This is a genomic window from Rothia mucilaginosa ATCC 25296, from assembly GCF_000175615.1.
GTDB lineage: Bacteria > Actinomycetota > Actinomycetes > Actinomycetales > Micrococcaceae > Rothia > Rothia mucilaginosa.
In genome coordinates, this window is record NZ_ACVO01000017.1 from 115,344 (window position 1) to 230,686 (window position 115,343).

A 115,343-nucleotide genomic window follows, 5' to 3' on the forward strand; every position below is an offset into this window, starting at 1 on the left:
GTTGCGGTGGTGTCTTCAGCCAGGTGTGCCGGACGAATGAACGGTACCTCAGCACCGTACTCGCGGGCGATATCAGCCAGCTCAGCATCGTCGGTGGAGACGACAACACGCAGCTCGTGCTCGCCGGCTACTTCTTCCTTAGCAGCCAGTGCCTGCTCGATGGTCCATGCGACCAGCGGCTTACCCGCGATAGGGCGCAGGTTCTTACGCGGAATGCCCTTTGAGCCACCGCGCACGGGAATGACGCAGAGAATACGCATTATGCCTCCAGAGTTTCGATGATGAGTTCTGCGATGCGGCGTGCCGGTTCCTTCTCGGGCTGAACCGGGGCGGGGGTGGGTTCGCTCCCCCACCGGTTCATGCCGTAGCGGTCCCAGAATTCCACAAGCCATGCGGGCGGTTCCGGGTGGTACACCCAGGCCGGGATGCCACGGATAGCCGCCTCCAGCACACCGGTGGAGAAAATCGACACGACGGGGTTCGGTACCTCGTTCAGAGGGGTTCCGGAACGATCGATGCGGACGCCTTCCTTCTCCCACAGCTTGTGGGTCAGCACCGACAGCTTGTCCTTCTCGCTCGGGTGCGGGCGGTAGATACCGCCGTACTTCTTCAGGAAGGAGTGCGCGGCGAAAGCGAAGGATGCTCGCGGCAACTCGGCGCCGTGCATCTGGCCCAGGAAGATGGGTTCCAGATCGTTCTGCTTCTGCGCCTCGGCACCGGCAGCTTTCTGAGCGGCCAGGTAGAGCAGCTGGGAACCCACCGCGTGGGTGGTCACGTCGCGGCGACCCGACGCCCAGAACTCTGCGTCGGCTTCGCTGAACGCCAACAGAGTTGCGCCAACCGGCAGGGGCGGTGCCTGCGGCACGAGCAGACCGTGCTGTACGACCCAGTACTCAGCACCAATCGCGCGAGAGTACTCGTAGGCGGCCGCGCCGCGGGCCAGGTAGTGGCCGAGGGAAAGGACCACGCGCACACCGGGCAGGAGCCCCTGCAGCTGGTCGCCCGTCACTTCCTGTTCGGTCCAGGCATCACGGCCGTAACGCTCGGTGGCGTACTGGCCGTTGAGGTACTCCGAGGCATCCTCGGGGACCCACAGGGCCACGCCCACGTTCTCGAGGTACTTGAGCGGCTCCAGCAGGGAGTTACGGCTCGTCGGAGAGAAAGAATCGAGCACGATGAGCACGCGGGGTACGGCGCCGCGGGTGTAGAGAACACCGCCAACAGGGGCTTCCTGTTCCGCCGCGCCCCCGCGCAGACGTCCGATAAGGCTGCGGGCCTCGCCCTTAGCCCAACGCAGGGTGTTCTGCCGCTTCTGCCAGGCGGCCCATGCATCAATGTCGAGGGGGTAGGTTAGGCCCATAGCTGCTCCAAAATCTTGACGCGCTGATCGAAGGTGTGCTCGGCCAGGGTTCGCTTCTGACCGGCTTCACGAATCTGTCGCGCCCACTTCGGCTCACGGAAAATGCGGGTACAAATCTCGATGAGCTCATCAATGCTCTCGTAGACCAGAACCTCTTCGCCAGGAATGTAGTAGCGGTCTACGTCGGGGCGATCAATCACCTGCAGGGCGCCAACGCCGGGCGCCTCGAAGGTACGCATGGTGAAGCCGTCCTGGTTATTGTGGATGTTCAGGGTAGCAGGGGAAGACGCCATGATGCCGTAGGCCTCGGAGCGGTCGATGTCGCGGCCGGCGGGAACACCGGAGTCCTTGAACTGCTTGGTGCGCAGAATATCGTAGGGGTGACGCGACCAGGCACGACCGTAAGCACGCACCGGCAGACCGGCTGCGACCAGCGCCTGCAGGGTCTCCTCACGGTTGGGATACTTAGCGCCCACAAAGTTGATGGAATCCTCACGCATGGGGACAACCGGGCAATGGGTGTCGTAGGCGTTGGGCATGTCGAGCACCTCGAAGCCCTGTTCACGCAGGTGCTGCGCATCCAGCGGGCTGTAGCTTGCCAGCGCACCCAGGTGGTACAGGTCCTCTTCGGTGTAGCTCATACGACGCATTTCGTCGTAAAGCCAGGTGCCGTAGCGAACACCGGAGGTCTCCAGCAGGTCCCACCATTCGCGGGAGAGCATATCGCCCTTAATGACCAGCACAATATCGGGGCGGAATTCGTTGAAAGCGTCAATAGCCTTACGGGTAGCCTGAGCAGCGAAGCTTTCGGGGCGGTACTTCTCGGGCAGCTCGTGGGCAAGCTTGTTGAGGATACGCTCGGGCAGAGTACCCGGCGCATCGTAGATGTGGGTGCGCACTTCGTATCCGTGCACTTCCAGGGATGCCTGAATTGCCTTCCAGTACCCGTGGAATGCGGGTGAGAGCAGTAGAAGTTTGGGCTGAGTCATATGAGGATTGAATCCTGTCGGCGTTTGCTATGAGAACCCGCAGGGTAGAACCGTGCGGTGCTATGTGTTGGAGTGAAGAGGAACGGAAAGTTTCACCTGCAACTTGAGGCAAAACATACCTACTGAAATTTTACAACGAAAGCAGGAGACGACACACTCGAGTGCACTGTGTCGCCTCCTACGTTCTATGTGAGCCTTCTTATGAAGAAGGCAACAAATCTTACGGAACCATCACGGTAAATTCCGGTGGTTTCGCAACTTAGTTTTCACGGCGCTCTGCCTTGGCGATACGCTCCAGCTCAGTGGCGAGGAAGCCGCAAGCGTCCACGTCTTTATTGCGCAGAGCACGCACGGAGTTCACCAGGAAGTTTGCGTAGCTGGTAGCGCGCAGAGCCGTAGCAAGCTTCTTCTCCCAGCCCCACTTATCGGCATAAATAAAACGAGCAGTGGTTAGCCACTGTACTCGGCGCTCAGAGGGCGAAGAACCGCCGCCCTCGTGGGTTACGGTCACCGAAGGAATCAGGTAGCGGTCCACGCCAGTATTCGAGAGGCGGTACTGGAAGTCCACCTCTTCGCTGTTCATGTAGAAACGCTCGTCCATGCCACCGATGCGGTTGAAGGTCGCGCGAGGAACAACCATGCATGCGCCCATAACCCAGTCGACCTTCGCGTCCGAGGTGCCGGTGCACGCTTCAACATCGTGGCCAACACCGCGGTGCCACCAGTTGGTCGGCTTGAAACGAGCCAGGGGGGTGAACCATTCCCACGCCACATGCGCTGCGGTGGGGAACTTACGAGCCACCCACTGTTGCTTGCCATCGTGGCCGATGATCTGCGGGCTAGCCAGGATCTCGCCGTGACGTTCCACGGCTGCGAGCATGCGAGAGACGAAAGTGTTATCCAGCTCCAGGTCGCTGTTGAGGATGAAAACCCATTCACCGGTCGCGGCAGCAACACCGGAGTTCACAGCCTTACCGAAACCACCATTAACGGGGCGGCGAACCACGGTCACGCCCTCAACCTCGGGGAAGGGGGTGGGAGAAACATCGTCAGAGACAATAATCTCGATATCGGCGGGATCGATACCCTGCTGAGCGCGCAGAGTGTCAATAATGGCAAGAACCGGTTCCGGCTCACCGTAAAAAGGAATAACCGCAGATACGCGGGGAGTATGAGTCACAATATGTCCTTTGAGTGAGGCGCTTGAAAATCACAAGCTATAGAAGGCTAAAGATGGGGGCGACCGTACTCAACTGCTGCATACGATCACCCCCATCATTTCAATTAGTCGGGCAGCTGGCCCAGGCGAACGAGGTTCGCGAATTCTTCGTTGGCCATCTGAACTTCCTTAAAAGTTCCCTTGTTGGCGATACGGCCCTGGGAGAGGTACACCAGCTGATCAACGTTGCGCACCGTAGAAAGACGGTGAGCCACGATAATCACGGTAATCTCCTTGGAGATGCGGTTAATGGTCTGAGTGATCTTGTACTCAGTCTCATTGTCCAGCGCGCTGGTCGCCTCATCCATAACCAGCAAGCTCGGGTTGCGGTACATCGCACGCGCAATACCCACACGCTGACGCTGACCACCGGAGAGACGGTTACCATTCTCACCAATCGAAGTGTTAATACCATCTTCCAGGGTCTCGACAACGGGCATCAGCTCCGCCAGCTTGAGGCAGTAGAGTACACGATCGTCATCAATGTACTGCTTGGGAATGCCGAAGGCGACTGCCTCACGCAGGGTGCCGTTACCCAGGTAGGGGTCCTGGGGAACATAACCGATCTTCTGGTACCAGGAAGGCAAATCAGTATGGATGTCCTTACCCTGGCTGGAAATCGTACCGCTCGTCGGGGTGAGCAGGCCAAGGATTAGGTCAACCAGGGTAGTCTTGCCCGAACCGGAACCACCCACGAAAGCAACCGAGGTACCAGCCGGCACATCCAGCTGAATGTCCTTGAGAACATCCTTATCACCATCCGGGTAACGGTAGACCAGGTTATCAATCTGAACATCCACAGGCTCAATATCCGAGTTGATGATGGTTGCCGGATCAATTTCATCCTTGAATTCAACCATCTGCAGGCGCTGCTCTTCGGGGCTCATCGAGCGGATAACCTTTGCAACTTCTTCACTAGCGAACTCGTTCGCACGAATACTGCCCAGGTTGGCAATCATACGGGTTGCATTCGGAAGAATGCGGATACATGCGGTTGCGAAAAGCATGAGGGAAGGAAGACCCTCAGCACCCTGAGTCGAGGTCACCAGAGCCAGCAGACCAGCGATACCCACGATAAAAATAACTTCAAGGGAGTACTTGGGGAAGTCATTCAGGAACGAGAGGTTAACGTCGCTTTTAACGCTTCGTACTGCGGGCTCGCGGTACTGCTCGATAGCAGCCTTGTGCGCATTCGTAATACGAATTTCACGGAAGCCCTTGATGTCATCCAAAAGGAAGCGCAAAGCGTCTCGACCCGCACGTGCCGATGCCTCACCATACTTCGCATTACCGCGGCGCAAGAAGAACTGCATGCCAGCGATGGTGATGCCAAAGTATGCAAAAGCAAGCAGTGCCGGAACCGGCATGACGCAAAGAATCATGATGAGCAACACGAGGATAGACAGGAAATCGCCCACAAAGTTAATAATCGATCCCACAAAACCGCGGTATGCAAACACCACGTAGGTGCTAATCAGGTACGCGGTTTCTTCAGGCTGAGACTTCTTGCGGTTGAAGTAGCTATCCTTCATGTAATGATTGAGGATTGTCGTCGACGTCGCCAGCTGCTGGTAACCGGTAAATTTCAGGCTCCAGCGCTTAAAGAGGAGCGCAGCAACACCCTTAATAACAAAGGCGAGCACCAGAACGATACCCAGGTAGACCACCAATTCAGAACGCTGAGGGTTGCCGAAGATATCGGAAAGTACAGCCAGATAACCGGTAAGTTCCGCACCCATCGCAATATTCACAATGGGAAGGATGGCTGCAACACCGATCATTTCCATCAAAGACAGGAGGAACAGACCGATTAGGTTAAAGATAAGCAGCGTAAAGCTTCGTCCCGGGAAAAGCAAGCGAAGCTTAGTGTAAATACTCTTCATTGGTCCTCGTTGGTGAGTGTACTCGCTGGCCCCTGAGTGAGAAAAAGACCAGCATTGCACGCCAATTTTAGCACGTGGCATCTAAACATTTTCGGCATCAAGCTTGTACTTTAGGTCATCTTTAGGTTGGAGAAGAACATCCATTCCACGCCTAAAGCATAAGACGTTGAGGCGTATTTGCCACACACAGGAAAAGGAACCGCTGAAGGTGCAAGTAACTCGGTATGATAGATACTATTCATTCAACCAACCCGACACTTCCGGCTTCCCTGTTCACTGTTGGGTACGTCAATTAGAAAAGGCTTTTTGATGGGCATCTTCAACATTAAGTCCCTCAAGGACAAGTACGCGTGGGGCTCCTCCGAGGACAAAACCAACTCCGCAGAAACCACCGAGGAGCACCCGGCGACCGTTGCTTCTTCCTCCGCAAATATTGCCGACGGAGTCCGTTCCCTCATTAAGAGCAACCCCGAACTGGCGGGCAAGAACCGCCGCGGGGTAGCCAGCCGTACCATCACCCCCGACGGTTCGCTCCGCGAAGCCATCGAAGACTACGAAGTCCGTTCCCCCGCCGAGGTAGCCAGCCAGGAAGTCACTCCCGAGGAAGAGCTCAGTGCCGACGGCACTGCAACCGTCTCCGCACAGCCCCTCACCCACACCGACATCGAGGCCACCCCCGACGACATCCTCGACGTAGACGGCAAGCCCGCAGGACCCAGCATTATCCGCGTGGGTCAGCACAACGCGCCCACCGTTGATGCCGAAGAGCTCGCCGACCCGAAAGAAGCCAACAGCCAGAGCGCAGGAAACGCGCAGCCCTCCCCCGCTACTAACACCCGCAGCGAACGCACCCCGCAGTTCAAGCTCTCCCCCAAAAACCTCAACCGTACCGGTAGCACTAGCGGTGACGGCCCCTTCGAAGCAGTCTTCGTCTGCACCGGAAACATTGCCCGTAGCGCATCCGGCGAGGTAATTTCCAAGCACCTTGCCGCAGAATACGGCCTGGAAGACAAATGGATTTTCTCCAGCGCAGGCACCGGCGCCCTCGTCGGTCACGGCGTCTACGAACACGTAGCTAACGAGCTTATCAAGCGAGGCTACAACCCGGAGGGCTTCGCATCTCGCCAGCTCAACGAGCAAATTATTGAGAACGCCACCATCATCCTGGTCGCTGAGAAGGTACACGCCGACTGGATCGTGCGCGAGTGGCCCCAGCACCACTCCAAGATCAAGCTGCTCAAGCAGACCGCACGTATCCGTGAGGAAGCGCGCCGCGCCGAGCCGCTTTCCTACCTCTACTCCTACGGTGCCCGCCCGCTCGATATCGACAGGTTGGAAGACCCCTACCGTCGCGGCCTCGCAGCAGCAAAGGTCGCAGTGGACGAAGTGGAACAGTCCCTGCGCGTGATTCTGCCCTGGCTCGCACAGGCACACCGCTAAGCACGCGGCGCTAAATACAGCACTAACCCGGCAGGAACAGGCCTCTGCTCCAGCCGGGTTAGCTTTAGTCTCAGCACAAGAAAGTCCCCCACCGACCACGGTCAGCGGGGGACTTTCTACATGCTCTGAGAAAACTTAGTGATCGAAAATCTCGGTCACAGAGCCCTCGTCGAAGACCTCACGGATAGCGCGAGCAATCAACGGAGCAATGGAGAGAATAGTCAGGTTATCGAACTGCTTCTCTTCCGGCACGGGCAGGGTGTTAGTCACGATGACCTCCACAGCACCGCACTGAGACAGACGCTCAGCAGCCGGATCGGACAGAACCGGGTGGGTAGCTGCGATAATAACTTCCTTTGCACCCTTGTCCATGAGGACCTTCACAGCACCAGCAATGGTGCCGCCGGTGTCAATCATGTCGTCAATCAGCACACAGGTACGACCCTCGATGTCACCCACAACAGTCTTAGAAACAGCATGGTTGGGGACGTTAATGTCGCGGGTCTTGTGCACGAACGCCAGGGGTGCGCCGTCCAGCAGATCAGCCCAGTGCTCAGCCACGCGGACACGACCGGTATCCGGGGACACAACGGTCACGTTGGACAAGTCTTCCACGCGCTCGCGGATGTGCTTAGCCAGAACCGGAATCGCGAAGAGGTGATCCAGCGGGCCGTCGAAGAAGCCCTGAATCTGCGAAGTGTGCAGATCCACGCACATCAGGCGGTCAGCACCAGCGGTCTTGTACAGATCCGAAATCAGACGTGCCGAGATAGGCTCACGACCCTTGTGCTTCTTGTCCTGACGAGCATAGGGGTAGAAAGGAGACACCACGGTAATAGAGCGAGCAGATGCACGCTTGAGTGCATCAATCATAATGAGCTGCTCCATGAGCCATTCGTTGATAGGTGCCGGGTGCGACTGAATCACGAAAGCGTCCGCACCGCGCACCGACTCCTCAAAACGGACGTAGGTCTCGCCATTGGCGAAGGTGTATGCGGAGGTGGGCAGCAGGTCGTGGTCAAGAGCCTGTGCGATCTCCTCGGCAAGCTTGGGGTGTGCTCGACCGGAGACCACTACAAGCTTGCGCTCACCGGGGTTGGTAATCTCGCTACTCATGGTGTTGTTCTTTCCTCGAATTAGGATTCTGCCGGTTCCTGAGCGCCAGCAGCCTTGGCGGCTTCGGCGGGTTCGGTACCAGCACGGTTCTTCAGGACCCAGCCCTCGATGGTGCGCTGGGAAGTCTCAGAGTAGGCGAGGGCACCCGCAGGAACATCCTTACGGATGAGCGCGCCCGCGCCGGAGTAGGCACCGTCACCAACGGTAACAGGTGCGACGTAAATACCCGCGGAGCCCATGCGAGCATGAGCACCAATAACGGAGCGGTTCTTCACCAGACCGTTATAGTTCGCGAAAATAGAGCCTGCACCAATGTTCGCGCCCTCACCGATGGTGGCGTCACCAACGTAGGACAGGTGCGGAATCTTTGCGCCATCACCAATCTGCGAGTTCTTAGCCTCGCAGAAAGTGCCAAGCTTAGCGTCCTTGCCCAGGGTGGTACCAGGGCGCAGGTATGCGAAGGGACCAACAGTTGCACCTTCGCCGATGACAGCACCAAAACCGTGAGTGCGGATGACGGTAGCGTCAGCCTCGACGGTCATGTCAGTCAGGGTGGTGTCCGGGCCAATAGTAGCGCCGGTAGCAACGGTGGTGGAGCCGTGCAGCTGCACACCGGGCAGCAGGGTCACATCGTTCTCAATGGTGACAGTAACGTCAATCCAGGTGTTCTGCGGATCAACGATAGTCACGCCGTTACGCATGTGCGCCTCAAGGATGCGGTTGTTGAGCATACGACCCAGCTGAGCCAGCTGCACGCGGTCGTTAGCGCCTTCAACCTCCCAGCGGTCCTCAATAGCCAGAGCGGAGGTGCGGTGGCCCTTCGAACGAGCAATGGACAGAACGTCGGTAATGTACTTCTCGCCCTGTGCGTTGTTGGTGGTCACCTCGAGCAGTGCCTCACGCAGAACAGCGGCGTCAAAAGCGTAAATACCGGAGTTGATCTCGGTAATTTCGAGCTCTTCGGGGGAAGCGTCCTTCGCCTCAACAATAGCGGTCACTTCGCCAGCCTGGTTACGGACAATACGACCGTAGGCGCCGGGCTCATCAATGTGGGTGGTCAGGACAGTTACGGAGTTCTTGTCTTCCTCGTGGAAGGCGATCAGTTCGCGCAGAGTCTCGGGGCGTAGCAGAGGAACATCGCCGTAGGTCACCAGGACGGTGCCGGAGACCGGTGCCTGCGCATCCAGGGCGTTCAGACCGACCTCAACAGCGCGGCCGGTACCCGAAATCTCATCCTGATCAACGATGGTTACCTCAGGGTCAAACGCAAGCACATGCTCAGCGACCTTATCACGCTGGTGGCGTACCACAACAGCGAGGCGCTCAGGGTTCAGATCGCGTGCAGCAGCGACAGCGTGCTCAACCATGGATCGACCACCAATGCCGTGCATGACCTTGGGGGTCGCGGACTTCATGCGCGTACCAGCGCCTGCGGCGAGAACGATTACTGCAGAGGGTGCCAGTTCAGTGTTCACTGGGAAGACTCCTTAGACGAGGTTGTAAGAGTGAGGAGTGAGCGCGGACCGCTAACTCTCTATCAACGGTGCCGTTGAGTGCTTACGCTCCGCCACTAGGACTCGAACCTAGACAAACGGCTCCAAAGGCCGCTGTGCTGCCATTACACCATGGCGGATTATCCATACATTCATATGAGTTCCCAGCTACGGGTCCCCATTGTCATTGACCGCCATTTTGGGCATAGAACAGCGCAATGCAGGAAATGCTTTCCTCAGTTTATCAAATATCTGTGCTCAACTTATCCGCGCACCCCGCAATCCCCACAGCTTTTCTCAGCACCGCCAAGTACCCCCTCATCAAAGATTGGAACGCTACTTGAACTGAAGACTCACCCTGTACCCTAGAAGGCGTGGCACATCTACTTGGCGGCGAATCGCTGCACCTCGAATTCCCTACCCGAACCATCTTTGAGGGCATCACGGTCGGTTTGAACGAAGGCGACCGCATCGGCATTGTCGGTCGCAACGGCGACGGCAAGTCCACCCTCATGAAGATCCTTGCCGGCCGGCTCGAACCGGACTCCGGCCGCGTTACCGTGCGCGGCGGCACCCGCATTGGCTACCTTGACCAGTCCGATGTTCTTGACGACGACCACACGGTTGGCTACGCGATTGTGGGCGACACCCCCGAATACGAGTGGGCCTCGCAACCCCGTATCCGCGATGTCATCTCGGGCCTGGTCTCCGATCTGCCCTGGGATGCACCCGTCTCTTCGCTCTCTGGCGGTCAGCGTCGACGCGTAGCGCTCGCCTCCCTGCTCGCGCAGGAGTGGGACGTGCTGATGCTCGACGAGCCCACCAACCACCTGGACGTTGAAGCCATCACCTGGCTCGCTAACCACCTGAAGTCCCGCTGGTCCAAGAATGCTGGCGGACTCATGGTCGTCACCCACGACCGCTGGTTCCTTGACGAAATCTGTACCGACACCTGGGAAGTGCACGACCGCATCGTCGAGCCCTTCGAGGGCGGCTACGCAGCGTATATCCTGCAGCGTGTGGAACGTGACCGTCAGGCGGCCGCAGCGGAGGCGAAGCGTCAGAACCTGATGCGCAAGGAGCTCGCTTGGCTGCGCCGCGGTGCGCCCGCGCGTACCTCCAAGCCGAAGTTCCGCATTGATGCCGCCAACGCCCTCATTGCGGACGTTCCGCCGGTGCGTGACACCGTGGAGCTGAAGAAGATGGCGGTCTCCCGCCTCGGCAAGGACGTGGTCGATCTCGAAAACGTTTCCGTCGTCTACGACGACCCCTCGATGCCCGGCGGCAAGCGCCCGGTGTTGAAGAAGGTCACCTGGCGTATTGCCCCCGGCGAGCGCACCGGCATCCTGGGTGTGAACGGCGCGGGTAAGTCCACTCTGCTCTCCCTGGTGACCGGCGATTTGAAGCCGACCGAGGGCCGCGTCAAGCACGGTAAGACTGTGAAGATTGCGACCCTGACTCAGCAGCTCGATGAACTCAACGAGGTTGCTAACGACCGCGTCTCGGATGTGATTGGCCGCAAGAAGCGTAGCTACATTGCCGATGGTAAAGAGCTGTCCCCCTCGCAGATGCTGGAGCGTCTGGGCTTTACGAGCGCCCAGCTGTCTACCCCGGTCAAGGACCTGTCGGGTGGTCAGAAGCGTCGCCTTCAGCTCATGCTGATTCTGCTGGATGAACCGAACGTGCTGATTCTCGACGAGCCATCCAACGATCTGGATACCGATATGCTCGCCGCGATGGAGGACCTGCTGGACACCTGGCCGGGCACCCTGCTGGTGGTCAGCCACGACCGTTACCTTATGGAGCGCGTAACAGATCAGCAGTACGCGGTGATTGATGGCTCGTTCCGTCACCTGCCCGGTGGTGTGGACGAATACCTGGCGCTCTCTGCAGCCGGTGCTGGCGGCTCGGCGGCAGGCTCCGCACAGGCGCGTTCCACCGCTCCGACGCAGAAGGCTTCGGCGCAGGAGGCGGAGGCGCCCGCCAGGCCGAAGGTTTCCGGTGCCGAGCAGCGTGCGGCTCAGAAGGAGTCCGGTGCGATTGAGCGTCGCCTGGCGAAGCTTGCCACGGAGCAGGAGAAGCTCTCCGAGCAGATGAGCACGCACGACCCGAGCGATTATGCCGGCCTGGCGGCTCTCGGCGAGCAGCAGCAGGCGCTCCAGGATGAGATTGACGAGCTAGAAATGCGCTGGCTCGAACTCTCCGAACTGCTCGGCTAAGGTCTACTGATATAAGGAATGCCGGTTCTAGATTGAATCTAGAACCGGCATTTGCGCATATATTTAGTTCTCCGTTACTGCGGCTACTAACGGTGAATAGATTCGAAAAGCTTTTCCCAATGCCGAACAACATATTCGGGCGAGAAAGTGCGAGACTTTTCACGACACAACGCAGACTTTTGAGCCCGCAACTGAGCATCGCTCATCGCCAGACGCATTTGCTCTTGCAGAGCTTCAACGCTGGGCTCCTCCGCAAGATACCCCACTTCAGGAACCATCTCTCGAAGCGCCCACGAGGAAGGATAGGAAATGAGAGGAGTTCCTACCTGCATAGCCTCCAAGAAAGACGTTGGAAGACCTTCGAAATCCGATGCCATAACAGCTAGAGAACTCTCAGCAAAATGCTCAATCACTTCCTCTGCATTGAGCACGCCCCCCCCCCAGTTCAACACACTGAGCGGTTTCTGGATCAAGCTGAGCTAGGTATTTCTCAACGGCGAGGATTTCCTCTTCCAAACCGTTACCGTTAATACGCAATACCCATTCAGGGAAATCAGCAGCACACGCAGCAAAACTTTCGAGGATACGATTCAGGCCTTTTTCAGGTCCATACCGTCCTACAAATTGGATAATGGGCTTCTTCTCCCCCAGACGCACCATCTCAGAGATCTCTTCCGAAAGAGGTTCAATAAGGTTATGAACAGCCTCTACAGGGCGGTTCAGCCACTGAGCAAACAGCGTAGCGTCGCCCTCAGATAGCGTTACGAATGAGTCATAAGACGCAGCAACCTTACGGAGAGTCTTTTCCTCATCCAAACGATAGGTACTGTTGTAGCCGCTATGAAATTCGTGGATGTACCCGATGCCCTTTTTAGCATCGGATTGAGCGTACTTCGCCATGTAATCTGCAGTCTTCGCCATAGACGTCAAAACAACAGTCTCTTTACCGAAAGACCGCAGGTAGCGGCGGGTCCGGAAAGTGTTATAGCAGTCCCACAGGACCGTAAAACACTTCTTAGCCGCCAGTGCAGCTCCCAGAGGACCAGGATTGGTGTACACCAGTCGGTTATGGGTCGTTTTATTCACCAAAGGACCCGAGTTGACCACAAAATCCGGCTCAATAGCGTCCAGATGACCGGCGGTATTGTCGAAGACTAATGATACAGAATCGCACTAACCGCGCTCACAGCGTGGTTGCCCGCAGCGCGAAGAGTGGAGGCAAGAGCCTCCGCCCGAGCCTGCGAAGAAATCAGCAGAAGCACCGTCGGACCGGAACCGGACACCAGGGAGGCGTACACGCCCTCGCTCTCGCACAGGTTCAGGGTCTGCTCCAGCTGCGGGGCGCACGAAAGCGCGGGAGCCTGCAGGTCGTTACGTAGCAGCGGTGCCAAGGAGGCGAGCGCCGCCTCCGAACCGTCATAAGAATTCAGGGCGCTCAGAAGCTCTACGGGTTCCACCAACTCACCGGAGGCGGGATACTCACCGGCGGCACGGCCCGCGTCCAGCTGCTTGAATACGCTGGGGGTGGAGAGGCCAAACTGCGCGGCAACAATCACCAGGTGCAGAGGTTCCCGAGGCGCCGCAACATTCTGCAGCTCGGTACCGGTCCCCTGCCCCAGTGCGAGGGTCTGCCCGAGCGCGGCACGCACGCTAAAGGGAATATCGGCGCCCAGTTGCGCGGCAAGACGTTCATAATCCGTCTGGGTCAGGAGCGCACCGGTGCGGCCGGTTGCGTGCAGGTAGCGGTCCGTAGCAATGAGGGCGGCAGCCGCGTCCGCTGAGCCGCCAGCCATACCGCCAGCCACGGGCACAGCCTTCGCAATATGCAGGTGCAGCGCCGGGACAGATTCGATGCCGTGCTCCGCAAGAATCAGCGCAGCGGCACGGTACACGAGATTCCGCTCATCCATTGGCACAGCGGCAGGGTCGAACTGCCCCGCCTGCATCTGCTGATCCACCAGGGAGCCGGGCACAATATCCATGCTCAAGCTCAGCCCCGGTGCCTGCCCTTCAGAGACGGTGACGGTCTCGGTCAGAGAAACCGCCACAAAAAGCGTAGTCAACGGGTGGTAGCCGTCCGGACGAACATCCCCCACGGCAAGGTACAGATTGACCTTACCGGGAGCATCAACCGAAATAGCGACCTGGGAGGCGGTACTCATCAGCGCATACACCTTTCGCGAGGGAACTCGCGTGAGAACGTCAGTGAAAAATTTAGAGCGGGAAGAAGCTACTCCGCTACAGGCTCAGCCGGGACAGTCAGCGAAGCCTCCGCAATGCGGATAAAACCGTGAATATCCAGCTTCTCGCCGCGCTCCGTCGGAGCGATACCGGCAGCCACCAGAATCTGCTCCGCACGCGCACCCGAGCCCGCCCAGGAGCTCAACGCAGCGCGCAGAGTCTTACGGCGCTGAGCGAAAGCAGCGTCCACAATCGTGAATACCAGGTCGCGGTCAACGGTCGAGAGAGGCTCCTCGCGCATACGGAAACCCACCAGACCAGAGTTAATCTTCGGTGCAGGCCAGAACACGTTCTTGCCAATCACGCCCGCCTTATACACCTCGGCATACCAATTAGCCTTCACCGAGGGCACACCGTAGATCTTCGAGCCCGGGGTCGCCGAAAGACGGTCGGCGACCTCGTCCTGAACCATCACCAGGGCGTGACGGATACTCGGGAACTGCGCAAACAGGTGCAGAAGCACCGGAACCGCCACGTTATAGGGCAGGTTCGCCACCAGAGCATCCGGAGTGCGAGGCAGCTCGGTGACCTTCAAAGCGTCCATAAGCACCACGTCAATATCGCCCCCCTTCTCGGGGCGGAACTTCTCAATCGTGTGCGGAAGCTGCTGCGCCAACGGCGGGTCAATCTCAACCGCCACCATGTCCTTCGCAGCATCCAGGATGCCGAGGGTCAGCGAGCCCAGGCCCGGGCCGACCTCCAGTACCGTCTCCTCCGGTGAAATCTCTGCCGCGTTGACAATACGACGAATCGTATTGGGGTCAATCACAAAGTTCTGCCCAAGAGTCTTCGTCGGACGAATACCGAGCATCTCGGCAAGCTCGCGAATCTCAGCAGGGCCGAGCAGGGGCAGATCGTTCACAGCGTTCCTTCACATAGGTGGATGGTGGGGAGGTTACAGTTTAGATTACCGCGAGAAACGCTGCTTCACCTCATCAAGAGTGGCTTCCAGAGCGTTCTTAGCGTTTGTAATACGCTTCTTCGGAGCCAACGCAATACGCACTCGGTCCAGAGGACCAGTACCGTGCTGGAGGCTATTCACCTTATCCAGATGACGCTTACCGGATTCCAGGATGACGCTACTGCCCTCCCAGCCGCACAGGCCCGGCTGCACAAAACGCACATCCACACCCCACTGCTGGTACAGCTTGTAATCATCAGCCACGGTACCCGGCACCTTATCCTCAAACTGCTTAAGCAACAACTCAGCACCCGAACGGGAAATCAGATACAGGCCAGTACAAACCAAAGGCCAGCTACCGTACGGCTTACCCATACGGTACTTACCGTGCACAAAAGGAGACAGCAGAGACAGGCGGATGTATTCCACCTGCGGGTTCAGCTTGCCGGCATCATTTGCGAAAGAATCGCTGAGGTTCACCAACTGTACCTGCGGGTACTTCGTGATGATTGCGTTCACCACCGCCTCAGCATCCGGAGAAATAAGGATGTCGTCTTCGGCGATCAGCGCCCAATCGGCGTCACTTGCAACAAAGTCACGCCACATATTCACATGGCTGAGCATGCAACCCTTCTCCGCGGGGCTAGGGTCACAATGCCAACGGCTACGGAAAAACTCAACGTCAAATTCTTCATCAGCGACGTGATTATCACGGTTATCCACCGCAGGATAACGAACAAAATCCTTCGCGGGCGCACCTACCGAATAGAACGAATCGAAACGGTTCGCGCCATCCAGACCCAGAACATATTTCAGAATCTTTGCCATGTTTTTCCTTTCAATAGCTCATCCAGAAAACCTAAGCGATAGAAGATCGCAAAGGTTAATGATGAGTTTTCAGAACAACAGACCACCTGCACGACAGAAGGGGTCATCCATCTTAAAAATCAGTGCGTTAATGGCGTGAAGTCTGAATATTGAGCCTGTGATAAATACGCACACTACTGTGCAATGTAGAAAGAATTCTATCATTCACCATGCACCAATCTCAGGTGTCCGCAGGTTAAAACGCGGTACGACACGCGTCGTACCGGTGCACAGCAAAAACAATCCTCTCCCTACCATATACACACAATAGAGAGGGGATAAACGACAGGGCAGAAGACCCACATATACATTTTTATGTGATGACAGTACCCCAATCCATCTCTGGATTATCATCCTAGACGCTGCTTCACATCATCGAGAGTGGCATCCAGGATGTTCTTCGCGTTCGCAATACGCTTCTTCGGCGCCAGGGCGATGCGCAACCGGTCGAGAAAACCTGTGCCATGCTGCGTGCTCTTGAGACTTTCCAGGTGACGAACGCCAGAAGTTTGAATGAGGCTGCTGCCTTCCCAACCGCACAGGCCGGGCTGCACCAAATATACGTCCACTCCCCATTCTCGGTAGAGAGAATAATCATCAGCAACAACTCCGGGAACCGTCTCTCCAAAACATTCTACGAGTCGTTCAGCCCCAGAACGCGAAAGAAGATACAAGGCGGCACCATACAGAGGCTTTGAACCATAGGCACTACCCATACGGTACTTGCCGTACACAAAAGGAGAAAGCAACGAAAGACGGGGATAATCAACCTGCGGGTTGAGCTTGCCAGCTTCAGAAGCGTAGATATCGCCCAGGTTAACCATCTGCACGTGAGGATACTTTTCGATAATCCTCTCCACTACAGGCTGCAGGTCAGGGGAAATGAGGACATCGTCCTCTGCCAGCAAAGCCCAGTCGGCATCTGAAGCGAGGAAGTCCTTCCACATGTTGTAGTGGCTCAGCATGCAGCCCTTCTCCGCGGGACTAGGATCGCGATGCCAGCGCTTACGGAACACCTCAACATCAAATTCTTCATCAGTGACGTGATCATCACGGTTATCCACCGCAGAATAAGGCACGAAATCCTTCGCGGGTACGCCAACCGAATAGAACGATTCAAAACGATTCGCGCCATCCAGGCCCAGAACATACTTCAGAATCTTTGCCATAGTATCCTCCTAAAACACCAGCCATGGGGTGCTATACATAAACTCTTGTCGGGATGTTCGCAGCACCAATTATTGAGGCACCATACGCACCTAAATACTGCAAACCAAATCATGGCATAGCTGTTTGAGTGAGTTATTTGTAGTCGCTACAGTCTAGCACGCAGCCACGCACCGCGAAGCTGCCCAGAGTAACTATCCGCTACAGGCTGTACGCGCCTACCACTGACCGTATACCCGCTCCGAATTCTCACGAATACGGCGGCAGAGCATCTCCAGCTCCTCACCGCGGTGAGCCGCCATAAAACGTACCGTGTAATTTGTCATGTAGGACGCATTCGGGCGGCCACGGAACGGATGCGGAGTCAAGAACGGTGCATCCGTCTCAGCCAACATCAGCTCCGGGCGAGCCATCGCCAACGACTCCTGAATACCCTTCGAATTCTTGAAAGTCACCGTGCCGGCAAAGCTCATATACCAGCCACGCTCATTGCAGATCGCCGCAAGCTCCGGGCCACCCGAATAGCAGTGGAACACGGTACGTTCCGGCGCACCCTCTTCATCCAGGATCCGCACAACGTCCTCGTGCGCGTCACGGTCGTGAATCTGCAGCGCCAGGTTATGCTTCTTTGCCAGACGGATGTGCTCGCGGAAGCTGTAGTGCTGTGCTTCCTTACCCTCATCTCCGGTGCGGAAGTAGTCCAGGCCGGTCTCACCGATGGCGCGCACGCGGTCGGCGGTGGCAAGCTCGTCGAGGGTGGCGATCGCCGCCTCCAACTGTCCGGCTGCAGCCAGCTCGGGGGCGGTGTTCGGGTGAATGGCGACGGCGGCCAGCACACGCTCGTCAGCCTGGGCGGCGGCCACGGCGTAGAGGGAGGAGGGGATATCGCATCCGACCTGCACGATGGCGCCGATGCCGAGCTTCTCACCGGCATCGAGCGCATCGCGGGCACTGATTTCTACCTCGCCGTCGAGTAGGTCCATGTGGGTGTGGTTATCCACAATCGGGTACGGTAGCGGCTCGGGGGCGGGTGGGAAGACCAGGTTGCGGCTGCGACCGTTCTCGCCGGTGGTGGAGCGGCGGCGGGTTCCCTCTCCGCCTTCGGCGTCGCTGATGCCGGTGTAGAGTTCCGCCTTATAGGGTGCGGGTACTTCACCGGGCACCGGCTCCCAGCCGTTAGGCAGGGTGGTTGCCTGGAGTGCCGCGGGGGTGGGCAGGGTGTAGTTCGCCAGGGCGGCGAGGGAGTTCAGGTACTCCTGGGTGATTTCAGGACCGGGGTGGCTCTGACACATTGATAAATCCTCGGGATAAAACTGCGGGTGTTTTGGGTTATTCGGAGCGGGCAGCCAGGGCTGCCTCGTACAGGTCACGCTTGGAGGTGCCGGTCTCGGCAGCGACCGCGGCGCAGGCGCTCTTGAGGCGCTCGCCGCCCGCTACACGGTCGAGAACCAGCTGCACGACGTCCTGCGCTTCGGGAGTTTCGGGGGCCTGCGCGCCCTCAACAATAATGACGATTTCGCCTCGGACGCGTTCAGACTCAGCCCATTCGGCAAGCTCAGCCAGGGTACCGCGTCGAACCTCTTCGTGAAGCTTAGTTAGCTCACGGCTGACCGTTCCGCGGCGGTCAGCGCCGAAGATCTGCACGAAGTCTGCCAGGGTTGCGGCGGTGCGGTGCGGGGATTCGTAGAAAATCATGGTGCGCTCCTCTCCCGCCAGCGAGGCGAGGCGGCGCGAACGCTCGGAGCCCTTGCGGGCGAGGAAACCCTCAAAGGTAAATCGTCCGGTGGGCAGACCCGAGAGCGCGAGCGCGGTCAGTGCAGCGGAGGGGCCGGGCACCACGGTGACGGGCAGGTCGGCTTCCGCGACGGCTGCGGCGGCAACGTAGCCGGGGTCGGAGATGGTGGGCATGCCCGCATCCGAGAGCAACAGCACGCGCTGACCTTCCTGCACCGCCTGCACGATGGTTGCGCTACGTTCAGCTTCGTTGTGGTCGTGGTTGACGATGACGCGGCCGCGGGTGCGCACGCCAAGCCCGGAGGCGAGGGTTCGTAGCTTGCGGGTGTCTTCAACGGCGATGAGGTCTGCGGTGGCGAGGGCTGAGCGCAGTCGGTCGGAGGCGTCAGCGAGGTTGCCGATGGGGGTGCCGCCGAGGATGAGTACGCCGTCTTCTTCGGAGGTGACAGCGGTATCGGGCGCCTCGACCGTTTCTGCGGGGTCGACGATCTCTTCGGTGTATTCTGCGGGTGCGGTCATGGCAGGCCTCGTGTCTGTGTCTGGTCTTCGTGTACCCACTAAGTGTAACGCCCGCGCTCTGTCCGGCGCCGGGTGATCTTGCCGGGCGGGGCGCTGCCTCAGGCGCAGGTTCAGGGTGCTTCATATAAGCCGTTCACGGGCTGAAATGGTGCATCGTGCGTTCTGACCCTTTAGGATTGATGGGGTGAAGATACCTAAGCTACTTTCTCCCGCATCTGCCGCTCCGGTTGGTCCGGCCGATTTGACCCGTTCTTCGTCTGAACGCGGTCGTTACGGCCTCGATTCTCTGCTGGATGCGCTCGCTGTTGCCTATATTCGTGCCCCGCGTTGGGGTTGGTTGGTGCCTGCATTGATTGTGCTGGTTGCCGGTATTCTGCGTTTTTATAATTTGGCGCATCCGAATGCCATTGTTTTTGATGAGACGTACTACGCCAAGGACGCCTACTCGTATGTGCATTATGGCTATGAGTTGAGCTGGTCGAAGGACGCTAATGCTTCCTTTGCTGCCGGTCACCCGTCGGGTCTGTTGACGGATTCGCCGGAGTATGTGGTGCATCCTCCGTTGGGTAAGTGGATGATTGCCGCGGGCATGGCAATTTTTGGTGATAATAATCCCTTTGGTTGGCGTGTTTCTGCTGCGGTGATTGGCACCCTGTCGGTGGCGTTGATTGCCTATGTTGGCTGGTTGCTGTTCCGTTCGATGACGGTGGCGACTATTGCGGCGTTGCTGGCTGCTGTGGATGGTCTGATGCTGGTGGAGTCTCGTCTGGCTCTGCTGGATATTTTCCAGATGTTCTGGATTCTCGCGACTTTTGTGTGTCTGGTGCTTGACCGTATTCAGGCGCGGCGCGTGTTGGCGCGCAATATTGCGGAGGCGGCACGCCAGAATAGCGGTGTGCTTCCGCCGATGCCGTGGGGCCCGAGCATGGGTCTGCGCCTGTGGCGTTTCGCTGCCGGTGTGTGTGCCGGTGCCGCGGTGGGTGTGAAGTGGAATTCGCTGTTCTTCGTTGCGGCGATGGGTCTGCTGACGGTGTTCTGGGATATTAATGCTCGCCGTATTGTGGGCCTGGACAAGTGGGGTTTGACGGCGCTGGTGCGTGACGGCATCCCCGCGTTCTTCCAGATGATTGGTGTGGGTCTGCTGGTGTATTTGAGCACCTGGGCAGGCTGGTTCCAGTCGTCGAATGCGTATTTCCGCCGTTGGGCTGTTGAGAACCCGGGCAAGGGTGTCATGTGGCTTCCTGAGGATCTGCGTTCCCTGTGGGAGTACCATGTGTCGGCGTTTAAGTTCCATTCTGGTTTGAGTAGCCCGCATACGTATGCTTCGCAGGCGTGGCAGTGGCTGGTTTTGGGTCGCCCGACCTCGTACTACTATGAGTCGCCGAAGCTGGGTTCTTCGGGTTGTACCGTGAAGTCCTGTTCCGAGGCTATTTTGAATATCGGTAACCCGGCGATTTGGTGGGCGTTTATTCCGGCGATTATTGTGGCGCTTCTGGTCCTGCTGTTGAAGCGTGATTGGCGTTTTGGTGCGCTGCTGGTTGTGTTCGGTGCGGGCTATTTCCCGTGGTTTATGTACCCGACCCGCACGATGTTCTACTTCTACGCGCTGTCCTTTGAGCCGTTCCTGATCCTGCTGTTGGCGGGTGTTTTGGGTCTGGCGCTGTCGGGTGCTCGCGGTTCGGTGTTGCGTGCCCGTTTGGGCGTGACGCTGGTGGCGATTTACCTGGTGGGTGTGCTCATGTTGAGTGCGTACTTTATGCCGCTGTGGACTGCTCAGGTGATTCCGTATGAGCAGTGGTATTCGCACATGTGGTTTAAGTCCTGGATTTAGGGCTCGAGCGATACGAGCTTGGGTATAGCGAAGGGGGCTGGGTTCTACCGTGTGGTAGAGCCCAGCCCCCTTTGTTGTGCCCTTTCCGCGCTGGTTTGCACGGTGAAGCGGCTTGATGATTTTAGTTCTCGCCGACTCGTGCGGAGGCGAGCTTGACGCGCAGTTCCTGGCGTTCCTGGCGACGGCGTTCTGCCTTGAGCTTGCGGTACTTGGTGGGCCAGGTGGTCACGAGCAGGAGGATAATCTGCGCTGCTGCGAGGACCGCTACAGCGATTGCCGCGTCAATCCAGAATTGCGGCGGGTAGAGGCGGATCAGGGAGCTTCGTATGGAGAATTCCCAGTTGCCCTGCGGGAAGAACACCTGGTGGAAGGTAGTGAACAGCCATTCCCAACCGAAGACGCCCACGACACCGAGCACCGCAATGAGTCCCAGGGTAATCCATGCGCCGGCAAAGAGGCTACGGCGGATGGTGCCGGGGGCGCGCTCGCGCAGGGAGATGCTGCTAAAGAGCGTCAGCAGGAAGAGTGCGGCAACGGCTACGGTGGCGATGAGCAGTACCCATTTCACGTCGTGCATGTGGTTCACTTCTGCTTCGGTGAAGGCGAGGGTGTTGTCGGCACCGGTGGTGACTCGGGCGAGGTATTCGCGCGGCGCGAAGTTGTTGATGTAGTCCACGCCGTAGGAGCCCAGGCGCATCCTCTCGACGAGGTAGTAGCCGTAGCTATCTTCGGGGAATCCGGGGCGGTGGTATTCGAGCCAGAGGAAGGGCGCGGAGGCTACAGCGCGGATCGCGATCATGAGTACGGTCAGCGGTACGGTGAGCGCGATGAGGGTTGCACGGAGTTTGAGGAAGCGCGGGGTGTCTTCCACGGCGTCTTCGCGGGCTGCGGCGCGTTCTGCTGCTTCGGGCGAGGTTGCCAGGGAAGACAGCGGCGCGTTGGGGTCCGCGACCGCGTGGGTGTGACCGGTGCGGGTGGTTTCGGTGCGGTACTTGCGTCCGGCGGTGGAGGCGCTTGCCGCCTCCGCGGTAGCGACGGGTTCGGCTTCAGCGGCATTTTCTGCTTCTGCTGCTGCAGCTGCTTCTGCTTCGGCTGCCTTCTGCATGGTTTCGCGGTTGAGGTCGCTGAGCGTCGGGTTTTTGGGGGTGCTCTGCGAGTCGCGTACGAGGGGCACGAAGCCGGTGGAGACGTTGGTGCGGGTGCGTACGCGGGTGCCGACGCCCTGTTCGCGGAGTTTGCTGCGTGCGGGGACGACGGGTACGGAGCCGGTAGGCAGGTCGGGTTCTTCGGCGACGGTGGGTACGTCTGCTGCGATGCGTCCGAAGGCGCCGGTGTGCGGTGCCGGTTCGCTGGTCACAGTCTCTGCTCGGCGAGCTTTGAGGAGTTCTTCGGCGCTATTTCGGCGGATGGCCGGGCGCAGTGCGCCCCACATTCCTCGGTGTGTTTCTTTGCTCATGGATCTCGCGTTCTTTTCGAGTGAATGGTGTTTGAGTGAGTTGCGGGTGTCTGTACTATCTGCCAGTTTCTCATACGCAAAGAACCTTCCGCATGAATTCGCGGAAGGTTCTTTGCATTCGGGTGTTTAAATTCTTGGGTTCGAATTCTAGGATTCGGTGGTGTCCGAACCCTGGACGGGTACCTTGTAGACCACTCGCCAACCCTGCGGTGCCGTCAGTCGTGCGGCGTGGTCGTCGCAGAGGTCGTAGGCGTGGGGTTCGCGGAATTCAGAGAGTGCGTCAATGATTGCCGTGGAGTCTGCGTAGGAGTAGTGGAGAGTAACAGTCGCCTCTCGCTGGCAGGTTTGGCGGGAGCACAGTCGTGCGGTCTGCATGTGGATGGTACCTTCCTGGCTTAGCTCGCCTGCTTGCGCAGTCGGCGGCGTTCACGTTCTGACAGCCCGCCCCAGATTCCGAAGCGCTCGTCATTGTCCATTGCATATTGTAGACATTCTTCGCGCACGGGGCATACACCGCATACCCTTTTGGCGTCTCGGGTGGAGCCGCCCTTCTCGGGGAAGAAGGCTTCGGGATCGGTCTGGGCGCAGAGTGCTTCAGCTTGCCAGGCGAGTTCTCCGTCTTCGCCTTCGGTTCCGTAGAGTCCTGCCGCTGCGGTCCATACGTCGGTGCAGGCAGGCATGTTTCGTTCTGCGTCTGCGAGAAAGGCGTCGGCGGCTTTTTCGAGAGATTGAGTGGGATTCATGCTACGGTGCTGAGCGCCTGATGCGCGCGCGGCCGCGATGGAGCGGTCCGATGCAATGTAGGAGCCCATGGGTTTTCCTTCCGTGTTCTCATTGTGAGCTTAATGAGTCTGCGGATCCGTCGTGGACGGAATCTTAGTGTGTATGGTGTGGCATGGCTTGCTTTGGCCTCTACGGTCCCTTCCAGAGCAAACACGCTTATATATCTATTAGACGTGCGACACGCCGTTTCGTCAAACTAGACTTAAACAATATTTAGATGTATGTGTTAGGGGCGTCATATTTAATGTAAATTTGACCTTTATATATTTTCGCATGCACCACTTGCCCTCGCTCACATCTAAGGGGCACCTTAAGTTTCCCCTTCTCCAGGGCTAGTTTCCACCGCCTGCAAATTCCGCATCCTGACTGCAAATATAAGGGCTTACGGCGACCACCCCCGCCCATCCCATCTCAAGCTCGGGGAAAGAATCTAATAATTAGATAAGGAAAACTTATCTTTTTCACTATGCAGTTTCTGAATATTTTTCCGAGGCATTGCGAAGCATTTACATTTCCAACTTATTTTTATGCCACATTACCAAAATGAGGCTTTAGGGCTGTCAAACATTTTGAACCATTAGGTTTTTAGGGCACCCTTAGGTGTTTTTACTTTACCTCTGTATCTTTTAACACCGCGCACATTCTCCCTAACCTCTCCACCCCGGTGCGGTAGAGTGAAACCCATGGTTACTCTCTCCCCCACCGGCGCATCCGTGCCTACAACTCTGAACCGCTTCTTTGAGAAGCTCAGCAGCCAGCAGACCCCCGCCCTCATCTGGTACTCGGCAAACGGCGAGCGCATCGAGCTCTCCGGCAGGGTCCTCATGAACTGGATTGATAAGAGCGCAAACCTGCTGGTTGAAGAATGCGAGCTGGAGCCCGGCGAGGGTTTTGATCTTCAGGCACCCCTGCACTGGCGCACTATTGTTCTGGGCCTGGCGGCGCTGCGAGTTGGTGCGCTACTGCACCAGGATGAGCCGCTGGTTGCCGCGGTCTGCACCGAACAGGAGGCGGGCTACACGAATGACCCCGCGTACCTTCTGGCGGTGGATCGTGCCCCGCTGGCGCTTTCTTACACCGGCAATCTGCAGGCGCTGTCTTCCTACGCTGATGAGGTACTCGATTATTGCGCGCTGGTGCGCAGCTTTGGCGACCAGTACTCGGGGTTGCTTCCCGATGATTCGGCAGAAATCATTGAGGGTTTCAGCTACGCGGAAGCCTACGAGCAGGTTCTTGCGCAGGCACAGGCCTATCGTACGGCGGGCTATACGCTACCTTCGGGGCCGCGTGCGCTCGCTTTGGAGTTGAGCCCCGACTACGGTTTTGATGCCTCGGAGGCGACCCTGAGCGCTCTGCTGGAGGTGCTAGCTATTTTGACTTCGGGGCATGCGGTGTTTGTGGCTGACCCGAGCGTCAACTGGCAGGATGGGCAGCTTACGTCTTTGATGGTTGCCGAGCGGGCGGCGGAGATTCCCCGCGCATAGTGCCGTCCCTCCCCTGTTGCCCGAGAATTGTGCGGAAGGCTAACGGTCGCGCGGAACACTAACAAACACAGCGCCAACAGGCATATAGGGCTTTAAACGATTCATCCCCCGATACCGTTCGTATCGGGGGATGAATCGTTATATCACGTTCTAGCTAAGCCGTTTCTGCAATCCAAGAACCTTAGGAGTTCTGCGAGCCGGGCTTAGGCTGTGCCTCGGGTGCAGTTGCTTCAGAGGTTGCCTTACGTGCTGCAGGTTCTTCACCGTCAAGAATGGCGGCGGCTTCATCAAACATGCGGCCGAGCTCCTCGTGGTCGGTACCTTCGCCCTCTTCAACCTTCTGGCGGTGCGAACCGTACACCCAGAAGCGGTAGAGGAAGTAGCGAAGAATGGTGCCCAGAATGGTACCGATGATCGTACCGGAGATGAAGGATGCCTCGGGGGTGCGCAGGTTCAGCACGTAGGTACTGAATGCCACGCAGCCTGCTTCAACGAGAATACCGAGCAGGTTGACCAGGCCGAATTCGACCGCTTCACGCTTCCAGTTTTCGGAGCGGGAGTCGCGGAAGGTCCACAGGCGGTTCATGAGCCAAGAGAAGATGGTTGCGACAATACTTGCAACGACCTTCGCCTTGGTGTGGGACTCCGACATGATGGTCGTCATCAGCACCCACACCGTTACAGAGTTGACGATGAAGGCGGCACCGCCCACGGTACCGAATTTGAGCACCTCAATACCGTAGCTGTCCCAGAGGGATTTCAGGCGTTCGGTGAGGGTCGGTTTCGTCTGTGCGCTCATGCGGGACCTATCTAGCGGAGATTTATCGGGAAAAAGGGAAAGATTGGCGCCGGTTGGCGTTGGTAACGCAATGTCCGACGGTTGTTTCAGCCTCTTTTACAAGCTCTTATATGTTAATACAGTCCCGGTTGGTTGTTTGTACCTTTGAGAGTTTTTCCACGGACCTCCCAGCTAACGAGACATTCCCTTTCATCTCACGTTGACTGGGCAGAAGGCACGTTTTGATGGCTTTCACCCGTATCAAAGCCCACATATTGGGCTCCGCATCCCCTTTGAACTTATTCTGTGACCTTAATGTGGTCTTGCTCCCACAGGCTCTCCGAACCCGGTACACTTAGGTGATGTGACTTACCCTGTGACTGGACCCGTAATTGGCGTCATCGGCGGAGGCCAGCTGGCCCGCATGATGGCTCCCGCAGCAACTAACCTTGGCCTGAACCTGCAGATTCTCGCGGAGGCGCCCACCGTTGGCGCCGTGGCAGCGGTACGTACCGCACCCGTCGGGGACTACAAAGATCTGGACACCCTCCGCGAATTTGCTCGCGGCAAGGATGTCATCACTTTCGATCATGAGCACGTGCCCACTGAATTTCTGCGCACCCTCATGGCGGAGGGTGTGAATGTTCAGCCCCGTCCCGAAGCTCTCCAGTACGCTCAGGACAAGCTCCTGATGCGCGCCGCTATTGAGCGTCTGGGCCTGCCGAACCCCCGCTGGGCTAAGGTTTCTACCCTGGACGAGCTGCTCGCCTTCGGCGATGAAATCGGCTGGCCCGTGGTGCTGAAGACCCCGCGCGGCGGCTACGACGGCAAGGGCGTACTCGTTCTGGATTCCCCCGAGGAGGCCCGCGAGCGCAGCGCCGAATGGTTCAAGCAGCTGCCTTCCCGCACCGATTTCTCCGCCCTACTTGCCGAGGAGAAGGTACCCTTCACCCGTGAGCTCTCCGCTCTAGTGGCTCGCCGTGAAAGCGGCGAGGTGCGCCCCTGGCCGGTCGTTGAGACCATCCAGGTGAACTCCATCTGTGATGAGGTCATTGCACCCGCACAGGACCTGGACCCCGAGATCGCTGAGGCTGCCGCAGCCGCTGCGGTGACCATTGCCTCCGAGCTGGGCGTGACCGGTGTAATGGCTGCCGAGCTTTTCGAGGTTCCCGGCTCCCCCGCAGGCTTCTACATCAATGAGCTGGCGATGCGCCCGCACAATACCGGCCACTGGACTCAGGACGGCTCGGTGACCAGCCAGTTTGAGCAGCACCTGCGTGCGGTACTCGACCTTCCGCTGGGTGATACCTCCGTGCTGGAGGGTGTTGCCGTGATGAAGAACTACCTGGGCGGCGAGAACGAAGATATTTTCGGTGTCTACCCACTGGCGCTTTCGGCTGAACCGCGCGCAAAGATCCACTTCTACGGCAAGGAAACTCGCCCGGGCCGCAAGATTGGTCACGTGAATATTTCTGGCACGGTGGCTGAGCTTGAGGAGCTGCGCCATAGCGCCGCAAATGCCGCCTCCATTTTGCGTGACGGCCGCCCCCTGTAGCCCTATTTTTAGCCGGTGCGTGGGGTGAGAGCATCCTGCGTATCCGACGCACCCTGTTGATGGTGGTTCGCCACCGCATCCTGAAAGGATATGAGGATTATGTCTCAGTCTCCCTATAATTCTTCCCAGCCCATTGTTGGCATTGTGATGGGTTCGGATTCGGATTGGTCGGTCATGGAGGCCGCAGCCGAGGTTCTGGACGAGTTCGGCATCCCTTACGAGGCTGATGTTGTTTCTGCACACCGCATGCCCGAGGACATGATTGAGTACGGCAAGAAGGCTCACAGCCGCGGTATTCGCGTGATTATTGCCGGTGCCGGCGGCGCCGCTCACCTGCCCGGTATGCTCGCTTCCGTCACCGCTCTGCCTGTGATTGGTGTTCCGGTGCGTCTGAAGAACCTCGAGGGCATGGACTCGCTGCTGTCGATTGTTCAGATGCCCGCCGGTGTTCCGGTAGCTACCGTCTCCATTAACGGCGCTCGCAATGCGGGTCTGCTGGCTCTGCGTATTCTGGGTTCGGGCACCGATGCGTTTGCTCAGCAGGTTCACGCTGATTTGCGTCAGTTCTCTCAGGATCTGCGCCAGACCGCAATGGACAAGGGAGCAGCTCTGCGCACCCGCGTTGCCGAGGCGAAGGCAAAGGCAGCTGCCGAGCGCGAGGCGGAGGAGAGCTCCTCCGCACCCCGCCCCGCTTCTGCTCCCGAGGCCTCGTCGGAGCCCCAGGCTTACGTTCCCTAAGCTCGGATACACTAGCCTAAGCTCGGATACACTAGAAGGATGAGCAATATTCTTCAGTCCGATATTTGGGCACGTTTTCAGGAATCGAATGGTCACACCGTAATCCGTAAGAGCGGTAACGGCTGGTCGTACCTTGCGACCGTTGAGGGCGGCGCTACCGGCCGCTACCTGTACAGCCCGTACGGACCGGTCGCCTCCAGCGCTGTGGCTTTTGATGAGGCTCTCACGTCGTTGAAGGAAGAAGCTGCGAAGCATCGTTGCCTGTTTGTGCGCATTGAGCCGACTGAATCCGCTATTTGGGGCGATCAGGATGCGGCTGCTTTCTTGGCTCGTCGCGGTGCGGTTCTGGCTCCTCGCCAGGTGCAGCCTTCGCACACTCAGATTATTGATCTTTCGGGCTCTGAGGACGAGATCCTCAAGGGTATGAAGTCCAATAACCGCAACCTGCACCGCAATATCCACAAGAAGGGCGTGACCATTGAGGTGTCGACGAACCCTGAGGATTTGTCGATTCTGTTCGCGTTCTTGGATGAGACCGCAGACCGTAACGGTTTTAACCGTCAGCAGGATGAGTACCTGATGCAGGTTGCTCGCGTGCTGATGCCCGCCGGTGCGGCGTCCCTGTACATTGCGAAGCTGACCGATGAGAACGGTGAGAGCACCCCGATTGCGGCGGCGTTTGTGTACGATTCGGATGACACCCGCACCTACGCGCATGCGGCGGCTTCTTTTGAGCATCGTCGCCTGTCCGCGGGCATTCCGGTGGTGACGAACTTTATCCTGGACGCTAAGCGTAAGGGTCTGAAGTACGTTGACCTCTTCGGTATTGCCCCGGAGGATCAGCCGGATCACGAGTGGGCTGGTTTCACCAAGTTCAAGAAGTCCTTCGGCGGCGAGTCGGTGGAGTACCCGGGTACCTGGGATGTTCCGGTAACTTCTTTGGGTTACCGCGCCTACACGCTGGCGTACAAGGCTCGTCCGGCGGTTCGCGATGCGGTATCTAAGGCCAAGGCGAAGGTTCAGTCTTTCCGCTCTCGCTAACGGGTTCAGGCGCACCGCTACTGGGGCGTATCCTGAGAACTAAAAGCTAAATATACGAGGGAGCCGCCCTCACCGAGTTCTTCGGTGGGGGGCGGCTCCCTGTGTATGTATGTGCAATGTTTGAGGAGTCTTAGCGCGGCTCCTCAGCCCTTGCGGGGGCGAAGATTACTGCTCTTCGAGGATTACTGCGCTTCGAAGATTACTGTTCTTCGGGGCTCTTGGTGTGCGAGAGGATCTCGCGCAGGCGGGAGAGGCGGTGCTCTGCCTCAACGGTACGCACGGTGCCCGAGGAGGAACGCATAACCAGAGACTGGGTGGTCACAACGTTCTTGCTGTAGCGCACGCCGCGCAGCAGCTTGCCGTCGGTGATACCGGTTGCGGCGAAGAAGCAGTTGTCGCTGGTGACCAGGTCGTTGGTGGTCAGCACGCGGTCGAGGTCGTGGCCGGCTTCCAGTGCCTTTTCGCGTTCTGCCTCGTCGGTCGGTGCCAGGCGGCCCTGGATGACGCCACCGGTTGCTTTGATAGCGCACGCTGCGACAACGCCTTCGGGGGTGCCGCCGGTGCCGAGCATGAGGTCCACGCCGGTGTTTTCGCGGCAGGCTGCGATAGCGCCTGCGACGTCACCGTCGAGGATGATGCGGGTACGGGCGCCTGCCTCGCGAATCTCCTGGATCAGCTTGGCGTGGCGGGGGCGGTCCAGCACGCATACGGTCAGCTCGCTGACCTTCTTGCCCTTAGCCTTAGCGACCAGGTGCAGGTTCTGCTTGACGGGCAGGCGCAGGTCCACGAACTCTGCGGCGTCGGGGCCGGTGACCAGCTTCTCCATGTAGAACACTGCGGAGGGGTCGAACATGGTGCCGCCGTCTGCCACAGCAATCACGGAGAGGGCGTTGTCCATGCCGAGTGCGGTCAGGCGGGTACCGTCGATGGGGTCAACCGCCACGTCGAGGGAGGGGCCGGAGCCGTCGCCGACGTTCTCGCCGTTGTACAGCATGGGAGCCTTGTCCTTCTCGCCTTCACCGATGACGACGGTGCCGTTGAAGTTGACGGTGGAGAGGCGGTAACGCATTGCGTCTACGGCTGCACCATCTGCGAGGTTCTTTTCGCCTGCGCCGACCCAGGGGCCTGCAGCAATTGCTGCAGCTTCAGTCGCGCGGACCAGTTCCATTGCGAGGTTGCGATCGCCGTGGTTGTTGTTCGTAGTCATAGACTCACCTTCGAGATTTCTGAATACACCGTCGGCTGGCTGGTTCTTTCCAGCACGAAGTCGCCGACGCAGTAGTGCTCCTTTCAGGATAGCGCGCGGGCGCTTCGTTTTTCTTGTTCTGAACGAGTTTGCGTGCGTGTTGACTTTAAGGTGAGCAGATGCGGCAAATTGGTGAGGGCTGCGTCTCTCTTCGGCGCTTCATACGCTCTGAGGCACTGATTTTGGGTGTTGTGAAGGCGTGCCAAACTAGCTATTTTTCGCATATTTAAGGCATATTTGAGGTAGGTTCTTTCTCCGGGAGGCTCCCGGCAAGGAGCTGAGCTTCAGCGCGAGCGCCTGAAGCCCCATATACCCGTTCGCAGATTCGCTGGCTCCGACGGCACGCGTTATCTGTATTTGTCCGCTAAGGAGCATCACATGGCTGGCATCCAACCGACTCCCGCAGAAGCATGGAAGCGTCTGAAGGACGGTAACCGCCGTTTTGTTGAGGGTAGCAATGAGCACCCCAACCAGGACACGATTCGCCGTACCGACCTGGCATCGGGTCAGTTCCCGTTCGCCTCGATTTTCGGTTGCGGTGACTCTCGCCTCGCGGCAGAGATTATTTTTGATCTGGGCCTGGGCGACGCGTTCGTGGTGCGTACCGCCGGCCACGTCCTGGAGAACGCTGCTCTCGGTTCGCTGGAGTACGCGGTCGATGAGTTTGAGACCCCCATTGTGATGGTTCTCGGTCACGACTCCTGCGGTGCTGTGACTGCGGCCAGCAAGTCCCTGGAGTCCGGTGAGATGCCGCACGGCTTCATCCGTAACCTGGTGCAGCACATCCTGCCTTCGGTGATGTCTCCGAAGCTGCCGGAGAACCCGGTCGTCAACGACATGGTGCGTGAGCACACCCGCCAGACCGCCATCCGCATTATTGAGCAGTCCCACATCATTTCGGATGCGGTGGTTGAGGGTAAGGTCGCCGTGATTGGTGTCTTCTACCATCTGAAGGAGGGTAAGGCGGAGCTGGTGTTCAGTTCGCAGGATCTGACCCTGCCGGAGGAGAAGAACGACGCGCAGAACCCGCCGACTCAGACGCTTCCGGTGGTCGTGAAGACTCCCCCGCGCGTTGTGGTTGCGGAGAACCTGGACTAGGTTTCCTCTTCTCCGCTCATTACGAGCCTTAGCGCGAGAACCCACATGCTCGCACTTAACAACAGATTTTTCTATGGGATACCCCCGCCACGGTAGCGTGTTCGCACATCTACCGGGGCGGGGGTTTTACACGCCTTCTCACGCCGCAAAATTTATGAGCGTTTTTCCTCTTTTGACACCTTTTCGAGGCGACGTAAGCCACTTTGAACGCCTATCCTAGAGATATGGCTGAAAACATTGAATACCGCATTGAACATGACACCATGGGCGAAGTTCGCGTTCCGGCTGATGCACTCTACCGTGCACAGACCCAGCGCGCAGTCGAGAACTTCCCGATTTCGGGTCAGACCCTCGAATCCGCCCATATTCGTGCGCTTGCCCTCGTGAAGAAGGCAGCCGCGACCGCCAATGAGGAACTCAAGGTGCTCGACGCTGAGCGCGCCCAGGCTATCCGCGACGCAGCGGATCTGGTAGCAACCGGTAAGTACGACGCCCACTTCCCCATTGACGTCTTCCAGACCGGTTCCGGTACCTCCTCGAACATGAACACGAACGAGGTTCTGGCAACTCTGGCAACCCGTTCCCTGGAGTCCAAGGGCATTGAGGTTCACCCCAATGACCACGTGAACGCTTCCCAGTCCTCCAACGACGTCTTCCCCACCTCCGTGCACGTTGCTGTGACCGAGGCTCTGGTGAAGGACCTGATTCCCGCTCTCGAGGTGCTCGCTGAGTCCCTGGAGCGCAAGTCTGCAGAGTTCAAGGACGTTGTGAAGTCCGGTCGTACCCACCTGATGGACGCAACCCCCATCACCCTGGGCCAGGAGTTCTCCGGCTACGCCGCAACCGTGCGTTACGGCATTGAGCGTGTGAACGCTTCCCTGCCCCGCGTGGCTGAGGTTCCCCTGGGCGGTACCGCTGTGGGTACCGGCATTAACACCCCGGACGGCTTCTCCGCTCGCGTGATTGAGCTGCTCGCTGAGGAGACCGGCCTGCCCCTGACCGAGGCTCGTAACCACTTCGAGGCTCAGGCTAACCGTGACGGCTTGATTGAGGTTTCCGGTCAGCTGCGCACCCTGGCGTACGGCCTGATGAAGATCAGCAACGACATCCGCTGGATGGGTTCGGGCCCGAACACCGGCCTCGGCGAGCTGCACATCCCCGATCTGCAGCCCGGCTCCTCGATTATGCCCGGTAAGGTCAACCCCGTGATTTGTGAGGCTACCATCATGGTTGCCGCTCAGGTTATCGGTAACGACGCAACCATTGCTCTGTCTTCCACTAACGGCGCGTTTGAGCTGAACGTGGGTATCCCGGTGATGGCTGCTAACCTGCTACAGTCGATCCGCCTGCTCGCTAATGTTTCCCGTGTTTCGGCTGAGAAGATGATTGACGGTCTGACCGCTAACGTTGACCGTTGCCGCTTCCTGGCTGAGGCTTCGCCGTCGACCGTGACCCCGCTGAACAAGCTGATTGGTTACGAGGCTGCTGCGAAGATCGCTAAGTACTCGGTGGCTCACAAGGTGACTGTCCGTGAGGCAGTTGTGGCTCTGGGTTATGTGGAGCGCGGCGAAGTGACTGAGGAGCAGCTGGATGCGGCTCTGGACGTCACCAAGATGCTGGGCAACTTCTAATCTCACCCCGCCTGAACCTCCTCTGAGGTTCGCGGCTTAACCATAGAGGGAGGGGCGACTCGCCATGACGGCGGGTCGCCCCTCCCTCTGTATGTGTTCTCTGCCCCGTCATTGAGTTGGTAGCGGGTTCTCACTATTGTTCAACAATATTGAACACTTTGAACTGTTTATAGTGGACCAGCGTGTAGATGAGGCAGAGTACAGCCGGGATACTGACGACAAGCGCAGCGTTGAAGGAGCCGAGATGGTCAAGCATCAGTGCTACCGCGCCCATGGAGTACAGCGTTCCTAATCCAAACACGGCACCGTCAAGGGAGCTGGCACGCCCCAGTAGCTCATTCGGTGTAATGCAGTCACGCAGATTGTTGGAGAAGATGAAAGCTGATGCCCATCCTACGTCCAGAATGAAGAGCAAGGCTCCGAGCACTACGGGGTTATTGCTGATGGTGACGAGCGGTATTCCGAGCAGGGATACGACATTGGCGACCAGCAGCATTCCTCGTGTGTTCTCGAAAGAGAGGAAACGATCGATGATGAGCGCCGCGACGATACCACCGATACCGCTGCAGGCCATAATCATGCCTACCACTGAGGCTTCAAAAGTGAGCTCCTCATACAGGCGGTAAATAATGATGAGTGAATACGATGCCGTAGCTGCCGCCAAGAAGAACGTGTAGACAAGGATAAGTCTCTGCGGGGCGCCGGAGAACATGTATTGGATACCGTCAAACATCCGGTGAATAAACCCATGTTGTGCGGTTTCGCGTTGCTCAGTTTTAGTTTCCATCTCTACGGATGGCAACGTTGCGTATGAAATAGTTGCCGCTCCGAAAAGGAGCACTGGGACGATAAGACCGACCGTTGCACCCGCAACAAGAACAATAAATCCTGCTGTAGGGGGCGCAATGATTGCGGATATTCCCTCGCAAATTTCACGACGTGCGTTGTACGAAAGAAGGTTTTCTCGTCCAAGAAGCTGCGGAATATATCCTGCTTCTGAGGCAGCAGCCAGTTCGGAGAAGACACCGCTCACAAATCCTAGTGCGGCGATGGCGAACCATGACAGCATATGCTGCTCAATCATCAACGCCAAGGTAAGGATGCTGAGGATGTTTACTGCCCCGGCAATCACAATCATAGGTTTTCGAGGCAGACTATCCGATAGGGTTGCTAGTGGATATGCCAAGGCGATATTGGGGATTTGCATGGCTACCGCCATTACGCCAGCCAGCCCAATTTCGCCTGTACTAGCGAGAATCGCAATGGGTAGGGCGAAGGAATATATTCCTGTACCTACCAGAGAGCCAATAAGGGCTACGTAGATCCTCCAGGGTATTTTATGTGTTGTCATGCTTTGCTCCTTCCAGGACGCATCAAAATAGCGCCCAAGAATTGCGATGAACACAATGAGCCTAGTTCACAGAAAAATGGCATGCCTTAAAGATTTATAGGCAGAGTAAAAGGAAAGCGACTACGCTCACCAGAACATCACGTGAACGAATCTTTCTCGGGTTACTGACTAATACGGGGCCGTCACTCCCAATGTAACCCGTGTCATATATAAAGCATCTCATGTACACCACTCATAGCTCGATACGCAGGCACAACTTAAGGTAAAAAAGACAAAAACAAAATAAAACCACGGCAACCTTTAGGCTTCCAGTCCCCCACTCCCACAGAAAAACAGGAAGAACCACCCAATAACATGTAACAAACTGTCATAAAAATGCTGGGAGGGGCGACTCGCCATGACGGCGGGTCACCCCTCCTTCTGTATCTACACGCCTCAATCAGCGGCTTTTACTCAGTCCCAGTAGCCGGCCTAGAGCTCTTCCGGCGGCACCGACTCCAAACCAAAACGGCAGTGACCGTCATAGTTCAGCGCCGCATCAATACGGTCCAGCATCCGCTCAGAAAGCAACGCACGCTCCACCGGGTCAGACACATCCACCCAACGCACCTGCGAAGACTCCTCATCATTCACCTTCGCCTCACCAGAAACCCAGCGGCACAAGAACGTATGATCCAAGAACTGGCAGCGGTCACCATTACCGAACTGCATCGGCGGGTCAGCCTTCACCTGCGCCAACTCCAGCACCTCAATCTGCACGTTCGCCTCCTCCTGCGCCTCACGCAGGCAGGTCAGTGCGGGACTCTCCCCCGGGTCCACAATGCCCGTAATCGGGGTCCACGCCCCGTTATCGCTACGGCGCACCAGCAGCACCTTAGAATCCTGCTCACGGTACACCACAGCCGTCGCACCGGACAGCCACAGGTAATCCGAACCAATCCGCTCACGTAGCTTACGGATATAGGGAGGAGTAGGCATAACATCAACCTTTCAAAAGCCCCGGCAGTTCCGCCGAGAAATAGGTGCTAGAGAGCAGAGCGAACAGTCGCGAGCCGCACACAGAACAAGCCCGCCACTTAGCCGGACGGTCACCCTACTTCGGAATCTACCACAGAGAATACGCCGGAGCCGCCAACGCCACCAGCGCACCCAGAAGCATAAACGGGCCGAACGCAATGCGGGTGCTACCGCGCGCCTTCGTGAACAGCACCAGAGCCAAAGACACCAGACCACCGGCAAGGAACGTCACCAGCGACGCCCAGCCCAGATTCGCCCAGGACAGGTACCCGAGCACGCCGCCCAGAATGCCGGCAAGCTTCACATCCCCGCGGCCCAGCGCCCCAAAAGACAGGATACGCAGAAGCAGGTAGCAGAACCACAGCACCAGACCGGCACCAATCACACGCCAAATATCGGCGGGGCGACCGGCAAAAAGCAAAGACACCGGCAGTGCCGTGTAGGTGGCAATAGCCAAAGGAATCAGGATGCGGTGCGGCAGGCGGTGCTCCCGCACGTCAATACGCCACAGCCGCAGGGCGCACCACAGGAAATACAGCAGGTAGCTGCCGAGCACCAGAGCGGCAATAACGGAGGCGCCTCCAGCGTTGTAGAGGCGGGAAAGCTCAGCGAGCATAGAACGTCCATTCTGTATTGCTGGAGGCTGTACTACCGGAGACTGCTAGCCAGGAACCAACTAGTCAGGAACCAGCCAGCCGGCCGAGAAACATGCACCGATGGCGCTAGGGCATCCAAGTCCTAGGAACCGAAACGGCGGGAACGGTTAGCGTAATCCCGCAGGGCACGCAGAAAATCAACGCGCGTGAAATCCGGCCACAGGGCGCGGCAGAAATAAAACTCAGAATACGCGCTCTGCCAGGTCATGAAACCGGACAGGCGCTGCTCACCCGAAGTGCGAATCAGCAGGTCCGGGTCGGGCATATCGGCGGTGTACAGGTGCGAAGAAATATCCTCCACGCTCAACTGTTCGGCAAGCGAGTCCAAGGATGCCCCCTCAGCGGCGGCCTCACGCAGAACCGATCGGACCGCGTCTACAATCTCCTGGCGGCCGCCGTAACCGACCGCAATGTTCACGCGAACGCCGGGCAGGTGCGCAGTCTGCTCAATCGCCCAGTCCAGGCGCTCGTGCAGCTGGCGAGGAATCAGATCAATATTGCCGATAGCGCGCACCGGACCGCAGGCGGACTCCACCAGACGCACCAGAAACGCATCAATCACAGCGACCAGACCGGTCAGCTCCTTCTCGGGGCGCTTCAGGTTCTCAGTGGAGAGCATGTACAGGCTCACCTGCGGAATCGACAGCTCAGTACACCAGGCCAGAAAATCAATAATTCGCTCCGCACCGGCGGCGTGGCCCTCACGGGTGCTTAAGCCGCGCTGAGCCGCCCAGCGGCGGTTACCGTCCACCAACACTCCAATATGTGCCGGCAGGGATTCGGGGCTCAGCGAGCGCGCCAGAGCCTGCTCATAGACGGTAGGCTCAGTGACAGTGCCGGGGTTGCTGGCGTGGCCGTGCACAGTAATCACGGGCAGGGCGTTGGCGCTCATAGCTCATACCTCATTCGGCTGTCGTGGCAGATAATTCAGCGGGCTCATAACGAAAGAGTCCAAGCTCTTATTCTACGCCGCCGCGCCGTACCTTCGCGGCAATCGGCATCACGGTTGGGCTGAGAATCGGCTCAAAATTTGTGGCATCTGATGGCGGCATTCAGGGTTGCGTACAGGGGCTGCACGCATCGCGCGCCTAAGAATGGATGATGCCCTTCACCTACAACTCATATCGTGGGTGAAGGGCATCATTGTAACGCGCGGGGCGATGCACCCCAGCCTAGATAACGTAGTAGTCGCTCAGGCCCTCGTCCAGGCTAGATTCGGGCAGCTGAACCTCAGTATGCGAGGCGGCCAGCGTGTAGTCCTCCCAGGGCCAAATGTCCTTCAGCTGTTCACTGGGAACGGCGAAGAACACGCCGTTCGGGTCCACCTGCGAGGCGTGCGCGCGCAAGGCCTGATCGCGCTGCTCAAAGTGATCGGTCACCAGGATGCGGGTCGTAGTCTCGTGGCGAGGCGCCTCACCCGAGGAGGCGCGGTGCGCGAGGTTCTCAATCCAGCCGCTCAGCAGGCTCTCACCGTGCGTATCGAGCAGATGCTCGTGCAGGGCTAGGGTGCGTTCGGGGTTGAATGCGCGGTCGTAATAGAGCTTCAGCGGGGTCCAGGGCTCGCCCTCACCCACGTACGCTTCGGGGTCGCCTGCCTTCTCGAATGCTTCCACGGCAACCTTGTGGGTCATGATGTGGTCGGGGTGCGGGTAGCCGCCGATTTCGTCATAGGTGATGATGATGTGCGGGCGGTACTCACGCACCAGACGCACGAGCGGCGCGGCGGCACGGTCCAGGGGCATGGTGCCAAAGCTACCGAAGGGAAGCGGCGGCATCGGGTCGCCTTCGGGCAGACCCGAGTCGAAGAAGCCAATCCAGCGGTGTTCAATACCCATAATCTCGCGGGCAGCCGCCATCTCAGCGCGGCGCAGACCCGGCAGGTCACGGTGCGCACGCGGGCTCTTATCAATCTCCTCATTCAGGATGTCACCGCGCTCGCCGCCGGTCATCGTCGCCACCATGAAGCGGGCGCCACGGGCAATATACGCCGAGGCGGTACCGGCGCCCTTGGAGGACTCGTCGTCCGGGTGGGCGTGCACCGCGAGGATGCGCAGACCGGTGTAGTCCTCCTCCAGCGGTTTGAGGGAGTCCATGGGAGGGTGAGTCGGCAGGTTTGCCTTCAGCTGTTCAATGGCTTCGCTCACGGTGGTCTCCTTTAGGTGATGCGCCAGGGGGTCGATGATGTGTCTGTGACTCGCGAATACGAGCGCTACACGGCAGAAATTTTACGGTTGTAGCTTCTCGTATGATACCCAAGGATAGCGCCGGTGCACTAGCGCAGATGACGCCGTGTGACGTCGTGAAACGTGCCGTCATATCAGCAGATTCACGGGCATGAAACAGGCTGATGCTGGCGGAGTGTTCAGCTACCGGCGTGCGTACCGACGAAGATGCGTTCAGAGGGGAAGATACGACCGGCATAACAGCCGAAAATCCTCCGGTGCTCTAGAATAGGTCTGTTGATTCATTCCGTTACCGGCACCGCCGCGCATTGAACGCGGCACGCGGTAGCGGGTTTATTCGTTTCGCACCGGCAGAGCCGGCGCATAAGCAAAGGACACGCATGGCTGAAAACACCGGTGCATGGCTCACTCAGGACGCCTTCGACCGCCTCACTCAGGAGCTGGAGCACCTCTCCGGCCCGTACCGCCAGGAAATCGTTGACCGCATCGCGCAGGCACGCGATGAGGGCGACCTCCGCGAGAACGGCGGCTACCACGCGGCACGCGACGAGCAGGCTAAGAACGAGGCGCGCATCAAGCAGCTCAAGCACCTGCTCGAAACCGCACAGATTGGTGAGGCGCCCGTTGATGACGGCGTGGTAAGCCACGGCATGGTCATCGAGGCTGAGGTTGCAGGCCGCACCCTGAAGTTCCTGCTCGGCTCCCGCGAAATTGAGGACACCCTCCCTGCCGGCACCGACCTGAAGGTCTTCTCCGAGAAGTCCCCGCTGGGCGCAGCAATTATGGGCGCTAAGCAGGGTGACGAGGTCACCTACCAGGCACCCAACGGCAACGATCTGGTGGCTAAGATCATTTCAGTCACCCCGTTCCAGGGCTAAGCTCTGGGCGCAAAAGGTTTCAGGTGAAAACTCGGGCTACTCGTATAGTCCGGGTTTTTATGTAACCGTTATAGCCCACCTTCAAGTGCCCGCTCCCCTGGCCGTTTCGGGCGTATCCCTTGCAATATCCCCTCCTAAGGAAAACTATGGAACCTGTAGCTTTTGACGATATTCCCCTCGAGATTTTTCTGGAGGATATTATGGACCTCACCCGGCTGTTTCCGGAGGATTTTCCTGCGGAATTCGCTAAAATGGCCGCACGTATCGGGGTGGAGAAACAGCACCTGTTCATTACAGACTTCATCGAAGACACCCGGGAACATGTGGTAGAGCACTATCTGGGGTATGTCTTTGATGCGCTCAACCGCAGAATGTACCAGTACGAGATTCGGGGCGGGAACAAGCTCTATCTTAAGGAAGTCCCGGTGGAGGACCTCACTGTACGCGATACGTACAGTGTGAAGGTTCTTGACCTGCTCTAGTACGGCGGCACCCGGGCAGGATGCAAGCCCCGCCCCGTTGCAGCACCGACAGGGTCACAACGGTACCGGTTGGTATAGTGCGGGGGCTGCCCACGTTCTGGTCTTTAGTAGACGATGATGGGCTTAAAACCCTCATCCTCCAGGGCAGAAATAACCTGGCGGCAATGCTCCACGCCCTTGGTCTCCATGTCGATCGTAATCGACACGTCACCCATGGAGAGCGAGCCACCCACGCGGGTGTGGTCCACGCCGGTCACGTTCGCGTCGTTCTCAGAGATGATGCGGGAGATGGTCGCCAGCTCACCCGGGCGGTCAGAAAGCATCATCTTCACGGTCATGTAGCGGCCAGCCGCAGACAGACCGCGCTGAATCACCTTCAGCATCAGCATCGGGTCAATATTACCGCCGGAGAGCACACACACGACCGTACCCAGGTCGCCGTACTCTTCCTTCAGCTTGCCGTTCATCAGCGCCGCCACGGGCACCGAACCGGCAGGCTCCACCACAAGCTTGTTACGTTCCATCAGGAAGATCAGGGCGCGAGCAATATCGTCTTCGCTCACGGTCGCCACGTCATCCACCAGCTCCTTGATGATGGAGAAAGGCATCTGGCCGGGGCGGCCCACCGCAATACCGTCAGCGATGGTGGAAACCTTCTTCAACGGCACCAGAGCATCCGCTGCCAGCGACAGCGGGTACGCCGCCGCGTGCTCCGCCTGAACACCAATAATCTTGATCTTCTTGCCGAGCTTCTGCTCCTTCGCACGGATAGCAGCGGACAGGCCAGCCAGCAGACCGCCGCCGCCAACACCCACAATCACGGTGTCAACGTCCGGAACCTGCTCCAGGATTTCCAGACCAATCGTGCCCTGACCGGCAATAATGTCTTCATTGTCGAAGGGGTGCACGAACACCGCGCCGGTCTCTTCGGCATAGCGCTTCGCCTCCGCCAGAGCCTCATCCACGGTCACACCGTGCAACTCAACCTCAGCACCGTGATCACGGGTCGCGGTAATCTTCGGCAGCGCCGCACCCAGCGGCATGTAAATACGGGCCTTAATGCCCAGACGGTCAGCCGCCAGAGCCACGCCCTGAGCGTGGTTACCCGCGCTCGCCGCCACGACGCCGCGCTTCTTCTCCTCCTCGGAGAGCTTCGCCATGCGCACGTACGCACCGCGCACTTTGAAGGAACCGGCACGCTGCAGGTTCTCACACTTGAAGAAAACCTCTGAACCGAGGCGCTGGCTTAGCGCACGCGAATGAGCGACGGGGGTGCGTTCAATAACGCCTTCGAGCAGCTCTGCAGCACGTTCAATGTCGGTGAGGGTCACGGGCAGGGAGTCGAGATCTACGCTCACGAGGTTTCCATTCTGAAGGTACGTATTCTGGCGGCACCTAACCCCACACGCTGAAAGGCGCGCGGTGGCACAGTGCACACTCCATTTTAGAGGATGCACCGGCATAAAGCAGGGGCCATCCCCGCACTCTCAGCAGATAGTGCAAGAACGGCCCCCGATCTAGGTTATGTGCGAGTGTCTAGCCCACGGTTAATCACAATGAACTGAGTTCTAAGCCTTCTCAGATTCCTTAGATTCTTCAGAGCTTTCGGAAGTCTTAGCTTCCTTCGCCTTTTCAGACTCTTCAGCCTTCTTACGGCGTTCCAGCTCATGCGGGAAGAGGAACTCCTCCTCACGAGGCGCCTCCTTCTCCCAGTCACGATTCGCCAGATAACGCACCACCGCGTTGACCACAGCCAGAGTCGGCACGGCGAACAGAGCACCCACCGCACCAAAAATCATGGAGCCACCAGCCACCGAGAAAATAACCGCCAGCGGGTGCAGGGAGACAGCCTTACCCATAATGAGCGGCTGCAGAATGTGGGATTCGAGCTGCTGAACCAGCAGAACAATACCGAGCATAATCAGCGCCTGTACCGGGCCCAGAGCAACCAGCGCCAGCAGCACAGCCACAGCACCGGAAATGAGGGCACCAATCACCGGAACGAAGGAACCGAGGAAGACCAACACACCCAGCGGGATAGCCAGCGGAACACCCAGAATTGCGGCACCAACACCGATGCCGATAGCGTCAATAGCCGCCACCAGAATCTGAACGCGCACGTACGCACCCAGGGACTTCCAGCCCGCGCGACCCGCACCGTTGACCGCGGCACGCGCGTCCTTCGGGAAGAGGCGGGTGACGAACAGCCAGATACGCTCACCCTCCATCAGGAAGAAAACCAGGGTAAACAGGGTCAGCAGGGTACCGGTCGCAACCTCAGCCGCAGTCGAACCCACCTGAGACACACCGTGCAGCACGGAGCTGGGGTTATTAGTTACAGCGCTCTCCATCTGATCCAACAGCTGGTTCATCTGGTCGGCGCCGAACTCGTAGCCGAGGTTCTTCAGCCAACCAATCAGCTGCTGGTAGCCCTGCACCGCCTTATCCGCCATGGACACAAAACCGCGCAGAATCTGCTGACCGGTCAGCGAAATAATACCGGCGAGCACCAGGATCATACCGATTTCGGCAATAGCCGCCGCGCCACCTGCACGAACACCCTTCTTACGCAGAAGCATCACGGCGGGGCTCAGCAGAGCCGCCAGAAGCAAAGCCACCAGAAGAGAAATAACCAGCAGGGAGACGTGCCCCAGCCCCTTCCAAAGGATCCACCCGGCACCGGCAATCATAATGATGCGCCACGCCCAAGCACCGGCAACTTCCATGGCAAAAGGAACCCGGTAGCCGCGCTCCTCCTCGGCTACATGCTCTTCTGCAACAGGTGTAATTTTCACGGTGTCTCCAAATCGTTATCGGTGTCGCACTCGTGCGGGACAGCTTCGACTGTCCCAGCGGAGGCGGTGTGTGGTGTTGTTATTGTGTGCTCTCCCCCGTGCCTCAATACAGCAGGGAAGTAAAGCGGCAAAGGCGGCGGCACCATCACGGTACCGCCGCCTCAAGTGAGCTTTAGTCGTTGCTAAAGATGCTTGCCAGGTACATGAGAACACGCAGGATCTCAACGTACAGCCAGACCAGAGAAGCGGTCAGGCCGAAAGCAAGGCGCCAAGACTCACGCTCGGGCAGGCCAGCCTCCACAGCCTCGGAGGTGGTAGTGAAGTCCAGCAGCAGCGAGTAGGTTGCCAGCGCAACAGCGAACAGGCCAACCACCAGGCCCAGCGGGATACCACCGATGGAGAAGCTGTTCAGCGAGGAACCGAAGATACCCGCACCCAGGATCGAGATGAGGCCGTACGCCATGTAACCAATAGCGCCAATCATGAAGATCTTGTTGAGCTTAGGAGTTGCGCGCAGCTTGCCGTTCGCGAACAGAGCCAGGGTGGTACCTGCCACCACGAGGGTTGCCAGAACAGCCTGAATTGCCACGCCGGGGTAGCGCATGTCCACAACAGCGGACAGGCCACCGAGCAGCAGACCTTCCATGAGCGCGTAGGTCATGACCAGAATCGGGGAAACCTTCTTCTTGAAGGAGTTCACCAGACCCAGGACCAGACCGCCAACCAGGCCCAGGAGCATCAGCACCGGTGCATTCCATGCAACGGCGGCACCGACAGCGACCAGGCCCAGGTTGATGCCGGTCTTAACCATGACATCGTTCATGGTCAGGCGCTCACCGGCGGGGATGGGCTCCGAGTAGGTGGGGGCCGCTACGCCGTAGTCAGCCTCACCGTACGGCTGGCCGTACTGTGCCTGCTGACCGTACTGGGGCTGGCCATACTGCTGGCCGTACTGTGCCTGCTGACCATACTGGGGCTGGCCGTAGGTGTTCTGACCGTAGCCCTGCTGGTCATACTGCTGCTGACCGTACTGACCGTACGACTGCTGACCGTACTGGCCATAGGTCTGCTGCTGACCGTACTGTGCCTGCTGGTTGGCCTGCTGAGGCTGTGCACCAAAACGACCGAAACGAGAGTCGCCCTGCGTGACGTTCTTCGTCATTGAATTCAGAAGCGGGTTTCCCGCCATCATGCTCTCCTTAAAACGGGTACAAAACTAATTCTGTTAATTCTATCGGATACATTCTGCGCTCACGGGCGCTGTTCGTTACCAGCAAGGGCTTCTAGCGACCTTGCCAGAATATTTCAGGGCGGTGTTTACCTAAGGTTCACCCAGGCCCACACCGTCCCGCACGCAAACGCTTCTGCGCACCTCTTTGTGAAGCCTCTAGTGCGAAGCTTCCAAACGATCCAGGAGTTGCTCCAGATACGCCAGAACTGCCTGTTCCTCATTCGAGCCAATCACCTCATCAGCAGCATTTCGCACAACCTCCGGGGCGTTAGACATGGCAACACCCCAGCCCGCGTAGCGGAGCATCTCCATGTCGTTCTCGCCGTCGCCGAAGGCAAGAATGCCCGCCGGATCAGCATCCAGACGCTCGCACAGGTCTTTCAGACCGGTCGCCTTGTTGACACCGGTACGCACCAGATCAATGGCACCGAAGCCGCTAACCATCGGAGTGACGGTCTGCGGAAGAGCCTCACGCAGGTAAACGCTCAACTGCTGCGTCTGCTTAGGCGGAGTCAGCAGGGGGAACTTAATTGGTGCACCCTTAAAATCCCCAATAGAGTCAACCATGACCGAGCCGGGGAAGAAGAACGCCGCAAAGTCCTCCAACGTGAGGGTTTCGGGAAGCTCCTGACCGGTGTCTTCAAAATAGCCGCGAATCATGTGCACAATCTGGTCGCAACGGTCCTTGGGCAGGTAGATGCCTTCGGTGGTGCAAACCAGCAGACCGATCCGGTCCAATCCCTGCACTACCTCAATAATGCGCGGCACATCTTCGTCCAGAAAGGGATGCACGGCAAGCTGACCGTTCTCATCAGCAAGATATGCACCGTTTTCAGCGATATAGATAAGACCTCGTCCTTCAAAACCGCGCATATAGTCCTGCAGCTTGGCGTAGGTGTTTCCGCTCGCCACAACGAAATGGATGCCCTGCGCCTGCAGGCGGGATAGGATGCGCGAGAAACGTTCGGTGTCGAAAGTTTTGGAGTCGGTGAGGAAGGTGCCATCCATATCGACGGCAATGATGGAGGGCTTAGTCTGCATGTTGCGCCTTTCTGACTCTACTACCCCATTCAGGCAGGGGCGTGTCTGTGGCTGTGTCTCTATATAGGGTCTCATGTTTTTGGGCTCCAGAAGACGGTATGCGGGTGTTTTTTGAGCATGGAGCACCGTCACAAAACGTCATCTAAAACCCCTATTTTTAGGGTACAGGTCACTTTTTAGCCCCATTTTCACTACTTTTTGCACCCTTTTTCCTCTACAAACTGAATTTACTTGAAGCGTAAAACTTTACCTGTCAGGCTTGAAGGCAGGCAATCACCGATAGGTTCACCCAGACTTCACCGCCGACCGTCCTAATTCCGGCAAAGGACGACCGCATCTACCCGCAGTGAAGAGAGTGCACAGGATGCTATAGCCCGCACCACCACTCCGCGATGCCCCCGATAGTATGGGTCGGGGGCATCGCCTTTTTAACTCAAAACACCACATCCCAGACATATAAACCCTCAGACACGCAAACGGCGGCCCCTCCCCCACGGGAAGAGCCGCCGCCTATCTATACCGCACGTCTATGCGTGTCTATGCCGTGCCCCCACTGGGACTCGAACCCAGAACACAAGGATTTTAAGTCCTCTGTCTCTGCCAATTGGACTATGAGGGCGCACCCCGCATACGTCGGGGCACAAATATTTATTATTCCACGAAAAGGCACCCGAACCTAAGCAGAAACACATTTCAAACGGTTCCCCGCACCCCGCCGTAGCAAGCCACACGCAAAAGCACTGGTGAGCGGCTAAGCCAAACAGCTCGCAAGCACCCAGGCACACAATGGGCGGTGCGGAAGACTAAAGTCTTCCACACCGCCCATTGCTTTATCTCAAGTGCGTTATCTCAAGGAGATACACCCCTAAGCCAAGCTATTTTAGAGCTTTGCCTTCTGGCGTGCCGGTGCAGTACCGGTTGCTTCCTGGAATGCCAGGCGCGGGGAGCGCTGGTGGCGAATCGAGGAGGTGTCGCGACCGAAGATCTGGTTCAGAGCCCAAGTGGTCATAACGCGAACGGTACGCTCGGTGGTGGGGATTGCAGAGCCGTGGTAGCCGCGGTGCATGATCCATGCCAGCGGGCCGCCAATGGTCTTGCCCTTGAAGTTTGCAACGCCCTTCCACAGGCCCAGACCTGCCACAACACCGATGGTCTCGTGGTAGTAGTCGGTCAGGGGCTCGCCGCGGCGAGCAGCCAGCAGGTTCTTAGCCAGAACAACAGCCTGGCGGGAAGCGTGCTGAGCGTTGGGAACGCAGAAGCCGCCCACGCCGCCGCCGGAGAGGTCCGGAACAGCTGCGTTGTCGCCTGCAGCCCATGCGCCCTCGACCACGCCGTCGTCGCCGGTGACGCGCAGGTCTGCGCTCACGCGAACGCGGCCACGCTCGTCGATCGGGAAGTCGGTGTTCTTCAGCATCGGGGATGCTGCCACACCTGCGGTCCAAATCAGGGTGTCGGTCTTGATCTCGCCTGCGGGGGACTTGTCAGCCATGTTGATCAGCTGCAGGTTGCCGTCGGTTGCGTCGGAGAGGGAGGTGTTCAGCAGGATCTCGATGCCGCGTGCACGCAGCTCTGCAACAACCTTCTCTGCACGGTCTGCGGGGACCTCGGGCATGATGCGCGGTGCAGCCTCGACCATGACGAAGTGCAGGTCGGAAACGGAGAGACGCTCGTTGCGCTCCACAGCAACGCGTGCCATGTCCTCGAGCTCGGAGATGGTCTCAACGCCAGCGAAGCCACCACCAACGATGACGAAGGTCAGGGCGCGGCGGCGTGCCTCAGCGTCGGACAGCATGGATGCAACCTCGATGCGGTCCAGAACCCAGTTACGAACGGAGACTGCCTCTTCAATGGTCTTCAGACCGATAGCAACCTCTGCCAGACCCGGAATCGGGAATGCACGGGTCACTGCGCCTGCACCGAGTACGATCTCGTCGTACTTCAGCTCGAAGGGCTCACCGTTGTCGGTGGGCTCAACAACAGCAGTGCGGTTTGCGTGGTCGATGGAGACAACGCGGCCGGGAATCAGCTCGGTGTCGCGCAGGTGCTGACGCAGCGGCACGGTTGCGTTACGGCCTTCCATGGAACCTGCCGCAACCTCGGGGAGGAAGGGCTGGTAAGTCATGTAGGGGTTCGGCTCAACGATGGTGACGACGCCACCGGTCTCCTTGATAGCCTTCTGGATCTTCTTAGCAACGGTGAAGCCGACGTAGCCGCCACCGACGATCAGGACGCGAGGACGGTCCTGTGCCACCTTAGTGAATGCCATTTTGTTACTTCCTAGTCTTTAGGTACCGAGGTTCGGTAGCCCCGGTAGGTTGGTATGTGCAACTTTCGGGTCGTTCCGAAAGCTCCCCTGACGAACAAAGCGGCCCGCTCTGGAAGTCCTTGCGCAACGCGAAGTGGCTAGCAGCACGAGCCTGTCTATCACATACCTGTTGTCTTTTATTTTACGCCTTTGTTTAGGTAATTTCGCACCTATGGTCCCTTTGAGCTGAGCCTAAGTTAAAAGTTTTGAAGATATGAACAGAGTTCATCTCGTGATGCGGGTTACGGTCAAAATTACCCTTTCCGTTTTTTGCGCGGCATGTTCGATATTTTCGTTTATCCATATAATCCGCCGCCCAAAACACGACCCCCAACAGCAAAGCCCGGGACCAACTCAAAAGTCAGCCCCGGGCGAACAGAAGAAGCTCCCGCACAGGAGAAAAACACAGGCAAACACCGCTTAGCGAGAAGCTCTACGAGACCTCTTCTGCACACGACCAGAACCTCGATGGGAACCCGGATGATGCGCCATCTCACGAGCCATCCGCGCAGCCTGCCCCGCGCTCACATGCATCCTATGCAAACGATGCACCGAACCAGCCGTAATAATCGTCAGCCACAACGTCAGCGCCGCCAAAATCACCGGCGGCAACCAGCCACGATCCTCTGGAGGACGACGCGCATCCGGCGCAGCCGCCTTCACAATGCTCTCGCCCTCCTCATGGACCGGCGCAGCATCACTCGGAGTCGGATCGCTCACCTGCTGTTTACGGTGCACCGCAATCCACTCAGAAATAGAACCCAACGGATTCGCCGTCACCGTAGGCGCCGCCAAAGCCATCGCATCCTGCGGATTGAAAATACCGTAACCATACAAAGGGTCACGGCCCGTCACACCAGCATCATCAGCCGAAGCAATCAAACGCTGAACCAGCTGAGCCGCCGACTCCTTCGGATACTTCTGCTTCAACAACGCCGCAACCCCCGTCACCAACGGAGCAGCAGCCGAAGACCCCGACCAAATCATGTACCCATTACCCGGAGCAGCCGCAATCATATCCGTACTCGGAGCAACCACAGCAATCGAAATACCCTGAGTCGACGAGCCCTCAGAAACCTGCTTATTCCGGTCAATACCGCCCACCGTCAACACGCCAGGAATCGTCGCCGGAGCACCAACCTGCGTCAAGCCGCTACCGCGGTTACCCGCAGCCGCAACAATCAGCACGCCCTTCTGCTCCGCATATGCAAACGCCTCATCCCAGCTCTGCGGCCAGCTCGTCTTATTCGAGCCAATCGACATGTTAATAATCTGAGCCCCGTGGTCGACTGCATAACGCACCGCCGCCGGGATCTGCTCATCAATACTCTTACCACCGGTCGTACCCATATTCAGCGAAATCGGCAGAATCTTCGCCTCGGGAGCCACACCAATCACACCGGTCGGCTTACCCGGCTGACCCGCAATCACAGAATAGCCCTGCGTATCGTGACCGTGACCGGCAATCAGAGAAGCGACCTCCGTGCCGTGCATCGGCTCAGCACCCAGGCCCTTCCAGCCGTCCTCGCTGCCCACACCCGAGGCGTCATAACCACGCAGAACATTACCCTCAAGATCCGGGTGAGTACCATCCACGCCCGTATCAATCACAGCAACCGTCACGCCCTTACCCGTAGCCTGCGGCCACAAGGATGTAATACCGTACTCGTTCAGCCAATACTCACGCTGGCGAACATCATCACCATTCGTGGTCGACGTGCCCTTATTTGGAGTTGCAGAAGTCTTCGGCACCGCAGTAGCCGACGGCGAAGGAGTCGCCGTCACTTCCCGCTTCGGGCTCGGGGAAGCAGAAGGGGTCGGGTCCGTCGCCCAAGCAGCAGGCGCCATCGGAGTCCACAACGGCAGAAGAGTCAACGCGGCGCTAGCACCCAAAGCTGCACCTTTACGGATGCGGCGAGTAGCGCCTCGGTCAGAACCAACCGAGGCGCGCACACCAAATACACCAGACGCACAGGCGAAAGACGACGCAAAAGACCAGCCGGTCAGGGGCATACCTCGCCGACGCTCAGAATGGAACATTAAAACTCCTCAAGCTGAGCCGCGCCGTGAACCACCATCGGTTCACGGCGCGAGCGCTCAAGCCTACAGCTGGGACAGAGCGATACCGTCCAGAATGTCATGCTCGCTGACGGTCACCGAATCCACGGCACCATCAGTCATCTCATTCAGACGGGTCAGGATGCGGGCGTAAATCGTCGCGCCGGCACCAATCACGTCCACCCGGCCGGGGTGCATGTAGCCGAGCTCCTCACGCTCAGTACGGCTCAGCGAAGCCAACCAGCGGGCGGTCTTCTGAACGGTCTCTACGGAGAAGCTCTGAGCGTTAATAGCTTCAGAGTCATAACGGTCCAGACCCAGCGCGGCGGCAGCCACAGTGGTTGCGGTACCAGCCACAGCCACCACGCGGCGCGCATCCTGCAGGGGCACAGTCTTACGTGCCACCTCGAGAGCCTCGTCAGTATCAGCCTCAACGCGAGCAATCTGCGAGTCAGTGGACGGGGCGCTCATCATGTGACGCTCAGTCAGGCGCACACAACCAATATTGACGCTGCGGGAAGCCTTCACACCCGACTCGTCGCCGAGCACGAACTCAGTCGAACCGCCGCCCAGGTCAAACACCAGGGTGTCACCGTCGCCGTAACCGACAGCGCGCACCGCACCCGCGAAGGACAGCGCTGCTTCCTCGTCCCCGCTAATGACCTCGGGCTCAATACCCAGAATCTCGCGGATACCATCCACGAACACCTGACGGTTACCCGCATCGCGAGTCGCACTGGTCGCCACAAAACGCACCGAATCAGCGCCGTGCTCCTTCAGCAGCTGCGCATACTCACGAGCCGCAGCGAAAGTACGGTCCAGCGCCTCCTGCGCCAGCCAGCCGGTCGCGTCCACACCCTGACCCAGACGCACAATGCGCATCTCACGCACAACGTCCTTCAGGACGGTCTTCTCGACCCCGTCCACCACCTCAGTAGTGGAATCAGCAATCAGCAGGCGAATAGAGTTCGTACCGCAGTCAATCGCACCAACGCGCACGGTGGGTTCCTTTCAGGTCTTCAATACCAATCAGTGCCAAAGGCAACGCGAGCGCCGCAGGCGAAAAATTTTCGCTTTTCGGCGCTCTTTCTTCTATCTATTATGCGCCCGCACCGTCGCTGACGACGATGCGGGCGCACCAGAATCAATATTTAGGCTTCTTCACGCCACGCAGGGTCGCAGGAGCAGACCTCGGGGGTCCACCACTCGGCGATAGCGTCCAGGCCGCGGTCACCCATCGGGTTCACGCCGCGACCCACCGACAGGGTGTGGCCGATAACGGCGTGCAGGCACTTCACGCGGGTCGGCATGCCGCCGGCAGAGATGCCGTCAATCTCCGGGACCTCTTCGGTGCCGCTGATCAGGCGGATGCGCTCACGCTCAGCCAGGTAGTTCTCGTGTGCAGCAGCGTACTGTGCCGCCAGGTCCGCATCCTCAGCGAGCGAGTCGGTCATCTCGTACATCAGGCCGCCCGCCTCCAGACGGGAAGCCGCAGCGGTAATCACCGGATGCGCCAGGTAGAACACGGTCGGGAAGGGGGTGCCATTGCTCAGACGCGGCGCGGTAGCAGCCACGAGCGGGTTGCCGCACACGCAGCGCGCCGGAATCTCGACCACGTCGCGGACCTTACGGCCCAGCTGCGCGGAAAGGACGCGGATGTCCTGCTCGGTGGGGGTCAGGGTTTCAACAGTTACGCCGAAGCCGCCGGGGGTGCGTGCCTTCAGCTCTTCAATGGTGTTTTTGGTGCTCATAATCCTAAGTTTCTGGAACGAGGGGTCACCTCGTCCGCTTATGCCGGGTGTCTGCACGTGCAGGGTTGCTGCCGGCAGCTGGGGCTAGTTCTTCTCGAGAGAATTCCAAACCTTGGTAGTCCAGGCTTCCTCGGGGGCGTTCTTCGCATTCGCAGAAGTACCGTCCGCCTTCGTAGAGTCCTCGGTAATGCCGGTGACCACGTAGGGGGTGTCGCCGGGGTTCACATAGTAGAGGCGGCTACGTGCCTGCTGGCGAACGTAGTTGTCGTCGTTCCACCAGGTCTGCTCCGCCTTCAGTTGGGCGTTCTCCTGCTGCAGCTGAGAAATGTGCGTGTTGATTCGCTTAATCTCCCGGTCCTGGTCAATGTAGGTGACCACCGGGTATGCGGTACCGAGCGCAATCACACCCACCACAACAGCGGTCAGGAAGCTCCGACCGGAGAACATATGAGCCGCTACGGGGGCGTCGTATCCGCCCTCTTCACTGCCCTGCTGGGCTGCGGCGCGGCGGCGGGCACGTTCCTCACGACGAGCCTGCGCCTGACGTTCACGCTCGGGGTGGCGCTGGTTCAAACCCACGCCGAAGAAGAGGGCACTTGCCTTCTTCATCAGGGAGGTGCGGGCTTCCTTAGCGGCGCCACGCGGCGCGTTGGAGGAGGCAGCGTCCTGAGCGGGTGCAGTGGAACTCGTAGAGTGCGACCGGGTCTGCTGGTTTGCTCGCTGGCTCATTGCTCTATCCTTCGTTCCGTTCTATACCGCTAAACGCTTCCTTCATATTCTACCGGGTTCAGAGAGCTTCCCCAGCTCTATGTTGCAAGCGATACATTCTACCCTGCCACGGCATACCTGAGCTGATAGACCGCGCACAGAGAAGGAGGCGGTGCCACTCCCCTACGGGGTAGCACCGCCTCCCTGACGTCTAACCGCTCACGCGGTCGGATGCTTCAGTAACTTATGCCTTGAAGCGGGGGAATGCGGACTTGCCAGCGTAAACAGCTGCCTCGCCCAGCTCTTCCTCAATGCGCAACAGCTGGTTGTACTTAGCAACGCGCTCGGAACGTGCGGGAGCACCGGTCTTGATCTGGCCAGCGTTGGTTGCAACAGCCAGGTCAGCGATGGTGACGTCCTCGGTCTCACCGGAACGGTGAGAAACCATGCAACGGTACTCGTGGCGCTGTGCCAGCTCCATTGCGTCGAGGGTCTCGGTCAGCGAACCGATCTGGTTCACCTTCACGAGCAGAGCGTTAGCTGCGCCCTCTTCGATACCGCGAGCCAGGCGCTCGGGGTTGGTCACGAACAGGTCGTCACCGACGATCTGGACCTTGTCACCGATCTGCTCGGTCAGGGTCTTGTAGCCTTCCCAGTCGTTCTCATCCAGGGGATCCTCGATGGAAACCAGGGGGTACTTTGCAACGAGGTCAGCGTAGTATGCGCTCATCTCAGCTGCGGACTTCTTCTGGCCCTCGAACTCGTATGCGCCGTCGTTGTAGAACTCGGAGGATGCAACGTCCAGTGCCAGTGCAACCTGCTCGCCCGGCTTGTAGCCAGCCTTCTCGATTGCCTCAACGATCAGGTCCAGTGCAGCTGCGTTGGACTCCAGGTTGGGTGCGAAACCACCCTCGTCGCCCAGGCCGGTTGCCAGGCCGCGGTCGTGCAGCACGGACTTCAGGGAGTGGTAAACCTCAACACCTGCGCGCAGAGCGTCAGAGTAGTTGTCGAAGCCGATGGGAGCAATCATGAACTCCTGGATGTCAACGTTGGAGTCTGCGTGAGAACCACCGTTGAGGATGTTCATCATGGGGACGGGCAGAACGTGAGCGTTCGGGCCGCCGAGGTACTTGTACAGGGGCAGATCAGCGGACTCAGCAGCTGCCTTAGCAACAGCCAGGGAGACACCCAGGATTGCGTTTGCGCCCAGCTTGCCCTTGTTGTTGGTTGCATCCAGAGCAATCATGGCTGCGTCAACAGCGCGCTGGTCGGAAGCCTCAATGCCGATGACCTCTTCAGCGATTTCTTCGATAACAGACTTCACTGCGCCCAGAACACCCTTGCCCAGGTATACGGACTTGTCGCCGTCGCGGCGCTCAACAGCTTCCCACTCACCGGTGGATGCGCCCGAGGGCACAGCTGCGCGTGCGAAAGCACCGTCTTCGAGCAGAACCTCAACCTCAACGGTCGGGTTGCCACGGGAATCCAGGATCTGGCGTGCGTGAACTGCGGTAATAACAGCCATGAATTGTTCTCCTTATGAGATGTCAAGGATGTGAACGGCTCACCCGGTAGTGGACAAGTCGCGTCCCCTAAATTCTAGCAAAACTCCCACACAAACACACTAGTTGCCACCGCTTTTTTATTGCCTTAATGAAGGTCTCAACAACCCTTAGTCAGGCGCTACAAAGCGGAACAAGACCCACACTCCCCCACATTGGGAGGGTGTGGGTACTCGACCAAAGCACAACATGAGCCCAAATGCCGGGGCATGTGCCACGAGCATCCTCACGGCCGCCCAACACAACCCCAAACAAACGGAAGGCGCTTTGAAACCTCTTATTCCCTCAGAGAACAGGTTCCAAAGCGCCTCACAGAAGAACTCAACCAGCGTGTCTAATAGCTTGGCTCGTCATGCGTATGCTGAGCAATATAGCGGCGAGTGTACGAACGCAGGGCACGCTCGGCATCCAGGCCGTTACGCTGAGCGCGGCTCACCAACGCAAAGAGCAGCTCGCCGAACTCCTCCTCAGTATGCATATAGCGCAGGTCGTCCTCCATGCTCGTAGGCTCCGGCGGCAGGATAATACCCGCTTTACGTGCCTTCACAGCAGTCTTCTCAGCCATAGCGAGCGCCGGCAGATGCGGCGGAATACCGTCCAGCGCGCCACGGTCGCTCTTCTCCTTCTTCTTCAACGCATCCCACGCCGCCTGCTGCTCAGCTGCGGTGCGGGGCGCTTCCGAAGAGCCCTCAGACTCAGCTGCGAACACATCGGGGTGGCGCGAACGAAGCTTCTGCACCAGGCCCTCAACCACCTGCACGATGTCGAAGCCCTGCGGGTTTGCCGCAGCAATATCGGAGTGGAACACCACCTGCAGCAGCACGTCGCCCAACTCCTCACGCAGCAGCGGCATATTCGGCTCGCCGCCGGTTTCTACCGCCTCGACAACCTCGTAGGCTTCCTCCACCAGGTAGCGGATGAGAGAGGCGTGCGTCTGCTCAGCATCCCACGGGCAACCGCCCGGTGCGCGCAACAGCGCCATGGTTTCCACCAGGGTGCCAAAGGCTTCAGCCGCGCGGGCGGCAGTGTCCTGAACGTTCTGCGCCGCAGAAGCCTCAGGAGTATTAGGGGTATCAGTCATAACAATCTTCCTCATCGAAAAAATGACAAACATAGCGCGCCGCGCCGACCCCCACACGGGGAGCCGGCGCGGCGAACCTTACAAGGTTTTAGAGGTTCCAGTGCGAAAGCGCGCTCGTCATATGAGCCGGGATCTTCGAACCCAGACGCGGGAACATGCGCAGCTCCTCAACATAACGCTCAGCATCCAGCGGACGCGGGTAAGTGACAAACGCCTGCTCATTCGCATAATCGAATGCCGCCTGAACCGGCACGCCCGGGGTGAAGGTCAGGCTCATAGCCAGCGGCGAGCCCTCACCCTCGCTGTACGAGTCGGTCTTCAGCGCCGGAATGTCCAGCAGGGTTTCGGGAATCAGCTCGAAGGTACGGACCTGCTCCCAGAAGCCGTTGCGGCGCACGTGGGTCAGGGCGTCGTAGTAGGATCCGAGGGCACGTACACGAATCAGCACGGTGGTGGCGTCCTTTGCGGTGCCGTTCTCGCCGAAGAGGTGCTCGACGACCGGCGCCAGACGCTGAGCGACCTGAGCCTCCGTCAAAACCAGGTTGCCGGCTGCCAGCTGAGTCTCCGAGGGGACCAGCGGGCTCTGCACCGCGGTGGAGGGAGTGTCCGGCTCAGCCACGATGGTGGGCAGCTGGTTGAGCTCGCTCAGCGCGGATGCCGAGATGCTAGAGGAGATACCTGCCGGGGTGCTCTCCGGCAGGGCAACCGGGGTGGTCGCCGCAGCGGGTGCCGCCTCTGCTGCCGGTGCAGTCTGAGCGGTAGCCTCGGAGGCGGGTTCAGCCGATGCGGGTGCCTCAGCAATCTTAGCCGCGGGGGTCACCTCAACGGTCTTGAGACCAGCGGCCTTCTCAACGGGCTCTTCCTGAGCGACAGGAGCCTTCGCAGCAGCACCGGCGGTGCCCACAGCGGCAGCTGCGGCAAGAGCACCAGCCAGGCCGGGAGCCACAGATGCGCTCTCGGAGACGGGCTCAGCGTCCTCCAGAACGGGTGCCTCTGCAGAAGCTTCAGCGGAAGCAGCCTCGGTGGAGGTCTCGTGCTCGGGCAGCAGATCAGAGTCGTCCAGGAACGCGGGCAGGGCAGGCTCTTCAGCCTTCTCTGCTACCGGTTCTTCTGCGGATTCCTCAACGGGCTGGGTACGATCCAGAGTGAAGGACTCAGCAACCACGGGAGCGGCAACCTTCTGGTCCTCAACAGCAATAACTTCCTCAGCGGGCGCTTCCTCAGCAACTGTGGCAGGAGCTTCTTCCTCGGCGTCCAGCTTCTTCTGAGCGTTGGCGACAATGGTGGCCAGGGCGGCTTCCATGTCTTCGCCGGGCTCTACAGAGTCCTCGGCAGATGCCTCGACTACCTCAGCGGCAGATTCTTCGGCATGCTCGGTTTCGGGCTCTACGGTAGCCGCACCGAAGACCGGGTCGTTCTCGTAATCGTGCTCGAACTCAGCTTCAACCGGCGCAAACTCAGCCTGGGCAGGCTGGGCGGCAGGCTGGGCAGAAGCTTCAACAGCCTCCTCTACGTCTTCCTTCTCCTGCGCAGAAGCGACAGCAGAACCAGCCACAGCAGTACCGGCCGCAGCAAGACCTGCAGCAGCCGCCAGGCCCGAAGAGGCAGGCTCTTCAGCAGTTTCAGCAACGGGCTCTTCAGCAGATTCAACAGCGGCCTCAACCTCGTTAGCTACCTGCTTCTGAGCAAGCTCAGCCTCCAGCTCACGCTCAATAGCCTCACGTTCAGCCTCAACCGAATCAACGCTCTGAACGGTAGCCTCAGCGGCCTCAGCGGTCGCAACAGGCTTAGCCTCGACAGCGGTGCCCTCCAGCAGGAAGCTCTCACGGGTGGTCTGGCCGTCCGCCATACCCAGGTAGGATGCGTGAACCTCCAGGCCGTCACCTAGACGCGGGTTCAGGGAGACCGCCGCGCGGTTCCAGGTTGCGCCGGCCTGCTGAGCCTCGGTGTACAGTGCCGCCACGGGTGCGAACCAGTCAATGCCGGGCACAACAATGCCGGTTTCGACCTCGCGACCGCGGTGCAGCAGACGGTAATGCATGTCCTCATCAACTTGGCGCAGTTCCAGGCTCATGGTGCCCGAACCGCGGGTACGCATGAGCTCCGCGAGGCCGTGGAGAGCACGCTGCTCCGTAAGAGCGGGCAGGGTTGCCGCGCCCTCAACGGGCTCGCTCAGGATGATGGATTCGGCAACCAGTTCAGCTTCGTCTTCGCTGAGCTTCTGCTCGGCTTCCTTCAGCTCAGCGGCGGGTTCCTCAGCGGATTCTTCACCGGTAGCCGAGGTAGCCTCGTGCTTCTCGGCTTCCTTCTTGTCGATGCCCTCTGCAGTCAATGCGACGCCCTGGGAGTTGCCCTTCTCTGCCTTCTCATCCGCGTTTTCGCTCTTGAAGGCAGTCGAAGCAGCGACCGCAGCGGCGGGTGCCGCAACAGCGGCGGCAAGCGCGACACCAGGAGCTGCAGAGGTGCTCTTGGCGGGCTCGTCGTCCGCAGAGTCGGTGTCTTCAGATTCCCCAGATGCAGAGTCCTCAACCTTGGTTCCGGATGCTACCGGCTCGGAGGTTACCTTTTCGGTCTCTTCCACAGCGGGTTCTTCCGCTGCGCTTTCTTCAACAGCGGAAGCATCAAAAATTAGCTCAGCGGTGTTCTCTTCTTCAGCGTCAAGGCTCTCAGCCTCGAACGATTCAGAGGTGGATACTTCACGTTCCTCCTCAACGGATACAGCAGACATCAGCTCAGTCTCGTCAGAAACCGCGTTCTCCTCGTCAGCGATTTCAGCTGCCAGCAGTTCGGGTGCCTCAACGACAGCCTCAATCTGTTCTTCTTCAGCCTCTTCGACGGGTTCAGTAATCTCAGCGGATTCAGCAGAGTCTGCATCCTCAGCAACTACCTCAGTAGTAGTTTCCTCAGCGGTCACCTCGTCGGAAGCAACCTCGCTAAAGGTCTCTTCTTCGCTATCGAGGGTGATGCCCAGGCGTGCCGCGTAGGCTGCCGCCAAATCATCCAGACCAGCGTTCTGTGCCTCGGTGACGGCGGCACGGGTACGAGCTGCCTTCATGTCGTCAGCGGTAAGAGTGTTCTCAGCGTCAGCGGAAGCAATCTCAGATTCTTCTACCTCATCCTCAGAATTCTGAGCACGCACAGCACGCAGGTGCTTCTCAAACTGGGATCGCGCATCCTCCGCAGCATCCTTCGGCTCCTCAGCATCAACCGACGCTTCCTCAGCCTCAGAGGTAACCTCTTCATCATCACGCAGGAACGCAGGGGTAGCCGGCTCGGGTACTTCAGCAACCGGAGCAGCATCTTCTTCAATGTCCTGGACCTCAGCGACCTGCTCAACCTCAACAGGTTCCTCAGATTCCTGGGGGAAAGCACCAAGCGCCGCCAACAGGCTACGGCGCTCCTGCTCCTCAACCTGCTCTTCAGTCAGTTCCTCAGCAGAGGGATTCTCTTCAACCTGTTCGTCATCGTGCAGGAGGGCACGCTTGAGATCCTCAACAGCACGGTACTCTTCACTCTGCTCTTCGTCCTGGTTCTGGTGGCGTGCGCTCTCAGACTTCACGAAGCGGCGCAGGGAGTCCTCCCACTGCTGCTGTTCCATAATCTTTTCGCTCAGTCGTGCGCTCTTGGGAGCGTCTTCGCTTGCCTGTTCTTTCTGAGCCTTGGCAGTTTCGGCGCTCTGTTCTTCGCGCGACTGTTCATCCAACTTCTTCTTGCCGATTCCAAAGAAGCTCATTGGGTGTCCTCCTCCGGCGTGCGCCGTGTGATGATGCGCCATTTCCTTCATCCCCCGAGGGTGTGTGGGCACGGGGTCGGGAACATAACGCAAATGTCCTCATAATCCCTTTAATTCTATCGCGTGCATAGAGTTTCACCCCGTCACTCGGTGAGAGGTGACGGGGTGAAACTTGTACAGCTTTCAAGGCTTGATGTGGCAAAATAGTCGCGTCTTTACGCCTGACTCATGAGCTTTCGAGTGGCTCTTTAGCGCGCCTCATCGCGGATGGGGTTCGCAGCCTTCGCAGCCTTCGCCAGTTCAAAGCGGACGGCGCGCAGGGCGGTTGCCGCCATGACGCGCACACCAATGCCGATTGCCTGCTCGCTCGGGGCGTAATCGCCCTGGTGCAGATCATAGGTGGGGTCGCCGGGGGCACGGGTACCCAGGCGGAACATGGAACCGGGAACTTCCTGTAGCATCCACGCGAAGTCTTCGCCACCCATGGACTGCTCGACCAGCACGATGGAGTCCTCGCCCAGCTCGGCGCGGGCTGCGTTCTCAAGCATGGTGGTTTCCAGATCGGTGTTCACGACCGGGGGTACGCCGCGGATGTGCTCCACCCGCGCCTTCACGCCGAAGGGTACAGCGACCTGCTCGATCACTTCGTCCAGCAGGTTGCCTGCCTGGCGCCAAACCTCAACGTCCAGGCAACGCATGGTACCCGCCAGGTAGCCCTCGGCGGGAATAGCGTTGGGGGCAACGCCAGCACTGACCTGGCCCCATGCCACCAGCACACCCGAACGAACGTCGGTGCGGCGGGTCAGCACGGCGGGAACCTGCACAGCAATCTGGCTCATCGCATAGATGAGGTCCTCAGTCAGATGCGGGCGAGAAGTGTGGCCGCCGTGACCGCTCAGATGAATTTTCACGGTATCCGAGGCGCTGGTAATCGCACCGATGCGGGTACCGATCTGGCCCAGGTCCACCTTCGGGTCACAGTGCAGAGCGAAAGCACGCGGAATATCCTTGAGCAGACCCTGCGAAATCATCTGCACCGCACCGCCGGGCAGCTGCTCTTCAGCGGGCTGGAAAAGAATGCGGACGCTACGGCCCAGCGGGGTCTTCTCGTTCAGCTCGTGCAGTGCCAGAGCTACACCGAGCATGACGGTCTGGTGAATATCATGGCCGCAGGCGTGCATCACACCAGGCACGGTGGAGGCGTAGGGCAGGTCTGTCTGCTCAACAATGGGCAGAGCATCAATATCGGCACGCAGAGCCACGGCGAAGGGGCCGCTTCCGATATCGACGTAGCAGCCGGTGCCTTCGCAAGCGACGGGGTTCATGCCGGCTTCTCGCAGTCGGTTCATGAGGCGCTCAGTGGTCACCACCTCGCGGAAAGAAAGCTCCGGGTTGGCGTGCACTTCGCGGCGGAACTGCACGAGGGTACCCATCATGCGCTCCACCCAGTCATCGAAGACGGGGGTGGACAAATCGTAGCGAGAATTAGCAAAAACCATACACAGTAGAATAACGCCGCTCGCCGGGGTTTACCTACCCGTTCCCTCTTTCTGACAGCCCTCGAGAATATCTATGACTTTATGACAGATTGTGAAGAGTTTTTGTGCGCGCCCGAGCCCCCGAAAATGCTCTGCCCCGCCATTTCCTGCCGGACCTTTTCTGTCAAACGATTCAAGCCGCCACCCGGTGCGGGTGACGGCTTGAATCGTCAATGCTGTATCAGCTAATACCGCGTGCTCAGATTAGAGCGAGCGGCTCAGGATTGCCTGCTTCACCTCGGCAATAGCCTTGGTGATCTGGATGCCACGGGGGCAAGCCTCGGTGCAGTTGAAGGTGGTGCGGCAACGCCACACGCCTTCCTTGTCGTTGAGGATTTCCAGACGCAGGTCGCCTGCATCGTCGCGCGAGTCGAAGATGAAGCGGTGTGCGTTCACGATAGCGGAGGGGCCGAAGTACTGACCGTCGGTCCAGAAGACCGGGCAGGACGAGGTACATGCTGCACAGAGGATGCACTTGGTGGTGTCATCGAAACGTGCACGGTCCTCAATGGTCTGCAGACGCTCACGCTCAGGCTCGTTCGAGTCATTGATGAAGAACGGCATGATTTCGCGGTATGCCTGGAAGAAGGGCTCCATGTCAACGATGAGGTCCTTTTCGCAGGGCAGACCCTTGATGGGCTCAACGGTAATCGGCTTGGTCAGGTCAAGGTCCTTCAGCAGGGTCTTGCAAGCCAGGCGGTTACGGCCGTTGATGCGCATTGCGTCCGAGCCGCAGATGCCGTGTGCGCAGGAGCGGCGGAAGGAGACGGAGCCGTCTACTTCCCACTTAATCTTGTGCAGAGCGTCGAGCACGCGGTCGGTGCGGTACATGGTCAGCGGGAATTCATCCCAGTACGCCTCGGAGGAAACTTCCGGGTTGTAGCGACGAATCTTGATGACCACATCGTAGGTGGGGATGGAGTCGGAGTCGCCGCCGGTCATACCCTCAAACAGCTTGACGGATTCCGGTTCGGGGAGTTCGTTTTCAGCCATTTTAGTACTTACGCTCCTTCGGCTCGTAGCGGGTGTAGACAACGGGCTTGGTTTCGAATCGCAGACCCTTGACACCCTCAAACTCGGATTCGGGGTCGAGGTAGACCATCGAGTGCTTCATGAAGTTAACGTCGTCACGCTTGGGGAAGTCCTCGCGGTAGTGACCACCACGGGATTCCTTACGGTGCAGTGCACCAACGGACATGACCTTTGCCAGCTCAATCAGGAAGCCGAGCTCAACAGCCTCGAGCAGGTCGAGGTTGAAGCGCTTGCCCTTGTCCTGGATGGCGATGTTCTTGTAGCGCTCTTCCAGTTCAGCAATAGTTGCCAGTGCTGCGCGGATGGTCTCATCGGTACGGAACACCTGCATGTCAGCTTCCATAGCCTTCTGCAGGTCTGCGCGGATAGCGCCGACCTTCTCGGTGCCCTTGCCTTCGAGGATACCGTTGAGCATGTTCAGAACGCGATCTGCTGCATCGTCCGGAACCGGCACGAACTCAGCGGATGCTGCGTACTCTGCAGCCTTGCGGCCTGCACGCTTACCGAACACGTTGATGTCCAGCAGGGAGTTGGTGCCCAGACGGTTTGCACCATGGACGGACACGCAAGCAACCTCACCAGCTGCGTAGAGACCAGGGATGGTCTCTTCGCTGTTGCGGTAGACCTCGGTCTCGTTGTTGGTGGGGATACCGCCCATTGCGTAGTGCGCGGTGGGGAACACCGGGATGGGCTGGTGGTGCGGTTCCACTGCCAGGTAGGTACGAGCGAACTCGGTAATATCGGGCAGCTTCTCGTCGATGTGGGAGGGCTCCAGGTGGGTCAGGTCCAGCAGCACGTAGTCCTTGTGGGGACCGCAACCGCGGCCTTCACGCACCTCGTTTGCCATTGCACGTGCCACGATATCGCGGGGTGCGAGGTCCTTAATGGTGGGTGCGTAGCGCTCCATGAAGCGCTCACCGTCAGCGTTACGGAGAATACCGCCTTCACCACGAGCACCCTCGGTGACGAGAATGCCCAGGCCAGCCAGGCCGGTCGGGTGGAACTGAACGAATTCCATGTCCTCCAGGGGCAGGCCTGCACGCAGTGCGATAGCCATGCCGTCACCGGTGAGGGTGTGTGCGTTGGAGGTGGTCTTGAAGATCTTGCCGCAGCCGCCGGATGCGAAAATCACGGACTTAGCCTGGAAGACGTGGACCTCGCCGGTTGCCAGGTCGTAGGAGACAACGCCGGCGGGGCGGGGCTTGCCCTCTTCGTCCTTGACCAGGATCAGGTCGAGAACGTAGAACTCGTTGTAGAACTCCACATTGTGACGAACGCAGTTCTGGTAGAGGGTCTGCAGAATCATGTGGCCGGTACGGTCAGCTGCGTAGCATGCGCGGCGCACAGCAGCCTTACCGTGGTCACGGGTGTGACCACCGAAGCGGCGCTGGTCAATGCGGCCTTCGGGGGTTCGGTTGAAGGGAAGACCCATCTTCTCCAAGTCGAGCACAGCGTCAATAGCTTCCTTAGCCATGATTTCTGCTGCGTCCTGGTCAACCAGGTAGTCACCACCCTTGACGGTGTCAAAGGTGTGCCACTCCCAGTTGTCCTCTTCAACGTTAGCCAGAGCGGCGCACATGCCACCCTGTGCCGCGCCGGTGTGGGAGCGGGTGGGGTATAGCTTGGTCAGTACCGCGGTGCGAACTCGCTGACCGGCCTCAATGGCGGCACGCATACCTGCGCCGCCGGCACCGACGATCACTACATCGTACTTATGTACCTGCATGATGTTCTTTCTGTGTTTTAGATGTTTTCGTTTGTCTCGGATACGTCGCCGTTAGCGTGCCGAGCAGAAGCTGGGGAGCAGTTCAGCCGCTGCGCCGGAGGGGCAGGGGTCGAACGCGAAGATGGTGAGGGTACCAACCAGCAGGACGAATGCACATGCTGCGAAGAGGATGACCTTCAGCCAAACGCGCAGGCGGTCCTTCTCAGCGTAGTCATCGATGATGACGCGGATGCCGTTAGCACCGTGCAACATAGCCAGCCAGAGCAACAGCAGATCCCAGACCTGCCAGAAGGGGTTAGCCCACTTACCGCCCACGAAGCCGAAGTCGATGGCGTGGATACCGTCACCGACCATAAGGTTGGAGAACAGGTGACCGAAAATCAGCACGACGAGTACGACGCCGGACAGGCGCATACCCAGCCAAGCGAACATCTCAAAGTTGTTGCGCTTGGAGGAGGAGCGGTTGTACTTCACACCGTCGATGCGGTTGTCACGCAGACGGGGTACATAGGTGCGGGGCTTAAGCGGAGTAGCCATAGTTTAGTGACCTCCCATGTGCGAGAAAACGATCGGCAGGTGACGTGCGGCAAAGCCAGCAACGGTGATTGCCCAGAGGAAAAGCACAACCCAGAGAATCTTGATGTGCATGTAGGTTGCCTTCTGGCTGATTTCGACGTTGCCGTCCTTGTTCTTCGCCTGGATGTGCTCCACGTGCGAGTTGGTTGCCTTACCCCAGAAGTCAATAAGGATAATACGAATACCGTTGAACGCGTGGTAGACGATGGCGGCGACAAGCGCGGTCTCGCCCAGGCCCATGATGGGGTTCTTGTACAGGCTCAGTACACCGTTGTAGGCCTCCGGGGAGATACGCACGACGGCAGTATCTAGGATGTGTACAAGAAGGAAGAAGAAAATCGCGATACCGGTAATGCGATGAGCAACCCAGGACCACATGCCCCAGCGGCCGCGGTAGAGGGTTCCTTTAGAACCATTCAACACTGAATAACCTCCTGCTGCGACGGCGAGCGTCTGGGTTCTGGTACCGCATTTTTAGGCCCCAGCTTCCAGGCACAGCTGTGTGCTCACCGACTGCTTTTGTTCGTCTGTTACTTCCAAGATATCAGGTAAATTCACAGCTTACTGACACCCTGTTTAGGGTTTTTTTACAGGTTCTAAAAGCAAATTAGGGCACATTTTCTTTACGATATCCCCTAATCCCCTGTGTTTGTACGGAACTTACCTTAACCTAACCTCAAACATCACCTAAATGAGAGCCGCCTGACACTTTTTTGTTAAAACCTAAAAGAATTCGATATATGACAAATTCACCCGCTATTCTTGAAGCGATGAATACTGCACTCACTCGATTCCGCCCGCTTATTCCCGCCGGCGGTGTTGGCTCGCGTTTGTGGCCCCTGTCCCGCGCGCATGCCCCGAAATTCCTGCTCGACCTTACCTCGTCGGGCAATTCCCTGCTGCGTGACACCTACGACCGTCTCATCGATCTCAGCAACGGTTCCGTCATGGTGGTTACCGGCACTTCGCACGCCAATGCGGTTACCCAGCAGATTCCTGAGCTGCGTGCCGCTGACCTGGTGCTGGAGCCCTCCCCCAAGGACTCGGCTGCAGCTATCGGTCTGGCTTGCGCTATCATCCACCGCCGCGAACCGGACGCCATCATCGGCTCCTTCGCAGCTGACCACGTCATCAGCCCCGTGGATGAGTTCCACCGCGTGGTGACCGAAGCTGTCATCACCGCGGCAACCGGCAAGATTGTCACCATCGGCATTACCCCCACCGAGCCCTCCAGCGCGTTTGGCTACATTCATGCCAGCGAGCCCCTGGGCATCGAGGGTGCTCCCAACGCACACGCAGTGGACACCTTCGTGGAGAAGCCGGACACCACCACCGCACAGAAGTACCTGGACTCCGGTGAATACACCTGGAACGCAGGCATGTTCGTGGCACCGGCAGCCCTGATGCTCAAGCACCTCGAGGCGAACGAGCCCGAGCTGTACGCGGGCATTATGGAAATCGCTAATGCTTGGGACACCCCCGAGCGTGAGGCTGTTATGGACCGCGTGTGGGAGACCCTGCCGAAGACCGCTATCGACTACGCTGTGGCTGAGCCCGCAGCAGCAGCGGGCGACGTCGCAATGGTTCCCGGCTCCTTCAGCTGGGACGACGTTGGAGACTTCGACGCCGTGGCACGCCTGAACACCGAGAAGAGCGGCGAAGAGCTGACCATCCTCGGCGAGAAGGACAACGTCATTAACCACGGTTGCTCCGGCATCGTTGTTGCAAACACCGAGCGTAAGATCTCTATCATTGGCCTCGACGACATCGTCGTGGTGGACACCCCCGATGCCCTGCTGGTCGCACCGCGCTCCAAGGCACAGGCCGTCAAGGATGCCGTGGGTGAGATCAAGGCGCGAGGCTTGAACAACCTCCTCTAAATTTTTAGCCCTGAGTAGGCACATGAGCCTTACTCGAGCAAAAGATACCTCTAGAGACCGGCTCTCTTCTTTTCGGAAGGGAGCCGGTTTTCTTTTGCCCTAATGGGTCATTTTGCGGGCGGTTTCAGGGCTTTTGCCTAGTGGGGCGCGGAAGGATGCTCCCTGCGGCTGGGCGGGGGTCGGAATGCCTTACGCACCCGGCGTGGGCTACACTTCCAGAGTCTGATACGAGCCAAGGATCAACCGCTATAGAGAACCATTCTCATGTTAGTCTTGGTGCATGCACATGACCCGTAAGTTTTTCCTCACCCGCGCCGGTGCACTCGGCGCTGTAGCCGCCCTCGCACTGACCGCCTGCGGCTCCCAGACCTCCCAGAACGCACAGACCAGCCCCAGCGCCTCCACCTCCGCGAGCGCAACTCCCGCCCCCATCACCGAAGGCAAGGGCGCGGCAAGCCGCGTCGCCATCACCTACGACGGCGGTGTGCTCGTCTATGACGCCAAGGATATGAAGCTGCTCGCAGATATCCCCAAGGAAGGCTTCCTGCGCCTCTCCGACGCTGGCGATAACCGCCACCTCGTCGTTGCAGACGGCAACAGCTACACCTTCCTGGACACCGGCGTATGGTCCGTAGCGCACGGCGACCACTCGCACTACTACACCACTTCCCCGTCGCTGTCTTCGCTGTCTCTGGCGGCTGACCACACCGGTCACGTCATCAAGGACAACGGCAAGGTCGCGGCATTCGCTGACGGCACCGGCTCCTTCGCTGTGTACGACCCGGCGAAGCTGACCCACGACAAGCGCACCGCCTCCTCCCTGGAGACCACGACCGTCACCCTGCCGAAGCCTCACCACGGCTTCGCAATCCCGCTGCCCAACGACCAGTACCTGGTAGCGGTCGGCGACTCGAAGACCCGCACCGGTGCCGCTGTTGTGGATGCTCAGGGCAAGACCGTCACCGAGAGCCCCGCCTGCCCCGGCGTTCACGGTGAAGCCATCGCTAAGGACGGCGCGTTCACCATCGGTTGCACCGACGGCGCGCTGGTTTACAAGGACGGCAAGTTCACCAAGATCACCAACCCCGAGGACCCGTACTCGCGCTCGGGCAACCAGGCTGGTAAGGCCGACTCCCAGTACGTTCTGGCGGACTACAAGACCGACAAGGACGCTAAGCTGGAGCGCCCCGAGAAGTTCTCCATTATCGACACCGTTGCGGCAACCCGCACCGTCTACTCCCTGCCTTCTGGCGTGAGCTACACCTTCCGTTCGCTGGCTCGTGGCCCTCAGGGTGAGGCGCTGCTGCTGACCACCGACGGTAAGCTGCGCGTCTTCGATCCGGCGACCGGCGCGGAGCTGGGCTCCGTACAGCTCATGGAGGCGTGGACCGAGTCTGAGACGTGGCAGGACGAGCGTCCGGCACTGTGGGTGGACGGTAAGACCGCCTACATGACCGATCCGGCGACCAAGAAGCTCATTGCGGTGTCCCTGTCGAACCCGGCAGCTCCGAAGGAGCTGATGAGCGTGGAGCTTCCGAAGACCCCGAACGAGATCCTGGGTGTTTCTTCTGCGAACGCTGCACCGGTTGAGGCAGAGGCACACGGCGCAGAAGCTCACAGCTCAGCTTCCGCTGACGCACACTAATCCGGCGAGTCTGGCGAGCCTCACGAGGGCCACTCCCGCTAGGGTTCTCACGCTGAAGCAAACCTAGCGAAAACATAAAGAGAGATGCGACCGATAACCTATCGGTCGCATCTCTCTTTGTGCATGCAGGGTTTATGCGCCAGCTACTAACGCAGCGGCAGACCCCCAATTTCTTCCCAGTTCTGCCCATCGTAGGAGTAGCAGTGCAGGTGATCCACGGTGAAGGTACGCTGCTCGGCGGGCAGAGCGTCAAACACCTTGCGGGCGTTCGCCACCTGCTCCTCACTCAAGCCGTGGCCCAGGGTCACGTGCGGCACGTAGGGGAAGGATGCCGCGCCGGCACCGAATAGCTCAACCAGCTTCTGGTGAATCTGCTCGAACTCGGTTTTACCCGCCTCCAGGTTCAGGTACTCCACCTCGGTTACCGGGCGGAAGGAGTGTACCGAACCCCAGCGTGCTTCAAAACGCGGCGTGTCCAGCGCCTCGCGGAACTGCGGGGACTGCACCGCAGCCAATAGAGACTCGTTCAGCTCCGTCAGGTACACGGTCACGTGGGTGCTGATAGGCGCCACCGCACCACCGGCTACCGCGCGCTTCCACTTTTCCAGGCGCTGAGCATTCTCACCACTCACGTGCGCAATAACGCTCAGGTAGCGGCGACCGGGTTTCAGGGTCGGGGATACAGGAGCCGTCGTGGGGCTCAAAGAGTTCTCTTGTGCTGTCATCTCAATCGTGCAGGTAATGCGGCGTCTCAGCCGGACTGGCTGAACAGCGCGCTAGATTGCTGCGGCAGGCAGGAAGCCAACCTTCTTGTACACGTTCTCAATGGTGACCGTAGCGATCTCGCGGGCAGCGGATGCGCCCACAGCCAGCAGGCGGTCCAGCTCGGCGGGGTCGTCCATAAGCTCGAGGGTACGCTCACGCACCGGGGTGAGGCGCTCCACCACGATATCGGCAAGGTCAACCTTCAGGTGGCCGTACATCTTGCCCTCGTAGCGTGCCACAATCTCGTCGATGCTCTCGCCGGTCATCGCCGAGTAGATGGAGAGCAGGTTGGAGACGCCGGGCTTAGCCTCGCGGTCGTAGGCGATGACAGAGCCGTCATCGGTCACGGCGGACTTAATCTTCTTCTGGGTTGTCTTGGGGGTATCCAGAAGCTTGATCAGGCCCTTATCGGATACCGCAGACTTGGACATCTTCGAGGTCGGGTCCTGCAGGTCGTAAATCTTGGCGGTTTCCTTCAGAATCACCGGCTCGGGCACCACGAAGGTCTCACCGAAACGGGAGTTGAAACGCTGAGCCAGGTTACGGGTCAGCTCCAGGTGCTGACGCTGGTCCTCACCCACGGGCACGCCGTCCACCTGGTAGAGCAGGATGTCGGCAGCCATCAGAATCGGGTAGGTGAACAGACCTACGGAGGCGTTCTCGGCACCCTGCTTCTGGGACTTGTCCTTGAACTGGGTCATACGGGAGGCCTCACCGAAGCCGGTGAAGCAGTTCAGAACCCACGCCAGCTGGGCGTGCTCGGGCACGTGCGACTGCACGAACAGCGGGGTGCGGGTCGGGTCAATGCCGGAGGCGATGTACTGTGCCGCGGTCAGGCGGGTACGCTCACGCAGCTCCTCGGGGTTCTGAGGAACGGTGATGGCGTGCATATCCGGGATAAAGAACAGGCATTCGTTATTCGGGTCGTCCTGCAACGCCACCCAGTTGTTCACAGCACCAATGTAGTTACCCAGGTGCATCGAATCAGCCGACGGCTGCGCACCCGAGTAGATACGTGCCTTCTGCTGAGAGGCGTTAGGGATGAGGGACTTATCCTGCTTCTTTTCGTCTGCCATAGTTATTTCCTGTGCAGTTCTTCCTGTGCGGTGCTGCGGACGGTGCAGCACATCTTCAAAAACTTATCTGTAGGTGGGTCCGCGTCTTACTCACCGATGCGGTAGTCAACCACGAGCGGCGCGTGATCGCTGAAACGCTCATCGTAGCTTGCCGCGCGGTCCACGACCGCTTCCACGGCACTTTCGGCGAGCGCCGGGGTCGCCATGTGGTAGTCGATACGCCAGCCTGCGTCATTATCGAACGCCTTACCGCGGTAGGACCACCAGGTGTAGGGGCCGGGCACCTGACCCGCCAGCTCACGAGCCACATCGCGGTAGCCGATATCGCCGAAGAAGCGGTCAAAGTAGGCGCGTTCCTCCGGCAGGAAGCCGGCACGCTTCTGGTTAGCCTTCCAGTTCTTAATGTCCAGCTCGGTGTGGCCTACGTTCAAATCGCCCACGATGAGCACGTGGTCCGAATGCTTTGCCAGTTCAGGCATGCGCACCAGCATGCGCTCCAGGAAGCGGTACTTATCGTCCTGCTTCTGGGTGCCGACCTCACCGGAGTGAACGTAGGCGCTGACCACGGTCAGGGTCTTGCCGTTGGGCAGAACGTAGTCCGCCTCAACCCAGCGGCCCGAATCGTCAAAGTACTCTTCGCCAATATTCGAACGGGTCGCTACCGGCTGGTTCTCCAGGAGTTCACCGGCCGAGTTCGGGGTGCGGCGGGTCGCCACCAGCACACCGGCGCGGCCCTTCGCGGCAGCCTCCGCGTGCAGAATATGCCACTGGGATTCGTCCAGCAGCTCACGCACGATAGCGTCGGGTGCGCGCACCTCCTGCAGGCAGAGAATGTCGATGTCACGGCTCGCCAACCACGCCGCCATATCCTTCTTGTAGGCGGCTCGGATACCGTTCACATTCACGCTTGCCACGCGAAGCAGACCGCTCGGGCGCGGTGCAGGGGTGTTAGAAAAATGCATAGTCTTAATTATGCCAGTTTGAGGGAAGAGAAATTTTCACTCGTGCGCGTTTTTTCTCTGGCTGAACGGTAAACTATTGGGTGATGAATTCACACTCCTCACAGACCACCGACCACGGTGCCCCCTCACATTCTGCGGGCACCACCGCATCCGAAAGTACCGCTCACAACGCTGAGAGCCGCTACGAGCTACCCCCGATTCCCGGCCCGAAGTACGAGCAGGTCATCCACTACATTGAGCAGCGCTATATTATTCCCGGCAAGCCCGGCGATAAGCTGCCCACCGAACGTATGATTCAGCAGAACTTTGGGGTGAGCCGCCAGACGGTTCGTAGCGCCCTGAAGGTTCTGATTGAACGCGGCCTGCTCTACAACGTGCAGGGCTCCGGCACCTACGTTGCCGAGCGCACCGACGCCACCTACATTCCGCGCGTGGACACCTTCGCCGACGATATGCGCCGCCGCGGTTTCGAAGGCACCACCCGCATGATTGCGACCCGCTGGATGGACGCCACCGAAGAGATCTCCACCCACCTATCCGTGCCGGTGGGCGAGAAGGTGCTGTTCGTGCGTCGTCTGCGTCTTGCCAACCACGAAGTCATCGGCTTTGAGCGTTCCTACTTTGTCAAGGCCGCCGCAAGCAGCATCCTGGACGCCATGATGGCAGAGATGTCCGGTGCGATGAGCTCGCTAGACCAGCTTGCCGACACCCCCAACGCCATTAAGCACGCCCGCGTACGCACCAGCGCGGCGCTCTTCACCGACGCCGACGCCGAGGCGTTCAACCACCAGGTTCCCGTGGGCGAGGCGGCGTTCAAGGTCTGCGCGACCGGCTACACCGAAGAAGGTAGCCCCGTAGAGTACGCAGAGACCCTGTACCTTGCTGATGCCTACTTCTACGAGATGATTCTCTAGCACCTGCCTTTTCTCTTGTGACGACAGTGTGAAGGGCGGTGCCCCGGTAGATTGTTCTACCGGGGCACCGCCCTTTTGAGTTATCAGCTCTGAAATATTTCAGCTCTAAAATGCTGCGAGCCTTATGCCGCCTGACGCTCCGCGGTCTCAACCACGTTCACCAGCAGCTCCGCGCGGGTCATCGGGCCCACACCGCCGGGGTTCGGGGAAACCCAGGACGCCTTCTGCGCAGCCTCCGGGGAGACATCGCCGAAGAGCTTCTTCTTGCCGGTCTCCGGGTCCTCAGCGCGGGAAACACCAACGTCCAGCAGGATTGCGCCGTCCTTGACCTGGTGAGCCTTCAGCACGTGAGGAACACCCACAGCGGCAACAATGACGTCCGCCTCGCGCAGCACCTCGTCCAGGTTCTCGGTACCGGTGTGCGCCAGGGTTGCGGTCGCGTTCACCTCGCGGCGGGTCAGCAGCAGACCCAGCGGGCGACCCACGGTAATGCCGCGGCCGAGCACCACAACGTTCTTACCGTTCCAGTCGATGCCGTGGCGCTTGACCAGCTCAATGACACCGTTGGGGGTGCAGGGCAGCGGGGAGTCCAGCGGCTCAGAAACGTTCAGCACGAGCTTGCCGAGGTTGGTCGGGTGCAGGCCGTCAGCGTCCTTCTCGGGGGCGATGCGCTCCAGCACGCGGTTGGTGTCCAGGTGCTTGGGCAGGGGCAGCTGCACAATGTAGCTGGTGCACGCCGGGTCGTTGTTCAGCTTGTCGATCTCTGCGTCGAGCTCTTCCTGAGTGATGTCACCGGGCAGGTCCACACGGATGGAGTTAATACCGATCTCTGCGCAGTCGCGGTGCTTAGCGCCCACGTATGAGCGGGATGCGGGGTCGTCACCGACCAGCACGGTACCCAGGCCGGGGGTAATACCCTTAGCCTTGAGCGCCTCGACGCGCTCCTTCAGCTCTTCCTTGATGGCTGCGGCGGTTGCGTTACCGTCTAGAATCTGGGGCATTGTTTTTCCTTCCATAGATTGCGGCGGGTTCGCCGAAACGGACGGTCTGTGTGTTGAGTTCTAGGGTGTGTTCCTAGAGGCGCCACTCCCCCGCTACGTCCCTCAACGGATGTAGTGGGTAGAGCGGCAAAAAATAAGAGGGCGAAATAACCCCGCCCGCTCAGCACCCACAGGGAATGTTGAGCGAACGGGGTCATTCATGGGTCTACCAGTTCTCGCTGCCCTGGTAGAGGGGGTACTTGGCGCACAGTGCCTCAACGCGGGCACGCAGCGCAGCGATGTCCGGGTTCGGCAGCAGTACGGAAGCGATAATGTCGGCTACCTCGGTGAAGCCCTCAGCGTCGAAGCCGCGGGTCGCTAGCGCGGGGGTACCGATACGCAGACCGGAGGTCACCATCGGCGGGCGCGGGTCGTTCGGCACGGCGTTACGGTTGACGGTAATGCCAGCGGCGTGCAGCAGATCCTCTGCTTCCTTGCCGTTGAGGGCGTGGTCGCGCAGGTCAACGAGCACCAGGTGAACGTCGGTACCACCGGAGGCGATCGACACGCCGGCGTCCTTCACGTCCTGCTGCAGCAGGCGGTTCGCGAGGATCTGTGCGCCCTCAACAGTGCGCTTCTGACGGTCCTTGAACGCGTCAGATGCGGCGACCTTGAACGCGGTAGCCTTCGCAGCGATCACGTGCATGAGCGGGCCGCCCTGCTGGCCGGGGAACACTGCGGAGTCAATCTTCTTCTTCAGCTCCTCGGTGCAGAGGATGAAGCCGGAACGGGGGCCGCCCAGGGTCTTGTGCACGGTGGAGGAGACCACGTGTGCGTGCGGGACGGGGTTCGGGTGCAGACCCGCAGCCACCAGGCCCGCGAAGTGAGCCATGTCCACCCACAGGTATGCACCGATTTCGTCAGCAATCGCGCGGAACGCAGCGAAGTCCAGCTGACGGGGGTACGCGGACCAGCCGGCAATAATCAGCTTGGGGCGCTCAGCCAGAGCCAGTTCACGCACCTGATCCATGTCAACGCGGCCGGACTCGTCCACGCCGTACGCCACAACGTTGTACAGCTTGCCGGAGACGTTCAGCTTCATGCCGTGGGTCAGGTGGCCACCGTGTGCCAGGGACAGACCCATAATGGTGTCGCCGGGATTCAGCAGTGCGTGCATGACGGCGTTGTTCGCCTGCGCACCGGAGTGCGGCTGAACGTTCGCGTGCTCCGCACCGAAGAGCTCCTTCACACGGGAGATAGCGAGGGACTCAACGATGTCAACGAATTCGCAGCCGCCGTAGTAGCGGCGGCCGGGGTAACCCTCAGCGTACTTGTTGGTCAGTACCGAGCCCTGGCTTTCGAGGACGGCACGGGGGACGAAGTTCTCGGATGCAATCATCTCGAGGGTGTTCTGCTGGCGCTTGCGCTCCAGCTCAATGGCTTCTGCAACCTCGGGGTCGAGGTCGGCGAGGGGCATCTCGAGGATCTTCTGCTCGGACATTACGCTCCTGGGAGTGTTTTTGCGTTATCTTCGGTCGCTCATCATCGGGGTTGCCGCGGCATGCGCCGGGCGATCTTCAGGAGGCGGCGGGCGCATCCAGTTGAAAACCCTGAATGAAAAAATATGAGCTACACCTCATAATACCGTAAAGCCCGCTTTCCTTCGAGAAGGAAAACGGGCTTTACAAAGCATCACGATGAAGTTTTTACGGCGTTGGCGCGACACCAGCAAGGGGCATACAACACACCCCGGCAGGCTGATTGGCGGCCGTTAAGCGGGTCTACACACCCTACGCCTGACGCAGGATAGCGGAAGCATACTCCAGGTACGCCTCGCGAGCGCTCTCCTTCTTACCGCCAGCCACCAGCTGGGTCTGCACCACGTAACCGGTCAGCACCGACAGCACCGCGGCACCGATAACGGTCAGCCACTCTTCAAGCTCCTCTTCGGTGAAGTCCAGCTCAGCTGCACCCCAGGCGCGGTAGCGTTCCAGGGACTGATCGCGCAGGCAGCTCAGCTGCTCAGACACCACGGTTGCCAGCTGCGGCATTGCCACAGCTTCGCCCCAGGTGACGAGCAGGTGACGGCGAATCTTGGGGGTGTCCAGCACCTTCAGGCACCCGAACACGTAGTCCCAGGGCTGTTCGGCGCGGATGCGGTCGAAGGGCGCCATGTCCATGCGGGCTGCCGCCAGGATAATCTCATCCTTGGAGGAGAAGTGGTTATAAATCGCTCCAGCAGACAGGCCGGTGGCCGCAATAATATCGCTCATCGAAGCCTTCTGATAACCGTGCTTGATGAAGCATTCGCGGGCGGTCTCTACAATCTGAGAACGCCTGTTCTTTTTGTATTCTTCGCTGACTTTAGGCACAACCTAATCCTAGCGAATTTTTAGCCAATCCGTGCGCATCCTGGTCGCCGTTGACGCGCCCTCATGCGCAAATCCGGCGCAAAATAGAGCAAAAATTCTATAAATATGAGTGCCCACAATACGGATGCACGGGCACCCGGTATAAAAGCAGGGCACCCCGGGTTTACCCCAGGATGCCCCGCTCACAGCAGGTAGCTCAGCGCGTACTGAGCCCGCTACATATTCTTAGTGGAAGAAGTGGCGGGTACCGGTCAGGTACATGGTCACGCCAGCAGCCTTAGCCGCCTCGATAACTTCCTCGTCGCGGATCGAACCGCCCGGGTGCACGACGGCACGCACACCGGCGTCCAGCAGCACCTGCAGGCCGTCAGCGAAGGGGAAGAACGCGTCGGATGCAGCAACCGCACCGCGGGCACGCTCGTTACCTTCACCGCCGAGAGTGTTCGCGCGCTCCACCGAGAGCTTGCAGGAATCCACGCGGTTCACCTGGCCCATGCCGATGCCCACGGCGGCACCGTTATCAGCAAGCAGAATAGCGTTGGACTTGGGCGAACGCAGTGCACGCCACGCGAATTCGAGGTCGCGCAGGGTGGCCTCGTCGGCGGGCTCGCCGGCAACCAGGGTCCAGTTCTTCGGGTCGTCACCCTCAGCCTGCAGACGGTCAGCCTCCTGGAAGAGTGCGCCACCGGAAATGGGGCGGTACTCAATAGCCTCGCGGGCAAAGTCCTCGGGCAGAACCAGCAGGCGCAAGTTCTTCTTCTCGCGCAGAATCTCCAGCGCCTCGGGCTCGAAACCGGGAGCCACAACAACCTCGGTGAAGATGCCCTTGACGGTCTGAGCCATAGCGGCGGTCACCGGGCGGTTAGCGGCAATCACGCCACCGTACGCGGACAGCGGGTCGCAGGCGTGCGCCTTCGCGTGAGCGTCTGCAATCGGGTCAGCCGCGCCGGGGGTTGCCACAGCAATACCGCAGGGGTTGTTGTGCTTGATAACGGCAACAGCCGGCTCGTCGAAGTCGTAAGCGGCACGCAGAGCAGCGTCAGCATCAACGTAGTTGTTGTAGCTCATCGCCTTACCGTGCACCTGCTCCGCCTGAGCAATGCCGGGGGCAGCGGCGGGGTCAACGTACAGGGCGGCACGCTGGTGCGGATTCTCGCCGTAACGCAGGGTCTCGCTGCGCTCGAAGCCCAGGCCAGCGTACGGGGGCCAGAAGTTAGCGTCCTCATCCTGCAGGAACTGGGATGCGGTCCAGGTAGCCACGGCGGTGTCGTATGCGGCGGTGTGGGCGAATGCGCCAGCGGCAAGGCGGCGGCGCTCGTCCAGGGAGAAGCCACCGTTCTTAGCGGCCTCAACGGTGCGCGCGTAGTCGGCGGGGTCTACCACAATAGCGACGGCGTCGTGGTTCTTCGCGGCAGCGCGAACCATGGAGGGGCCACCAATGTCGATCTTCTCGATGATGGCGTCCTGATCGGCACCGGATGCAACGGTCTCAACGAAGGGGTACAGGTTCACAACCACCAGGTCGAACGCCTCAACGTCCAGCTCTTCGAGGGTGTCGATGTGCTCCTGCTTGCGGCGGTCAGCCAGAATACCGGCGTGGATGCGCGGGTGCAGGGTCTTCACGCGGCCTTCGAGGCACTCGGGGAAACCGGTCACTTCGGTGACCTCGGTGACGGGTACGCCTGCTGCCGCGATGGTGGATGCGGTGGAGCCGGTGGAGACCAGCGCGACGCCAGCCTCGTGCAGGCCGCGGGCGAAGTCCTCCAGACCGGTCTTGTCGTAGACGGAAATGAGGGCGCGGCGCAGGGGCACGCGATCGAGCTCAATGAGAGACACAAATACTCCGATGCTTTAGACGTGCACGCCGGTTCTCGACGGCACAGCTGGTGGATGGACGTAGCCTGCCCGGATAGACAGGATATGTGTGGGGGTATTCCCCGCCGCTGTGCGTGACGCTAAGGTGAGCGCGTCGAATGGGCACAACGGAACGTGTGTGGGCGGCGGGGTTTGAGCTCGGCTCATTCCGCCGCGAAAAATTTAGTGGGCGAAATTAGCTGTCAGATGCAGTGCCGCGGGATTCAGCGAGAGATGCGATGGTCTGCACGAGCAGGCGGCGCTCCTGCACCTTAATGCGTTCGTGCAGGGTCTCTTCGGTATCGTCATCCAGAACGGGCACTGCCGCCTGGGCGAGGATGGGGCCGGTGTCAACGCCCGCATCCACAAAGTGGACGGTCAGGCCGGTAATCTTCACGCCGTGCGCCAGGGCGTCACGCACGCCGTGCGCACCCGGGAAGGAGGGCAGCAGGGCGGGGTGGGTGTTAATAATGCGGTTGCTGAAACGCTCGACCAGCTGCGCGTCAACAATGCGCATGAAGCCGGCGAACACAATGTAATCGGGGTCGTAGGAAGCGATCTTTTCTTCCAGCGCGCGGTTCCAGGAGGGGCGGTCGGCGTAGTCGCCGGGCTGCACCAGGAAGGTGGGTACACCCGCCGCCTGGGCACGTTCAATACCCAGACAGGGCTTGTCGGCGCCCACTGCCGCAATGTCGAGGGGAAGCTCGCCCGCTGCTACAGCGTCGAGGATGGACTGAAGATTCGTTCCGGAGCCGGATACCATAACCACAATTCGCACCCGACTAGTATAACCCGTCTCACACCCTTATCCAAAGGGGGTAAGAGGTTCACAACAGGCCCAAAGCCCAAAGGTGAGCACAAAGAAACCCCGGCGGGATGAATCCTCACCGGGTTTCACTGGAGTTCATGGGGGGGGTTTATGGGGGTTCATCGGGGTTTGCTGGGCGCAAACTCAACAGGTCGCGAACTCAATAGGTCGCGGGCGCACGGGACGGTACCCTTATAGGTATGTCTACTCCCCCGCAGAACACTCCAAACAACGCACCGCAGCAGCCCACCCCGAACAACGGTGCACCGCAGAACCAGCAGGTTCCGCCGCGAGCGCCGCAGCAGGCACCTCAGAACATGATGCCGCAGCCTCGAGGACCTCAGGGTAAGAAGCCGCGCAAGCCCATCGACCCCATCGAACAGCAGAAAGCGAATATTCGCACCTCGCTTATGCTGATTGCTGCCGCGCTGGTGATTTTTGCGGCGTCTTCCTTCGTGCTCTCCACGATGCCGCTTTTCTTGGCGCTCTTCATCTTCGCGCTCGCCGGCATTACCCTGAGCATTATTGCGATTGTGCGCACCGCCGTCTACCGCGGCCCCTGGTTCTTCTACATTGCCGCGGGCGTCAGCATTATCTACGGTGCGATGACCCTGCTGGGCGGTATCGGTCTTGCTCTCATGCCCGGCGCGCAGGAGTACCGCGAGTGCCGCGCCGCCGCGCTGACCCAGACCGACATGTACACCTGCGATCAGAAGTTCCAGGGCACGATGGACAAGCTCACCGGCGCATCCAGCTCTAGCTCTTCTACAGCTCGTTAGGGGTTCCGCGCGCTAGTTCTTCTTGCGGGCGTTAGAACCCTGCGCATTAGAGCCCTGGGACTTCGAGGAGCTGACATCCAGCGGGGGCAGTTCCACGGTAGACGCCTCATCGGTCACCAGCGGAAGGATGCCGGTCTGGCTACGAACCTCAAAGATGCGGCTCATCGCCTGATCGGCAGAGAGGACATCCAGCTCGCGATCCACAAAATCACGTTCTAGGTCGTTCTTCTGCTTCTTGCGTGCCGCCTTGGCCGCTTTCTTCGCCTCGCGCTTCTGCGCACGCTCAAGCGCGCGGTCGCTGGTACGATCATCGCCGGCGCGGTCCGGCGCGGCAGATTCAGCGTGGGCGGCATCAGCCGAGTTATCCTGCACTGATTCATCCTGCGCAGTGGCGGGCTGCTCAAGACCAAAGCCGAAGTACGCCATAATGCGGCTCGCGCGACCCTTCGAACGCGGCGCCTGCTCTGCGGGCTCTTCAACAGCGTTCTCACGCTCAGTAGCCACAGGTTCGGCAGCCTCGTAGACGGGCTCCTGAATCAGTTCGCGAGTCTCCTCCTCGGAGGGGTCATGAGCGTACACGGCGGGGTCATAGGTGCCGTGTTCGTCAGCAGTGTACTCGTTGGAGGCAGGCTCAACAGATGCTTCAATGCTCTCGTAATCCTCCGCCTGCGCAGAGTCAGCATGGGCAGAGTGCAGGTAATCGACCTGCTGAACGGCCTCAATCGGCTCGTACTCCTCAGCAGAGTGCTCTTCAGTAGCAGCCTCTTCGGAGGCGGGCTCTTCAGCCACCTCTTCGCGCTCTGCAACAATCTCGGCGAAAGCGTCCGCCGCCGCACGCTGCGCCAGCTGTTCGGTCGCCTCCACGGGGACGGCAACCACCGGCTCCTGCGGATGCACCGGAACGTGACCGGTCGCCACCTCAGACACAACAGACTGCTCAGATGCCACAGATAGCTCGGGCTCAGCAACATTCTCGGAAGCCTGCGCGCGTGCCGCTTCCTCAGCTTCACGCTCAGCGGCCTCACGTTCGGCGGCTTCACGCTCAGCGGCTTCACGTGCCGCAGCTTCCTCAGCCTCACGCTCCATACGCTCTGCACGCTCCTGGGCACGCTGCTCACGACGCTCCGCAAAACGCTCACGGCCCTGCGCAAAACGCTCACGGGTCGAGGCAGTAAAACTCATCAGACGCTCACCCAGGTTCGGGCGCTCATCCGCAAAACGAGGCAGCTCACGGCTGCTGTCCGGCACCAGGGCGCGGCTCAGCAACATACCAAAAGTCACGCCGGCACCCACCGTCAACGCGGTATGCGCCGCAAAAGTCAGCGGCTCAGCACCAACCTCTGTAAAACGACCAATACCCAGAGAGCCGTACGAAATCCAGCCCAGCCACAGGGCACCAAACGACGTCATAATACCGGTCATCACGCCCAGCACCACCGCAGAAATCAGCGCAGACAGCGGGCGGAACGGAACCTTCAGGGCAACCCACTCATCCAGGTGATCCTCACCCTCACGCAAGAACCACCAGCCAGCAATCGCACCGGCACCCAGCGGCACCAGCAGACCCACCAGACCGAACGTACCCATCGACTCGGGCACAGCACCCAGAATCGGAAGCATCGGCAAAGTACCAACATCACTACTGGTCAAACCAACCGAGGTACCCGCACCAAAGGAGAAACCGGCACCGGTCGACCACGCAATCGCATAAATCACCAGGTTCGGCAAGAAACCCAGCTGCAGCAAAGTCACCGCAGTATCACCCACAGCGCCCGCATGCAGCTCCTGGTAGGTGGCAACAATCTGCGACCAACCCGCCAAAATACCGATACCCAAAAGCACCGCACCCAGACCGACCAGCGCCACAAAAGCAACCACCGCAGCACGCACCACAGCCCAGGCATACGAACCCGCCCAACGCGAATACTGACTCATCTGCGAAATCTGCTCCGCAGTATCAACACCCACCATGCGCGAAAGCGAACGCGCCTCACGGTAGCCACCCCACATCAGACCAGCCACCACAATACCCAAAGGCACCAGGGCAGCATTCAACGCCTGAAGAGGCTGCGGATGCGGGCTCGCCCAACCGTACATCGCCGAACTAATCAGCGCATAGGTCACCGAACCGGACAGCACCGGAATCAAAAACTCACCCTCATACGAGGCGCGCGCCAGGCGACGACCCGAACGGTAACAGAGCAGCAGAGGCAGAATACTCAAACCCAGAGGCACCAGCGTCATCGTGCCGGCAGAAGCACCAAAAGCAGCCGCAAGATCCAGAGGAACACCGTGAATCAGAAGCCACAGGTGCGCCGACATGGCGGCCACGGAGGAGAACTCCATGTCGCCAAAACCCTTGGTCGCCCACACGGCAGACATTGCCGCAAACACAGCAAGCGCAGAGAACAGGGCAGTAACAATTAGCTCAACAACACCCTGAAGCCACAGAGGCATGGGCATGGAATAACGCGAGATAGGTGAGGTGCTTTTCATCGTCCTTCAATCATGCCACGAATTAACGACGAAACCCGCCTCCGATTAACACTCGAAAGCGGGTTCTCACAACTATTCACACAGGTATTCATCCAGACGCGCACGCGAGGGCGCGTATCAGGCGAAGTTTTACTGCTCAGTCCACGGGTTGGAAGCTTCAACACCCCAGGCACGGTACACCTGCGCCTTAGAAGAAATCAGCTCCAAATCATAGGCGCTCGCACTCGCCGCCATCAGACCCTCCAGGGCGGCGGTAGGCAGCGGACCGGCATCATCACGACCCACGGCATGCACGCCGCGCGGCGCCTGACGACCCGCCCACTCGAGGCTCACGCGCGCATCCACATTAATAACGTGGTCGCCAAAGCGCTCAAGAAGTTCGGTAATCCAGCGATCAGTTTCCGGGTAGGGATACAGGCCCTTCAACTCGCCAATGCTCAGCACAGAAATGTACATGTGCCGGAACGAGCGGCGGCGCAGAAAAGCGACCACGGCGGGGTCAGGATCCGCCTTACGGATCTCCGCAAGAACGTCGGAGTCCAGGAGCATACCGGAGAAATTCATACCCCTAATGCTACGCTACGCGCAGACCGGCGTACTCAATAGCGGGGATGCCCTCGGGGTTCGGCAGAAGAAGGAAGTTCAGGAACTCGTCGCGCTTAGAAGAAATGCGGGAGTAATCGTCAATGCTGACTGCGGTGTATCCGCCTCGCGCGGGGACAGCTGCGGCACGCAGGCTTTCCTGGTAGGAGCGGGAGGGGTTCAGAGAGATTGCTGCTTCGGTTGCAGAGCCGTTGTACATGTGACAACCTGCGCCGTGAGTGGCGCGATCCTTTCGCGTTGCTCTTGTCTGTACCAATTACCACCGGTTATTCCGGTGGTGAATACAAACCGCTTCGTCATCCGAGCCACCCGTGAACATGGGGTTGGCGTTCGACCATAGTCGGAGCTTATCAGTCGAAACTCTTGAAGCTGGGTTTAGCTTACAGCATTTTCTCAAGTTAAGTAAAGCGTTTTTTGAAAGAGATTTAGATTATTAGCGTTTTGGCTTGTGAGAACGTTTTAAATGGGGTGAATTTTTGATACTGCGCGGAATATCTTATGTGAATACCGGTGTTTTTATGCGTTAAAAACTCCCCCACCAAAAATACGGAATACACCCCAAACCACCGCTCAATAGTCGCTCCAGCAGCCAGTCTGACAGCCAGCCCGGCAGCCGCCAGCAAATGACCGGCGACAAGGCGCATACCCGCACAATACGCGATAATGAGCTGGTGAGCGCCAACAATCCCTTCCCCGAAATTCCCGTCACCGTACCGCAGATTATTCGCCAGGCCGGGCACCGCACCTACCAGCGCGGCGTCGCCTACCAACGCAACCGCGAAGTCATCCGCTACAGCTACGACGAAGACGAGCGAACCCTCACCGGGCTCGTCAACGGAAGCACCATCATCCCCTACGAAGTGACCATTCGCTTCTTCCCCGCCGTCAGCGGCTCCGCAACCTTCACCGCCCGCTGCACCTGCACCGTGCTCACCGACTGCAAGCACGCCGTAGCGCTCATGCTCACCGCGCTCGACCGCGCCTCCGTAGCGAAAAAGGCACTCAGCGAACACCCCGGACCGGTCGGTGTGCCCGGTGCCGCGGCAAAGGACGCGGCAGAGGCAAAGGGATCAGCAGATTCAAAGAGCGCGGACGTTGCGGAGGCGAAGAAAGCCGCCGACCCGCTTGCGGCGCTGCGCGCCTCCGGTGCGCTCACCACCGCTGCGAAGCTGCCCGCACCCGATGCAGCGGCTACCGAGCATGAAGATGCGCAGGGAAGCTTTGCGCTCAACGAGCTAGGCGCCTCCCCGGGCCTGCAGGCAGAGGCATCCACCACCAAAATCTCGGCATGGCGACGCGACCTCTCCTCCGTTCTTTCCGCACGTCAGGACCTTGCGGGCATCGATTCGATGCGCGTGAGCGGCGCCCTGGATTTCTCGCTGAGCGTCTCCGGCTCCTACGCGCGCGGCCGCAATATGCCCGGCGCAACCCCCAGCATTAACCTGCTCGCCCGCCCACTCATGGCATCCAAAACCGGGCGCTGGATCAAGGGCGGACTCAGCTGGGAAACCTTCGCATCCAGCGTGGGTGGCCCCGTCGGTCGGCACGAGATCTACCCCGAACACGAACGATTCTTCGCCGAGCTCTACTCGATTGCCCGCCCCTGGCAGAACATGTATTCCTCGCACCGCGACTGGATCTCAATCAGCGCTTCTGCCTCCACTCTGCTCTGGGACGTACTCGCCCGCGCGGAGGATATTGGCCTGCCCCTGCTCGTCAACGGTCGCGAAGTGAACTACGCCGTGCTGAGCCCCGCACAGGTGCGCCTGCACGCCGCCGCCAGCGAAGAGAAACATGCGGAAGGTACCGGGCTACAGCTTCAAGCCGCGCTCAGCTGGGAAGGACGCGAAGGCGAATTGTTGCGCCAGCTCTGGCTGCCCGCCGTGCACTGCCACCCCATCGGCACCCCGCGCACCGGCTTCTTTGCCCTGGGCGGGCTCGCCCAGCAGGAGTACGAGCAGGCGGCAAAGGCGGTGCACTGGAAGACCGCGCGCCCCGGCGCGCTGGATGAAGTGGGCCGCGAATCTTTCGTGCAAAAGACTGCCCAAAAGGACGCGCAGGAGGCGCCTACTGAGCCCTCTACCCCGAACATCAACCCGGCGCAGGGTGAACGGGTGCGCTACTCCCCCGCAGTACCCGAACTGCCCGAGGGTGTGGAGCTGGCGCTCATCCCCCTGGTCGAGCCGCTCGATGCCGCCTCCGAATCGCTCATTAGTGCCGGAACCGTGCACATTCCCGCCGCGGAACGCGCCACGTTCCAGAAAGAGTATCTGCCCGCGCTCAGCCGCTCCATTCCCTCGCTGACCCCCGATCCTGCGCTGGCGCTGCCGCGCGTGAAGCCGCCGCATCTGGTGCTTGACATCAGCTTTGACGAGCAGGTACGCCACGATGCGCAGCTGAGCTGGCATTGGGAGTACCCGCTGAACCCCTTCGCGGAGGACAGCGCAGAAGAGGCGAGCGCGCAGGAGGCGAGCACACAGAATCCTGCGGCGGGCTCCGATGTACAGTCCCTGCCCGTTTTCGGCTACCCCGGTGAAGAGGGCGGCGAGGTGCGCGATGAGCGTTTTGAGGCGCGCGTGCTGCGTTCGGTGCGCGCCATTCTTGCCGCCCACCCGGCGCTTTCCGGGCTGGAGGAGCGCCGCATCGAAGGCTGGGAGACCCGCGAGCTGCTCAGTGCGATTCTGCCGAAGCTTCGCCGTGTTTCCGCTGTTCAGGTGCGTTTTATCGGCACTCCGCCACAGTTCGTGGAGGCAACCGACGCGCTCATTGAAATCACCGTGAGCGAGGGCAATTCTCGTGACTGGTTCGGCCTGGGCATTGCGGTGAAGGTCAACAATTGGACTGTACCGTTTGCACAGATTTTTGAGGCGCTCGATCGCGGGGCGGACCGTATTCTGCTCGGTAACGGCACCTATTTCTCGCTGCGTCGACCCGAGTTTAAGACCCTGCGCACCCTCATTGCGGAGGCTCGCGAACTCGACGATGCGGGCGGTGAGCTGCGCATTAACCGTCACCAGGCTGGGCTGTTCTCTGAGCTGGAGTCGCTGGCGGCGAGCGTGCATACGACCGCGCGGTGGGATGCTCAGGTGCGTTCGCTGCTACAGCTGGTTGAGGGCCTGGAGGATGCTGAAGAGAGCGCCGAAGAGAACCCCGAAAAGGGCATTGAAAAAGCACTCGACAAGGGCGCTCAGGATTCCCCCGCGCTCCAGAAGACCTCTCGTCGGGTTATCGCGCAGCGCCCGGTACCCGCCGGCCTGCAGGCGACTCTACGCCCCTACCAGGTGGAGGGTTTCCAGTGGCTGTCCTTCCTGTACGAGCAGCGTCTGGGCGGTATTCTCGCCGACGATATGGGTCTGGGTAAGACCGTGCAGGCTCTCGCCCTGCTCGCCCACGCGATTGAGGAGCACCGTGCCGCCTCCGAACGTGCTGCTGAGCGCGGTGAGAGCGTCGAGCCGTTTGCGCCCTTCCTCGTGGTTGCGCCGACCTCTGTCATCACCAACTGGGCGGCGGAGGCGGAACGCTTCCTGCCCGAGGCGAAGGTCGTGACCATTACTGAAACCACCGCCGGTAAGACCCCGCTTGCCGAGCGGGTTGCCGGGGCTCACCTGGTACTGACCAGCTACACACTGCTGCGCATGGACGAGGACGCCTACACCGGCTACGCCCGCACGCTAGGCCGTACCGTTGACGAATTCGCGGGCGAGCAGTCCGCCCCCGAAGGCTGGGGTGCGCTCCTGCTGGACGAGGCGCAATTCGTCAAAAACACCGGCACCCGCGCCTGGTCCATCGCCCGCGCAATGCCCGCACGCACCAAGATTGCGATGACCGGCACGCCCATCGAGAACAACCTCATGGAGCTGTGGGCGTTGCTGGCGATTGTGGCGGACGGTCTGTTCCCTTCCGCCCGTGCGTTCCGTGACTTGTACGCTCGCCCGGCGGAATCCGGCGAGGACCCGGCGCACGCCGCGGCGACGGCTACTCGTCTGCGCCGGCGCATCCGCCCGATTATGTTGCGCCGTACCAAGGAGCTGGTGGCGGCGGAGCTTCCGGCGAAGAACGATACGCGCGTGAACCTACCGCTGGCTCCCGGTCACCGCCGCATCTATGACACTCACTTGCAGCGTGAACGCCAGAAGGTGCTGGGTCTGCTGGAGGATATGGATAAGAACCGGTTCACGATCTTCCAGTCGCTGACTCTGCTACGCCGCCTGGCGCTTGATGCCGCGCTGATTGATCCGGACGCCTACGCCGGGGTGTCGTCGGTCAAGCGCGACTACCTGGTTCAGCAGCTACCCGATCTGCTCGAGAAGGGCCACCGTGTGCTGGTGTTCAGCCAGTTCACCGGCTATCTCAAGAGCATTTCGGTGCGCTTGGCTGAGGAGGGCATCGGCCACCTGTACCTGGACGGTTCGACCCGCAACCGCGCCGAGGTTATTGAGGCGTTCACGAGCGGTCAGGAGCCGGTGTTCCTCATTTCGCTCAAGGCTGGCGGTTTCGGTCTGAACCTGACCGAGGCGGATCACGTGTTCATCATGGATCCGTGGTGGAACCCCGCCGCTGAGCAGCAGGCAGTGGACCGTATTCACCGCATCGGCCAGGACAAGGAGGTGCACGTCTACCGCCTGGTCGCCGAGGGCACGATTGAGGAGAAGGTCATGCAGCTCAAGGAGTCGAAGGCCGCGCTCTTCGATGCGGTGGTCGGTGAGGGCGAGTTCGCCTCCGCGGCGGTGACGGCTGAGGATGTGCGCGAGCTCTTTGCGCCGGCTGTCGAGCGGTAGCCGCCTTCGAGTCTGAGCGGTAGCCGCCCTCGAGCCTGAGGAGGTGTCTGGCGCCCGTCATTTTTGTCATTTGGTTACGCCTCCGGCTAGATTCACGCCCGATTCTGGCCCGGCTCTTCTCAACGGGGGCTCTGAGGCGTAGCCTTGAAAGACTACTTACGGAGGCGCCGCCTCCCCATAAATTCCGAAGGAGCATCATGAGCTACAACGTACCCAACGTAAAGTTCAACGACGGCCGATCCATTCCGCAGCTGGGCTACGGCGTGTGGCAGGTTGAGGACGAGGTCGCCGAGAAGGTTGTGGGCACCGCCCTGGAGATCGGCTACCGCCACATCGACACCGCCGCCATTTACGGCAACGAGGCGGGCGTGGGCCGTGCTATCGCTAACTCCGACGTGGCTCGCGAGGACATCTTCCTCACCACTAAGCTGTGGAACTCCGACCAGGGCTACGAGAGCGCTTTTGAGGCGTTCGAGGCGTCCCTGGAGAAGCTGGGCACCGACTACGTTGACCTGTACCTGATTCACTGGGCTAAGCCGCAGCAGGGCCTGTACCTGGATTCCTGGCGTGCGCTGATTGAGCTGCAGAAGCAGGGTAAGGTTCGTTCGATTGGTGTTTCGAACTTCCCCGAGGAGCAGCTGCGCGAGATTATCGAGGAGACCGGCGTGGTTCCGGTCATCCACCAGATTGAGCTGCACCCCTACTTCTCGCAGGAGGCGCTGCGCGCCGTGCACGCCGAGTACGGCATCGCGACTCAGGCGTGGAGCCCGCTGGGTAACGGTAGCGACCTGCTGCAGAACCCCGTGCTGGCTGAGATTGCGGAGCGCCACGGCGCAACCCCCGCGCAGGTCGTGCTGGCGTGGCATCTGGCTAAGGGCACCGTGGCTATCCCGAAGTCTGTGACCCCCTCCCGCATTGAGGAGAACCTGGCGTCGGTGAACGTGAAGCTGACCGCCGAGGACATCGCGGCTGTGGATGCGCTTTCCACCCCCGAGGGTCGTATTGGCGCTGACCCGGCGAACATCGACTTCTAAGGTGTAGCTCGGGCGTATAGCTCGATATACACCTGAATAAAGCCCCGACAGGCACGGATAGTGCTTGTCGGGGCTTTTGTGCGCTCTTGCGGGAGCTAAGGTTTTAGAGAATGCTCATTCGTGGATTGCTCAATAAGTCGGCGACCACTCTGTATCTAGCTCTCCCCCGCTAGTTCTCGTCCTCTACCAGCAGGGAGAGGGAGATGCGGCGGCGCACCGGGTCGACCTCCACCACGCGCACCTGCACGATGTCGCCGCTGCGCACAATATCGTGCGGGTTCGCCACGTAGCCGCGGCTCATCTGCGAGATGTGCACGAGGCCGTCCTGGTGCACGCCAATATCCACGAACGCGCCGAATGCCGCCACGTTCGAGACGGTGCCCTCGAGCACCATGCCGGGGCGCACGTCCTCGAAATGGGAGACGGACTCGGAGAAGCGGGCGGTGCGGAAGCTACCGCGCGGGTCCAGGCCGGGGCGGCGCAGCTCGGCGAAGATGTCCTCGACCGTGTACACGCCGGCGGTGGCTTCCGTGCTCTCCGGCAGGTGGCCGTCCTGTTCGTGGCTGCCCTGCACGTAGTCGGCTGGGTTTAGCCCGGCAAGCGGGTCGGTTCCGTCTGAGGTACCCAGGGCGCCGGCAACCCAGTGGGCGCCGTTGCGTGCCTGCGCGTCGGCAATAATGCGGCGCGCGAGCGGGTACGCTTCCGGGTGCACGGCGGAGGCGTCCAGCGGCTCCTCACCGCCGCGGATGCGGATGAATCCTGCCGCCTGGCGGAAGGTTTTCGCGCCCAGTCGCGGCACGTTCAGCAGCTGCTGACGGTTCGCGAAGGCGCCGTGTTCGGTGCGGTATGCGACGATGCGTTCGGCGGTTGCGGTGCCCACTCCCGCCACGTGCGCGAGCAGCTGCACGGAGGCGCTGTTGAGGTTCACGCCCACGGCGTTCACGCAGTCTTCGACGGTGTCGTTGAGAGCGCGGCGCAGGGCGGCGGGCGGCACGTCGTGCTGATACTGGCCCACACCGATGGACTGCGGGTCGATTTTGACGAGCTCGGCGAGCGGGTCCTGCAGGCGGCGTGCAATGGAGACGGCGCCGCGCACGGTTACGTCGTAGTCGGGCAGTTCGGCGGCGGCCAGGGCGGAGGCGGAGTAGACGGAGGCGCCCGCCTCCGAGACGGTCACCTTCTGGGGTGCTTCTGCGCCTTCATCGCGCAGGGTGCGGATTAGTTCGCTGGCGAGCTTGTCGGTTTCGCGGCTTGCGGTGCCGTTGCCAATGGCGATGAGTTCCACGCTGTGCTCGCGGCAGGCGGCGGCGAGCTCGCGCAGTGCTTCTGCCCACTGGTTGCGCGGGGCGTGCGGGTAGACGGTGCCCACGCGCAGCGGCTCACCGGTGCCGTCGACTACGGCGTATTTCACGCCGTGGCGCAGGCCCGGGTCCAGGCCGAGGGTGGTCTTGTGTCCGGCGGGTGCGGCGAGCAGAATATCGCGTAGGTTGGAGGCGAACACCTCGGTCGCGTGCTGTGCGGCGGCGTCGAGTAGCTGGTGGCGGATGCGTTCGGCAAGGCGCGGGCGCAGGTGGCTACGCCATGCGGTGCGCACGGTGGCGGCGAGCCAGCCGAGTACGCGGTCTTCGTCGTCGACGGTGTTGAGCACCTGCACGGGGATGCGTAGCGCGGCGGCGACTTCACGCTCGTATGCAGAACGGACGTTCTCGTAATTTTCGGCGGCAGCCTCAGCTTCGGCGCGGGCGGCACCACGCAGGCGGCTAAGCGCCACGGGGGCGGGTGCCACATCCACCTTGAGGCGCACCACACCGGCATCCTTGGCGCGGTGCAGCGCCAGCACGCGGTGCGGCGGAATGGAACGAATACGGTCCGAGAAAGCGAAATAGTCGGAGAACTTCGCACCAATGCTTTCCTGACCGGCAATCACGCGAGACTCAATCACGCCGCTTTCACGCAGGCGCTTGAGGAGCTTTTCGCTCAGCACCGGGTCGGTGAGGGCGCGGTCAACCAGAATCGCGCGGGCACCGTCGAGGGCCTCTTCGGCGCTGTGAATCTGCAGGGCTTCGTCCGCCTCTGCAACCTCAATGCTCTCGTCTTCGTCATCTTCGGTGCCGTCGGTAATGTACGCGGCGGCGATGGCGTGCGCCTCAGCGAGGGGCACCTCCAGCAGGTCTTCGACGAGGGAATCAAGCCCGGCGGCACGCGCCATCTGGGCGCGGGTCACACGCTCGCTGCGGTACGGGGCGTAGATGGCGTTCACGTCTGCGATAGTGGCGGCGTTCATGAGCGAGGAACGCAGCTGCAGCAGGGTGAGCGGGTCGATGAGGCCTTCGTCGGCGCGTTCGGTGAGCGCTTCGAGCACGCGGTTGCGGCGCTCTTCGAGGGCGCGGAGCTGGCCCAGGCGCGACTGGATGGTGCGCAGCTGGGTGTCGGTGAGGGCGCCCGTTGCTTCTTTGCGGTAGCGGGCGATGAAGGGTACGGAGTTGTCGGCGTCGAGCAGCGCCACGGCTGCGCGGATGCGGTGCGGCGCGATGCCGGTTTCTATGGCGAGCGCGTTGATGAGGTGCTCGGCAGGCTGCTCAGTCTTGCCGCCGGTTTCGTGTTTTTCGCGGTGTGCGGCGCTGCTGGGTTCGTTGCCGGCGGCGCTGCTGGGCGCGGGGTGTGCAGGTCGATCCACGCGCGGGCGGATGCTGCTCGGGAGAGGGTGTTCGCTCATCCTTCCAGTTTCGCATATTTCGCCGCGGCTCATGGGTTGGCCGGTAATGCTGAGAAAAGAGTCAGCGCGGGGCGTATTTTGCTCGCCTGTGCGGGTGCGGGTAAGCGTATTTTTCTATCGCATCTTCTAGTGCAGATTACGAGTCTTTACGCACATTTTGCCCTGTGGGTGCGCTAAATATTGTCATCTTTCCGTAAGAAACCGTGTTAGGGGTTCACATATTTGAATAGTGCTTAGTTTCAGCGATAAATTTAGATAAAAGAGCATATTTTTTGAAAAAATATCTCTTATTCGTGCAGATAAGGGGTGGCCTCACACCACGCAAACGCCCTTATCTGCGTGCACACATTCAGGGTTTCGGCGGCACGGTACGACAAGGTGCCGCCACATCCCGCAGATGAAAGAGGGACCCATGCGCGAACAAGCCGCGCTATCAAACGCGCCGGAGGGCTACTTAGATTTTCACGACGAGTACGCGGAACTCATCGCCGAACTCGCCGCGCTGGGGTTCACCCCTACCCAGGTTCTCCGCCGCCTCAACTTTCTGTACCCGCACATCAACAAGAAGTACCTGAACTATGCGCTGAGCTCCGGCATCTGGCAGTTTGGCCCGGTCACGGCAGACGCCCCGAGCTACACGGTGCTCGCATGTGGCCTCTGGTACGTTTTCGCGGAAGCCTACGATCTGCCTCCGGAGCCCGAGTACGCGGCGCTGATTCTTGATTGCGATATTATTCACGACCTGCCGTCCGCGCTGGAGGCACGCCACTTCAACAATGAAGACATTGCGCACGTTCTGGCGAAGATTGGTGCAACGCTCAAGTACCTTGCCGCACACCCCTACTCCCAGCTGGAGGAAGAAGCCTACGCGCAGACCCTCGAGGACATCCGGTTGCGCGGCTTGGAAGAAATCGGCACCGAGGGCGGTAGCCTGTACACCCTGCTTGCCGCCAGCATGGAGGGCGAATCGGCGTGGCCGGCACCGGTTCAGACCGTCAACGATTACCTCGGCGACGGCGACTGGTCCCTGGGCATGCTCCGCACCGGCATCTACCCGGCAGAAGCGCTCGAGAACGAGTGGTATATCGACGCCGCGGCGGTACCCGAGGATTTTGCGCCGAAGACTCTGAGCCTCTTTTTGAGCTATTGCGCCCGCTACGACCGCGAGCCGACGGCGCTGAACTACGGCTACTGGTCTACCATTCCCACGCTCATTGAGCAGGTGCCGCCCCTGGGTGCGGTACGCGCCAAGTTCGGCTCCTGGCAGACAACCCTGCATCGCGGACGCACGCAGATTGCCCGCGAGCTACGCCTGTGGACGAGGAACGAAGCCAACGTAGCTGCCGTGGAGGCGAGCGCCACTGAGTCGAACGAGGCCGAGGCGAGCGCCGCTGAGGAGCTTGAGCTCCTCGACGCTGAGCTGACTAACGCTGAGCTGACTAACGCTGAACTCACCGATGCAGAACTAGCAGAGCCGGATACCCCGGACGGCTCCCCTGCGGGCGCTCCCGCAGAATCGGCAGAACCCGCACGTCTGAGCGCCCGCGAACTCACCGAGCAGGGCATCGGCGTGGTGCAGACCGCCCACACCGACCTGGCGGCGTACCACCGCACCCAGTGGGAGCAGACGGTGGAGGTCTTCGGCGAACGCCTCGCGCAGCTTGCCTGGAACCGCCGCCTGAGCACCTACTACTTCTTCGACGGAGCCTGCCTGGAAGACGCCGACCCGACCCCCGTGGTGACGGTTTTCCGTTCCCCCACCGGCTTCCTCTGCGAGCTTGAACCCACCGTCGAGGCGCTGCCCGCCTTCGACCCGGAGTTCCTACAGGAGCACGGCTGGAGGCACCCGGTACCGGTGCATGCGCTGTGGAACCTGCACGCGCTCGACCCGCTGGAGGCAGCTGCCGCCGTCATTGAGGCGATGCGTTCCGGTTGCGGTTGTGAACGCTGGGATTTCTACCGCACCGATGATGACAACGACCCGCTTGCCGAAGAGGCTGAGGTGGCGCCCCTCTAAGCGCACTCCCCCGAGCCTCTCGGGTTCATCTCTAGAGCCTCTCGGATTCATCCCTGGAGACAGCGAAAGCCCGCGTCCCCGCTCCCTGAGAGGAGCAGGTGACGCGGGCTTTACGCGTACGCTGATAGCCGGTACTGGCAACCAGTATGGCTTAGCGTGGGTGTTTAGCGTGCCGAGAAAATCTCGGACGCCTCCACAATCGCAATCTGCGCGGTGCGGGTCGAGATTGCTTCGTGGCGGCGGGCATCAGCGCGGCGTTTGAAGACCCAGCCGATACCCAGAATCACGAACCAGACGGGCATCGCGAGCAGACCCATGAGGGTTTCCTCGTTCATGGTCAGCACACCAATGGTGAAAGCGAAGAACGCCAGCGACAGCCACGCGGAGAAACGGCCGCCGGGCAGACGGAACTTCGACTTCTTGTGGCGCGAGGGGAACTTCTTGCGGTACATCAGGTAGCTGACCATAATCATGGCCCACGCAAAAATCACGAGCACCGCAGCCACGGTGGTGACCAGGTTGAACGCACGAGAGATCGAGTCGCCCGCGTAGAGCAGCACAATCGAGGACAGCAGCATGACGGCGGAAAGGAACAGCGCGTTACGCGGCACACCGTTCTTGGAAATCTTGCCCAGGAACTGCGGTGCACTGCGCTCGCGTGCCAGGCCGAATGCCATACGCGAGGTGGAGAAGATACCGGAGTTCGCCGAGGAGGTCGCGCTGGTAATCACCACGAAGTTGATGATGTGCGCGGCGATACCCAGGCCCGCCAGAGTGAACATGGCGACGAAGGGACTCTTATCGGGGCTGACCAGGCGCCAGGGGGTGACCATCAGGATGACGGCGAGCGCGCCCACGTAGAAGACCATAATACGTACCGGCACGGCGTTAATTGCCTTGGGCAGGGTCTTTTCGGGGTCCTGGGTTTCTGCGGCGGTGGTACCGACGAGCTCGGAGCCCATGAACGCGAAGACGGCAATCTGGAATGCACCGAGGAAGCCAATCAGGTGGTTGGGGAACATTCCGCCGTCGTTCCAGAGGTTTGCAACGGATGCCTGCGCACCACTGGGCGAGGTGAAGCCGACGGCGATCATGCCGCCGCCAACGATAATCAGGGCGACGATGGCGACGATCTTAATCATGGAGAACCAGAATTCGATTTCGCCGAAGTTCTTCACGGAGACCAGGTTCAGGGTCAGCAACACGCCGATGACAGCGAGCGCCGGGATCCATGCCTGCAGGTCAGGCCACCACATGTGCAGGTAGCCGACGATTGCGATGATATCCGCGACGGCGGTGACCACCCACATGAACCAGTAGGACCAGCCGAGGAAGAAGCCCGCCATGGGGCCGACGAGGTCGGTGGTGAAGTCAGAGAATGACTTGTACCTCAGGTTGGAGAGCAGAATCTCGCCCATAGCTCGCAGTACCAGGAAGATGACGGCGCCGATGAGCATGTACACGAAAATAACTGAGGGACCCGCCATGGAGATGGCGCGACCGGAGCCCATGAACAGGCCGGTACCGATGGCACCGCCGATTGCGATGAGCTGGATGTGGCGGTTGCTTAGACCGCGGTGCAGTCGCTCTCCCTGTTCGGGAGCTTTAGGATTCAGGCTGACGTTGTTCTGTTCAGTCACGACGTCCTCTTTTCAGCGGTTGTACCCCGTACCGCATGTGCCGTTACTGGAATAAGAATCGCTAGATCGCAGCAGGCACGGTCACTGTATGAATATGCGGCCATTAGCTTGCGGGGCGTCCCCGGATTTCGGGGCGAGGCTGGGTCTCTATCAAATACCGCGCGGCATTCGGAAGTGTCACGCTATCGATTGACGCGGAGTTTTTCTGAGAGCTCTCACAGCTACTTGGATAGTTATTCTACAGGTGTTAAGTGCAAGAAAACAGGATTTACGGCAAAAATGTGACCTATTTCTATTATTTACATCATATCAAGCGACGTAAAAAATGCCGCCCGGAACGTAAACAGGCAGGCACGAGGGCACGAGAAAGCCCCGCCTCCGCATCCCAAAAGAATGCAGAAACGGGGCTTACCAACAGCGCCGCAGAAAGAACAGAATTACTTCTGAGCAGCCTCTTCAGCAGGCTTCTCGGCGGCCAGTGCGCGAGCACGCTTCGCCGCATGGTGGCGGGTCAGAATCTCGTAGCCAATAGCCAGAGCGATGAACCAGATGGGGGTCAGCGCCAGACCGATTGCGGTGTCCGGGTACAGGCTCAGGGCGTAGACCATAACAGCAAAGAAGACCAGACCAAACCAGCTCATGCCAATACCCCAGGGCATCTTGTATACGGATGCCTCGTGGCGTTCAGGGAACTTCTTACGGTAGACCAGGTACGCAATCAGGATCATGCTCCAGGTGAAGATACCCATCATCGACGCCACGGAGGTCACCACGGTGAACGCCTCCATAATGCCGCTACCGGCGTACAGCATGACCAGGCTGAACAGCAGCAGCACGGTGGTCAGATACAGGGCGTTGGCGGGCACACCGTTCTTGGTGAGCTTACCCAGTGCGGAGGGGGCGGCGCCGTCGTGTGCCAGACCGTAGACCATGCGGGAGGTCGAGAAAATACCGGAGTTCGCCGAGGACGCTGCGGAGGTCAGCACCACGAAGTTCACCAGCGATGCGGCAACAGCAATGCCCGCCAGGGAGAACATGCCCACAAAGGGGCTCATGGACTTATCCAGCTTGTCCCAGGGGGTCACGGCGAGGATGGTCATCAGCGGCAGGGCGTAGAAGAGGCCAATGCGGAAGGGTACCGCATTAATTGCCTTGGGCAGGGTGCGTTCAGGGTGTTCGGTTTCCGCCACGGCGGTACCGACCAGCTCAGCACCCACGAAGGCAAAGAGCGCAATCTGGAAGGCACCCAGGAAGCCCGTCAGGCCCTGGGTAAAGATACCGCTACCGGAGGGGCCGGGGCGATCCCAGAGGTTTGTCACAGAGGCGACGGTACCGTCGGGCGCGGTGAAGCTAAAGGCAACCATGAGCGCACCAACAATAATGAGGGCGACAATGGCGACGATTTTAATGACTGCGAACCAGAATTCGATTTCACCGAAGTTCTTCACCGAGGGCAGGTTCAGCAGCAGCAGAGCCACGATAACGGTCAGCGCCGGGATGAAGGCTGGGATTTCCGGCCACCAGTATTTGATGTAGCCGGTAATGGCAATGACGTCCGCGATACCTGTGACGACCCAGAAGAACCAGTACGACCAGCCGACGAAGAAGCCGGCGCGCAGGCCGAGGATGTCGGTGATGAAGTCGGTGAAGGACTTGTACTTGGGGTTGGAGAGCAGAATCTCGCCCATGGCGCGCAGAACAAAGTAGATGACGCTACCGATAATGGCGTAAACAAAGACGATGGAGGGGCCGGTCAGGGCGATGGTCTTTGCTGAGCCGAGGAACAGGCCGGTGCCGATGGCGCCGCCAATAGCGATCAGCTGGATGTGTCGGTAGCTTAGTCCGCGCTGAAGCTTGGAGTGCTCAGCTTCGGAGTCTAGGCCGGTGACGGAGTTGTGCTGCATTGGCTGCTGTGTCACGTATTTCTCTTTCCTGCGTCGATTCGCCCTAAATTTCACTCGGGGGCGAGTCCGGGTGGTTGGTATTCGTGCATAATCCTGAACGGCGCGCCAGGAGGCGGTTCCCGCGCTTCCCGAGCCGGCGCGGTACGCTTGGGCTTGTGGGCTCCGATTTCGCGGGGCTTCCGACTTCTTGCATCGCCGATAAAGGGTTATGCAGAGAATGCATAATTTCAAATTTTACCCCCTCATACCCACACAAGTACAAGGAATACAACATCACCAGATTTTTGAGACGGGGCGATTGAGACGGGGCGAGCCTGTGGTATCTCTCAGCCTCCACCCGGAACACGCCCCGCACCACCCCTGAGCCGCCGCACTTTTGTCTGCGCGCTAAATTTCTGTGTTTCTCAGACCGGCATACGCCCGGCTAGTTCAGCGTCATGCCCGGCTAGTTCAGCGTCACGCCAGCCCCGCACGCCGCGAAACCGCACGGTGTAGCGGCGCTACGCTATTCTTTTAGGTATGTCTACTGAGAACACGCAGCCTAGCCAGGCACCCGAATCCACCGAAGAAAAGGCCAAGAAGCCGGTTCCCGAGGAATTCTTCCGCCAGCCCTACTCCTTCGTCCGCCGCGGCGACCGCCTCACCGCGCGCCGCCAGAAGGCGTGGGACACCTACTCCCCCACCCACGTGCTGGACATTCCGCGCCTGCGCACCGACACCTCCGTCGCGCCCGAGGCAACTTTCGACCCGGTTAAGATTTACGGCCGTGAGGCGTACCAGGTCGTCGAGATCGGTTCCGGTCTGGGCGAGGCGATTGTGCACCGCGCAGCTGAGGTGCCCGAGGCGAACTTCCTCGCCGTTGAGGTGTACACCCCCGGCATCGCGGACCTGCTGCTGAAGATGGGCAACGCTGGCGTGGAGAACGTGCGTGTGGCTCAAGCGAACGCACCCGAACTGCTCGACAACATGCTCGAGGAGAACTCCGTGGACGAGCTGTGGGTGTTCTTCCCGGACCCCTGGCACAAGTCCCGCCACCACAAGCGCCGCCTGGTATCCCCGGCGTTCGCTGATAAGGTTGCGCGCGTGCTCAAGCCCGGCGGCATTTGGCGTCTGGCGACTGACTGGGAGGAGTACGCCCTGGTCATGCGTGAGGTTCTGGAGGCGCACCCCGACTTTGAGAACGTGAACCCCGGCGCTGGTGCGACTGAGGAGGATCCGCTGGGTGGTTGGGCTCCGCGTTGGGAGGGTCGTACCCTCACCAGCTTTGAGCGTAAGGCTCAGGAGGCGGGCCGCCGCGCGCACGATCTGACCTACCGCCGCAAGTAAGCGGAGTAGCGCCAGTTACCGCCAGGTGGTTTCCCGCCAGCGCGCAAAGTGCATATAGGTTAAAGGAGGTGAGGCTCCCCGATCATTCGGGGAGCCTCACCTCCTTAACGGTTAGTTTTAATAAGTTGTTTCTTCCTCAGAAGGGGGGAAGCTTGTTTCCTGTAAGTGATGAAGACGCTCCTCCTGATATTTTTCTAAAGATTCCCTCACTTGTTCCAGAAGCCTCTGCGCTTCTTGGAGAATATTTGGATTTACACCAGATTTATCATTCACATCAATTTTCTTTTTATCAAATCCTTTATATTTTCTTTCGCAAGAACTATGCTCGTATTCTTCAAATTTTTTTAGACTTTCCCCATAGTCCGAATCATTGAATATTCTATAATTTTCTAAAATTTCTTCACTTAGACTATCTCCCTTATTTTTAACCGGAATAAAAAATAAAGGAAATTTTTCAGGCCCTCCATCCCCAATAGCGCAACCCTTCAGCTCATGAAAACCGAGAAAAAGAATATCCCTTTCCTCGCTTCCAGTTCTTAAAATACACTTCGCCAGATTAGGAGACAGAACAAAATAGTGGGGTCGAGAATGCTCGGCAATTCTAAACCCAAGATCAACCTCACGACCTATGAAGTCTACATGATAATCATTTTGAATAAATCGAAGGTCTTTTTTATAATTCGAAAAAACCTCCTCAGCAAGAAGGTCAAGAAAGGACGGATCCCCCATTTGTTTTTCAAGATATTCCTGCTTTTTCTTCTTGCCAACACCATTTTTTGCGATAAGATTCCAGGAAAAGTCCCACGGCTCCCCTTTTGATTGCAACAAGAAAGCATATCCGTGAACCCCCATAGATTCTGTAGAACTCATACCTTCAAGAGTCACAACAAATTCATTAACATATTTTTCAATATATTGATTGAAAGAGTTATTTGATTCCTCAAATGGAATGACTCTAAAATAGATGAGCTCATCACCTCGCACTCTCCATAAAAACCATCCATCTTCACAATCATCCCCATCTCGCGAGTCTTTGTCTCGCAAAAGAATATTAAAAGTTTCTAAAAAGTTTGCGATCTGAAATTTTCCGGACCCTGGATTTTGAACTTTCAAAGCCGTGGAACCTTCAATATCAACACCACACACAAGCACAGCCCGAGGTGTAATAACCTCGGGCTGCACCTCATTTTTTTGACGCCCCTGATTACCTTCAGACATTACCGATTAGCCCTAAAGAACGAGCCCGAACCTCAGCAGCTGCGACAGAAACGCCAAATTTTTCAGCAACAATAGCCAAATCTTGCCCACAATTTTCATAAATTTGTTTAAACTTGTTCTCAGGCATTAGCAAATTTGCGGCAAAAACATTTGCCTCATACTCTTGATAACCCCCAACAGCAACACTTGTCCTCCGATAAGTAGTTTGAGGATTTTTTGAAATATTCCTCAAATAGTGAATAAAATAATGTCCAATCTCATGAGCAATAGTAAATTTTTGTCGCTTCTTCCCATCAAATGCCGAGACGTATATCTCAAATGAATTATCATCAGGATTTACAACCATTGAATTACCATTCATCTTTATGTATCCAACCTCATACACTGTACCGCCTAGACTTTCTACCAGCTTTACAGTATCTAGATTCAATTCTTTTTCAGATACACCTTCACCTATAAATTGATTATTCAATTTCTCAGCTATATATTTTACGAGCTGCATATTTTCCACAATTAAACACCTACCTTACAAGACTCAAAGAAATAAATACAGGAACTAGCAAAATGACATTAATAAATATAAAAAATTGAAGTCGACCAATAGCAGAAAATTTCTCACTGGCAACGAAGCCTAATACAGATATTTGCTCACTAAGATATTCTTTTTTCTTATCTTCACTCAGGCTATCCAAATCTACAAGTTTTTTACCGTTCACATATGAACCATAGTAAAACACATTTCGACTACTAGATTTTCCGTCGTATGCTTTCGTGTAAGGTTGTAATGCACTAAAACCATACCCAAAAGATACTAGTACAGAAAGAGCAAATACGATGTTGGAAGTTAAAGTACAGGGGTTCCAGACATCCTGTTTAGATAGAAAATTGGGAACAAGCGCTCCATAAGCAGCGACAATAACCCCCTGCACAGTCAACAACATCTGAATCTTAGAGTCACCGTGCCTAATCCATTCAGTAAAATGCTGGATGATTTGCCACCTCTGTTCGTAGCTCAACCCTGTCTCTTGCTCGACGTCGTAGCGGTCAATCGCCTCAGCCATTTTCTTACCTCCTTCTGATGATGCTAGCGGTTGTGTGGAAGATTTCAGAGAGTATCCACCTAACCAGAAGCACTACTGCCAAATTGCTCTTTTCCCTTGAACAAGATGCCAAAAACTGCTTCTGTGTACTCACCACTCTACCGTTTATCTAGACCCTATGCTCCCATTTTCGTCGCTGCTACGAATAATGAAGCCATTATCTTAACCCACCTGAGCTATGAGATTTAAGGAGGTGAGGCTCCCCGGTCATTCGGGGAGCCTCACCTCCTTGTGTGTGGGTCTGAGTGCATGCGGGCGGGGGTCTACCCTACCTCGCTCGCACAACGCTAAGACGCACAAGCCTATATGGGCGGCTGACTAGCGCAAATGAGCTAGAACAGCCGAACCGTTTATCCCAGTGTAGCGGGTTTAACCGGTTTAGCGCGGCGGCTTCGTATCATCCGCCGTAGCCGGCTGGTGACGCTGACGGTACAGCACCACAGCCGAAGAACGCTGACGAGGCGCTGGGCGGGTACCGCGGGCAATATGCACCACGTCGCCGCTGGTACCGGCAGCGAACACGCGCTCCGCCAAGCCCAGCTTCACCTTCGCATCCTCAACCTGACGCTGCAGCGCCGCAATCTGCTCCTGCTGCTCCTCCACGAGGGACTCCAGCTCAATAATGCGGCGAATACCCTCCAGGGAGACGCCCTCCTGCGAGAGCTGCTGAATCTGCTGCAGACGGTTCACGTCACGCTGCGAATAGCGGCGCGCCTTACCGGGCGCACGCGAAGGCTGGACCAGGCCGATGCGGTCGTACTGGCGCAGGGTCTGCGGGTGCATGCCCGCCAGCTCAGCCGCCACAGAAATCACGAAAACCGGCAGGTCCACGCTGTGCAACGGCTTGCCGCTACGGGACTTAGATGATGATTCTCGAGATGCCATGGTTTACTTCGCCTTCTTCAACAGATCCTTACGCGGGTTCTCCTGCGGTGCCAGTTTTACGAACTTATCGAACGCTTCCTGCGCCTCTGCGCTCAGCTCAGTGGGCAGAACAATCTCCGGGATGACCAGCAGGTCGCCGTCGCCGCCCTTAGCCTTGAAGCCGCGGCCCTTGGCGCGCAGTCGGCGGCCGACCTGGCCGGGTGCCAGGCGCAGCTTCACGGTGGATGCGTCCGGCAGGGGCACCTCAATCACTGCGCCGTCGACGGCCTCGGCGAGGGTGACGGGCGCGCGCATAATCAGGTTGTTGCCCTCGCGCGAGTACACGGAGTCATCGGAGACGCGCACGGTGACCTTCAGGTCGCCGCCGCGCAGGCCCTTGCCGCGCAGGCGGACCTTCTGGCCGTCCTTAATGCCTGCGGGGATGCGTGCCTCGGTGTGGGAGCCGTCCGGCAGGAACACGGTCACGGTCGCGCCGGTGTATGCCTGGGCGAGGCTGATGCGGGTGCTGGTGGTGCTTTCTTCGGGGGCTGCGTGCTGTGCGCCGCCGAAGCCGCCGCCACCCATGCCGCCGAAGTCGGCGCTGGTGAAGCCTGCGGAGCGTCGGGAACCGCCAGCGCTACCGCCGAAGAGGCCACCGAGCAGGTCGTCAATGTTGATGCCTGCGCCGCCGTTGCTGAAGCCGCCGAATGCGTCCGCGCCGGGGTAGCCGGTGTAGCTACCACCGCCGAAACCACCTCCGCCGAAGCCGCCCATGCCAGATGCGCCGTAGCGGCGGATCTGGTCGTACTCTTCGCGCTGCTTCTTATCGGAGAGCACGTCGTATGCTTCCGAGATTTCCTTGAACTTCTTCTCTGCTGCGGCGTCGCCGGGGTTCAGGTCCGGGTGGTACTTGCGGGAGAGCTTGCGGTACGCCTTCTTGATGTCGCTTTCGCTTGCGTCTTCGCTGACACCCAGTGCCTTATAAAAGTCGTCGGTCAGCCAGTTTTCACTTGCCATGTTGTGTTTCTCCTTCTGCGGTGATGCGCCGCCCTCCTCGGTTACGGGACGGCTTGCAGGGGCACCGCGTACTTGTCTTAATACTCTATATAAAAGTTTAGTCTACTTGACTCAATTTTGAAAGGGCTGAGCCCAAAAAATTGCACCCCTACAAGCCTTCTCGCCGCCACCACAGCTCGCCACAGCCCGGATAAATAACCCAGGCAAACAGTTCAGGCAAACAACAGAGCGGGCACTCCCCCACCAGGGAGAGCACCCGCCCGTCGTTAGTTATTCAGCCAATGCTTAGCCGGCCACCTTACGGTGCGACAGCCACAGCCACCTGCGCGGTACGAACCACGCGGTCGTTCACGCGGTAGCCGTAACGCAGAACCATGGAGACATGGTCCTCAGCCACCTCGTCGGTGGGCTGCTGCAGTACTGCTTCGTGGATGTTCGGGTCGAAGGCGTCGCCTACTTCACCGAAACGCTCCACGCCCTGCTTGCCGAGCAGCTCTTCGAGCTTGGTAGCGATGGAGGCGAAGGGACCTTCCTGCAGGTCGCCGTGCTTGCGTGCGGCGTCGATATCGTCGAGCACCGGCAGCAGTGCGCCGACCAGGTCACCGATTACGAAGTTTCGCAGCTGCTCCTTTTCGCGGGCGGTGCGGTTCTTGTAGTTGGTGAACTCTGCCTGCAGGCGAAGCAGGGAGTCCAGGCGCTCTGCGGCGAGTGCCGCATCCGCAGATTCTGCTTCTACGGCGTCCTGGAGCTCAGCCTCGACGGCTTCCGCAGCTTCTTCGGCGGTTTCGACCGATTCAGCTTCGGGGTGGCCTTCCGCTGCGGGGGCGTTGAATGCCTCCTCCAGCGGGTCGGGGGTGGTGTTTTCCTGCTCAGCCATGATTACTTCTTCTCGTCTTCGTCGATAACCTCGGCGTCGACAACGTCCTCATCAGCGGCGGGCTTGGACTCGGATGCCTCAGCCTGTGCTGCTGCATAGAGTGCCTCGCCCAGCTTGGATCGGGATGCCTGCAGCTTCTCGAATGCGGACTTCACTGCTGCGTCGTCGTCGCCCTCGAGTGCCTTCTTCAGCTCGTCGACATCGCCCTGAACCTCGGTCTTGACGTTCTCGGGCAGCTTGTCGCCGTTCTCCTTCAGGAGCTTCTCAGTGGTGTATGCGACGGACTCGGCTTCGTTGCGGGTGTCAGCAGCCTCGCGGCGTGCCTTGTCCTGCTCTGCGTGTGCCTCTGCGTCCTTGACCATGCGGTCGATGTCATCCTTGGAGAGGGAGGTACCGCCGGTGATGGTCATGGACTGCTCAACGCCGGTGCCCTTGTCCTTTGCGGAGACGTGCACGATGCCGTTAGCGTCAATGTCGAAGGTAACCTCAATCTGGGGCACGCCGCGGGGTGCGGGGGCGATGCCGGTCAGCTCGAAGGTACCCAGGTTCTTGTTGTCGCGAGTGAACTCACGCTCACCCTGGAAGACCTGAATGGTCACGGAGGGCTGGTTGTCCTCTGCGGTGGTGAAGGTCTCGGAACGCTTGGTCGGGATTGCGGTGTTGCGCTCGATCAGCTTGGTCATCACGCCGCCCTTGGTCTCGATACCGAGGGAGAGGGGGGTGACGTCGATTAGCAGAACGTCCTTACGGTCGCCCTTCAGCACGCCTGCCTGCAGTGCTGCACCCATTGCCACGACCTCGTCGGGGTTCACGCCCTTGTTGGGCTCGCGGCCGGTGAGCTCCTTGACGAGCTCAGCGACGGCGGGCATACGGGTGGAGCCACCGACCAGGATGACCTCAGAAATCTCGGAGATGGACACGCCAGCTTCCTTGATTACGTCGAGCACGGGCTTCTTGGTGCGCTCGAGCAGGTCGCGGGTCAGTTCCTCAAACTTTGCGCGGGTCAGCTTCTCATCCAGGTGGATGGGGCCCTCGGGGGTCACGGACAGGTACTGCAGGGAGATGTTGGTGCTAGAAGCGCTGGACAGCTCCTTCTTAGCCTGCTCAGCTGCTTCCTGCAGACGCTGCAGAGCAATCTTGTCCTTGGACAGGTCAGCACCGGTGTTTGCCTTCACCTGTGCGAGCAGCCACTCGACTACGCGCTGGTCCCAGTCGTCGCCACCGAGGCGGTTGTCACCGCTGGTTGCGCGAACCTGGATGGTGGAGAAGCCGTCGTCGTCCTTGCCGACTTCCAGCAGGGAGACGTCGAAGGTACCGCCACCGAGGTCGAAGACCAGGATGAGCTCGTCTTCCTTGCCCTTGTCCAGGCCGTATGCGAGTGCTGCGGCGGTGGGCTCGTTGACGATACGCAGGACGTTCAGGCCTGCAATCTCGCCGGCTTCCTTAGTTGCCTGACGCTCAGCGTCGTTGAAGTATGCCGGGACGGTGATGACAGCGTCGGTGACGGTGTCGTTCAGGAATGCCTCTGCGTCGCCCTTCAGCTTCATGAGGATACGAGCGGAGATTTCCTGCGGGGTGTACTTCTTACCGTCAATCTCGGTGGTCCAGTCAGTGCCCATGTGGCGCTTGACGGAGGAGATGGTGCGGTCGACGTTGGTTACTGCCTGACGCTTTGCGACGCTACCGACCAGAACCTCGCCATCCTTGGAGAATGCGACGACGGAGGGGGTGGTGCGGGTGCCTTCTGCGTTGGCGATAACTACGGGGTCGCCACCTTCCAGTGCTGCTACGACCGAGTTGGTGGTACCGAGGTCAATACCTACTGCACGTGCCATATGTTTATTCACTCCTTGTGATCAGTGCCCCGCTTCTTCTAATGCGAGGCGGGTTAGTTTGAAAGTTTTGGAGGCGGTCGGTGCTGCGCGTGCCGCCCCGTGTGGAGTGGTCTGCGCGGCTCCCTTGAGCCTCATGTACTCAAGTATGCACCCTCTCAGAGGGTGTGTCAATAGGGTTGAGCGAACTTTACTCAACTTTTTTGTGTGGAGTGGCGTGAGGGGCGGGTTTTTTGGAGCTCTGGAGGGGTATTTTGCCGGCGATTTTGGGGCGGCGGCGAGGCGCGAATGGGCGGTTTTGCCGCGAAATTCCGCGGTTTTTTGGGCTGGGCGAGGGTGCAGCGAGGCTATTCAGCGCATGGCGGACACCGACGGGCACTCGGTGCGAAAAAATTTTTAAAAATCTTTAAAAAAGGGGTGGAAAACCCAAAAATTGGGGGTATGAGAGGCACCAAGAGAGTCCTATATAGGAGGTGCGGAGCGATTTTTGAGCCGGGAAGCTATACCTCTAGCAGCGTTGCTGGAGGTGCGCTTCGTGCAGGCGCCTCAGCTGCAGACACCCACCTGAGATCTCAGAGATTCGCCCCTCTAATATATGGAGAACCAATCTGCAAGCTCCATTGCTCACTCCATGAAGGTATCTCCGCTTGTCCGACGCGCAATTCTTCAACCTTCACCTGTGGCTTGAGGTTACCCGTCTACCGTATCCTGGTTACGACCATATCCTCTCAAAGTAGACAGGAGATTGCAGTGCCTCCCCAGGAAACACCCTCCAAGGAAAGTCCTGACCCAATTAATGTACTTATCTCAATCATAAAACCAGGATGGAAAAGGGCAGTTTTCCTTATTCTTCCCATCCTCGGACTGATGACTGTACACTTCATATACTATTCAGACCCTCCTTCTGCCTGCATTAATATAATTAGGCTATTCCTTTCCGCATTTACTGTTACATACATTGGGGTCAGTATCGGCGAAGCATATAAGAAAAAATCTGACATTGTAGATTCATTTCAAAAAAATCAGCCTCAATTTTTTACAATAATTGTTGTTCTCGGCGGCGCACTCGCAATCTTAATTCCGATGATTATGAATGTTACAAAGCTCATTGGAGATGGAGCTCCGCTAACAACTGCCTTGCTTGGCATTACGGGTGGAGTTATTGCCATATTCGGATACTACAAAACCCACCAGAAAAGTGAACTTGAAAAAGAGCAGCTAGACATCCAAAAACAAAAAGATAAACGAGACTATATACGCCAACTTCATGACTCTTATAACGACCGTTTCGATAAGGCTGTTACAGAGCTTCATGGCGCTGATGTGAAGGCTGCTTATACAGCCGTTCCCAAACTAGCTAAACTTGCCGATGCCTGGTTAGATTACGAAGACCTCAGTAATAATACGGAAGAACTGGAGAAGCTAAAAAAGAAGGCGAAGAAAGAAGCTCAAACAATTATAAACATTCTTTGTAAGTACATACAGACCATTCCCAATAATTACACCGATGAACAACTGGAAAAATTTGATTCCCTCTCAGAATCAGATAAAAAAGCCCTTGCACATGAGGTCGACATTCGTCTCCTTATTTTCTCCGAAATGAGCGACCGGCTTAGCAAAAGTACCGCGGAGAATGGTGCCATATCCACTATCCACAACATATGGAATGAATTCACCTTCAATTTCAATCGAGCTCCAATATTCTATCCCCTAAACAATATTACATTTAAAAACACAAACTTTTCCGAAGCAAAGTTCTACAACGCCGAATTCTCAAATTCATTTTTCAACGGGGATACTAGATTTGATTCTGCCGTATTTGAAGGCAAATCCGATTTTACCTATATTTCTTTTAATGGCAATATTAATCTTGACAACTCTGAGTTTACAGGAGAAACAACCTTCAAACACATAAATTTCTCGCAAAATTTAAGTTGCATTGGGGGCACTTTCCATGGCGGGCTAAAAATAAAGGATTCATCCATCATCGGAGATGCATATTTCAATGATTCCACATTTGAATTTTTAGAAGTTTCGGATACAACATTCCGAAGGAAGGCAGACTTTACTGCTTCGGAAAGCCAAACCACTTGCTTCCACAGAACAATATTCTACAACGAAGCAATTTTTAAAAAAATGACTTTCGGAATCTCCCTACTACAATTAGTTACGTTCCAGAATTCTGCAAACTTCCAAGATGTCACATTTACAGATATCGCATCATTTAGTTCCACAAAATTTAAAAATAATACCAATTTTATGAATGCTGAATTTTACAAATCTGCCGGATTTAACTATATCACTTTCACCGGCCCAGCTTCTTTCGTCAATTCAACCTTTAACGACGTAGCGAATTTTTCGGGAGCAACCTTCAAAGATAAATCATTCTTTACTGAAATTAATTTTTACGGCGATGCCAATTTTGAAGGTTCAACCTTTGAAGGAAATACTAGTTTCAATGAGTCACTTTTTGATAAAAAAGCAGATTTTACATCCTCAAATTTTAGAGGTAAATCAGAGTTTATAAAAACCACCTATAATCAAGGAGCTAGCTTCATAAATTCACAATTTGCAGCATCGCCTCCTTTATTTTCAGGATACATATACAATAACACTAAAGAAGATTGGTTTAATTATGAATCAATTTTCTCAGAACTGGTCGACCCAAAAAATTATATTTTTGATATTTCACCTGAAAGTCAACAAAAATTAGAAACCAAGAAAATCAGATTTAATGAAAATATATTTGTCCTACCTGTTGGGGGAGATTTATATGACCCCGAGTGTCCTCCGATCTGGGACGACGAAGATATTTATTAGATGTATCTAGAAGATTCTTTTGGGCGCATCATTTCCCTGATTTAGGGCAAATGGTGCGCCCAAACTGCACCTTTTATATCCCCTCTCCCCTATGCTGGATATAAGCCAGCACCGGAGCAGGAAGGGCACACCGCCATGAACCTCAACAAACTCTTCACCGCGCTGCGGCAACGCAAAAACACCCCGGCGCACAACCAACAGGCCGGGCGGCACGAACGCTACACGCACGCCCTCGAACAATTCCTCGACGGGCACCAGCCCGCCGTACGCCTCGGCGGGGCGTACACGCTCGCGAACCTCGCAGACGAGTGGCTCACCGACGCGTCCCTCCCCGAGCAGGTGCGCCGCGCAGAAGCCCAAGCCATTATCGACGCGCTGACCGGGTGCATCCGCACGCCCTACCCCCTCGCGCAGAAGCGGCAGGTCCTAGAAGCAGACGAGGCCCCCGAAAGGTACGAAGGCGACTTTGAGCGCGATCAGGAGGCACTACGCGAAGAGCAGCTGGTGCGCCGCACGGTCTTCATGGAGTTCAGCCGCCGCCTCGCCGCAATTACCGAGAACAACAAGACCGGCGACAGGGGAAGCAAGCACGCAGTGCCGTCGGTATCGCCCATGTGGGCGGATTTGCGCTTCGACTTTGGCGGCGCACCCATCTTCTACCCGCTACGGCAACTGCACTTTCAGAATGCCGACTTCGCCTCCGCAACCTTTTACGGCCCGGCAGATTTCTTCGGCGCGACCTTCCACGGTGACACCAGCTTCTCGGCAGCACAGTTCACGGCTGACGCTTCCTTCCACGGCGCGAATTTCAACGACTGGGTGGGCTTCAGCGCCGCGCACTTCGCAGGCTCGGCAACTTTCAGCGGGGCTCATTTTGCGGACGTGGCAAGCTTCGCGACCGTAACCTTCACCGGCGAGACTGACTTCTCAGATGCGGTCTTTTCAGCTGTAGCTGACTTCGCAGTAGCCTCCTTCGAGTCCGATGCTAACTTCTCGCGTTTGAACACCGCAGGCATAGCCAGCTTCGCGGCGGTCACCTTTGAGGGAAAGGCAGTGTTCACCGCCTCCACGTTCCACGATGAAGCGCACTTCGCCGCGTCGGTCTTCAACCGCCCAGCGGTATTCTCCAAGTCGCTGTTCGGCGGGGCCGCACGCTTTGCCGGTATAGCCACCAAGCAGTCCGCAATGTTCAGCAACGTACGCTTTGCGAGCGCGGCGGACTTTAGTGGGGCGTCCTTCACGCAGTACGAGGATTTTGGTGGGGCGCGGTTCGACGGCGACGCCATGTTCAGCCGGGCGTCTTTTATTGCGCTTCCGAGGACGCGCTATGAGATGGACTTCCCGCAGGGAGCGAACTTCGGTAACGCGACCTTCGCGCAGGATGCCGACTTTAGTAAGGCGACGTTCACGGCACATGTCGGCTTCTACAAGGCGACGTTCGCGCGGGAGGTGAGCTTCAACGGGGCGAGCTTTGAGGGCGCCTACTTCGCGGATGCGACGTTCGGTCAGCGGGCAGATTTCAGGCAGACTAGCTTCGCGTACGTTGAGCCGTCCTTTGAGGCTTTGGAGAGGCGGCTGCAGAGGGCACGGTTCTCGGCGCAAGCGGATCCGCAGGATTACCTGTTCGAGGTGCGCCCGGAGAGCCCGCACGGTTTCAGCTGCGGCGAGACGGAGCTTCTTAATAGAACGTTCATTCTCCCTCTCGGTGCTGTGCTGTACGACCCGGATTCCTGGGACGAAGAGAAGCAGGACTACACCCGCCTCAGTGAGCCCGCACAGTAAAACCTAGCTCTCCCCCGCCGTCGGGGAAGCCCCACACGCAGACCCCGCCCGCACATCCAGCGCTGGCGGGGTTCTTGCTTTTGACCAGCAACCACCCAAGCCCAACAGCTTTACCTTATGCTGAGTATGACCCGCCCCTTTCAACGATGACAGGAGAACCACATGCATCTAGCACCCAGCACCGCGTGGGCTTGGCTGATAGCTTGCGCAGTCGTCATTCTGTTTTTCCCGCTCGCCGCGCAGTTCGGCAACTTCAAGGGGAAGCTGTCTAGCTTCCGCACCTGGGTTTGGGCTATCGCGCTCTTGGGCATTGTCGCGGCGGGTTTTATGCCTTTCACCTTTGACCCTGGCATCGCCAATTTTGAGGTTCAGCCGTTCATTTTCTTCATCACCGGTACCCTGCTGGGTGTTCTCTTTCTTGGGGAGTTCCACCGCATGAACGCCCAGAAAAAGCTGGAACACCCCCAGCGGGTGCACGCCAAGCGCCATACCCGTTACAGCAAGGCAGTTGAGCATCTGGCGTATCCGAACCCGGCAGTCCGTGCGAGTGCCGTCAGCACGCTTGCAGGTCTGGTGGATGAGTGGCTCGCTGACGAGCAGCTCAGCGTTGAGGCGCGGCAGAAGGAGGGGCAGGTCGTCGTCAATGCCCTCTGTGCTTATGTTCGTTCGCCGTTCGCGCGGGCGTTCAAGGCAGAAGCTTTTGAATCCGATACGCCGCCCGCTAACTATGCGGGTGATTTCGCTACGGATCTGGCGGCTTTTCGTGGTGAGCAGGATGTTCGCCGCAGCGTCTTCGTTGAGATGAGTAAGCGTAGTAGCACCCTTGCTGAAAATGAGAAGGGCGAGGTGACGGTTGTCCCCGGCGCATGGAGCGGCTTTGAGTTCGATTTCAGCCGGGCGGTTGTCTTCTATCCTCTCGACGGTCTGACTCTTGAGAACGCCGACTTCTCTGCGGCGAGGTTCTGCAACGGCTCGGATTTCAGCGAGGCGGCTTTTGTGGGAACCGTGGATTTCAGCCGCGCAACCTTCGGAGAGATTGCGGGGTTTGGTGACGCGACCTTTGCAGGCGAGGGGAACTTCGGTCACGCAACCTTCACTCAGAACGCAGACTTCGGCGGAGCGTCCTTCATTCAGAATGCGCATTTCGACGGCGTGAAGTTCATGCAGAAGGCGCATTTTGGCGGGGTGAAATTCACCCAAGATACGAACTTCAGTGGGGCAGCCTTCATCCAGAATGCTAGTTTTGGCGGGGTAAATTTTGCTCAGAACGCAGACTTCAGCTGGGCTGTGTTCGCTCAAAACGCGCACTTCGTCGGGGCCGTTTTCAGTCAGATTGCAGACTTCAATGGGGCAACTTTTACCCAAGATGCCCGCTTCAGTGAGACGGCTTTCGCGCAGGTCGCACGCTTCAAATGGGCGACTTTCACGCAAACCGCTGACTTTAGTGAGGCGGCTTTTGCCCAAGGTGCAGATTTCAGTGAGGCTACCTTTGAGGCTGACGCTGAGTTCTACGGAGCGTCCTTTATGGGCGTTGCAGATTTCTGCGATGTGTCTTTCGTGAAGAGCTCGCCGGTCTTCGTAGCTGAAGATGCTGAGTCGGGTGAGGTGTACCGGGCTCGGTTCGCTGCCCTGTCAGCCGGTTCAGAGCCTGCCGACCAGGAGGCGCATAACTTCGCGGTGTACGAGGGTAGCCAGCCTATTCCGCTGGGTACAGCCGGGCTGAACGGCGTGGGCTACCGCATCCCGGTCGGGGCGGTACTCTTCGATCCGGCGTCCTGGGATGCACGGCAGAAGGAATACACGCGTATGAGTGAGCCCGCGCAGTAATATCCAGAAGCCCCGCCACCTGAATGTGTGGTGGAGCCTTCGTACACGTGGTGGACGCTACCGAGTAGCTGCGTCGAAAAATAAAAATGGTGCGAAAAACCCCGCTGAGCTTGTAGGCTCTAGCGGGGTTTTCGAATCTTATCTACCCGGATTCGTTTATCGCTTTCCAGCGGCATTACGCCATGTCTGAAATAAATAAATTTAAATTGGGTAGCAAAAATCCGCGGAATGTGTGTCATCTGCTAAAATCAGCAGTGACAACGCAATTCCGCGTTGCCTCTAATTGCATAGAGAGGAGGTGTACTCCTATGGATAAGGACCATTTCTGGCTCCTCGTTGAACGATGGAGCAATATGGTTACCCTACTTCTTGGTCTGGTAGCGACTATCCAGTTCGTGGTTATCTGTCTTTTCTAGACCATTCTTTCGTGGGGCTACCGGTGATGTTGCCGCATCGCTGGTGGCTCCACTTTTATTTTACTGTCATTGCACATAAGGACATTCCCTATATGCATGACCGTATACCTAATAATGTAGCGCATTTCTTAAGACATAACAACACGGCAACACTAATTACGTAGCCATTGCACCCACCGTGAGAAACAATGTCGGTCATTTTGAAAACTTCCATTCCTCACTGCCTGCCGCGGACAGCAGAAGCATCATCCGCGTAGCTCAAGCAGGCTGGCCCTCGTTGATGACCGGGCGCGACTCACGGCAAGCAGCTTTACCCTATGCTGGAAGGTGAACGTTCCTATCAGAGAGGACAGGAGAATCTAGTGCCCCGCAATAACGCATCATCCGCTCCAGAGAGCCCGGTAATCCCGAAAGCTCAGGAGAATCCTTGGTATATCCGGCACTTTATTAAGCTCCTCATTGGCTTTGGTCTGGGCGGCGGTGCAGTTGCGATTCTACTGCCTTGGATGTTGTGGTTTTTCTGCGGCATGAGCTCAGGCAGCTCAGATCAGCTGCGCCTGCATCTGCTGTACGTCACTGGCGGCATTATTGCGGTTCTGACTCTTCTGCAGACTAACTGGAAGAATCAGGGCGACCGTCTCAAAATTGACGCCGATATCAAGAAGAATGAGCAGGACGCGGAGAAGAATGAACGCGACCATATCCGCCAGGTTCATGCTGAGCGTCGTAGCCGCTATACCAAGGCTGTAGAGCAGCTAGCTGACGAGAAAGCGACTGTCCGTCTGGGCGGCATCTATACCCTCGTGGGTCTCGTAGATGAGTGGCTTGCTGACGACATCATCGACCCAGAAGAACGGCAGAAAGAAGGGCAGGTTATTATCAATAGCCTTTGCTCCTACATTCGTTCTCCCTTCCCTCTGGCGCTAAAGGCAGAAGTACTTGAATCCGATATAGAACCTACTGACTATGAGGGGAATTTCTCCAAGGACCAGGCGGCATTTCGCGAAGAACAGGACGTACGACGCAGTATTTTTGTTGAAATGAGCAAACGTAGTAGCGAGGCTATTTTGGATGATGATGGCAAGTTAATCGAAATTATTCCAGGAACGTGGAATAATTTTGATGTCAACTTCAGCCGAGCACCAGTCTTTTATCCCCTCAATACCCTCACAATTGAGAAAGCTGATTTCTCAGGCGCAAAATTCTACACTGACGCAAAGTTCTTCGAATCATCCTTCATCGGGACTGCAAACTTTAACGAAACGGTATTCACCAACAATGCAGACTTCAGCGCAACTGCCTTTACCGATACCTTACATTTCAACGAGGCAATATTCGCCAAAGCCGCAGAGTTCAACGGGGCTATTTTCACCGGCAACGCATTTTTCGCCGGGACGACATTCACCAGCAACGCAGATTTCAGGTCGTCGGTTTTCACTCAGTCTAGGCCAATCTTCGCTATGGCTATATCAAATATAGGTTTGTGGAGAGCTAGGTTCTCTGCACAAACAGATCCAAAAGATTACATATTTGAGACTTCTCCCAATAGTACTCATAGCTTCTCGTGCGACACGGCAGAGCTTCTCAGCAGAACGTTCGTTCTCCCTTTCGGGGCCGTATTGTATGACCCGGACTCCTGGGACGAAGAGAAGCAGGACTACACCCGTCTGAGTGAGCCCGCGCAGTAATATCCAGAGACCCCGCCACATCGGATGTGTGGTGGGGTCTCTGCACATAACCAGGTCAGGAAAGTTTACGTTATCCTGATTGGTGGCCATTCCATTCAAAGAAGACAGGAAATCATATAGATGCATCTCGACTCTGTTAGCGCTTGGTGCTGGCTATTTGTTTGCACAGGTACAGTTGCATTGATTCTAGTCATTGTCCACCTAATCCACTCATTAGGGACAAAGCGGAAGGTATCTCTGTTCTACTGCTGGCTTGGTGCACTCGCGGTTTGGGGCGGCGCTTTAGCTTTTCTCCTACCCATCGCTCTTAATTCCGGTTTCGGGAAGGACCATGATGGTTCAGCTCTTCGCCAGGCTCTTCTCTACGCCACAGGTGGTGTGCTAGCTGTCATCACCCTCGGCGAGACTCACCGAAAGAATAGCCAGGAAAAAGAGAAAAATGAAAACGACCACATCCGCCAGGTACATGCAGAACGCCGTAGCCGCTACACCACGGCGGTAGAGCAGCTGGCTAATGAGAAAGCACCTGTTCGTCTAGGTGGCATCTATACCCTCACCGGGTTGGTGGATGAATGGCTTGCGGACGATAGCCTCACTAAAGATAAGCAGAAGGAAGAGGGGCAGGTTATTATCAATAACCTCTGCTCCTACATTCGTTCCCCATTCCCTCTTGCGGAGAAGATTGACGAATACGAAGCCCGCAAGGAATTAAAAGAGCTCGAATCAAAAAAGCTTAACACTCTTCTTCCCGATGAATCCCCAAAGCTCAATGCTCTACGCAAGCGTTTTGAGGACTCTGCGGAATATCAGGAACCCGATAACATCGCGGCACTTCAAGCAGTATTTCATGAAGAGCAGGACGTACGCCGTGCCATTTTCGAGGAAATGAGCAAACGTAGCAGCAGGGTCAGCGTGGATAAGAGCATGGAGGTAACCGTTACCCCCGGCGCGTGGAGCTGTTTCAAGTTCGATTTCAGCCGGGCACCCATTTTCTACCCCTTGAACAACCTCACCATTGAACAAGGTCAATTCACCTCTGCCCGATTCTACGGTGAAGCAGATTTCCAGGGTGCGAAGTTCACCAAAGACGCAAACTTCAGGAACGCGAAGTTCACCGGAAACGCAGACTTCAGGAACACAGAGTTCACCGGAATCGCAAACTTCAGGAACACGGAGTTCACCGGCACCACAAGTTTCGGGGGCGCGGAGTTCACCCGAATCGCAGACTTCAGGAACACGGAGTTCACTGGAAACACATACTTCGGAGACGCATACTTCAGGAATGCGAAGTTCACCGAAAACGCGGACTTCAGGAACGCAAAGTTCACCGAAGAAGCATACTTCGGGGGCACGGAGTTCACTGGAAACGCAGACTTCAGGAACACGGAGTTCATTGGAAACGCAGACTTCGGAGACGAATACTTGAGGGGCGCAAAGTTCACCAAAAAAGCGGACTTCAGGAACGCAAAGTTTACTGAAAACGCACACTTCGGGCACGCGGAGTTCACTGAAAACGCAGACTTCCTGGGTACGGAGTTCTCCCGCAATACAAGCTTCGATTGCGCATATTTCGAAAAATCTGCACCCATATTTGCAGATGACTCCGGCGCTGCCCGGTTCTCTGCACAGAAGGATCAGCAGGACTATGTTTTCTCAGTCAGTCGGGGCAGCAAACCTATCAATTGTGGAACAGCTACGCTTGACGGCAAGCGATTTAAAATCCCCCTTGGGGCAGTACTCTTCGACCCGGATTCCTGGGATGAAGAGACGAAGACCTACACCCGCGTGAGTAAGCCTGCAAAGCCTCTTGAAAATTCAGATACCGAGGAAGAAAAGCCCACTGAATAAGATTCATCGCTAAGAGGCCCCGCCGGTCCTACGTCGGCGGGGCCTTTTCGCGCCCGGGTCTGGTAGCGACAGCCCGGCGGCGGCAGCCCACCGGCGAGCGCATCCGCCCGTCACGGTGCCGCCCAAAGCACCGCCCCGAGCAACCACCGCGCCTAACCTTCCACTACCCCACCGATACACTAGAACCATGTACCGAATCATGACTGTCTGCACCGGCAACATCTGCCGCTCCCCCGTCGGCGAATACCTCATCCGCCAGCACGCCCAAGAAGCCGGCGTGCCCGTCACCGTCACCTCCAGCGGCATCAGCAACGAAGAAGAAGGCAACCGCATCGACCCGCGCGCCGCCGCGCAGCTCACCACCCGCGGTATCGACCCGTCCGCGCACCGCGCCAGCGTCTTCACCGTCGAGGACTTCGACCGCAACGACCTCATCCTCGCCATGGACGCACCCCACTACCTGCGCCTCAAAGCCCTCGCCCGCAACGACGAGGACAAAGCCAAGATCCGTATGATGCGCAGCTTCGACCCGAAGGTCACCACCACCCACCTGGACCAGCTCGGCATCTACGACCCCTGGTACGGTAGCGAACGCGACTTCGTGTACACCACCGGCCTCATTGACGCCGCCGCACGCGGCCTCATCAACCACCTCAAGCAGGAAGGCGACGCGCAGTGAGCCAGCGTATTCCCCTGAACCAGAACCGCCGCGTCACCGGCACCACCGAAATCCTGGAACTCTGCAAAGACATGCTGCGCCTGGAGCACGGCATCGGCAACGACTTTGACATGGACACCGCCGAATTCACCGAATTCCGTGAGCAGTTCCTCGCGGACTTCGCGCAGATCCCGCTGATTATCGGCATTGACGGCCGCAGCGGCACCGGCAAAACCAGCCTCGCCACGCAGCTTGAGCAGGAGCTCACCGCCGCCGGCCACAGCGTGCACGTGCTGCACCTGGACGACTTCTACCCCGGCTGGGACGGCCTTTTCGACGGCGTGGAGGCGTGGGACGCGCTATCCGTGCAGCTGACCGAAGGTATTGCCGGAACCTACACCCCGTGGGATTGGGAGGCGGGCGCCCCCGGTGAGGTGCGCACCGTCGACCCGGCAGCTACGCAGGTCATCATCTGTGAGGGTGTCGGCGCGATTGCGGGCGCCTGCGAGGTGCGTATCCTCGCCACCGCCCCGGACGAGGTGCGTTACGAACGCGCCATGGCTCGTGACGGTGACACGTTCCGCCCGCACTGGGAACGCTGGGCGGCGCAGGAGGAGGCACTGCTCGCCGAAATCCCGGAGGACTACGCGACCGTCGACTTCATCTACGACAGCGCGGCGCAGTAGCAGCCGCCTACAAGACAGTAGAGCCCAATGCTTCGTGTATCTCGAAGCATTGGGCCCTACGGCTATTCAGAGGCAGTTTTACTGAGGCGCTGTTTTATTGAGGCATGGGAGCCGGGCTAGCGGATTCCATGCGGTCTTTATCCCAGTAGGTTGAGGTATTGCTCGGCGCGTGCGTGGAGGCAGTGCCGTCTTTTTCGTTACCCGGGTTGTTGTTAGAAAGCACGGCAAAGACTACGAGCAAGACGCAAGCTATGAGTAGCAGGATGCATAGCAAATATTTGTAATAGTGGTTGCGCATCTGAGGGGCCCTCCGGTCGTATCGCGTGGTATGACCAACGTAAGTTATGCGGTCGCCCCGAGCAATGCTTCCCAAGAATATTTCTCAAATATTTCTTCAGCACCGGGGGCTGAGCGGCAGACTAAGCCAAGCCGCTCAAGAGGCGGTGTTATCCGTAAGCGACATCAGGGTGTCCGAAGCGAAGCGAGGACGGGTGCCCCTGTAGGAGCGTGGATAACACCGTCCCTTTGCTGTACCTGCGCAGGTGAGCGCCGCCTTCCAAGCCAGCCAGAAGGCTGAGCACGAAGGAACCAAGCGGAGCCCTCCCAACCCAGCTCAAAAAAATATCAAACATTTAACTTACGAAGCCACGCCCAATTCTGCTACCGTGAACAAGTTGTGCTTCCAGCCTGCGCAAGCTCACCCCCGGATCCGGTACCGCCGCATCCACGTCTTGTAGAGCCGCAGGCGCCGTTGCACGCGCATCACACAGAAAGAAAAACTAAGACTAATGTCTTCGAAGTCGGTTAAGACCTCCTTCGGGCTATCGCCCCTTTTCATTGTTGTTCTGGCGCTGTTGACCGCTATCGCGCCGCTCGCTACGGATATGTACCTGGCGGCGCTGCCCGCAGTCGCTGAGAATCTGAACACCACCAGCACGAACGCCTCCCTGACGTTGAGTGCGTTCATGGTGGGTATGGCGCTCGGCCAGCTGGTCGTGGGCCCCCTGTCGGATAAGACGGGCCGCCGCAAGCCGCTGCTGATCGGTGCGGTCATCTGCTTTATTGCGACGGTGGCGTGTGGTTTCGCGCCAAATATTGAGCTGCTGATTTTTGCGCGTTTCATGATGGGCTTCACCGGTTCGATTGGTGCGGTGCTGGCGCGTTCTATCGTGGCTGATACGACTAAGGGCCTGGCGACCGCTAAGCTCATGGGCGTCATGATGATGATTAACGGCTTCGCGCCGGTGCTTGCGCCGCTGTTTGGTGGCTGGGTGCTGTCGTGGGGTAGCTGGCGCGATATTTTCCATGTGCTGGGCGTGGTTACCGCGATTATGATGCTCGGCGTGATCTTCGTGATTAAGGAGACCCTGCCGGTGGAGGAACGCTACCAGGGCACTGCCCTGAGCGTGTACTCGGAGCTGCCGAAGGTCTTCAAGATTCGCCGCTACCTGGGTTTCATGCTGACGATGTGCTTCGCGTTTGGTGCGCTGTTCTCGTACATTTCCGGTTCGACGTTTGTGTTGCAGAAGATTCTGGGCTTGTCCGAGACTGAGTTCACGATCGTGTTCGGTGTGAACTCGATTGGCATTGTGCTGTTCAGTGCGATTGCGACGAAGCTGGTGGGTCGTGTGGCGCAGCGCCGCATCGTGAATGTCGGCGTGATTAGCA

The 115,343-nt window shown here is 58.7% G+C and carries 90 protein-coding genes, 2 tRNA genes and 1 riboswitch (2 of these 93 cut by a window edge); of the genes, 27 read left to right on the forward strand and 65 right to left on the reverse strand.

Features of this window, described 5'->3' with window-relative positions; all coding sequences use genetic code 11:
• The 5 genes from ROTMU0001_RS06950 to ROTMU0001_RS06970 form a co-directional block, all read right to left on the reverse strand.
• Positions 1-260, reverse strand: the 5' end (the start) of a protein-coding gene (locus ROTMU0001_RS06950; RefSeq protein WP_005508906.1) for an acylneuraminate cytidylyltransferase family protein. It extends 469 nt beyond the left edge of the window; the window shows 260 of its 729 coding nt (coding positions 1-260); its start codon is at positions 258-260; its stop codon lies off the left edge, out of view.
• Positions 260-1,360: a hypothetical protein gene (locus tag ROTMU0001_RS06955; RefSeq protein WP_005508907.1), complete on the reverse strand. Its 1,101-nt coding sequence runs from the start codon at positions 1,358-1,360 to the stop codon at positions 260-262. The genes ROTMU0001_RS06950 and ROTMU0001_RS06955 overlap by 1 nt, the downstream gene beginning before the upstream one ends.
• Positions 1,351-2,349 (reverse strand): CgeB family protein, encoded by a 999-nt coding sequence (locus ROTMU0001_RS06960; RefSeq protein WP_005508908.1) that lies wholly within the window; start codon positions 2,347-2,349, stop codon positions 1,351-1,353. Before ROTMU0001_RS06960 ends, ROTMU0001_RS06955 begins: the two co-directional genes overlap by 10 nt.
• Positions 2,350-2,608: 259 nt before the next feature.
• Positions 2,609-3,529, reverse strand: a complete 921-nt coding sequence (locus ROTMU0001_RS06965) for a glycosyltransferase family 2 protein (protein ID WP_005508909.1) — start codon at positions 3,527-3,529, stop codon at positions 2,609-2,611.
• Positions 3,530-3,633: 104 nt separating this feature from the next.
• Positions 3,634-5,451, reverse strand: a complete 1,818-nt coding sequence (locus ROTMU0001_RS06970) for an ABC transporter ATP-binding protein (RefSeq protein WP_005508910.1) — start codon at positions 5,449-5,451, stop codon at positions 3,634-3,636.
• A gap of 309 nt (positions 5,452-5,760) precedes the next feature.
• Here ROTMU0001_RS06970 and ROTMU0001_RS06975 point away from each other — a divergent pair, with 309 nt between their 5' ends.
• On the forward strand, positions 5,761-6,891 hold the full coding sequence (locus tag ROTMU0001_RS06975; protein ID WP_005508911.1) for an arsenate reductase/protein-tyrosine-phosphatase family protein: 1,131 nt from the start codon (positions 5,761-5,763) through the stop codon (positions 6,889-6,891).
• A gap of 135 nt (positions 6,892-7,026) precedes the next feature.
• Here the strand turns inward: ROTMU0001_RS06975 and ROTMU0001_RS06980 are convergent, their stop codons facing one another.
• From ROTMU0001_RS06980 to ROTMU0001_RS06990, 3 genes are all read right to left on the reverse strand, one after another.
• The gene (locus ROTMU0001_RS06980) at positions 7,027-8,007 is read right to left on the reverse strand and encodes a ribose-phosphate diphosphokinase (RefSeq protein ID WP_005508913.1); all 981 of its coding nucleotides are present in this window, start codon (positions 8,005-8,007) and stop codon (positions 7,027-7,029) included.
• A 20-nt stretch (positions 8,008-8,027) separates the two neighbouring features.
• The gene (gene glmU, locus ROTMU0001_RS06985) at positions 8,028-9,482 is read right to left on the reverse strand and encodes a bifunctional UDP-N-acetylglucosamine diphosphorylase/glucosamine-1-phosphate N-acetyltransferase GlmU (protein ID WP_005508914.1); all 1,455 of its coding nucleotides are present in this window, start codon (positions 9,480-9,482) and stop codon (positions 8,028-8,030) included.
• Positions 9,483-9,569: 87 nt separating this feature from the next.
• A tRNA-Gln gene (locus ROTMU0001_RS06990) sits at positions 9,570-9,640 on the reverse strand.
• A gap of 234 nt (positions 9,641-9,874) precedes the next feature.
• Between ROTMU0001_RS06990 and ROTMU0001_RS06995 the strand changes: the two genes are divergently transcribed.
• Entirely contained in the window at positions 9,875-11,719 is a 1,845-nt protein-coding gene (locus ROTMU0001_RS06995) for an ABC-F family ATP-binding cassette domain-containing protein (protein ID WP_005508915.1), read from the forward strand.
• Between the two features lie 86 nt (positions 11,720-11,805).
• Here ROTMU0001_RS06995 and ROTMU0001_RS09240 read toward each other — a convergent pair whose 3' ends face one another.
• From ROTMU0001_RS09240 to rsmI, 8 genes are all read right to left on the reverse strand, one after another.
• On the reverse strand, positions 11,806-12,150 hold the full coding sequence (locus tag ROTMU0001_RS09240; RefSeq protein ID WP_162013012.1) for a glycosyltransferase: 345 nt from the start codon (positions 12,148-12,150) through the stop codon (positions 11,806-11,808).
• Positions 12,125-12,619: a glycosyltransferase gene (locus ROTMU0001_RS09245; protein ID WP_162013013.1), complete on the reverse strand. Its 495-nt coding sequence runs from the start codon at positions 12,617-12,619 to the stop codon at positions 12,125-12,127. The genes ROTMU0001_RS09240 and ROTMU0001_RS09245 overlap by 26 nt, the downstream gene beginning before the upstream one ends.
• 254 nt (positions 12,620-12,873) lie before the next feature.
• Positions 12,874-13,881 (reverse strand): GHMP family kinase ATP-binding protein, encoded by a 1,008-nt coding sequence (locus ROTMU0001_RS07010; protein ID WP_005508918.1) that lies wholly within the window; start codon positions 13,879-13,881, stop codon positions 12,874-12,876.
• Between the two features lie 68 nt (positions 13,882-13,949).
• Entirely contained in the window at positions 13,950-14,822 is an 873-nt protein-coding gene (rsmA, locus tag ROTMU0001_RS07015) for a 16S rRNA (adenine(1518)-N(6)/adenine(1519)-N(6))-dimethyltransferase RsmA (protein WP_005508919.1), read from the reverse strand.
• Positions 14,823-14,867: 45 nt separating this feature from the next.
• Positions 14,868-15,689, reverse strand: coding sequence for a glycosyltransferase family 25 protein (locus ROTMU0001_RS07020; protein WP_005508921.1), 822 nt, complete (start codon positions 15,687-15,689; stop codon positions 14,868-14,870).
• A 389-nt stretch (positions 15,690-16,078) separates the two neighbouring features.
• Positions 16,079-16,897: a glycosyltransferase family 25 protein gene (locus ROTMU0001_RS07025; RefSeq protein ID WP_005508923.1), complete on the reverse strand. Its 819-nt coding sequence runs from the start codon at positions 16,895-16,897 to the stop codon at positions 16,079-16,081.
• Positions 16,898-17,113: 216 nt separating this feature from the next.
• Positions 17,114-18,187, reverse strand: coding sequence for a TatD family hydrolase (locus ROTMU0001_RS07030; RefSeq protein WP_005508924.1), 1,074 nt, complete (start codon positions 18,185-18,187; stop codon positions 17,114-17,116).
• Between the two features lie 37 nt (positions 18,188-18,224).
• A complete protein-coding gene (gene rsmI / locus ROTMU0001_RS07035) occupies positions 18,225-19,148 on the reverse strand; it encodes a 16S rRNA (cytidine(1402)-2'-O)-methyltransferase (RefSeq protein ID WP_005508925.1) in 924 nt (307 codons plus the stop codon).
• A 184-nt stretch (positions 19,149-19,332) separates the two neighbouring features.
• Here rsmI and ROTMU0001_RS07040 point away from each other — a divergent pair, with 184 nt between their 5' ends.
• Entirely contained in the window at positions 19,333-20,979 is a 1,647-nt protein-coding gene (locus ROTMU0001_RS07040; protein ID WP_005508926.1) for a dolichyl-phosphate-mannose--protein mannosyltransferase, read from the forward strand.
• Between the two features lie 121 nt (positions 20,980-21,100).
• On the opposite strand, the gene ROTMU0001_RS07045 is transcribed toward ROTMU0001_RS07040, so the two are convergent.
• From ROTMU0001_RS07045 to ROTMU0001_RS07055, 3 genes are all read right to left on the reverse strand, one after another.
• Entirely contained in the window at positions 21,101-22,435 is a 1,335-nt protein-coding gene (locus ROTMU0001_RS07045; protein ID WP_005508927.1) for a DUF1461 domain-containing protein, read from the reverse strand.
• Positions 22,436-22,582: 147 nt separating this feature from the next.
• Positions 22,583-22,810 carry a DUF3499 family protein gene (locus ROTMU0001_RS07050; protein WP_005506884.1) on the reverse strand — a complete coding sequence of 76 codons (228 nt, stop codon included), beginning with the start codon at positions 22,808-22,810 and terminating at the stop codon, positions 22,583-22,585.
• A 20-nt stretch (positions 22,811-22,830) separates the two neighbouring features.
• On the reverse strand, positions 22,831-23,247 hold the full coding sequence (locus ROTMU0001_RS07055) for a WhiB family transcriptional regulator (RefSeq protein ID WP_005508928.1): 417 nt from the start codon (positions 23,245-23,247) through the stop codon (positions 22,831-22,833).
• A gap of 654 nt (positions 23,248-23,901) precedes the next feature.
• Here ROTMU0001_RS07055 and ROTMU0001_RS07060 point away from each other — a divergent pair.
• Positions 23,902-24,702, forward strand: a complete 801-nt coding sequence (locus ROTMU0001_RS07060; protein WP_005508929.1) for a TIGR03089 family protein — start codon at positions 23,902-23,904, stop codon at positions 24,700-24,702.
• A 181-nt stretch (positions 24,703-24,883) separates the two neighbouring features.
• Here ROTMU0001_RS07060 and ROTMU0001_RS07065 read toward each other — a convergent pair whose 3' ends face one another.
• Positions 24,884-25,501, reverse strand: coding sequence for a GtrA family protein (locus tag ROTMU0001_RS07065; protein ID WP_005508930.1), 618 nt, complete (start codon positions 25,499-25,501; stop codon positions 24,884-24,886).
• 343 nt (positions 25,502-25,844) lie between these two features.
• Here ROTMU0001_RS07065 and ROTMU0001_RS07070 point away from each other — a divergent pair, with 343 nt between their 5' ends.
• The 3 genes from ROTMU0001_RS07070 (at position 25,845) to ROTMU0001_RS07080 (ending at position 28,814) form a co-directional block, all read left to right on the forward strand.
• Positions 25,845-27,035 carry a 5-(carboxyamino)imidazole ribonucleotide synthase gene (locus ROTMU0001_RS07070; RefSeq protein WP_005508931.1) on the forward strand — a complete coding sequence of 397 codons (1,191 nt, stop codon included), beginning with the start codon at positions 25,845-25,847 and terminating at the stop codon, positions 27,033-27,035.
• 99 nt (positions 27,036-27,134) lie between these two features.
• Entirely contained in the window at positions 27,135-27,773 is a 639-nt protein-coding gene (gene purE, locus ROTMU0001_RS07075; protein ID WP_005506874.1) for a 5-(carboxyamino)imidazole ribonucleotide mutase, read from the forward strand.
• 39 nt (positions 27,774-27,812) lie between these two features.
• The gene (locus ROTMU0001_RS07080) at positions 27,813-28,814 is read left to right on the forward strand and encodes a lipid II:glycine glycyltransferase FemX (RefSeq protein WP_005506872.1); all 1,002 of its coding nucleotides are present in this window, start codon (positions 27,813-27,815) and stop codon (positions 28,812-28,814) included.
• A gap of 199 nt (positions 28,815-29,013) precedes the next feature.
• On the opposite strand, the gene glpX is transcribed toward ROTMU0001_RS07080, so the two are convergent.
• Positions 29,014-30,021: a class II fructose-bisphosphatase gene (glpX, locus tag ROTMU0001_RS07085; RefSeq protein WP_005508933.1), complete on the reverse strand. Its 1,008-nt coding sequence runs from the start codon at positions 30,019-30,021 to the stop codon at positions 29,014-29,016.
• 417 nt (positions 30,022-30,438) lie between these two features.
• Between glpX and ROTMU0001_RS07090 the strand changes: the two genes are divergently transcribed.
• Positions 30,439-31,158, forward strand: a complete 720-nt coding sequence (locus ROTMU0001_RS07090) for a carbonic anhydrase (protein WP_005508935.1) — start codon at positions 30,439-30,441, stop codon at positions 31,156-31,158.
• A 224-nt stretch (positions 31,159-31,382) separates the two neighbouring features.
• The gene (locus ROTMU0001_RS07095; protein WP_005508937.1) at positions 31,383-32,789 is read left to right on the forward strand and encodes a class II fumarate hydratase; all 1,407 of its coding nucleotides are present in this window, start codon (positions 31,383-31,385) and stop codon (positions 32,787-32,789) included.
• A gap of 133 nt (positions 32,790-32,922) precedes the next feature.
• Here ROTMU0001_RS07095 and ROTMU0001_RS07100 read toward each other — a convergent pair whose 3' ends face one another.
• The 5 genes from ROTMU0001_RS07100 to mca form a co-directional block, all read right to left on the reverse strand.
• Positions 32,923-34,140, reverse strand: a complete 1,218-nt coding sequence (locus tag ROTMU0001_RS07100) for an MFS transporter (protein ID WP_044142972.1) — start codon at positions 34,138-34,140, stop codon at positions 32,923-32,925.
• A 471-nt stretch (positions 34,141-34,611) separates the two neighbouring features.
• Positions 34,612-35,118 carry an NUDIX hydrolase gene (locus ROTMU0001_RS07105; RefSeq protein WP_005508940.1) on the reverse strand — a complete coding sequence of 169 codons (507 nt, stop codon included), beginning with the start codon at positions 35,116-35,118 and terminating at the stop codon, positions 34,612-34,614.
• Positions 35,119-35,245: 127 nt separating this feature from the next.
• Positions 35,246-35,773 carry a prepilin peptidase gene (locus tag ROTMU0001_RS07110; protein ID WP_005508942.1) on the reverse strand — a complete coding sequence of 176 codons (528 nt, stop codon included), beginning with the start codon at positions 35,771-35,773 and terminating at the stop codon, positions 35,246-35,248.
• Between the two features lie 122 nt (positions 35,774-35,895).
• Complete coding sequence (uppS, locus tag ROTMU0001_RS07115) at positions 35,896-36,705, reverse strand: polyprenyl diphosphate synthase (RefSeq protein ID WP_005508943.1); 810 nt, start codon at positions 36,703-36,705, stop codon at positions 35,896-35,898.
• A 280-nt stretch (positions 36,706-36,985) separates the two neighbouring features.
• Complete coding sequence (gene mca, locus ROTMU0001_RS07120; RefSeq protein ID WP_005508944.1) at positions 36,986-37,957, reverse strand: mycothiol conjugate amidase Mca; 972 nt, start codon at positions 37,955-37,957, stop codon at positions 36,986-36,988.
• A 419-nt stretch (positions 37,958-38,376) separates the two neighbouring features.
• Here mca and greA point away from each other — a divergent pair, with 419 nt between their 5' ends.
• The gene (gene greA, locus ROTMU0001_RS07125) at positions 38,377-38,874 is read left to right on the forward strand and encodes a transcription elongation factor GreA (protein ID WP_005508945.1); all 498 of its coding nucleotides are present in this window, start codon (positions 38,377-38,379) and stop codon (positions 38,872-38,874) included.
• A gap of 146 nt (positions 38,875-39,020) precedes the next feature.
• Positions 39,021-39,356 (forward strand): hypothetical protein, encoded by a 336-nt coding sequence (locus tag ROTMU0001_RS07130; protein WP_005508946.1) that lies wholly within the window; start codon positions 39,021-39,023, stop codon positions 39,354-39,356.
• Between the two features lie 104 nt (positions 39,357-39,460).
• Here ROTMU0001_RS07130 and ilvA read toward each other — a convergent pair whose 3' ends face one another.
• The 18 genes from ilvA to sdhC form a co-directional block, all read right to left on the reverse strand.
• The gene (gene ilvA, locus ROTMU0001_RS07135; RefSeq protein WP_005506856.1) at positions 39,461-40,714 is read right to left on the reverse strand and encodes a threonine ammonia-lyase; all 1,254 of its coding nucleotides are present in this window, start codon (positions 40,712-40,714) and stop codon (positions 39,461-39,463) included.
• A gap of 210 nt (positions 40,715-40,924) precedes the next feature.
• Positions 40,925-42,151, reverse strand: coding sequence for an AI-2E family transporter (locus ROTMU0001_RS07140; RefSeq protein ID WP_005508948.1), 1,227 nt, complete (start codon positions 42,149-42,151; stop codon positions 40,925-40,927).
• Positions 42,152-42,323: 172 nt separating this feature from the next.
• Positions 42,324-43,340, reverse strand: coding sequence for a Bax inhibitor-1/YccA family protein (locus tag ROTMU0001_RS07145; RefSeq protein WP_044143064.1), 1,017 nt, complete (start codon positions 43,338-43,340; stop codon positions 42,324-42,326).
• A gap of 198 nt (positions 43,341-43,538) precedes the next feature.
• Entirely contained in the window at positions 43,539-44,423 is an 885-nt protein-coding gene (locus ROTMU0001_RS07150) for a Cof-type HAD-IIB family hydrolase (RefSeq protein ID WP_005508951.1), read from the reverse strand.
• 545 nt (positions 44,424-44,968) lie between these two features.
• A tRNA-Leu gene (locus ROTMU0001_RS07155) sits at positions 44,969-45,042 on the reverse strand.
• Positions 45,043-45,303: 261 nt separating this feature from the next.
• The gene (locus ROTMU0001_RS07160) at positions 45,304-46,689 is read right to left on the reverse strand and encodes an NAD(P)/FAD-dependent oxidoreductase (RefSeq protein ID WP_005508952.1); all 1,386 of its coding nucleotides are present in this window, start codon (positions 46,687-46,689) and stop codon (positions 45,304-45,306) included.
• A 459-nt stretch (positions 46,690-47,148) separates the two neighbouring features.
• Positions 47,149-48,768: a S8 family peptidase gene (locus tag ROTMU0001_RS07165; RefSeq protein ID WP_005508953.1), complete on the reverse strand. Its 1,620-nt coding sequence runs from the start codon at positions 48,766-48,768 to the stop codon at positions 47,149-47,151.
• A gap of 63 nt (positions 48,769-48,831) precedes the next feature.
• Positions 48,832-49,785 (reverse strand): Ppx/GppA phosphatase family protein, encoded by a 954-nt coding sequence (locus ROTMU0001_RS07170; protein ID WP_005508954.1) that lies wholly within the window; start codon positions 49,783-49,785, stop codon positions 48,832-48,834.
• 152 nt (positions 49,786-49,937) lie between these two features.
• Positions 49,938-50,537, reverse strand: coding sequence for a DUF501 domain-containing protein (locus ROTMU0001_RS07175; protein WP_005508955.1), 600 nt, complete (start codon positions 50,535-50,537; stop codon positions 49,938-49,940).
• Positions 50,538-50,621: 84 nt separating this feature from the next.
• On the reverse strand, positions 50,622-51,266 hold the full coding sequence (locus ROTMU0001_RS07180) for a septum formation initiator family protein (protein ID WP_005508956.1): 645 nt from the start codon (positions 51,264-51,266) through the stop codon (positions 50,622-50,624).
• Between the two features lie 223 nt (positions 51,267-51,489).
• A complete protein-coding gene (gene eno / locus ROTMU0001_RS07185) occupies positions 51,490-52,770 on the reverse strand; it encodes a phosphopyruvate hydratase (protein WP_005506838.1) in 1,281 nt (426 codons plus the stop codon).
• A 371-nt stretch (positions 52,771-53,141) separates the two neighbouring features.
• Positions 53,142-53,888 carry a nucleoside triphosphate pyrophosphohydrolase gene (locus tag ROTMU0001_RS07190; protein ID WP_005508957.1) on the reverse strand — a complete coding sequence of 249 codons (747 nt, stop codon included), beginning with the start codon at positions 53,886-53,888 and terminating at the stop codon, positions 53,142-53,144.
• Between the two features lie 88 nt (positions 53,889-53,976).
• Positions 53,977-57,621: a hypothetical protein gene (locus ROTMU0001_RS07195; protein WP_005508958.1), complete on the reverse strand. Its 3,645-nt coding sequence runs from the start codon at positions 57,619-57,621 to the stop codon at positions 53,977-53,979.
• A 248-nt stretch (positions 57,622-57,869) separates the two neighbouring features.
• Complete coding sequence (locus tag ROTMU0001_RS07200; protein WP_005508959.1) at positions 57,870-59,120, reverse strand: amidohydrolase; 1,251 nt, start codon at positions 59,118-59,120, stop codon at positions 57,870-57,872.
• 243 nt (positions 59,121-59,363) lie between these two features.
• The gene (locus ROTMU0001_RS07205) at positions 59,364-60,152 is read right to left on the reverse strand and encodes a succinate dehydrogenase iron-sulfur subunit (protein WP_005508960.1); all 789 of its coding nucleotides are present in this window, start codon (positions 60,150-60,152) and stop codon (positions 59,364-59,366) included.
• 1 nt (position 60,153) lies between these two features.
• Positions 60,154-61,917, reverse strand: a complete 1,764-nt coding sequence (sdhA, locus tag ROTMU0001_RS07210) for a succinate dehydrogenase flavoprotein subunit (protein WP_005508963.1) — start codon at positions 61,915-61,917, stop codon at positions 60,154-60,156.
• Positions 61,918-61,968: 51 nt separating this feature from the next.
• Entirely contained in the window at positions 61,969-62,454 is a 486-nt protein-coding gene (locus tag ROTMU0001_RS07215; protein WP_005506820.1) for a succinate dehydrogenase hydrophobic membrane anchor subunit, read from the reverse strand.
• A gap of 3 nt (positions 62,455-62,457) precedes the next feature.
• Positions 62,458-62,916: a succinate dehydrogenase, cytochrome b556 subunit gene (gene sdhC, locus ROTMU0001_RS07220; protein WP_005508964.1), complete on the reverse strand. Its 459-nt coding sequence runs from the start codon at positions 62,914-62,916 to the stop codon at positions 62,458-62,460.
• Between the two features lie 347 nt (positions 62,917-63,263).
• On the opposite strand from sdhC, the gene ROTMU0001_RS07225 reads away from it, so the two are divergent.
• Both ROTMU0001_RS07225 and ROTMU0001_RS07230 read left to right on the forward strand, forming a co-directional pair.
• Positions 63,264-64,373: a mannose-1-phosphate guanylyltransferase gene (locus ROTMU0001_RS07225; protein ID WP_044143506.1), complete on the forward strand. Its 1,110-nt coding sequence runs from the start codon at positions 63,264-63,266 to the stop codon at positions 64,371-64,373.
• Between the two features lie 286 nt (positions 64,374-64,659).
• Positions 64,660-66,018 carry a hypothetical protein gene (locus ROTMU0001_RS07230; protein ID WP_005508968.1) on the forward strand — a complete coding sequence of 453 codons (1,359 nt, stop codon included), beginning with the start codon at positions 64,660-64,662 and terminating at the stop codon, positions 66,016-66,018.
• Between the two features lie 146 nt (positions 66,019-66,164).
• Here the strand turns inward: ROTMU0001_RS07230 and ROTMU0001_RS07235 are convergent, their stop codons facing one another.
• The 3 genes from ROTMU0001_RS07235 to ROTMU0001_RS07245 all read right to left on the reverse strand — a co-directional run bounded on the left by ROTMU0001_RS07235 (position 66,165) and on the right by ROTMU0001_RS07245 (position 68,821).
• The gene (locus tag ROTMU0001_RS07235; RefSeq protein WP_005508969.1) at positions 66,165-66,722 is read right to left on the reverse strand and encodes a 2'-5' RNA ligase family protein; all 558 of its coding nucleotides are present in this window, start codon (positions 66,720-66,722) and stop codon (positions 66,165-66,167) included.
• A 72-nt stretch (positions 66,723-66,794) separates the two neighbouring features.
• Positions 66,795-67,859, reverse strand: coding sequence for a tryptophan--tRNA ligase (trpS, locus tag ROTMU0001_RS07240; protein ID WP_005508970.1), 1,065 nt, complete (start codon positions 67,857-67,859; stop codon positions 66,795-66,797).
• 86 nt (positions 67,860-67,945) lie between these two features.
• The gene (locus ROTMU0001_RS07245) at positions 67,946-68,821 is read right to left on the reverse strand and encodes an exodeoxyribonuclease III (protein WP_005508971.1); all 876 of its coding nucleotides are present in this window, start codon (positions 68,819-68,821) and stop codon (positions 67,946-67,948) included.
• Between the two features lie 80 nt (positions 68,822-68,901).
• On the opposite strand from ROTMU0001_RS07245, the gene ROTMU0001_RS07250 reads away from it, so the two are divergent.
• Positions 68,902-69,735, forward strand: a complete 834-nt coding sequence (locus tag ROTMU0001_RS07250) for a GntR family transcriptional regulator (RefSeq protein ID WP_005508972.1) — start codon at positions 68,902-68,904, stop codon at positions 69,733-69,735.
• Positions 69,736-69,857: 122 nt separating this feature from the next.
• On the opposite strand, the gene ROTMU0001_RS07255 is transcribed toward ROTMU0001_RS07250, so the two are convergent.
• The 5 genes from ROTMU0001_RS07255 to purN form a co-directional block, all read right to left on the reverse strand.
• On the reverse strand, positions 69,858-70,736 hold the full coding sequence (locus ROTMU0001_RS07255) for a bifunctional methylenetetrahydrofolate dehydrogenase/methenyltetrahydrofolate cyclohydrolase (protein ID WP_005508973.1): 879 nt from the start codon (positions 70,734-70,736) through the stop codon (positions 69,858-69,860).
• A gap of 205 nt (positions 70,737-70,941) precedes the next feature.
• A complete protein-coding gene (glyA, locus tag ROTMU0001_RS07260) occupies positions 70,942-72,216 on the reverse strand; it encodes a serine hydroxymethyltransferase (RefSeq protein WP_005508974.1) in 1,275 nt (424 codons plus the stop codon).
• A gap of 289 nt (positions 72,217-72,505) precedes the next feature.
• Positions 72,506-73,087 carry a TetR/AcrR family transcriptional regulator gene (locus ROTMU0001_RS07265; RefSeq protein WP_005508975.1) on the reverse strand — a complete coding sequence of 194 codons (582 nt, stop codon included), beginning with the start codon at positions 73,085-73,087 and terminating at the stop codon, positions 72,506-72,508.
• Positions 73,088-73,312: 225 nt separating this feature from the next.
• Positions 73,313-74,923 carry a bifunctional phosphoribosylaminoimidazolecarboxamide formyltransferase/IMP cyclohydrolase gene (gene purH / locus ROTMU0001_RS07270; RefSeq protein WP_005508976.1) on the reverse strand — a complete coding sequence of 537 codons (1,611 nt, stop codon included), beginning with the start codon at positions 74,921-74,923 and terminating at the stop codon, positions 73,313-73,315.
• A gap of 214 nt (positions 74,924-75,137) precedes the next feature.
• Positions 75,138-75,704 carry a phosphoribosylglycinamide formyltransferase gene (gene purN, locus ROTMU0001_RS07275; RefSeq protein ID WP_044143211.1) on the reverse strand — a complete coding sequence of 189 codons (567 nt, stop codon included), beginning with the start codon at positions 75,702-75,704 and terminating at the stop codon, positions 75,138-75,140.
• A 245-nt stretch (positions 75,705-75,949) separates the two neighbouring features.
• Here purN and ROTMU0001_RS07280 point away from each other — a divergent pair, with 245 nt between their 5' ends.
• Complete coding sequence (locus ROTMU0001_RS07280; protein ID WP_044143224.1) at positions 75,950-76,528, forward strand: 4-hydroxyphenylpyruvate dioxygenase; 579 nt, start codon at positions 75,950-75,952, stop codon at positions 76,526-76,528.
• Between the two features lie 12 nt (positions 76,529-76,540).
• Here the strand turns inward: ROTMU0001_RS07280 and ROTMU0001_RS07285 are convergent, their stop codons facing one another.
• The 3 genes from ROTMU0001_RS07285 to ROTMU0001_RS07295 form a co-directional block, all read right to left on the reverse strand.
• On the reverse strand, positions 76,541-79,024 hold the full coding sequence (locus ROTMU0001_RS07285) for a cell division protein PerM (protein ID WP_005508978.1): 2,484 nt from the start codon (positions 79,022-79,024) through the stop codon (positions 76,541-76,543).
• Positions 79,025-79,153: 129 nt separating this feature from the next.
• A complete protein-coding gene (locus ROTMU0001_RS07290) occupies positions 79,154-79,588 on the reverse strand; it encodes a PIN domain-containing protein (RefSeq protein WP_005508979.1) in 435 nt (144 codons plus the stop codon).
• A 10-nt stretch (positions 79,589-79,598) separates the two neighbouring features.
• Complete coding sequence (locus tag ROTMU0001_RS07295; RefSeq protein ID WP_005506796.1) at positions 79,599-79,826, reverse strand: hypothetical protein; 228 nt, start codon at positions 79,824-79,826, stop codon at positions 79,599-79,601.
• Positions 79,827-79,861: 35 nt separating this feature from the next.
• A riboswitch (SAM riboswitch) is annotated at positions 79,862-79,996 on the reverse strand.
• Positions 79,997-80,250: 254 nt separating this feature from the next.
• Between ROTMU0001_RS07295 and ROTMU0001_RS07300 the strand changes: the two genes are divergently transcribed.
• Both ROTMU0001_RS07300 and ROTMU0001_RS07305 read left to right on the forward strand, forming a co-directional pair.
• Complete coding sequence (locus ROTMU0001_RS07300) at positions 80,251-84,405, forward strand: DEAD/DEAH box helicase (RefSeq protein ID WP_005508980.1); 4,155 nt, start codon at positions 80,251-80,253, stop codon at positions 84,403-84,405.
• A 197-nt stretch (positions 84,406-84,602) separates the two neighbouring features.
• Complete coding sequence (locus ROTMU0001_RS07305; RefSeq protein WP_005508981.1) at positions 84,603-85,439, forward strand: aldo/keto reductase; 837 nt, start codon at positions 84,603-84,605, stop codon at positions 85,437-85,439.
• Positions 85,440-85,608: 169 nt separating this feature from the next.
• On the opposite strand, the gene ROTMU0001_RS07310 is transcribed toward ROTMU0001_RS07305, so the two are convergent.
• Complete coding sequence (locus tag ROTMU0001_RS07310; protein ID WP_245534292.1) at positions 85,609-88,155, reverse strand: helix-hairpin-helix domain-containing protein; 2,547 nt, start codon at positions 88,153-88,155, stop codon at positions 85,609-85,611.
• Positions 88,156-88,567: 412 nt separating this feature from the next.
• Here ROTMU0001_RS07310 and ROTMU0001_RS07315 point away from each other — a divergent pair, with 412 nt between their 5' ends.
• Positions 88,568-90,172: a hypothetical protein gene (locus ROTMU0001_RS07315; protein ID WP_005508985.1), complete on the forward strand. Its 1,605-nt coding sequence runs from the start codon at positions 88,568-88,570 to the stop codon at positions 90,170-90,172.
• Positions 90,173-90,336: 164 nt separating this feature from the next.
• Here ROTMU0001_RS07315 and ROTMU0001_RS07320 read toward each other — a convergent pair whose 3' ends face one another.
• Positions 90,337-91,812, reverse strand: a complete 1,476-nt coding sequence (locus ROTMU0001_RS07320) for an amino acid permease (RefSeq protein WP_005508986.1) — start codon at positions 91,810-91,812, stop codon at positions 90,337-90,339.
• 437 nt (positions 91,813-92,249) lie between these two features.
• Positions 92,250-93,716 carry an amino acid permease gene (locus ROTMU0001_RS07325; RefSeq protein WP_005508987.1) on the reverse strand — a complete coding sequence of 489 codons (1,467 nt, stop codon included), beginning with the start codon at positions 93,714-93,716 and terminating at the stop codon, positions 92,250-92,252.
• Positions 93,717-94,235: 519 nt separating this feature from the next.
• Between ROTMU0001_RS07325 and trmB the strand changes: the two genes are divergently transcribed.
• Positions 94,236-95,042, forward strand: a complete 807-nt coding sequence (gene trmB / locus ROTMU0001_RS07330) for a tRNA (guanosine(46)-N7)-methyltransferase TrmB (RefSeq protein ID WP_005508988.1) — start codon at positions 94,236-94,238, stop codon at positions 95,040-95,042.
• Between the two features lie 117 nt (positions 95,043-95,159).
• Here the strand turns inward: trmB and ROTMU0001_RS09125 are convergent, their stop codons facing one another.
• The 7 genes from ROTMU0001_RS09125 to dnaK all read right to left on the reverse strand — a co-directional run bounded on the left by ROTMU0001_RS09125 (position 95,160) and on the right by dnaK (position 101,953).
• On the reverse strand, positions 95,160-96,260 hold the full coding sequence (locus ROTMU0001_RS09125; RefSeq protein WP_145988399.1) for a hypothetical protein: 1,101 nt from the start codon (positions 96,258-96,260) through the stop codon (positions 95,160-95,162).
• On the reverse strand, positions 96,253-96,762 hold the full coding sequence (locus ROTMU0001_RS07340; protein WP_049327880.1) for an ImmA/IrrE family metallo-endopeptidase: 510 nt from the start codon (positions 96,760-96,762) through the stop codon (positions 96,253-96,255). The genes ROTMU0001_RS09125 and ROTMU0001_RS07340 overlap by 8 nt, the downstream gene beginning before the upstream one ends.
• Before the next feature lie 19 nt (positions 96,763-96,781).
• Positions 96,782-97,321: a Pycsar system effector family protein gene (locus ROTMU0001_RS07345; RefSeq protein ID WP_044143276.1), complete on the reverse strand. Its 540-nt coding sequence runs from the start codon at positions 97,319-97,321 to the stop codon at positions 96,782-96,784.
• Positions 97,322-97,738: 417 nt separating this feature from the next.
• The gene (locus ROTMU0001_RS07350; protein ID WP_044143282.1) at positions 97,739-98,245 is read right to left on the reverse strand and encodes a heat shock protein transcriptional repressor HspR; all 507 of its coding nucleotides are present in this window, start codon (positions 98,243-98,245) and stop codon (positions 97,739-97,741) included.
• A gap of 3 nt (positions 98,246-98,248) precedes the next feature.
• Positions 98,249-99,241, reverse strand: a complete 993-nt coding sequence (locus ROTMU0001_RS07355) for a DnaJ domain-containing protein (protein ID WP_005508991.1) — start codon at positions 99,239-99,241, stop codon at positions 98,249-98,251.
• A 298-nt stretch (positions 99,242-99,539) separates the two neighbouring features.
• Positions 99,540-100,118 (reverse strand): nucleotide exchange factor GrpE, encoded by a 579-nt coding sequence (locus ROTMU0001_RS07360; RefSeq protein WP_005508992.1) that lies wholly within the window; start codon positions 100,116-100,118, stop codon positions 99,540-99,542.
• 2 nt (positions 100,119-100,120) lie between these two features.
• The gene (dnaK, locus tag ROTMU0001_RS07365) at positions 100,121-101,953 is read right to left on the reverse strand and encodes a molecular chaperone DnaK (protein ID WP_005508993.1); all 1,833 of its coding nucleotides are present in this window, start codon (positions 101,951-101,953) and stop codon (positions 100,121-100,123) included.
• 285 nt (positions 101,954-102,238) lie between these two features.
• Between dnaK and ROTMU0001_RS07370 the strand changes: the two genes are divergently transcribed.
• From ROTMU0001_RS07370 to ROTMU0001_RS07405, 8 genes are all read left to right on the forward strand, one after another.
• Positions 102,239-104,770, forward strand: coding sequence for a pentapeptide repeat-containing protein (locus tag ROTMU0001_RS07370; RefSeq protein WP_005508994.1), 2,532 nt, complete (start codon positions 102,239-102,241; stop codon positions 104,768-104,770).
• Between the two features lie 135 nt (positions 104,771-104,905).
• Complete coding sequence (locus ROTMU0001_RS07375; RefSeq protein ID WP_005508995.1) at positions 104,906-106,552, forward strand: pentapeptide repeat-containing protein; 1,647 nt, start codon at positions 104,906-104,908, stop codon at positions 106,550-106,552.
• Positions 106,553-106,714: 162 nt separating this feature from the next.
• Positions 106,715-108,379: a pentapeptide repeat-containing protein gene (locus tag ROTMU0001_RS07380; RefSeq protein ID WP_005508996.1), complete on the forward strand. Its 1,665-nt coding sequence runs from the start codon at positions 106,715-106,717 to the stop codon at positions 108,377-108,379.
• A gap of 778 nt (positions 108,380-109,157) precedes the next feature.
• Positions 109,158-110,483 (forward strand): pentapeptide repeat-containing protein, encoded by a 1,326-nt coding sequence (locus ROTMU0001_RS07385; protein WP_245534293.1) that lies wholly within the window; start codon positions 109,158-109,160, stop codon positions 110,481-110,483.
• Between the two features lie 180 nt (positions 110,484-110,663).
• A complete protein-coding gene (locus ROTMU0001_RS07390) occupies positions 110,664-112,331 on the forward strand; it encodes a pentapeptide repeat-containing protein (protein WP_162013014.1) in 1,668 nt (555 codons plus the stop codon).
• A 199-nt stretch (positions 112,332-112,530) separates the two neighbouring features.
• Complete coding sequence (locus tag ROTMU0001_RS07395) at positions 112,531-113,010, forward strand: low molecular weight protein-tyrosine-phosphatase (protein ID WP_245534294.1); 480 nt, start codon at positions 112,531-112,533, stop codon at positions 113,008-113,010.
• Complete coding sequence (locus tag ROTMU0001_RS07400; protein ID WP_005509000.1) at positions 113,007-113,675, forward strand: nucleoside/nucleotide kinase family protein; 669 nt, start codon at positions 113,007-113,009, stop codon at positions 113,673-113,675. The genes ROTMU0001_RS07395 and ROTMU0001_RS07400 overlap by 4 nt, the downstream gene beginning before the upstream one ends.
• A 788-nt stretch (positions 113,676-114,463) precedes the next feature.
• On the forward strand, positions 114,464-115,343 hold the 5' portion of the coding sequence (locus ROTMU0001_RS07405; protein WP_005509003.1) for a multidrug effflux MFS transporter. It continues 389 nt past the right edge of the window; only the first 880 of its 1,269 coding nucleotides appear in the window; it begins with the start codon at positions 114,464-114,466; its stop codon lies off the right edge, out of view.

What these genes read in the sequence shown, in the direction of transcription:
- ROTMU0001_RS06955 (WP_005508907.1), bottom strand. Translation starts at nt 1,360, where the DNA reads ATGGGCCTAACCTACCCCCTCGACATTGATGCATGGGCCGCCTGGCAG.
- ROTMU0001_RS06960 (WP_005508908.1), bottom strand. Translation starts at nt 2,349, where the DNA reads ATGACTCAGCCCAAACTTCTACTGCTCTCACCCGCATTCCACGGGTAC.
- ROTMU0001_RS06970 (WP_005508910.1), bottom strand. Translation starts at nt 5,451, where the DNA reads ATGAAGAGTATTTACACTAAGCTTCGCTTGCTTTTCCCGGGACGAAGC.
- ROTMU0001_RS06975 (WP_005508911.1), top strand. Translation starts at nt 5,761, where the DNA reads ATGGGCATCTTCAACATTAAGTCCCTCAAGGACAAGTACGCGTGGGGC.
- ROTMU0001_RS06980 (WP_005508913.1), bottom strand. Translation starts at nt 8,007, where the DNA reads ATGAGTAGCGAGATTACCAACCCCGGTGAGCGCAAGCTTGTAGTGGTC.
- ROTMU0001_RS09245 (WP_162013013.1), bottom strand. Translation starts at nt 12,619, where the DNA reads ATGGCGAAGTACGCTCAATCCGATGCTAAAAAGGGCATCGGGTACATC.
- ROTMU0001_RS07010 (WP_005508918.1), bottom strand. Translation starts at nt 13,881, where the DNA reads ATGAGTACCGCCTCCCAGGTCGCTATTTCGGTTGATGCTCCCGGTAAG.
- ROTMU0001_RS07020 (WP_005508921.1), bottom strand. Translation starts at nt 15,689, where the DNA reads ATGGCAAAGATTCTGAAATATGTTCTGGGTCTGGATGGCGCGAACCGT.
- ROTMU0001_RS07025 (WP_005508923.1), bottom strand. Translation starts at nt 16,897, where the DNA reads ATGGCAAAGATTCTGAAGTATGTTCTGGGCCTGGATGGCGCGAATCGT.
- ROTMU0001_RS07030 (WP_005508924.1), bottom strand. Translation starts at nt 18,187, where the DNA reads ATGTGTCAGAGCCACCCCGGTCCTGAAATCACCCAGGAGTACCTGAAC.
- rsmI (WP_005508925.1), bottom strand. Translation starts at nt 19,148, where the DNA reads ATGACCGCACCCGCAGAATACACCGAAGAGATCGTCGACCCCGCAGAA.
- ROTMU0001_RS07045 (WP_005508927.1), bottom strand. Translation starts at nt 22,435, where the DNA reads ATGAGCAAAGAAACACACCGAGGAATGTGGGGCGCACTGCGCCCGGCC.
- ROTMU0001_RS07050 (WP_005506884.1), bottom strand. Translation starts at nt 22,810, where the DNA reads ATGCAGACCGCACGACTGTGCTCCCGCCAAACCTGCCAGCGAGAGGCG.
- ROTMU0001_RS07055 (WP_005508928.1), bottom strand. Translation starts at nt 23,247, where the DNA reads ATGGGCTCCTACATTGCATCGGACCGCTCCATCGCGGCCGCGCGCGCA.
- ROTMU0001_RS07060 (WP_005508929.1), top strand. Translation starts at nt 23,902, where the DNA reads ATGGTTACTCTCTCCCCCACCGGCGCATCCGTGCCTACAACTCTGAAC.
- ROTMU0001_RS07065 (WP_005508930.1), bottom strand. Translation starts at nt 25,501, where the DNA reads ATGAGCGCACAGACGAAACCGACCCTCACCGAACGCCTGAAATCCCTC.
- purE (WP_005506874.1), top strand. Translation starts at nt 27,135, where the DNA reads ATGTCTCAGTCTCCCTATAATTCTTCCCAGCCCATTGTTGGCATTGTG.
- ROTMU0001_RS07080 (WP_005506872.1), top strand. Translation starts at nt 27,813, where the DNA reads ATGAGCAATATTCTTCAGTCCGATATTTGGGCACGTTTTCAGGAATCG.
- glpX (WP_005508933.1), bottom strand. Translation starts at nt 30,021, where the DNA reads ATGACTACGAACAACAACCACGGCGATCGCAACCTCGCAATGGAACTG.
- ROTMU0001_RS07090 (WP_005508935.1), top strand. Translation starts at nt 30,439, where the DNA reads ATGGCTGGCATCCAACCGACTCCCGCAGAAGCATGGAAGCGTCTGAAG.
- ROTMU0001_RS07095 (WP_005508937.1), top strand. Translation starts at nt 31,383, where the DNA reads ATGGCTGAAAACATTGAATACCGCATTGAACATGACACCATGGGCGAA.
- ROTMU0001_RS07100 (WP_044142972.1), bottom strand. Translation starts at nt 34,140, where the DNA reads ATGACAACACATAAAATACCCTGGAGGATCTACGTAGCCCTTATTGGC.
- ROTMU0001_RS07105 (WP_005508940.1), bottom strand. Translation starts at nt 35,118, where the DNA reads ATGCCTACTCCTCCCTATATCCGTAAGCTACGTGAGCGGATTGGTTCG.
- ROTMU0001_RS07110 (WP_005508942.1), bottom strand. Translation starts at nt 35,773, where the DNA reads ATGCTCGCTGAGCTTTCCCGCCTCTACAACGCTGGAGGCGCCTCCGTT.
- uppS (WP_005508943.1), bottom strand. Translation starts at nt 36,705, where the DNA reads ATGAGCGCCAACGCCCTGCCCGTGATTACTGTGCACGGCCACGCCAGC.
- greA (WP_005508945.1), top strand. Translation starts at nt 38,377, where the DNA reads ATGGCTGAAAACACCGGTGCATGGCTCACTCAGGACGCCTTCGACCGC.
- ROTMU0001_RS07130 (WP_005508946.1), top strand. Translation starts at nt 39,021, where the DNA reads ATGGAACCTGTAGCTTTTGACGATATTCCCCTCGAGATTTTTCTGGAG.
- ROTMU0001_RS07145 (WP_044143064.1), bottom strand. Translation starts at nt 43,340, where the DNA reads ATGGCGGGAAACCCGCTTCTGAATTCAATGACGAAGAACGTCACGCAG.
- ROTMU0001_RS07150 (WP_005508951.1), bottom strand. Translation starts at nt 44,423, where the DNA reads ATGCAGACTAAGCCCTCCATCATTGCCGTCGATATGGATGGCACCTTC.
- ROTMU0001_RS07160 (WP_005508952.1), bottom strand. Translation starts at nt 46,689, where the DNA reads ATGGCATTCACTAAGGTGGCACAGGACCGTCCTCGCGTCCTGATCGTC.
- ROTMU0001_RS07165 (WP_005508953.1), bottom strand. Translation starts at nt 48,768, where the DNA reads ATGTTCCATTCTGAGCGTCGGCGAGGTATGCCCCTGACCGGCTGGTCT.
- ROTMU0001_RS07175 (WP_005508955.1), bottom strand. Translation starts at nt 50,537, where the DNA reads ATGAGCACCAAAAACACCATTGAAGAGCTGAAGGCACGCACCCCCGGC.
- ROTMU0001_RS07180 (WP_005508956.1), bottom strand. Translation starts at nt 51,266, where the DNA reads ATGAGCCAGCGAGCAAACCAGCAGACCCGGTCGCACTCTACGAGTTCC.
- eno (WP_005506838.1), bottom strand. Translation starts at nt 52,770, where the DNA reads ATGGCTGTTATTACCGCAGTTCACGCACGCCAGATCCTGGATTCCCGT.
- ROTMU0001_RS07190 (WP_005508957.1), bottom strand. Translation starts at nt 53,888, where the DNA reads ATGACTGATACCCCTAATACTCCTGAGGCTTCTGCGGCGCAGAACGTT.
- ROTMU0001_RS07195 (WP_005508958.1), bottom strand. Translation starts at nt 57,621, where the DNA reads ATGAGCTTCTTTGGAATCGGCAAGAAGAAGTTGGATGAACAGTCGCGC.
- ROTMU0001_RS07200 (WP_005508959.1), bottom strand. Translation starts at nt 59,120, where the DNA reads ATGGTTTTTGCTAATTCTCGCTACGATTTGTCCACCCCCGTCTTCGAT.
- ROTMU0001_RS07205 (WP_005508960.1), bottom strand. Translation starts at nt 60,152, where the DNA reads ATGGCTGAAAACGAACTCCCCGAACCGGAATCCGTCAAGCTGTTTGAG.
- sdhA (WP_005508963.1), bottom strand. Translation starts at nt 61,917, where the DNA reads ATGCAGGTACATAAGTACGATGTAGTGATCGTCGGTGCCGGCGGCGCA.
- ROTMU0001_RS07215 (WP_005506820.1), bottom strand. Translation starts at nt 62,454, where the DNA reads ATGGCTACTCCGCTTAAGCCCCGCACCTATGTACCCCGTCTGCGTGAC.
- ROTMU0001_RS07225 (WP_044143506.1), top strand. Translation starts at nt 63,264, where the DNA reads ATGAATACTGCACTCACTCGATTCCGCCCGCTTATTCCCGCCGGCGGT.
- ROTMU0001_RS07230 (WP_005508968.1), top strand. Translation starts at nt 64,660, where the DNA reads ATGACCCGTAAGTTTTTCCTCACCCGCGCCGGTGCACTCGGCGCTGTA.
- trpS (WP_005508970.1), bottom strand. Translation starts at nt 67,859, where the DNA reads ATGGCAGACGAAAAGAAGCAGGATAAGTCCCTCATCCCTAACGCCTCT.
- ROTMU0001_RS07245 (WP_005508971.1), bottom strand. Translation starts at nt 68,821, where the DNA reads ATGCATTTTTCTAACACCCCTGCACCGCGCCCGAGCGGTCTGCTTCGC.
- ROTMU0001_RS07255 (WP_005508973.1), bottom strand. Translation starts at nt 70,736, where the DNA reads ATGCCCCAGATTCTAGACGGTAACGCAACCGCCGCAGCCATCAAGGAA.
- glyA (WP_005508974.1), bottom strand. Translation starts at nt 72,216, where the DNA reads ATGTCCGAGCAGAAGATCCTCGAGATGCCCCTCGCCGACCTCGACCCC.
- purN (WP_044143211.1), bottom strand. Translation starts at nt 75,704, where the DNA reads ATGGTATCCGGCTCCGGAACGAATCTTCAGTCCATCCTCGACGCTGTA.
- ROTMU0001_RS07280 (WP_044143224.1), top strand. Translation starts at nt 75,950, where the DNA reads ATGTCTACTCCCCCGCAGAACACTCCAAACAACGCACCGCAGCAGCCC.
- ROTMU0001_RS07285 (WP_005508978.1), bottom strand. Translation starts at nt 79,024, where the DNA reads ATGAAAAGCACCTCACCTATCTCGCGTTATTCCATGCCCATGCCTCTG.
- ROTMU0001_RS07290 (WP_005508979.1), bottom strand. Translation starts at nt 79,588, where the DNA reads ATGAATTTCTCCGGTATGCTCCTGGACTCCGACGTTCTTGCGGAGATC.
- ROTMU0001_RS07295 (WP_005506796.1), bottom strand. Translation starts at nt 79,826, where the DNA reads ATGTACAACGGCTCTGCAACCGAAGCAGCAATCTCTCTGAACCCCTCC.
- ROTMU0001_RS07300 (WP_005508980.1), top strand. Translation starts at nt 80,251, where the DNA reads ATGACCGGCGACAAGGCGCATACCCGCACAATACGCGATAATGAGCTG.
- ROTMU0001_RS07305 (WP_005508981.1), top strand. Translation starts at nt 84,603, where the DNA reads ATGAGCTACAACGTACCCAACGTAAAGTTCAACGACGGCCGATCCATT.
- ROTMU0001_RS07310 (WP_245534292.1), bottom strand. Translation starts at nt 88,155, where the DNA reads ATGAGCGAACACCCTCTCCCGAGCAGCATCCGCCCGCGCGTGGATCGA.
- ROTMU0001_RS07315 (WP_005508985.1), top strand. Translation starts at nt 88,568, where the DNA reads ATGCGCGAACAAGCCGCGCTATCAAACGCGCCGGAGGGCTACTTAGAT.
- ROTMU0001_RS07325 (WP_005508987.1), bottom strand. Translation starts at nt 93,716, where the DNA reads ATGCAGCACAACTCCGTCACCGGCCTAGACTCCGAAGCTGAGCACTCC.
- trmB (WP_005508988.1), top strand. Translation starts at nt 94,236, where the DNA reads ATGTCTACTGAGAACACGCAGCCTAGCCAGGCACCCGAATCCACCGAA.
- ROTMU0001_RS09125 (WP_145988399.1), bottom strand. Translation starts at nt 96,260, where the DNA reads ATGTCTGAAGGTAATCAGGGGCGTCAAAAAAATGAGGTGCAGCCCGAG.
- ROTMU0001_RS07340 (WP_049327880.1), bottom strand. Translation starts at nt 96,762, where the DNA reads ATGCAGCTCGTAAAATATATAGCTGAGAAATTGAATAATCAATTTATA.
- ROTMU0001_RS07345 (WP_044143276.1), bottom strand. Translation starts at nt 97,321, where the DNA reads ATGGCTGAGGCGATTGACCGCTACGACGTCGAGCAAGAGACAGGGTTG.
- ROTMU0001_RS07350 (WP_044143282.1), bottom strand. Translation starts at nt 98,245, where the DNA reads ATGGCATCTCGAGAATCATCATCTAAGTCCCGTAGCGGCAAGCCGTTG.
- ROTMU0001_RS07355 (WP_005508991.1), bottom strand. Translation starts at nt 99,241, where the DNA reads ATGGCAAGTGAAAACTGGCTGACCGACGACTTTTATAAGGCACTGGGT.
- ROTMU0001_RS07360 (WP_005508992.1), bottom strand. Translation starts at nt 100,118, where the DNA reads ATGGCTGAGCAGGAAAACACCACCCCCGACCCGCTGGAGGAGGCATTC.
- dnaK (WP_005508993.1), bottom strand. Translation starts at nt 101,953, where the DNA reads ATGGCACGTGCAGTAGGTATTGACCTCGGTACCACCAACTCGGTCGTA.
- ROTMU0001_RS07370 (WP_005508994.1), top strand. Translation starts at nt 102,239, where the DNA reads ATGGGCGGTTTTGCCGCGAAATTCCGCGGTTTTTTGGGCTGGGCGAGG.
- ROTMU0001_RS07375 (WP_005508995.1), top strand. Translation starts at nt 104,906, where the DNA reads ATGAACCTCAACAAACTCTTCACCGCGCTGCGGCAACGCAAAAACACC.
- ROTMU0001_RS07380 (WP_005508996.1), top strand. Translation starts at nt 106,715, where the DNA reads ATGCATCTAGCACCCAGCACCGCGTGGGCTTGGCTGATAGCTTGCGCA.
- ROTMU0001_RS07395 (WP_245534294.1), top strand. Translation starts at nt 112,531, where the DNA reads ATGACTGTCTGCACCGGCAACATCTGCCGCTCCCCCGTCGGCGAATAC.